The 110998-nt window shown below is 59.9% G+C and carries 106 protein-coding genes, 5 tRNA genes, 3 pseudogenes and 1 riboswitch (2 of these 115 only partly in view); of the genes and pseudogenes, 68 read left to right on the top strand and 46 right to left on the bottom strand.

Annotation, left to right across the window (positions count from 1 at the left end):
• The 6 genes from uca to ACX3YF_RS30990 form a co-directional block, all read right to left on the bottom strand.
• On the bottom strand, positions 1–1076 hold the start of the coding sequence (gene uca, locus ACX3YF_RS31015; RefSeq protein ID WP_458974818.1) for an urea carboxylase. Its footprint begins 2569 nt before the window's first position; 1076 of the gene's 3645 nt are visible here — the first part of the coding sequence; it begins with the start codon at positions 1074–1076; its stop codon lies off the left edge, out of view.
• 286 nt (positions 1077–1362) lie between these two features.
• Positions 1363–2013: an urea amidolyase associated protein UAAP2 gene (locus ACX3YF_RS31010; RefSeq protein ID WP_130208642.1), complete on the bottom strand. Its 651-nt coding sequence runs from the start codon at positions 2011–2013 to the stop codon at positions 1363–1365.
• 11 nt (positions 2014–2024) lie between these two features.
• Positions 2025–2750: an urea amidolyase associated protein UAAP1 gene (locus tag ACX3YF_RS31005; protein ID WP_130208640.1), complete on the bottom strand. Its 726-nt coding sequence runs from the start codon at positions 2748–2750 to the stop codon at positions 2025–2027.
• 13 nt (positions 2751–2763) lie between these two features.
• Positions 2764–3552 carry an ABC transporter ATP-binding protein gene (locus ACX3YF_RS31000; RefSeq protein ID WP_448645974.1) on the bottom strand — a complete coding sequence of 263 codons (789 nt, stop codon included), beginning with the start codon at positions 3550–3552 and terminating at the stop codon, positions 2764–2766.
• The gene (locus tag ACX3YF_RS30995) at positions 3549–4364 is read right to left on the bottom strand and encodes an ABC transporter permease (protein ID WP_198132081.1); all 816 of its coding nucleotides are present in this window, start codon (positions 4362–4364) and stop codon (positions 3549–3551) included. The genes ACX3YF_RS31000 and ACX3YF_RS30995 overlap by 4 nt, the downstream gene beginning before the upstream one ends.
• Positions 4365–4379: 15 nt before the next feature.
• Positions 4380–5447 (bottom strand): putative urea ABC transporter substrate-binding protein, encoded by a 1068-nt coding sequence (locus ACX3YF_RS30990; protein ID WP_448645975.1) that lies wholly within the window; start codon positions 5445–5447, stop codon positions 4380–4382.
• 60 nt (positions 5448–5507) lie between these two features.
• A riboswitch (guanidine-I (ykkC/yxkD leader) is annotated at positions 5508–5608 on the bottom strand.
• A 277-nt stretch (positions 5609–5885) separates the two neighbouring features.
• Here ACX3YF_RS30990 and ACX3YF_RS30985 point away from each other — a divergent pair.
• Both ACX3YF_RS30985 and ACX3YF_RS30980 read left to right on the top strand, forming a co-directional pair.
• A complete protein-coding gene (locus ACX3YF_RS30985; RefSeq protein ID WP_130208632.1) occupies positions 5886–6131 on the top strand; it encodes a hypothetical protein in 246 nt (81 codons plus the stop codon).
• Positions 6132–6298: 167 nt separating this feature from the next.
• A complete protein-coding gene (locus tag ACX3YF_RS30980; protein ID WP_130208630.1) occupies positions 6299–6751 on the top strand; it encodes a hypothetical protein in 453 nt (150 codons plus the stop codon).
• 110 nt (positions 6752–6861) lie between these two features.
• On the opposite strand, the gene ACX3YF_RS30975 is transcribed toward ACX3YF_RS30980, so the two are convergent.
• The gene (locus tag ACX3YF_RS30975) at positions 6862–7974 is read right to left on the bottom strand and encodes an enoyl-CoA hydratase/isomerase family protein (protein WP_130208628.1); all 1113 of its coding nucleotides are present in this window, start codon (positions 7972–7974) and stop codon (positions 6862–6864) included.
• Between the two features lie 132 nt (positions 7975–8106).
• Here ACX3YF_RS30975 and ung point away from each other — a divergent pair, with 132 nt between their 5' ends.
• Positions 8107–8799: a uracil-DNA glycosylase gene (ung, locus tag ACX3YF_RS30970; RefSeq protein ID WP_130208626.1), complete on the top strand. Its 693-nt coding sequence runs from the start codon at positions 8107–8109 to the stop codon at positions 8797–8799.
• A gap of 108 nt (positions 8800–8907) precedes the next feature.
• Here the strand turns inward: ung and ACX3YF_RS30965 are convergent, their stop codons facing one another.
• From ACX3YF_RS30965 to ACX3YF_RS30945, 5 genes are all read right to left on the bottom strand, one after another.
• Positions 8908–9951 carry an AbrB family transcriptional regulator gene (locus tag ACX3YF_RS30965; protein ID WP_458974817.1) on the bottom strand — a complete coding sequence of 348 codons (1044 nt, stop codon included), beginning with the start codon at positions 9949–9951 and terminating at the stop codon, positions 8908–8910.
• A complete protein-coding gene (locus ACX3YF_RS30960; RefSeq protein ID WP_130208622.1) occupies positions 9944–11458 on the bottom strand; it encodes a tripartite tricarboxylate transporter permease in 1515 nt (504 codons plus the stop codon). The genes ACX3YF_RS30965 and ACX3YF_RS30960 overlap by 8 nt, the downstream gene beginning before the upstream one ends.
• Before the next feature lies 1 nt (position 11459).
• Complete coding sequence (locus ACX3YF_RS30955; protein WP_130208620.1) at positions 11460–11918, bottom strand: tripartite tricarboxylate transporter TctB family protein; 459 nt, start codon at positions 11916–11918, stop codon at positions 11460–11462.
• Positions 11919–11981: 63 nt separating this feature from the next.
• On the bottom strand, positions 11982–12959 hold the full coding sequence (locus ACX3YF_RS30950) for a Bug family tripartite tricarboxylate transporter substrate binding protein (RefSeq protein ID WP_103405172.1): 978 nt from the start codon (positions 12957–12959) through the stop codon (positions 11982–11984).
• Between the two features lie 39 nt (positions 12960–12998).
• Positions 12999–14288: an OprD family porin gene (locus ACX3YF_RS30945; RefSeq protein ID WP_130208618.1), complete on the bottom strand. Its 1290-nt coding sequence runs from the start codon at positions 14286–14288 to the stop codon at positions 12999–13001.
• A 237-nt stretch (positions 14289–14525) separates the two neighbouring features.
• Here ACX3YF_RS30945 and ACX3YF_RS30940 point away from each other — a divergent pair, with 237 nt between their 5' ends.
• Both ACX3YF_RS30940 and ACX3YF_RS30935 read left to right on the top strand, forming a co-directional pair.
• Positions 14526–15197 (top strand): response regulator, encoded by a 672-nt coding sequence (locus ACX3YF_RS30940; protein ID WP_130208616.1) that lies wholly within the window; start codon positions 14526–14528, stop codon positions 15195–15197.
• On the top strand, positions 15190–16578 hold the full coding sequence (locus tag ACX3YF_RS30935; RefSeq protein ID WP_047526754.1) for a sensor histidine kinase: 1389 nt from the start codon (positions 15190–15192) through the stop codon (positions 16576–16578). Before ACX3YF_RS30940 ends, ACX3YF_RS30935 begins: the two co-directional genes overlap by 8 nt.
• A 55-nt stretch (positions 16579–16633) precedes the next feature.
• On the opposite strand, the gene ACX3YF_RS30930 is transcribed toward ACX3YF_RS30935, so the two are convergent.
• Together ACX3YF_RS30930 and ygfZ are read right to left on the bottom strand one after the other, a co-directional pair.
• The gene (locus ACX3YF_RS30930; protein WP_130208614.1) at positions 16634–17455 is read right to left on the bottom strand and encodes an HDOD domain-containing protein; all 822 of its coding nucleotides are present in this window, start codon (positions 17453–17455) and stop codon (positions 16634–16636) included.
• Positions 17456–17490: 35 nt separating this feature from the next.
• Positions 17491–18432 (bottom strand): CAF17-like 4Fe-4S cluster assembly/insertion protein YgfZ, encoded by a 942-nt coding sequence (ygfZ, locus tag ACX3YF_RS30925; RefSeq protein ID WP_288096754.1) that lies wholly within the window; start codon positions 18430–18432, stop codon positions 17491–17493.
• A 149-nt stretch (positions 18433–18581) separates the two neighbouring features.
• On the opposite strand from ygfZ, the gene ACX3YF_RS30920 reads away from it, so the two are divergent.
• Together ACX3YF_RS30920 and ACX3YF_RS30915 are read left to right on the top strand one after the other, a co-directional pair.
• Positions 18582–18836: an FAD assembly factor SdhE gene (locus tag ACX3YF_RS30920; protein ID WP_007898624.1), complete on the top strand. Its 255-nt coding sequence runs from the start codon at positions 18582–18584 to the stop codon at positions 18834–18836.
• A complete protein-coding gene (locus ACX3YF_RS30915) occupies positions 18820–19272 on the top strand; it encodes a protein YgfX (protein ID WP_448645979.1) in 453 nt (150 codons plus the stop codon). The genes ACX3YF_RS30920 and ACX3YF_RS30915 overlap by 17 nt, the downstream gene beginning before the upstream one ends.
• Here the strand turns inward: ACX3YF_RS30915 and nadB are convergent.
• Complete coding sequence (gene nadB / locus ACX3YF_RS30910; RefSeq protein WP_130208608.1) at positions 19241–20857, bottom strand: L-aspartate oxidase; 1617 nt, start codon at positions 20855–20857, stop codon at positions 19241–19243. The genes ACX3YF_RS30915 and nadB overlap by 32 nt on opposite strands.
• Positions 20858–21415: 558 nt before the next feature.
• Between nadB and rpoE the strand changes: the two genes are divergently transcribed.
• From rpoE to ACX3YF_RS30890, 4 genes are all read left to right on the top strand, one after another.
• Entirely contained in the window at positions 21416–21997 is a 582-nt protein-coding gene (rpoE, locus tag ACX3YF_RS30905; RefSeq protein ID WP_003172477.1) for an RNA polymerase sigma factor RpoE, read from the top strand.
• A gap of 31 nt (positions 21998–22028) precedes the next feature.
• Positions 22029–22616: a sigma-E factor negative regulatory protein gene (locus tag ACX3YF_RS30900; RefSeq protein WP_130208606.1), complete on the top strand. Its 588-nt coding sequence runs from the start codon at positions 22029–22031 to the stop codon at positions 22614–22616.
• 8 nt (positions 22617–22624) lie between these two features.
• Positions 22625–23584: a MucB/RseB C-terminal domain-containing protein gene (locus ACX3YF_RS30895; RefSeq protein ID WP_458974816.1), complete on the top strand. Its 960-nt coding sequence runs from the start codon at positions 22625–22627 to the stop codon at positions 23582–23584.
• A 176-nt stretch (positions 23585–23760) separates the two neighbouring features.
• Positions 23761–25191 carry a DegQ family serine endoprotease gene (locus ACX3YF_RS30890; RefSeq protein ID WP_130208602.1) on the top strand — a complete coding sequence of 477 codons (1431 nt, stop codon included), beginning with the start codon at positions 23761–23763 and terminating at the stop codon, positions 25189–25191.
• 71 nt (positions 25192–25262) lie between these two features.
• Here ACX3YF_RS30890 and ACX3YF_RS30885 read toward each other — a convergent pair whose 3' ends face one another.
• Entirely contained in the window at positions 25263–26696 is a 1434-nt protein-coding gene (locus ACX3YF_RS30885; RefSeq protein WP_458974815.1) for a M48 family metalloprotease, read from the bottom strand.
• A 98-nt stretch (positions 26697–26794) separates the two neighbouring features.
• Here ACX3YF_RS30885 and ACX3YF_RS30880 point away from each other — a divergent pair, with 98 nt between their 5' ends.
• Complete coding sequence (locus ACX3YF_RS30880; protein WP_090317445.1) at positions 26795–27034, top strand: sulfurtransferase TusA family protein; 240 nt, start codon at positions 26795–26797, stop codon at positions 27032–27034.
• Positions 27035–27065: 31 nt separating this feature from the next.
• On the top strand, positions 27066–28136 hold the full coding sequence (locus tag ACX3YF_RS30875) for an AI-2E family transporter (protein WP_130208600.1): 1071 nt from the start codon (positions 27066–27068) through the stop codon (positions 28134–28136).
• Positions 28137–28211: 75 nt separating this feature from the next.
• On the opposite strand, the gene ACX3YF_RS30870 is transcribed toward ACX3YF_RS30875, so the two are convergent.
• Complete coding sequence (locus ACX3YF_RS30870) at positions 28212–28685, bottom strand: peroxiredoxin (protein ID WP_130208598.1); 474 nt, start codon at positions 28683–28685, stop codon at positions 28212–28214.
• 10 nt (positions 28686–28695) lie between these two features.
• On the bottom strand, positions 28696–29256 hold the full coding sequence (locus ACX3YF_RS30865) for a glycine cleavage system transcriptional repressor (RefSeq protein ID WP_047526789.1): 561 nt from the start codon (positions 29254–29256) through the stop codon (positions 28696–28698).
• Between the two features lie 327 nt (positions 29257–29583).
• Between ACX3YF_RS30865 and dapA the strand changes: the two genes are divergently transcribed.
• The 14 genes and pseudogenes from dapA to ACX3YF_RS30795 all read left to right on the top strand — a co-directional run bounded on the left by dapA (position 29584) and on the right by ACX3YF_RS30795 (position 42840).
• Positions 29584–30462, top strand: a complete 879-nt coding sequence (gene dapA / locus ACX3YF_RS30860; RefSeq protein WP_130208596.1) for a 4-hydroxy-tetrahydrodipicolinate synthase — start codon at positions 29584–29586, stop codon at positions 30460–30462.
• A gap of 17 nt (positions 30463–30479) precedes the next feature.
• Positions 30480–31595 (top strand): outer membrane protein assembly factor BamC, encoded by a 1116-nt coding sequence (bamC, locus tag ACX3YF_RS30855; RefSeq protein ID WP_130208594.1) that lies wholly within the window; start codon positions 30480–30482, stop codon positions 31593–31595.
• Between the two features lie 4 nt (positions 31596–31599).
• On the top strand, positions 31600–32358 hold the full coding sequence (locus ACX3YF_RS30850; protein WP_047526792.1) for an MBL fold metallo-hydrolase: 759 nt from the start codon (positions 31600–31602) through the stop codon (positions 32356–32358).
• A gap of 28 nt (positions 32359–32386) precedes the next feature.
• Positions 32387–33100: a phosphoribosylaminoimidazolesuccinocarboxamide synthase gene (purC, locus tag ACX3YF_RS30845; RefSeq protein WP_090467683.1), complete on the top strand. Its 714-nt coding sequence runs from the start codon at positions 32387–32389 to the stop codon at positions 33098–33100.
• 83 nt (positions 33101–33183) lie between these two features.
• Positions 33184–33273: transfer RNA gene (locus tag ACX3YF_RS30840), tRNA-Ser, on the top strand.
• A gap of 341 nt (positions 33274–33614) precedes the next feature.
• Positions 33615–33926 carry a hypothetical protein gene (locus ACX3YF_RS30835; protein ID WP_458974814.1) on the top strand — a complete coding sequence of 104 codons (312 nt, stop codon included), beginning with the start codon at positions 33615–33617 and terminating at the stop codon, positions 33924–33926.
• Between the two features lie 169 nt (positions 33927–34095).
• Positions 34096–36315, top strand: coding sequence for an EAL domain-containing protein (locus ACX3YF_RS30830; protein WP_458974813.1), 2220 nt, complete (start codon positions 34096–34098; stop codon positions 36313–36315).
• Positions 36316–36360: 45 nt separating this feature from the next.
• Positions 36361–36690, top strand: a pseudogene (locus ACX3YF_RS30825) (PAS domain-containing protein); the annotation flags it as partial.
• Complete coding sequence (locus ACX3YF_RS30820) at positions 36664–37938, top strand: methyl-accepting chemotaxis protein (protein WP_458974877.1); 1275 nt, start codon at positions 36664–36666, stop codon at positions 37936–37938. The pseudogene ACX3YF_RS30825 and the gene ACX3YF_RS30820, both read left to right, overlap by 27 nt.
• A 167-nt stretch (positions 37939–38105) precedes the next feature.
• Positions 38106–39143 carry an ABC transporter substrate-binding protein gene (locus ACX3YF_RS30815; protein ID WP_458974812.1) on the top strand — a complete coding sequence of 346 codons (1038 nt, stop codon included), beginning with the start codon at positions 38106–38108 and terminating at the stop codon, positions 39141–39143.
• Positions 39140–40864 (top strand): diguanylate cyclase domain-containing protein, encoded by a 1725-nt coding sequence (locus tag ACX3YF_RS30810; protein ID WP_448646034.1) that lies wholly within the window; start codon positions 39140–39142, stop codon positions 40862–40864. Before ACX3YF_RS30815 ends, ACX3YF_RS30810 begins: the two co-directional genes overlap by 4 nt.
• A 244-nt stretch (positions 40865–41108) precedes the next feature.
• Positions 41109–41300 carry a YegP family protein gene (locus ACX3YF_RS30805; protein WP_130208582.1) on the top strand — a complete coding sequence of 64 codons (192 nt, stop codon included), beginning with the start codon at positions 41109–41111 and terminating at the stop codon, positions 41298–41300.
• 190 nt (positions 41301–41490) lie between these two features.
• Positions 41491–42417 (top strand): LysR family transcriptional regulator, encoded by a 927-nt coding sequence (locus tag ACX3YF_RS30800; protein ID WP_448646035.1) that lies wholly within the window; start codon positions 41491–41493, stop codon positions 42415–42417.
• Between the two features lie 57 nt (positions 42418–42474).
• Positions 42475–42840 carry a 5-carboxymethyl-2-hydroxymuconate Delta-isomerase gene (locus ACX3YF_RS30795; RefSeq protein ID WP_130208578.1) on the top strand — a complete coding sequence of 122 codons (366 nt, stop codon included), beginning with the start codon at positions 42475–42477 and terminating at the stop codon, positions 42838–42840.
• A 3-nt stretch (positions 42841–42843) separates the two neighbouring features.
• Here ACX3YF_RS30795 and ACX3YF_RS30790 read toward each other — a convergent pair whose 3' ends face one another.
• The 3 genes and pseudogenes from ACX3YF_RS30790 to ACX3YF_RS30780 form a co-directional block, all read right to left on the bottom strand.
• Entirely contained in the window at positions 42844–43779 is a 936-nt protein-coding gene (locus tag ACX3YF_RS30790; RefSeq protein WP_458974811.1) for a LysR family transcriptional regulator, read from the bottom strand.
• A gap of 97 nt (positions 43780–43876) precedes the next feature.
• Positions 43877–44794, bottom strand: coding sequence for a DMT family transporter (locus tag ACX3YF_RS30785; protein ID WP_130208574.1), 918 nt, complete (start codon positions 44792–44794; stop codon positions 43877–43879).
• 66 nt (positions 44795–44860) lie between these two features.
• Positions 44861–45001: pseudogene (locus tag ACX3YF_RS30780) on the bottom strand (MFS transporter); the annotation flags it as partial.
• A 389-nt stretch (positions 45002–45390) separates the two neighbouring features.
• Between ACX3YF_RS30780 and ACX3YF_RS30775 the strand changes: the two are divergent.
• From ACX3YF_RS30775 to ACX3YF_RS30755, 5 genes are all read left to right on the top strand, one after another.
• A complete protein-coding gene (locus ACX3YF_RS30775) occupies positions 45391–47040 on the top strand; it encodes a phosphoethanolamine transferase (protein ID WP_130208572.1) in 1650 nt (549 codons plus the stop codon).
• A gap of 55 nt (positions 47041–47095) precedes the next feature.
• On the top strand, positions 47096–47758 hold the full coding sequence (locus tag ACX3YF_RS30770) for a class I SAM-dependent methyltransferase (protein WP_130208570.1): 663 nt from the start codon (positions 47096–47098) through the stop codon (positions 47756–47758).
• Positions 47759–47881: 123 nt separating this feature from the next.
• Positions 47882–49015 (top strand): ribonuclease D, encoded by a 1134-nt coding sequence (rnd, locus tag ACX3YF_RS30765; RefSeq protein WP_130208568.1) that lies wholly within the window; start codon positions 47882–47884, stop codon positions 49013–49015.
• Positions 49012–49305, top strand: coding sequence for a YcgL domain-containing protein (locus ACX3YF_RS30760; RefSeq protein WP_130208566.1), 294 nt, complete (start codon positions 49012–49014; stop codon positions 49303–49305). Before rnd ends, ACX3YF_RS30760 begins: the two co-directional genes overlap by 4 nt.
• A gap of 121 nt (positions 49306–49426) precedes the next feature.
• Entirely contained in the window at positions 49427–50359 is a 933-nt protein-coding gene (locus ACX3YF_RS30755) for a D-2-hydroxyacid dehydrogenase (protein WP_196585616.1), read from the top strand.
• A gap of 73 nt (positions 50360–50432) precedes the next feature.
• Here ACX3YF_RS30755 and ACX3YF_RS30750 read toward each other — a convergent pair whose 3' ends face one another.
• Positions 50433–51026, bottom strand: a complete 594-nt coding sequence (locus ACX3YF_RS30750; RefSeq protein ID WP_047526820.1) for a nitroreductase family protein — start codon at positions 51024–51026, stop codon at positions 50433–50435.
• 165 nt (positions 51027–51191) lie between these two features.
• On the opposite strand from ACX3YF_RS30750, the gene ACX3YF_RS30745 reads away from it, so the two are divergent.
• Together ACX3YF_RS30745 and ACX3YF_RS30740 are read left to right on the top strand one after the other, a co-directional pair.
• A complete protein-coding gene (locus ACX3YF_RS30745) occupies positions 51192–51641 on the top strand; it encodes a YcgN family cysteine cluster protein (RefSeq protein ID WP_047526821.1) in 450 nt (149 codons plus the stop codon).
• 125 nt (positions 51642–51766) lie between these two features.
• Complete coding sequence (locus ACX3YF_RS30740; protein ID WP_204149544.1) at positions 51767–52999, top strand: hypothetical protein; 1233 nt, start codon at positions 51767–51769, stop codon at positions 52997–52999.
• A 127-nt stretch (positions 53000–53126) separates the two neighbouring features.
• On the opposite strand, the gene ACX3YF_RS30735 is transcribed toward ACX3YF_RS30740, so the two are convergent.
• The 5 genes from ACX3YF_RS30735 to ACX3YF_RS30715 all read right to left on the bottom strand — a co-directional run bounded on the left by ACX3YF_RS30735 (position 53127) and on the right by ACX3YF_RS30715 (position 56367).
• A complete protein-coding gene (locus tag ACX3YF_RS30735; protein WP_458945960.1) occupies positions 53127–53486 on the bottom strand; it encodes a YgaP family membrane protein in 360 nt (119 codons plus the stop codon).
• Positions 53487–53569: 83 nt separating this feature from the next.
• Positions 53570–54040, bottom strand: a complete 471-nt coding sequence (locus ACX3YF_RS30730; protein WP_007911337.1) for an RNA methyltransferase — start codon at positions 54038–54040, stop codon at positions 53570–53572.
• 73 nt (positions 54041–54113) lie between these two features.
• On the bottom strand, positions 54114–54977 hold the full coding sequence (locus ACX3YF_RS30725) for a hypothetical protein (protein ID WP_189340431.1): 864 nt from the start codon (positions 54975–54977) through the stop codon (positions 54114–54116).
• A 283-nt stretch (positions 54978–55260) separates the two neighbouring features.
• Positions 55261–55632, bottom strand: a complete 372-nt coding sequence (locus ACX3YF_RS30720; protein ID WP_007898702.1) for a YajD family HNH nuclease — start codon at positions 55630–55632, stop codon at positions 55261–55263.
• A 48-nt stretch (positions 55633–55680) separates the two neighbouring features.
• Positions 55681–56367, bottom strand: coding sequence for a spermidine synthase (locus tag ACX3YF_RS30715; protein WP_130208558.1), 687 nt, complete (start codon positions 56365–56367; stop codon positions 55681–55683).
• A 94-nt stretch (positions 56368–56461) separates the two neighbouring features.
• Between ACX3YF_RS30715 and ACX3YF_RS30710 the strand changes: the two genes are divergently transcribed.
• On the top strand, positions 56462–56752 hold the full coding sequence (locus ACX3YF_RS30710; protein WP_130208556.1) for a hypothetical protein: 291 nt from the start codon (positions 56462–56464) through the stop codon (positions 56750–56752).
• Here ACX3YF_RS30710 and ACX3YF_RS30705 read toward each other — a convergent pair.
• Together ACX3YF_RS30705 and ACX3YF_RS30700 are read right to left on the bottom strand one after the other, a co-directional pair.
• Positions 56749–57222, bottom strand: coding sequence for a cyclic nucleotide-binding domain-containing protein (locus ACX3YF_RS30705; RefSeq protein WP_458974810.1), 474 nt, complete (start codon positions 57220–57222; stop codon positions 56749–56751). The genes ACX3YF_RS30710 and ACX3YF_RS30705 overlap by 4 nt on opposite strands.
• A gap of 209 nt (positions 57223–57431) precedes the next feature.
• Positions 57432–59486 carry a S9 family peptidase gene (locus ACX3YF_RS30700; protein ID WP_458974809.1) on the bottom strand — a complete coding sequence of 685 codons (2055 nt, stop codon included), beginning with the start codon at positions 59484–59486 and terminating at the stop codon, positions 57432–57434.
• A 228-nt stretch (positions 59487–59714) separates the two neighbouring features.
• On the opposite strand from ACX3YF_RS30700, the gene ACX3YF_RS30695 reads away from it, so the two are divergent.
• From ACX3YF_RS30695 to ACX3YF_RS30685, 3 genes are read left to right on the top strand one after another with little or no spacing between them, the layout of a single operon-like run.
• A complete protein-coding gene (locus tag ACX3YF_RS30695) occupies positions 59715–60212 on the top strand; it encodes a hypothetical protein (RefSeq protein WP_047526866.1) in 498 nt (165 codons plus the stop codon).
• Between the two features lie 32 nt (positions 60213–60244).
• Positions 60245–61021, top strand: coding sequence for a class II glutamine amidotransferase (locus tag ACX3YF_RS30690; protein ID WP_130208550.1), 777 nt, complete (start codon positions 60245–60247; stop codon positions 61019–61021).
• Between the two features lie 12 nt (positions 61022–61033).
• On the top strand, positions 61034–61576 hold the full coding sequence (locus ACX3YF_RS30685; protein ID WP_458974808.1) for a DUF2937 family protein: 543 nt from the start codon (positions 61034–61036) through the stop codon (positions 61574–61576).
• Between the two features lie 47 nt (positions 61577–61623).
• Here ACX3YF_RS30685 and ACX3YF_RS30680 read toward each other — a convergent pair whose 3' ends face one another.
• The gene (locus ACX3YF_RS30680; protein ID WP_130208548.1) at positions 61624–62538 is read right to left on the bottom strand and encodes a LysR family transcriptional regulator; all 915 of its coding nucleotides are present in this window, start codon (positions 62536–62538) and stop codon (positions 61624–61626) included.
• A 160-nt stretch (positions 62539–62698) separates the two neighbouring features.
• Here ACX3YF_RS30680 and ACX3YF_RS30675 point away from each other — a divergent pair, with 160 nt between their 5' ends.
• The 4 genes from ACX3YF_RS30675 to ACX3YF_RS30660 all read left to right on the top strand — a co-directional run bounded on the left by ACX3YF_RS30675 (position 62699) and on the right by ACX3YF_RS30660 (position 66429).
• On the top strand, positions 62699–63985 hold the full coding sequence (locus ACX3YF_RS30675; RefSeq protein WP_196585622.1) for an MFS transporter: 1287 nt from the start codon (positions 62699–62701) through the stop codon (positions 63983–63985).
• Positions 63986–64058: 73 nt separating this feature from the next.
• Positions 64059–64811, top strand: a complete 753-nt coding sequence (locus ACX3YF_RS30670) for a 5-oxoprolinase subunit PxpA (protein WP_458974807.1) — start codon at positions 64059–64061, stop codon at positions 64809–64811.
• Complete coding sequence (gene pxpB, locus ACX3YF_RS30665; RefSeq protein ID WP_458974806.1) at positions 64808–65512, top strand: 5-oxoprolinase subunit PxpB; 705 nt, start codon at positions 64808–64810, stop codon at positions 65510–65512. The genes ACX3YF_RS30670 and pxpB overlap by 4 nt, the downstream gene beginning before the upstream one ends.
• Positions 65509–66429 carry a 5-oxoprolinase subunit C family protein gene (locus ACX3YF_RS30660; protein ID WP_458974805.1) on the top strand — a complete coding sequence of 307 codons (921 nt, stop codon included), beginning with the start codon at positions 65509–65511 and terminating at the stop codon, positions 66427–66429. Before pxpB ends, ACX3YF_RS30660 begins: the two co-directional genes overlap by 4 nt.
• Positions 66430–66528: 99 nt before the next feature.
• Here ACX3YF_RS30660 and ACX3YF_RS30655 read toward each other — a convergent pair whose 3' ends face one another.
• The 3 genes from ACX3YF_RS30655 to ACX3YF_RS30645 form a co-directional block, all read right to left on the bottom strand.
• A complete protein-coding gene (locus ACX3YF_RS30655; RefSeq protein ID WP_130208538.1) occupies positions 66529–67707 on the bottom strand; it encodes a vWA domain-containing protein in 1179 nt (392 codons plus the stop codon).
• A gap of 18 nt (positions 67708–67725) precedes the next feature.
• Positions 67726–68571 carry an AAA family ATPase gene (locus ACX3YF_RS30650; RefSeq protein ID WP_130208536.1) on the bottom strand — a complete coding sequence of 282 codons (846 nt, stop codon included), beginning with the start codon at positions 68569–68571 and terminating at the stop codon, positions 67726–67728.
• A gap of 196 nt (positions 68572–68767) precedes the next feature.
• Positions 68768–69844 carry a DUF748 domain-containing protein gene (locus tag ACX3YF_RS30645; protein ID WP_458974804.1) on the bottom strand — a complete coding sequence of 359 codons (1077 nt, stop codon included), beginning with the start codon at positions 69842–69844 and terminating at the stop codon, positions 68768–68770.
• A gap of 127 nt (positions 69845–69971) precedes the next feature.
• On the opposite strand from ACX3YF_RS30645, the gene cysK reads away from it, so the two are divergent.
• The 12 genes from cysK to ACX3YF_RS30585 all read left to right on the top strand — a co-directional run bounded on the left by cysK (position 69972) and on the right by ACX3YF_RS30585 (position 83322).
• Positions 69972–70946: a cysteine synthase A gene (gene cysK / locus ACX3YF_RS30640; protein WP_047526884.1), complete on the top strand. Its 975-nt coding sequence runs from the start codon at positions 69972–69974 to the stop codon at positions 70944–70946.
• 234 nt (positions 70947–71180) lie between these two features.
• Positions 71181–72119 carry an aspartyl/asparaginyl beta-hydroxylase domain-containing protein gene (locus ACX3YF_RS30635; protein WP_130208532.1) on the top strand — a complete coding sequence of 313 codons (939 nt, stop codon included), beginning with the start codon at positions 71181–71183 and terminating at the stop codon, positions 72117–72119.
• A gap of 346 nt (positions 72120–72465) precedes the next feature.
• Positions 72466–72630: a hypothetical protein gene (locus ACX3YF_RS30630; protein ID WP_177329315.1), complete on the top strand. Its 165-nt coding sequence runs from the start codon at positions 72466–72468 to the stop codon at positions 72628–72630.
• Positions 72631–72730: 100 nt separating this feature from the next.
• Positions 72731–73594 carry a DMT family transporter gene (locus ACX3YF_RS30625; protein WP_458974803.1) on the top strand — a complete coding sequence of 288 codons (864 nt, stop codon included), beginning with the start codon at positions 72731–72733 and terminating at the stop codon, positions 73592–73594.
• A 231-nt stretch (positions 73595–73825) separates the two neighbouring features.
• Entirely contained in the window at positions 73826–75844 is a 2019-nt protein-coding gene (locus ACX3YF_RS30620; RefSeq protein ID WP_458974802.1) for a type VI secretion system Vgr family protein, read from the top strand.
• A complete protein-coding gene (locus ACX3YF_RS30615; protein ID WP_448646047.1) occupies positions 75841–76674 on the top strand; it encodes a DUF4123 domain-containing protein in 834 nt (277 codons plus the stop codon). The genes ACX3YF_RS30620 and ACX3YF_RS30615 overlap by 4 nt, the downstream gene beginning before the upstream one ends.
• On the top strand, positions 76671–79958 hold the full coding sequence (locus ACX3YF_RS30610) for a toxin VasX (RefSeq protein ID WP_458974801.1): 3288 nt from the start codon (positions 76671–76673) through the stop codon (positions 79956–79958). Before ACX3YF_RS30615 ends, ACX3YF_RS30610 begins: the two co-directional genes overlap by 4 nt.
• A complete protein-coding gene (locus ACX3YF_RS30605; RefSeq protein WP_458974800.1) occupies positions 79955–80908 on the top strand; it encodes a hypothetical protein in 954 nt (317 codons plus the stop codon). Before ACX3YF_RS30610 ends, ACX3YF_RS30605 begins: the two co-directional genes overlap by 4 nt.
• Positions 80908–81138: a hypothetical protein gene (locus ACX3YF_RS30600; RefSeq protein ID WP_196586913.1), complete on the top strand. Its 231-nt coding sequence runs from the start codon at positions 80908–80910 to the stop codon at positions 81136–81138. The genes ACX3YF_RS30605 and ACX3YF_RS30600 overlap by 1 nt, the downstream gene beginning before the upstream one ends.
• Entirely contained in the window at positions 81135–82061 is a 927-nt protein-coding gene (locus ACX3YF_RS30595; protein WP_458974799.1) for a hypothetical protein, read from the top strand. Before ACX3YF_RS30600 ends, ACX3YF_RS30595 begins: the two co-directional genes overlap by 4 nt.
• The gene (locus ACX3YF_RS30590) at positions 82058–82357 is read left to right on the top strand and encodes a hypothetical protein (RefSeq protein ID WP_458974798.1); all 300 of its coding nucleotides are present in this window, start codon (positions 82058–82060) and stop codon (positions 82355–82357) included. Before ACX3YF_RS30595 ends, ACX3YF_RS30590 begins: the two co-directional genes overlap by 4 nt.
• Positions 82354–83322 carry a hypothetical protein gene (locus ACX3YF_RS30585; RefSeq protein WP_130211469.1) on the top strand — a complete coding sequence of 323 codons (969 nt, stop codon included), beginning with the start codon at positions 82354–82356 and terminating at the stop codon, positions 83320–83322. The genes ACX3YF_RS30590 and ACX3YF_RS30585 overlap by 4 nt, the downstream gene beginning before the upstream one ends.
• Positions 83323–83429: 107 nt before the next feature.
• Here ACX3YF_RS30585 and ACX3YF_RS30580 read toward each other — a convergent pair whose 3' ends face one another.
• Positions 83430–84338 carry a DMT family transporter gene (locus ACX3YF_RS30580; RefSeq protein WP_130211470.1) on the bottom strand — a complete coding sequence of 303 codons (909 nt, stop codon included), beginning with the start codon at positions 84336–84338 and terminating at the stop codon, positions 83430–83432.
• A 70-nt stretch (positions 84339–84408) separates the two neighbouring features.
• A complete protein-coding gene (locus tag ACX3YF_RS30575; protein WP_458974797.1) occupies positions 84409–86034 on the bottom strand; it encodes a methyl-accepting chemotaxis protein in 1626 nt (541 codons plus the stop codon).
• A 416-nt stretch (positions 86035–86450) separates the two neighbouring features.
• Between ACX3YF_RS30575 and aceK the strand changes: the two genes are divergently transcribed.
• From aceK to ACX3YF_RS30560, 3 genes are all read left to right on the top strand, one after another.
• Positions 86451–88169, top strand: coding sequence for a bifunctional isocitrate dehydrogenase kinase/phosphatase (gene aceK, locus ACX3YF_RS30570; RefSeq protein WP_130211472.1), 1719 nt, complete (start codon positions 86451–86453; stop codon positions 88167–88169).
• A 123-nt stretch (positions 88170–88292) separates the two neighbouring features.
• Positions 88293–92204, top strand: a complete 3912-nt coding sequence (gene hrpA, locus ACX3YF_RS30565) for an ATP-dependent RNA helicase HrpA (protein ID WP_458974796.1) — start codon at positions 88293–88295, stop codon at positions 92202–92204.
• Positions 92205–92540: 336 nt separating this feature from the next.
• Complete coding sequence (locus tag ACX3YF_RS30560) at positions 92541–93662, top strand: beta-ketoacyl-ACP synthase III (protein ID WP_047526900.1); 1122 nt, start codon at positions 92541–92543, stop codon at positions 93660–93662.
• A gap of 146 nt (positions 93663–93808) precedes the next feature.
• Here the strand turns inward: ACX3YF_RS30560 and xopAW are convergent, their stop codons facing one another.
• The 3 genes from xopAW to ACX3YF_RS30545 form a co-directional block, all read right to left on the bottom strand.
• Positions 93809–94663: an EF-hand domain-containing protein gene (gene xopAW / locus ACX3YF_RS30555; RefSeq protein ID WP_130211474.1), complete on the bottom strand. Its 855-nt coding sequence runs from the start codon at positions 94661–94663 to the stop codon at positions 93809–93811.
• A gap of 173 nt (positions 94664–94836) precedes the next feature.
• Positions 94837–95862 carry a sensor histidine kinase gene (locus ACX3YF_RS30550; protein ID WP_448646052.1) on the bottom strand — a complete coding sequence of 342 codons (1026 nt, stop codon included), beginning with the start codon at positions 95860–95862 and terminating at the stop codon, positions 94837–94839.
• Positions 95862–96620, bottom strand: coding sequence for a response regulator (locus ACX3YF_RS30545; protein ID WP_130206714.1), 759 nt, complete (start codon positions 96618–96620; stop codon positions 95862–95864). The genes ACX3YF_RS30550 and ACX3YF_RS30545 overlap by 1 nt, the downstream gene beginning before the upstream one ends.
• A 293-nt stretch (positions 96621–96913) precedes the next feature.
• Here ACX3YF_RS30545 and pyrF point away from each other — a divergent pair, with 293 nt between their 5' ends.
• Positions 96914–97612 carry an orotidine-5'-phosphate decarboxylase gene (pyrF, locus tag ACX3YF_RS30540; RefSeq protein ID WP_189340383.1) on the top strand — a complete coding sequence of 233 codons (699 nt, stop codon included), beginning with the start codon at positions 96914–96916 and terminating at the stop codon, positions 97610–97612.
• A 69-nt stretch (positions 97613–97681) separates the two neighbouring features.
• Here pyrF and ACX3YF_RS30535 read toward each other — a convergent pair whose 3' ends face one another.
• Positions 97682–98686 (bottom strand): NADP-dependent oxidoreductase, encoded by a 1005-nt coding sequence (locus tag ACX3YF_RS30535; protein WP_448646053.1) that lies wholly within the window; start codon positions 98684–98686, stop codon positions 97682–97684.
• A 238-nt stretch (positions 98687–98924) separates the two neighbouring features.
• Between ACX3YF_RS30535 and ACX3YF_RS30530 the strand changes: the two genes are divergently transcribed.
• Positions 98925–99686 (top strand): SDR family oxidoreductase, encoded by a 762-nt coding sequence (locus ACX3YF_RS30530; protein ID WP_130206716.1) that lies wholly within the window; start codon positions 98925–98927, stop codon positions 99684–99686.
• Positions 99687–99752: 66 nt separating this feature from the next.
• On the opposite strand, the gene ACX3YF_RS30525 is transcribed toward ACX3YF_RS30530, so the two are convergent.
• A complete protein-coding gene (locus tag ACX3YF_RS30525; protein WP_196586923.1) occupies positions 99753–99896 on the bottom strand; it encodes a hypothetical protein in 144 nt (47 codons plus the stop codon).
• Between the two features lie 59 nt (positions 99897–99955).
• On the opposite strand from ACX3YF_RS30525, the gene ACX3YF_RS30520 reads away from it, so the two are divergent.
• The 4 genes and pseudogenes from ACX3YF_RS30520 to ACX3YF_RS30505 all read left to right on the top strand — a co-directional run bounded on the left by ACX3YF_RS30520 (position 99956) and on the right by ACX3YF_RS30505 (position 104730).
• Positions 99956–101359 (top strand): aminotransferase-like domain-containing protein, encoded by a 1404-nt coding sequence (locus ACX3YF_RS30520; RefSeq protein WP_458974795.1) that lies wholly within the window; start codon positions 99956–99958, stop codon positions 101357–101359.
• 43 nt (positions 101360–101402) lie between these two features.
• A complete protein-coding gene (locus tag ACX3YF_RS30515) occupies positions 101403–102608 on the top strand; it encodes an ISL3 family transposase (RefSeq protein ID WP_130211659.1) in 1206 nt (401 codons plus the stop codon).
• Positions 102609–102765: 157 nt separating this feature from the next.
• A pseudogene (locus ACX3YF_RS30510) lies at positions 102766–103872 on the top strand (HAMP domain-containing protein); the annotation flags it as partial.
• Complete coding sequence (locus ACX3YF_RS30505; RefSeq protein WP_458946347.1) at positions 103849–104730, top strand: methyl-accepting chemotaxis protein; 882 nt, start codon at positions 103849–103851, stop codon at positions 104728–104730. The pseudogene ACX3YF_RS30510 and the gene ACX3YF_RS30505, both read left to right, overlap by 24 nt.
• Positions 104731–104938: 208 nt before the next feature.
• On the opposite strand, the gene ACX3YF_RS30500 is transcribed toward ACX3YF_RS30505, so the two are convergent.
• Positions 104939–105697 (bottom strand): tetratricopeptide repeat protein, encoded by a 759-nt coding sequence (locus ACX3YF_RS30500; protein ID WP_189340389.1) that lies wholly within the window; start codon positions 105695–105697, stop codon positions 104939–104941.
• 386 nt (positions 105698–106083) lie between these two features.
• On the opposite strand from ACX3YF_RS30500, the gene ACX3YF_RS30495 reads away from it, so the two are divergent.
• From ACX3YF_RS30495 to ACX3YF_RS30480, 4 genes are all read left to right on the top strand, one after another.
• Positions 106084–106159, top strand: a tRNA-Glu gene (locus tag ACX3YF_RS30495).
• 2 nt (positions 106160–106161) lie between these two features.
• Positions 106162–106237, top strand: a tRNA-Gly gene (locus ACX3YF_RS30490).
• Between the two features lie 104 nt (positions 106238–106341).
• Positions 106342–106417: transfer RNA gene (locus ACX3YF_RS30485), tRNA-Glu, on the top strand.
• Between the two features lie 3 nt (positions 106418–106420).
• Positions 106421–106496 (top strand) — tRNA-Gly (locus ACX3YF_RS30480).
• A 116-nt stretch (positions 106497–106612) separates the two neighbouring features.
• Here the strand turns inward: ACX3YF_RS30480 and ACX3YF_RS30475 are convergent.
• Genes ACX3YF_RS30475 through ACX3YF_RS30465 form a run of 3 tightly spaced genes read right to left on the bottom strand, consistent with a single transcriptional unit; the run spans position 106613 to position 108707 of the window.
• Positions 106613–107251, bottom strand: a complete 639-nt coding sequence (locus ACX3YF_RS30475) for a LysE family translocator (RefSeq protein ID WP_130206724.1) — start codon at positions 107249–107251, stop codon at positions 106613–106615.
• Position 107252: 1 nt separating this feature from the next.
• Entirely contained in the window at positions 107253–108023 is a 771-nt protein-coding gene (locus ACX3YF_RS30470) for a 2OG-Fe(II) oxygenase (protein WP_130206726.1), read from the bottom strand.
• 57 nt (positions 108024–108080) lie between these two features.
• Positions 108081–108707 (bottom strand): alanyl-tRNA editing protein, encoded by a 627-nt coding sequence (locus ACX3YF_RS30465; RefSeq protein WP_130206728.1) that lies wholly within the window; start codon positions 108705–108707, stop codon positions 108081–108083.
• Positions 108708–108798: 91 nt separating this feature from the next.
• Between ACX3YF_RS30465 and ACX3YF_RS30460 the strand changes: the two genes are divergently transcribed.
• Complete coding sequence (locus ACX3YF_RS30460) at positions 108799–109797, top strand: LysR family transcriptional regulator (protein ID WP_130206730.1); 999 nt, start codon at positions 108799–108801, stop codon at positions 109795–109797.
• Positions 109798–109854: 57 nt separating this feature from the next.
• On the opposite strand, the gene ACX3YF_RS30455 is transcribed toward ACX3YF_RS30460, so the two are convergent.
• Positions 109855–110262 carry a PA2817 family protein gene (locus ACX3YF_RS30455; RefSeq protein ID WP_047526931.1) on the bottom strand — a complete coding sequence of 136 codons (408 nt, stop codon included), beginning with the start codon at positions 110260–110262 and terminating at the stop codon, positions 109855–109857.
• Positions 110263–110346: 84 nt separating this feature from the next.
• Positions 110347–110998, bottom strand: partial view of an acyl-CoA dehydrogenase gene (locus tag ACX3YF_RS30450; protein WP_458974794.1) — the 3' portion only. 1796 nt of this gene lie beyond the right edge of the window; the window shows 652 of its 2448 coding nt (coding positions 1797–2448); its start codon lies off the right edge, out of view — the gene reads right to left on this strand; it ends in the stop codon at positions 110347–110349.

Below are 110998 nucleotides of genomic sequence, written 5' to 3'. Positions count from 1 at the left end.
GCCGTCAGCAAGCCTGGACTGGGTTGAAAATCCCGGCCCGGATCTTCCGCATACAAGCGCGCCTGAATCGCATGACCTTCCGGCCGCAGTCCTTGACGCAAGGCTTGCAGCGGCGGCAAATCTCCGGCCGCCAGTTGCACCATCCAGCGCACCAGATCCACCCCCCACACCTGTTCGGTGACGCCGTGCTCCACCTGCAGGCGGGTGTTCACTTCAAGGAAATAGAAGCGCTGGGCATCGCTGTCGAACACAAACTCGACGGTGCCGGCGCTGCGGTAATTCACTGCTTTGGCCAGTTTGATCGCCGCTGCGCAGAGTTCATCGGCCATGCCCTCGGGCAGGTTTGGCGCCGGGGTTTCTTCGAGGACTTTCTGGTTGCGCCGTTGCACCGAACAATCGCGTACGCCGAGGGCGATGACCTCGCCACGGCCATCGCCGAACACCTGCACCTCCAGGTGCCGGGCGCGCTGAATGTACTTCTCGATGAACACGCCAGCGTCGCTGAAGTTGTTCTGGCCAAGGCGCTTCACGGCCTCGAAGGATTCGCTCAACTCGGCCGCGCTGCGGCACACGCGCATGCCGATACCGCCACCGCCGGCGGTGCTTTTGAGCATGACCGGATAGCCGACCTGCTCGCCAGCGATCAGTGCCGCGTCGAGGCTGTCGAGCAACCCGGTGCCTTCGAGCATCGGCACGCCGTGCTGCTTGGCCAGGGCACGGGCGGTGTGCTTGAGACCGAACACACGCAGTTGTTCTGGCGTCGGGCCGATAAAAGCGATGCCGGCGATTTCGCAGGCTTCGGCGAACGCGGCGTTTTCCGACAGAAATCCGTAGCCGGGATGAATCGCCGTGGCGCCAGTGGCCTTGGCGATGGCGAGGATTTTGTCGACCGCCAGATAGGTGCCGGAGGCCGCGCCTTCACCGAGGCTGTGGGCTTCATCGGCGTGCAGGATGTGCAGGCTGGCGGCATCGGCTTCGGAGTAAACGGCAACGCCCTGGACTTGCAGGTCGCGCAAGGTACGCAGGATGCGGCAGGCAATGGCGCCACGGTTGGCAATCAGGACTTTTTCGAACATGGCATAACCCCTGAAGGGGATGCGGGCCGTCCCGCAGTTTTTCGATGAGCGCCGGGGTCGTCCCCGACGGAAAAATCTTTTTTCTTCAACGCTGACCCCTGTAGGAGCGAGCATGCTCGCGATGGACGTGAACGATGACGCGTAGCACCAGATGCCCAGCGGTGGCCTCTGGTTTTTCGCGAGCAGGCTCGCTCCTACAGTGGCTGGTGGTGTTCTTTAGGTTTGGTGCACTGCCCCGAACGGGCCTGGCACAGGGCAAACAACCAGCGGCGCAAAGGGCTGAGTTTCAGTTCCATACCAGCAGCTCCGCAGGTGTCGGGTTGTAGGCGTTGCACGGGTTGTTCAGTTGCGGGCAGTTGGAGATCAGCACGATCACGTCCATCTCGGCGCGCAGGTCGACGTATTTGCCCGGCGCGGAAATTCCGTCCTCGAAGGTCAGGCCGCCGTCAGCGGTGACCGGCACGTTCATGAAGAAGTTGATGTTCGGCCCGATGTCGCCCTTGCCCAGGCGCCCGTCGTGCACGCAGGCACGCAGGTAGTTGTCGCGGCAGCTGTGCATGTAGCGTTTTTCCAGGGCGTAACGCACGGTGTTGCTCTCTTGGGCGCAGGCGCCGCCGAGGGTGTCGTGACGGCCGCAGGTGTCGGCGACGATGGTCAGCATCGGCTTGCCGAGGTTGGAATACAGCACGCTGCCGGTGCTCAGGTAGACGCTGTTCTGCCGACGCAGGGTGCGTTGCACGTCGTAGCGTTCTTTCGGGTTGGCGACGCTGTAGAACAGGGTGTCGACGGCCTGGTTGCCTTCCAGGTCAAGGATGCGCAGGGTCTGGCCAGCCTTGACCTCCATCAGCCAGGGTTCGCCGGCGGGGATGGTGGCGCGGTAGATCGCGTTTTCTGGCTGCCGGTTTGTGGTAGCGGCGGTGGCGATAGCGAGTGACATGGCAGCGATCCTCAGGCGAACAGACGGTCGGTGTTGATGAAGCCGCGCTCGTTTTCCGGGCGCGAGGTGCGGCAGTGTTCGGCGACGCTGGCGTCGGCGTTCATCCAGCTGAGCTTCAGCGGTTTCGGCGCATAGTCCGGCGATGGGTCCATCGGGTGTTGCAGGGCGGTCAGCACCACCAGGGTGTCCATCGGCGCGTACAACTCGATGTAATCGCCGGCCTTCGAGTGGCCTTCGACGAAGTGGAAGCGCCCGGCATCGTCGACGTTCACCCGGCTGAACAGATTGAGGGTCATCAGCAGGTCCGACAGGCCCAGCCCCCACTTGCCCAGTTCCACCAAAAGGTTGTCGGTGCCGTTGCGGAAGAAGCCGTTGCGCAGTTCCTGATAGCGGCCGGCACCATATTTTTCCGCGACTTCTTCAGCGCACAGTACGCCGCCGAGGCTGTCGCTCCAGCCGCAGGTGTCGGCGGTGATGGCGGCCAGTACGCGGCCCATGTCCGAGTACAGGCAATGGCCAGCGGTGAGCTTGGCGGTGTGCTGGCATTTGAGGCTGTCGGGCAGGTTCAGGCGTTCGGTTTTTTCATTGGCGTTGAGCAGTGTCAGGCTGACGTTGGCACCGCCGCGCAGGTCGGTCAGGCGCAGCAGTTGGCCGCGTTTCAGGACGAAGGAACGATGGCCGCCGCCGGGGAGCATTTCTTCGGCGAAGGGCGGGAACAGTTGAGTCGAATCAGTCATTTTCAGAATTCCTCTAAGCGAGACGAAGCGTGCCTGCCAGGGGCATCGGCAGGGCGTCGACGGCGGCGCGTTGGGCGCGGCGGTCGCTGTTCAAAGGGATGTCGTAGGTGATGCGTGCGCCATAGGCACCGGGGGCATGCGGGTCGACGCGGACCTTGTCGAACACCAGCAGGCGCGTGCCGAGGCTGAAGCCTTCGGACAGGTCATGGGTGACCATGAACACCGTCAGTCGGGTTTCGCGCCACAGCTCCAGCAACAAGGCGTGCATGTCTTTGCGGATGCCCGGATCGAGCGCGCCGAAGGGCTCATCGAGCAGCAACACGCGCGGCTTCATGACCAGCGCCTGGGCAATGGCCAAGCGTTGCTGCATGCCACCGGAAAGCTGCGCCGGGTACTTGTCCAGCGAGTGCCCGAGACCGACTTTGTGCAGCAGCACCGAAGCCTGTTCCCGCGCCTCACGCTTGGCGCTGCCGAACAGGCGCCCGAGCAACGGCGAGCGCGGCAGTTCGAGGCCGAGGGCGACGTTGTCCAGTACGCTCAGGTGCGGGAACACCGAGTAGCGTTGAAACACCACGCCACGGCTGGCGTCCGGTTCACCGGCCAGCGGCTGGCCGTCGAGCAGGATTTCGCCGCGACTGGCGCGCTCCTGGCCCAGCAACAGGCGCAGGAAGGTCGACTTGCCGCAACCGGACGCGCCGACCAGGGTGCAGAACTCACCCTCATTGATGTTCAGGTTCAGGCCTTCGAGTACCACTTGATCGGCGTATTGCTGCCAGACGTTGTTCACCGTGATGAAGCTCATTTGGCGGCCCCCTCATACCAGGGAAACGCGCGACGGGTCAGGTATTTGAGCCCCCAATCCATCAGCCAGGCGAGCAGGGTGATCCACACCACGTAGGGCAGAATCACATCCATGGCCAGGTAGCGGCGCACCAGGAAGATCCGGTAACCGAGGCCGTCGGTGGAGGCGATGGCTTCGGCGGCAATCAGGAACAGCCACGCCGAACCGAGCATCAGGCGCAGCGAGATCAACAGGCGCGGCAGCAATTGCGGCAGCACCACTCGCAGCATCAGGGTCCAGGTCGAGGCGCCGAGGGTCTGGGCCTTGATCAGCAACTCCACGGGAATGTCCCGGGCGCGCTGCTCCAGGTCTCGGGCCAGGGCAGGGGTGATGCCGATCACGATCAGCATCACCTTCGACAATTCTCCCAGGCCGAAGACGATGAACAGGATCGGCAGGATCGCCAGCGGCGGCACCATCGACAGCACCGTCAGCAGTGGCGACAGCGGTGCGCCGAACAGCGGCAGGGTGCCAGCGGCCATGCCCAGGCACAGCCCGGCCAGCGCGCTGATGCCCAGGCCGATGGCCAGGCGGCGCAGGCTGGAGGCAGTGTCCTGCCACAGTACGTATTCACCGGTGCGGCTGTCGGCGACGAAGGCCAGGCGTTTGACCGCATCGGTCATCTGCACGGCGCTGGGCAGCAACTTGTCGTTGGGGTTGTCCGTCAGCCGTTCGGCCGAGCCCATGAAATAGGCGAACAGCACCAGGGCGAACGGCAGGATCACCAACAGCAGGCGGCTCGGGCTGTCCGGGTGACGATTGATCAGGCGCATGGCCAAGTCCTCCTCTTACAGCTTGGCGTCGGCGGCCATCTGCACGTAACTCGGATCGAAGCGCAGCTTGAGGTTGCCTTTGTCGCCGCTGGTCACGCCGTTGGCGAAGGCCATGCCGACCGCGCTGGTGTCCTTGGCGCCTTCACCCAGCAAGCCGTGCTCGAACGAGAACTCGGCGACCCTGCGCATGGTTTCCGGCAATTGCTTGCTGGTGCTGAACGCCAGGGCCTCTTGAGGCGTGGCGAACAACTTGGTGGTGTCCAGCTGAGCCTGGAAACCGGCCAGGTCAGTGCCCGAGGCTTTGGCCATGTGTTCCAGCGCGCTTTTGCTCGCGGCGTTTTTCGCGTTCATCAGTTCGACGACTTCGAACCAGGCGCCGGTCAGGGCTTTGCCCAGGGCCGGGTTGTCTTTGAGGGTCTGGGAGTTGACCACCATCATGTCCATGATTTCGCCGGGGATCTGGCTGGAGTTGAACACTTCGGTCACCGCAGGCTTGGCCTTGATGTCCGAGAGCATCGGGTTCCAGGTGGTCACGGCGTTGACCTGATCGGTGTTGAAAGCTGCCGAGATATCGGCGTCGGAGGTGTTGACCACTTTCAGGTCTTTCTCGGTGAGGTCCACCGAATCCAGGGCACGGGCCAGCAGGTAGTGCGACACCGACAGTTCGACGAGGTTGACGTCCATGCCCTTGAGGTCGGCGACTTTCTTGCCTTCGCCCTTGAGCACGATGCCGTCATTGCCGTTGGAGAAGTCGCTGACGATCAGCGCCGTGCTGTCGACGCCACCGGCGGCGGGGATGGTCAGCGCATCCATGTTGGTCATGGTGCAACCATCGAACTGGCCGGCGGTGTACTGGTTGATCGATTCGACATAGTCGTTGAGCTGGACCACATCGATCTTGATGCCGTACTTCTTCGCCCATTTGTCGACGATGCCTTGGCTGCCGGCGTATTCCCAGGGCATCCAGCCGGCATAAATGGTCCAGCAGACGCTGAAGTGGTCTTTCTGCGCGGCTTGGGAAGAGAGGCTCACGAGGGCGGCGAAGGCAGCGGCGAGCAAGGCGGGTAAACGAAGCTGGGACATGGTGGTTCTCCAGTTGGTCAAGGACGGACAGGAAGGCAGCGGCACCGCGAACGGTGGCTTGTCTCCCGGGCTTTTGTCCCGCCGTGTAACCTCAACTGGAGGTCGCCAACTCTCGGACCAGCCACTCGCGATTGCGAGCCGGAACCCTAGTCAGCCATTGCAAATTGTGGTGCCGCGAACCTGTAGTGACTCCTGCACGCTGTTGTTAAAGCGAGAGCCGTGCCAAGTCGCTTGAAGCGCTCTGGAATGCGGGTCAGGCGCCAGGTGCCTGGGCCGGCAGGGGGGAGGGCTGCCTTGTGATGGTGCGTGCGCGCACCGCAATGGGACGTACCGGCCATTGATCCGAAGGCCGGCGGGGCACTGCACTCGGTCATGGATTGCGAGTCAAAACAGGTGTCAGTCGGTTTGTCCCGACGGCGGGTCTTTCAGGAGGCCGTCATGTTTCGTCGAATGCTGCTGGGTGTTGCACTCGGTCTGGGGCTTTGCAGCTGCTATTACTACGCCGGCCCCTACGATGGGTATTCCGCGCCTTATTACTATCCTGGCTACGCGCCTTATTCCTACTATTACGGCCCCGGTTACTACTACGGTGGCCCACGTTTCTATGGGGGCTATCGCTACTACTATTGGGGCGGTCACGGCTCGCGGTATTACCGCGGTGGATACCACGGTGGCCACCATTAATCAGCGGTTGAATGGATGAAAAAACTTTCACCGACGAGATGTTTCAAGTTGTTACTGGATCGCACCAGATCCGGAATTTGATGTCAGATGTTTCGACAGTCACCGAATCATCGACTGTCGCCTGCCAGCGTCGCTGGTGTGGCTCACTCGCGGTCCAGGAGGCCGCCATGCTCTGTCAAAAAAAGCTGCGCCGAATTCTTCTGATGGTTGTATTGGGATCGTCCCTTGGTGCGTGCGTGCCTTATTACGATGGAGGAGCCAGCTACTACAGTTCCGAGGTCTACACCTCGCCAGCGCCGTCCTATTACGCCGGCGGCAGTTCCTATTATTCCAATGGCGGCGGTTACTATTCGCCCCCGGCACGGTATTACGCACCGCCTGCGCGGTACTACCAGCCAACCCCGCGCTATTACTCGCAACCGCGGATCTATCAACCGGCTCCGCGTTACTACCAGCCGTCGCGGGCCGACTACCGGGCGTATCAGAATCGCGGCTGGGACGGCCGTAACCGCGGCAATTGGGACAATGACCACCGTGGTGGCGGACGTGACCACAATCACGACGACCGAGGCGACCATAACGGTCGGGGTAATCACGACGGCCGGGGTGATCACCGCTAATCCGGCTTAAGCAAAGTTCCCTGTAGGAGCGAGCCTGCTCACGATGCTGTTTCAGTCACCGCTGTGTCGACTGACACAGCATCGATCGCAAGCTCGCCCCACAGTTTTGTTTAATACTCCGACAAGTCCGCCAGTGGATGGCGACCCTCCCAAACCTTGTGGAAATGCGCCTCCACCACGGCCTCCGGCACGTTGTTGATATCGGGCCAGTGCCAGTGGGGTTTTTGATCCTTGTCGATCAACCGTGCACGCACGCCTTCGCTGAACTCCGGATGACGACAGCAATTGAGGCTCAGGGTGTATTCCATCTGGAAGACTTGCGCCAGCGACATATGCCGCGCGCGGATGATCTGTTCCCACACCAGGTGCGCGGTCAGCGGCGAACCTTCGCTCAGGGTTCGCGCAGCGCGGCTGAGCAGCAGGTCCGGGTGATCGCGCAGCGCACTGATGGCCTTCCAGGCGCACCCCACATCACTGACATCCAGCCATTCATCGATGCGCTCACGCCGCGGCAACCATTGGGCCTCAGGCATGTGCGCAACGGCTTCCTGCTGCAAGGCCTTGAGCAGACTGTTGAGCTGCCTCGGGGTCTGTTCCTGCCAGTTCAACTGCAACAGGCCTTCGATCAGGGCTTCTTGCTGCTCATCGAGCAGGAAACGGTCGGCCAGGTCCAGATCGATCGCATCACGCGCGTTCATGTGAGCGCCGGTCAGGCCAAGGAACAAGCCGAGCTTGCCGGGCAGGCGTGACAGGAACCAACTGGCCCCGACGTCGGGGTACAGGCCGATGCTGATCTCCGGCATCGCCAGGCGACTGCTTGGCGTGACAATACGGATGCTCGCCCCTTGCAGCAGGCCCATGCCGCCGCCCAGCACATAGCCATGGCCCCAGCAGATCAAGGGTTTGGGGTAAGTGTGCAGTTTGAAATCCAGGCGATATTCCGCGGCGAAGAACTGCGCGGCCAGGGGCGGCACTTCGCCGGGATGGGCGCGACAGGCCTCGACCAGGCTGCGCACTTCGCCGCCGGCGCAAAAAGCCTTGGCGCCGTTGCCGCGCAACAATACGCAGACGATTTGCGGCTCGTTGGCCCAGGCGTCCAGTTGAGCGCGCAAGGCCTTGATCATCGGCAATGACAGGGCGTTCAGCGACTTTTCGGCATCCAGGCTGGCGATACCGATACGGGCGCCGTCGGTGCCGGTGAGTTCTTCGAAGTGCAGATTCATCGTGACCTCGATCGGGAATTTGAGGGTTAAGTATGATCGTTGTGTGGGAAAGTGCCGGATCTGCGTCAGATCAATTGACAAGCGTGGTGGGCCTTCTTAGGGTTCGCCCCATTGTTTTTGCCGGATATGACCATGACTGCTGACGACCGTATCAAACTCGAACCGAGCTGGAAGGAGGCACTGCGTGCCGAATTCGACCAGCCCTACATGGCGGAGTTGCGAAAATTCCTGCAAGAGGAGCGGGCGGCCGGCAAGGAAATCTATCCACCGGGCCCGATGATTTTCAACGCGCTCAACTCGACGCCGCTGGACAAGGTCAAGGTCGTCATCCTCGGCCAGGACCCGTACCACGGTCCGGGCCAGGCGCACGGTTTGTGCTTTTCGGTGCAACCGGGTATCCCGGCGCCGCCGTCGCTGGTGAACATCTATAAAGAGTTGAAGCGTGACCTGAACATCGACATCCCCAACCACGGCTATCTGCAGAGCTGGGCCGATCAGGGCGTGTTGATGCTCAACACCACCATGACGGTCGAGCGCGCCACTGCCAATGCGCACAAGGACAAGGGCTGGCAGTTTTTCACCGACCGGATCATTGAAGTGGTCAGCCAGCAGCAGCCGCATCTGGTGTTCATGCTGTGGGGCGCCCATGCCCAGAGCAAGCAGAAGCTGATCGATGCGACCAAGCATTTGGTCCTGACGTCGGTACACCCGTCACCGTTGTCGGCTTATCGTGGCTTCCTCGGGTGCGGGCACTTCAGCCGCACCAACAAGTTTCTCGAGCAAAATGGCGAAACGCCGATCGAGTGGCGATTGCCGCCGGTTTGATGGTTTGACCGGGCTGGCCCCTTCGCGAGCAGGCTCGCTCCCACAGGTTTTGTGAACACCGCAAATCCACTGTGGGAGCGAGCCTGCTCGCGAAGGGCGCGACTCGGTCTAACTGTCTGAATCGGGATTTCGGTTCCAGTACTTGAACAACGGCTCCGCCAGAAACAGCACAAACAGCAGTCGCATCACCTGCATCGCGGTCACCAGCGGCACCGACAGTTGCAGGGTTTCCGCCGTCAGGCTCATCTCGGCAATCCCGCCGGGCATCATGCCCAGGGTCAGTGAACGCAGATCCAGAAGGGTCAGCGCACTCAAGCCCAATGCCGCCGCCGTGGCGATCAGCATGGTCAGCACCGTGCCGATCAGGGTGCGGCCCATGAACGATGGCGCGCGTCGGAAAAACTCCCGATTGAAATGACAACCGAGGCCGCTGCCGATCAGCCACTGGCCGATCTGGCTACCGCCATTGGGCAAGCCGATGTGCAGGTCCCAACCAATGCTCACTGCCGCGCTCACCAGCAACGGGCCGAACAGCCACGGGTTGGGTTGACGCAAACGCTCCCAGATCCACGCCGCCAACGCGCCGGCCGGGAACAGCAGGGCCAGCCAGCGCCAGTCCACGGCGGTGGCATGGGAGGCGGGTGCGCCGTCGCCCAACAAATACTTGAACGCCGCCGGCACGCAAAGCACGACGACCAGTACCCGCAGGCTTTGTCCGGCGGCAACGCGGCTGAGTACCGCGCCATTGCGGGCGCCGAGGTTGACCATCTCCCCGGAGCCACCGGGCATGCTGGAGAAGAAGGCGGTGGCGCGATCCTCACCGGTGCGCCGCATCAACCAGACCCCGACCACTGCGGACAGGCTGGTGACCAATGCGCCAAAGAAGATCAGACCGAAATGACTGAGCACCTGCTCCATCACCACAGGGGTGAAGTGCAGGCCGATGCCGATACCGACAATCCACTGGCCGCACTTGCGGCCGCCAGGGATTTCCGCCAATTGCCAGGGGCTCAGGCAGCGCACCAGGATGATCGCCAGCAACGAGCCGACCATCCATGGCAGCGGCCAGCCGACCTGGCTGGCGAGGTAACCGCCCAGCAGGCCGACCAGCGGTGTACCCCACCCGTTTTTGAGGGGCAACCGATCAGACATCGGCGATGGCGCGTTGCGCGGCCGATCGTTTGCGCCAGATACGGATGATCGGCATCAACAGCATGATTGCCGTCAGGACCCAGCAACCGAAGGTGATCGGGCTCGACCAGAGGATTTCCAGCGCTCCGTTGGAAATCGACAGGGCACGACGCAGGTTCTGCTCCATCAAGCCACCGAGGATGAAGCCCAGCAGCAGGGGCGACAACGGGAAATCCAGCTTGCGCAGGATGTAGCCGAAGATGCCGATGCCGATCATCAGGAACAGGTCGAAGGTGGTCGCGTGCACCGCGTAGACGCCGATCCCGGTAATGATGGCGATCACCGGTACCAGTGCCCAGTTCGGCACGGCGAGGATGCGCGTGAAAATGCGGATCATCGGGATGTTGAGGATGACCAGCATGACGTTGGCGATGAACAACGAGGCAATCAGGCCCCAGACGATGTCGGGTTGCTGCTGGAACAACAGCGGCCCCGGCGTGATGTTGTACAGCGAGAGTGCGCCGATCATCACCGCCGTGGTGCCCGAGCCAGGCACCCCCAGGGTCAGCATCGGCACCAGTGCGCCACAGGCTGCGCCGCCAATGGCGGTTTCCGGTGCGGCCAGGCCGCGCATATCGCCCTGGCCGAACGTGCCCTTGGCGCCCGCGATGCGTTTCTCGGTCATGTAGGCCACGGCACTGGCCAGGGTCGCACCGGCACCGGGCAACACGCCCATGATGAAACCGAGTACGCCGCAACGAATGTTCACCACGAACACTGAAGCGGCTTCCTTGACGTTGAACATCATCCGCCCGGTGGCTTTCACCGCTTCCTGGCCGTGATGGGTCTTTTCCAGCATCAGGAGAATTTCACTGATGGAGAACAGGCCCAGCACCAGCACGACGAACTGAATGCCGTCGGTCAGGTGGATGTTATCGCCGGTGAAACGGTACACGCCGCTGTTGGCGTCGATGCCGACGGTCGACAGGAACAGGCCGATCAGCGCCGCGATGAAGGTCTTGAGCGGACGGTCACCGGCCATGCCGCCGAGACAGACAATGGCGAACACCATCAGCACGAAATATTCCGCCGGTCCGAAGGCAATCGCCCATTTCGCCAGCAGCGGGGCGAACAGCACCATGCCGCAGGTGGCGATGAAGGCGCCGATGAACGAGCTCCACGCCGACAACGACAAGGCCACGCCGGCCAGGCCTTTGCGGGCCATCGGATAGCCATCGAGGGTGGTCATCACGGTGGAGGCTTCGCCAGGGATGTTCAGCAGGATCGAGCTGATCCGGCCGCCGTATTCGCAGCCCAGGTACACCGCCGCCAACAGGATCAGTGCCGACTCCGGTGGCAGGCCGAGGGCGAATGCGATCGGGATCAGCAGCGCCACGCCGTTGATCGGCCCCAGGCCTGGCAACAGGCCCACGACTGTGCCGATCAGGGTGCCGCAGAGCGCGGTCACCAGGTTGTACGGGCTCAGCGCAACGCCGAAACCCTGACCCAAATAGCCAAGAGTATCCATATCAGTTCTCCAGAACGTCGAGCACGCCAAGCGGCAGCGGCACGTCCATCAACTTGTCGAACAGCAGGTAGAGGCCGACGGCCATCAGGCTGAGGATCACGACACTGGGCAACCAGCGGCCACCATACAGGCGCGCCATCGGCACGCCGGTGAGGATGCTGGCGACGATGAAACCGAGGGGTTCGAAGGTGCCGGCGAAGACCAGTAACAGCACCACGCAGATGCCGATCTTGTTCAGGGTTGCGCGGTCCAGTGGCGGTTCGTCAGCGCTGTGCTTGATCGGTGCCGGGCGAAAAACCATGTACAGCAGCGCCGCGCCCATCAGGCCAAGCATCAACAGCGGAAAGGCCCGAGGCCCCACCGGTTCATAGGAAAAGGCCGCTTGATACGGCCAGGCCATCAGCGCCAGGCCAATACAGGCCAGCAACAGCACCGATGCAAAAATGCGTTGTAAGAGCATGGGGAACTCCTGGGCCACGACCCCCGCAAACGGGCGCCGCAGCCGCTAGCTAGACAGAGGCGATCACTGAATCAGGCCGAACTCTTTGGCCAACACCTTGTAGTCCGCCACTTGCTTCTTCACGTAGGTGTCGAGCTCCGGGCCGGTCATGGCGAACGGGAACAGTTCACGCTGATCGCGCAACTTGGCGAAGTCTTCGGACGCCAGCAGCTTGTCAAAGGCCGCTTTCCACCAGGCGTAATCTTCATCGCTGACTTTCGGCCCGAGGTAGAAACCGCGAACCACCGGCCAGACGATGTCGTAGCCTTGTTCCCTGGCGGTCGGGATGTCTTTCATTTCCGGCTCGTCGAGACGCTTGTCGGCAAACACCGCCAGCAAGCGCATATCGCCGCTCTGGATGTGCGGCATGGAGTCGGAAATGTCGGTGCTGCCGACCTGGATGTGGCCGCCGAGCAGGGCGGTAGCGATTTCACCACCACCTTCGAGGGCCACGTAACGCAGGTCACGCGGATTGATGCCGGCGGCCTTGGCGATCAGCGCGGTTTGCATCCAGTCCTGGCTGCCGACGGTGCCGCCGGAACCGATCACCACTTTGCTCGGATCTTTCTTCAACGCCTGCACCAGATCGTCCAGGGTCTTGTAGGGCGAATCGCTTTTCACCGCGATGGCGCCATAGCTGGTGCCAACGGCAGCGAGCCAGCGCACGTTGGTTTCATCGAAACGACCGAACTTGCCTTGCGCCAGGTTCAACAGCGAACCGCTGGACCAGGCCACCAGGGTGCCGGCATCGGCCGGACGCTGGGCGACCACCGCGTTGTACGCGACCGCGCCGACGCCGCCGGGCATGTAGGTCACGCGCATGGGTTTGGTCAGCAGCTTTTCGTTGACCAGCGCGCTTTGCGCCAGTTTGCAGGTCAGGTCGAAACCGCCACCGGGCGAGGCCGGGGCGATGCATTCGGGGCGTTTGGGCTCGGCGAGCGCCTGGCCGGTGAACAGCAGGACGCTGGCGGCGAGGGCAATTTTACGCATTGACAGGTTCATTCAAGTCTCCTTGGGAGTTGTTGTTATGGACTTACTGAATTACCAAAGGGCAACGCTATAGCTCACCAGCAGACGCACTTCATCGGCATCGCGAGCGGAGTAGTTGGAACGGTAGGTGGCATTGCGCAGACGGACAGCGACATCCTTGAGTGCGCCGCTTTGTACAACATATTTAATCTCGCTGTTGCGCTCCCACTCTTTGCCTTCATCACCGTTCTTGAGCTTGATGTTGTCGCCGCTCACGTAACGGCTCATGAAGCTGAGGCCCGGGATGCCGAGGGTGACGAAGTCGAAGTCATAACGCGCCTGCCAGGAGCGCTCTTCGGCGCCGGCAAAGTCGTTGATCTGCACGAAGTTCACCAGGTACGGGTCGGCGCCATCCACATAGGGGAACGCGCTGTCGCCGGACATGTGCTGGTAGCCGGCGCTGAATTTGTGCCCGCTCAAGGCGTAGCTCACCAGGCCGTTGAGGGACTTGTTGTCGATCTTGCCGCCACGGGCCTGGCCCTGGTCATCACTGATGGCGAACCGCAGGTCAGTGCCAAAGGTGCCTGGGCCGAAGGGCTGTGAGGCGATCAAGCCGAGAAAGTGCTGGTTGTAGACTTCACCCAATTGCGCGAAGTGATAACTGCCGGTGATCTTGTCGGTGAACTTGTAGTCCAGGCCGCCAAAGTCAAAGTGGTCGCCCGCCACCGTTCCGGCGAAGCGGCTGTTCTTGTTGTTGAGGGCAATGTCCTCGAAGTCGGTGCTGTCGCGGTCCTTGGCCTTGTCCAGGCGCCCGCCGGTGAAGGTCAGGTTCTTGATCTCTTTGGAGGTCAGCATGCCGCCTTCAAAGGTCTGCGGCAGGATGCGCCCGTCGTTGGGCTTGAGGGTCGGCAGTTCCGGAATCAGGGTGCCAATTTTCAGCTCGCTGGCAGAGATTTTCACTTTGCCGGTCAGGCCGAGCTTGGAGTATTCGTCGACAGCGCGCCCATTGTCGGTCGGCAACAGGCCGGTCCCCGTACGGTCGGGGCTTGAGTCGAGCTTGACCCCCATCATGCCCAGCGCATCGACACCGAACCCTACGGTGCCATCGGTGTAGCCCGATTTCAGATTGAGCATGAAACCCTGGGCCCACTCGTCACGCTTGGACTGTTGGGCACTGGTGCCGTCACGAAAATCGCGGTTGAAGTACATGTTGCGGGTTTCGAACGTGGCCGAGCTGTCGTCGATGAAGGCGGCCTGGCTCAACGGTGAAAAACCGGCCAGGGCGGCAGCGCTGGCAAGCGCAGTGTGGCTGAGACGGGAGAAGCGGGCAGGCGCAATAGCCTGGGTCTGCAAGGACTGCATGGATGAATGACTCCGTTTATTGTTCTTATTGGTCGAAAACGCTTCAGGGCGTTTTTCGTATCGCTGTGTGGCGGCAGCGACGGCAGTCGAAACTGTCCGTGGCTTGACTGTAACGGGCTAACCTTTCGTTAACCTTTCAGCTGACTTTCACGGTTTACGGGCTTCACAGCGGCGGTTGCGGCTGTAAACTCCGCGCCAAAGAATGGCGTCGACCATCCCTGAATGAGGTGAAAATCCATGCGTGTCCTGCTCGTCGAAGACCATCTGCAGCTCGCCGAGAGTGTCGCCCAGGCGCTCAAGAGCACCGGGTTGACCGTGGATGTGCTGCACGACGGCGTGGCCGCCGACCTGGCGCTGGGCAGCGAGGAATATGCCATGGCGATCCTCGATGTCGGCCTGCCGCGCATGGATGGTTTCGAGGTGTTGGCGCGTTTGCGCGCACGGGGCAAGAACCTGCCGGTGTTGATGCTGACGGCCCGCAGCGACGTCAAGGATCGGGTCCATGGGCTGAATCTGGGGGCCGACGACTACCTGGCCAAACCTTTCGAACTCACCGAACTCGAAGCCCGGGTCAAAGCCTTGCTTCGCCGCAGTGTGCTGGGCGGTGAACGCATCCAGCGTTGCGGGGTGCTGGCCTATGATCTGGAAACCCGGCGCTTCACCCTCGGCGAAGAACTGCTGACCCTGACCTCCCGTGAACAAGCCGTACTCGAAGCCTTGATCGCCCGTCCCGGCCGGGTGATGAGCAAGGAGCAATTGGCCTCCCAGGTATTTGGCCTCGACGAGGAAGCCAGCCCCGACGCCATCGAAATCTACATACATCGCTTGCGCAAGAAGCTCGACGGTCAGCCGGTTGCCATCGTGACCTTTCGTGGCCTCGGTTATTTGCTGGAAAGCCGCGATGCATAAGCCCAGCAGCCTGCGCTGGCGGTTGCTGTGGAACCTGGCGCTGTTGTTGGTGGTGTTGATGCTGGCCAGTGGTTTGAGTGCCTACTGGAATGGTCGCGAAGCGGCCGACACCGCTTATGACCGGACATTGCTCGCTTCAGCCCGGACCATCGCGGCGGGCGTGACCCAGCGCGACGGCACGCTGAGCGCCGACGTGCCTTACGTGGCGCTCGATACGTTCGCTTATGACAGTGCCGGGCGGATTTTTTATCTGGTCAACGATATCAATCAGAAGCTGATTTCCGGTTACGAAAACCTTCCGCCACCCCCACCGGGGACACCCCGCACCGATGACTATCCGGCGTTGGCGCGTTTTTACAACGCGACCTATCGAGGGCAGAACGTGCGCGTGGTGAGTCTGCTCAAACCGGTCAGCGAACCGAACATGAATGGCATGGCGGAAATTCGCGTGGCGGAAACCGACGAGGCGCGCGTCAGCATGGCTCGCAGCCTGGCGACTGACACGTTGCTGCGTCTGGGTATGCTGGCCATTGGTGCGCTGATGGTGGTGTGGTTTGCGGTCAGTGCCGCACTGCGCCCGCTGGAGCGCTTGCGCTCGGCGGTGGAGGAACGCCAGCCGGATGACCTGCGGCCATTGCCGTTGGTGGAAGTGCAGCATGAGTTGTGGCCGCTGGTGCGTGCGCTCAATCACTTCACCGAACGCCTGCGCGGGCAGTTCGAGCGCCAGGCGCAATTCATCGCCGATGCCGCCCACGAACTGCGCACCCCCTTGGCGGCGCTCAAGGCGCGGCTGGAACTGGGCCTGCGTTCAAGCGAACCGCAAACCTGGCGCAGTACGCTGGAAACCGCCGCCCAGGGCACTGATCGCTTGACCCATCTGGCCAATCAATTGCTCTCCCTGGCGCGGGTCGAAAATGGCGCCCGGGCGATTGCCGAGGGCGGCGCGCAGCTGCTCGATCTCAGTCAACTGGCGCGTGACCTGGGCATGGCCATGGCGCCACTGGCCCACAAGCGCGGCGTGGCGCTGGCGCTGGAAGCGGACGAGCCGGTGTGGATGCGGGGTGAGCCTACCTTGCTCAACGAACTGTTGAGCAACCTGGTGGATAACGCGTTGGCCCATACGCCACCGGGCGGCAACGTGATTTTGCGAGTCTCGGCACCGGCGGTGCTGGAGGTTGAGGACGATGGACCGGGCATTCCGCTGGATGAGCGTGATCGCGTGTTCGAGCGGTTTTACCGACGTAACCAGCAGGTGGCCGGGTCCGGGTTGGGCCTGGCGATTGTCGGCGAGATCTGCCGCGCGCACCTGGCGCAGATCAGCCTGCATGATGGCGAGCACGCGGGGTTGAAAGTGCGGGTGAGTTTTATTGCCGGGGAGTGAGTAGAACATTTGAGCGAGGGAGCCAGCTCCCTCGCCACAGGAATTGCATTGATGCTTAATAAAACATCGAGCGTGATTCTTCCAGATCGGCGCACAGGGCCTTGTTGTCGTAATCGATCCCAAGCTTGTTGAAGGCTGGCACGCTGAAGGGGTCGATGCAGGCAAACGGGTGGTCGGTGTCTTTGCAGCAGTACAGGCTGGCCACCTGCACCAGATCAACATAATCGATCTGGTCAGACTGTCGCTTGAAGTTCAGGTACAGCCTCGGCACCTGCACCAGCATGTCCGGAAACTCCCAGACCCTGAGCAATTTATCGCCGAGCAGCGGATGGATATGGTCGATCACATGGTTGAGGCTGACCGGGTCGGACAACAGATCATAGTGATCTTCGGCGTAAGTCAGGATCGGCAGGACGCCAATTTGATGCACCAGCCCGCCAAGGGCTGCCTGATCGGGCTTGAGCTGGGTGTAGTGGCGACACAACGCATAGCTGACACCGGCGATTTCCAGGCTCTTGCGCCAGACTTCACGCATTTTCTGTTCCACCACCTCGGAGCGGGCATGGAAGATCTGTTCCATCACCAGGCCGATGGCCAGGTTACTGCTGTAGTTGATGCCCAGGCGAGTGACGGCCGTGTGCAACTCGGTAACTTCCTGGGTCGCGCGCAGCAGCGGGCTATTGACCACTTTGATCAGGCGCGCCGACAGCGCGGTATCGCGGCCAATGACCTTGCTCAGGGCGCTGATACTGACTTCAGGGTCCTCTGCCGCCTTGCGAATCTGCAGTGCCACTTCCGGAAGTGTTGGCAGAACCAGGTCATCGTTATCGATGGCCTCAACCAAATCCCTTTGGACCTTTTCCGCCAGCTCACTCATTTCTGTTCTCTTGGTGTCGCAAAAAAGTACTGCGGTTAACGCTGGATTTCGCGGTCGCGGTCCAGTTGATAAGGCAGATCGAGCAAGTGCAAGGCTGGGCCGTCGAGCGCGCCGACGTGAAGGTCGCCGGCCTCCGCCGCTTCGGCTTGCAGCACCGCCAGCAGTTCGATTTGTTGTTCGCCATGGGCGGCCAGTACCACTTCGCCGATTGAACTGCCATGGCTCGGGGAAAACAGCTGGGTGCCAGGTTCAGGCAGTTCGCTGGCGTCCAGTTGCAGGCGATACAGGCGGCGCTTGAGTTTGCCCAGGTACTGCATCCGCGCGACGATTTCCTGGCCGGTGTAGCAACCTTTCTTGAAGCTCACGCCACCGACAGCCTGCAGGTTGAGCATCTGCGGGATGAACAGCTCGCGGGTGCCCGGCATCACCTGGCCGATCCCTGCGCGGATCTGGCCCAGCAGCCATTGATTGAGATCGCCTTCGGCAAGCAGGGCGGACAGCTTGCCCTTGATGGCCCCTGCTTGATCGGCGCTGACCCAGAGTTCGGCGCGATCGGGTGAAACACGAATGGCGATCAGCCCGTCACTGCGCACCACCCGGTCGGTTTCCGCCGGCAGTTCAAGGCCGAGGCTGACGAGCGCGGCATCGCCATGATCAATGCCGAAGCGGACCCAGGCAGCGCTTTCGTCGGTCAGTTTGGACTTGGAAAATACGGCGTATTTTTTCAGGTCGGCCAGTTGCGGTTCCAGCAATTCGCTGGCCATGGCCATGAGCACGCCGTCACCTTCGAGCAGAATGCGGAAACTCGACTGCATCCGGCCCTTCTGCGTGCAACGCGCGCCGAGGCTGGCCTGGGTATCGCTCAGGTAATTGAGGTTGCAGGTCAATTGGCCTTGCAGGAACTTGCCGGCGTCCGCGCCGCGGACCGCCAGAACACCTTCATGAGACAGCGTGCAGAAAAAAGCAGAATCGGCCATGGGTCATCGCAGGGTAAAGAATCTGGCGGACATGATAAGGGGGCGCTGTTGAAATGGGTAGTTCACAAAGGATCGTCGGTGCCCGACCAAAGCCGACTGTTCTACGGGGCGCGGGGCTGTATACTTGCGGCCTATTTGAGGAGCGCTCCATGGTCGAAGATGTTGAACTGAATCGCCTCTACTGGCACAGCCGCCGCGGCATGCTTGAGCTTGACGTGTTGCTGGTGCCGTTTGTCAAAGAGGTTTATCCGCACCTCAACGAGGTTGATCGCGCCTGCTACGTCAGGTTGCTCGAATGCGAAGATCAGGACATGTTCGGCTGGTTCATGGAACGCGCCGAATCGGAAGACCCGGAGCTTCAACGCATGGTCCGCATGATTCTGGACCGTGTTCAGCCCAAGTAACGGTTTCGAATGCCGCTGGCATGCCTCACGGCAGTTGCTGGCGGCGTATCTGTTGGCCCAGCTGTTCGCGCTGGGTTCGCTTTATCTTCTCTCTATTCCACTTTGGGCCAGTCTGCTCGGCGCCTTTTGCTGCCTGCTGCACGCCGTTTGGGCATTGCCACGCCAGATTCTGCTGACCCACGCGCAGGCCTTTCGCGGCTTGCGTCGCGATGCCGATGGCTGGCAGTTGTGGAGCCGGGCGGCGGGATGGCAAGCGGTGCAGCTTCGTCCGGACAGCATCGCGCTGCCTTTGGTGGTGTTGCTGCGGGTTCGTCTGCAGGGTGAGCGTCGCATCCGGTCTGTTTGCGTGCCCCGGGATTCGCAGGCGGCGGATCTGCACCGACGCCTGCGGGTTCGACTCAAGTTCAGCCGGCGTAGGTGGACGGCACCAGAATAGTGTCCAGCGCGACCGGCAGCATCTTCGGATAGTCCAGCGTGTAATGCAGGCCACGACTTTCCTTGCGTTCCATGGCTGAGCGAATCATCAACTCGGCCACCTGGGCCAGGTTGCGCAATTCGATCAAGTCCCGGCTGACCTTGTAGTTGCTGTAGAACTCGTCGATTTCATCCAGCAGCAGACGCACCCGGTGCTGGGCCCGTTGCAGGCGCTTGTTGGTGCGCACGATACCCACGTAATCCCACATGAATCGCCGTAGTTCATCCCAGTTGTGCGCAATGATCACGTCCTCATCGGAGTCGGTCACCTGGCTCGCGTCCCAGACCGGCAGGTCGGCGGGGGCCGAAACGTTCGGCAATTGCTCCAGGATGTCCGCCGCCGCTGAGCGCGCATACACGAAGCACTCCAGCAGCGAGTTACTGGCCATGCGGTTGGCACCATGCAGGCCGGTAAAGCTGGTCTCGCCAATCGCATACAGCCCTGGCACGTCGGTGCGACCTTGCTGGTCGACCATCACGCCGCCACAGGTGTAGTGCGCCGCGGGAACCACCGGAATGGGTTGCTTGGTGATGTCGATGGAAAACTCGAGGCAGCGCTCGTACACGGTCGGGAAGTGCGTCTTGATGAAATCTTCGGACTTGTGGCTGATGTCCAGATAGACACAATCGATGCCAAGCCTTTTCATTTCATGGTCGATCGCCCGGGCGACGATGTCCCGTGGCGCCAGTTCGGCCCGTGGATCGAAGCGCTGCATGAAACGCTCGCCATTGGGCAGTTTCAGGTGTGCACCTTCGCCGCGCAGGGCTTCGGTGATCAGGAAACTCTTGGCTTGCGGGTGATACAGGCACGTTGGGTGGAACTGGTTGAACTCCAGGTTCGCCACCCGGCAGCCGGAACGCCAGGCCATGGCGATGCCGTCACCGCAGGCACCGTCGGGGTTGCTGGTATAGAGATAGACTTTGGCCGCGCCGCCGGAGGCAAGAATCACGAAGCGTGCGCCGTAGGTGTCGACTTCGCCGGTGCCGCGATTGAGCACGTAGGCGCCCAGGCAGCGATCGCCTTCGAGGCCCAGGCGTTTTTCGGTGATCAGATCGACGGCTACCCGCTGTTCGAGCAACTCGATGTTCGGCCGTTGCTTGGCCTGGGCGAGCAGCGTCCTGAAAATCGCAGCGCCCGTGGCATCGGCGGCATGGATGATGCGCCGGTGGCTGTGACCGCCTTCGCGAGTCAGGTGAAACTCGAATCCGCCATCTTCAGTGCCTGATTGCTCATCGCGGGTAAATGGCACGCCCTGATCGATCAGCCATTGAATCGCTTCCTTACTGTGTTCGACGGTAAAGCGCACGGCGTCCTCATGGCACAGGCCGCCGCCAGCATTAAGGGTGTCATCGACGTGGGACTCGACGGTGTCGGTGTCGTCGAGTACCGCGGCAACACCGCCTTGCGCCCAGAAGGTCGAGCCATTGGCGAGGTCGCCTTTGCTCAGTACGGCGATGCGCAAATGACCGGGCAAGGTCAGCGCAAGGCTCAAGCCGGCAGCGCCGCTGCCAATTACCAGAACATCGTGTTGAAACTGTTGGCTCATTTCAGGATTCCGCTCAAAGCGACCCGGGTCGGGGTAGGCGCCAGACATCTGGACAGGCGAGTCAGGCAGCCGCGCAGCCCACTAGTATATAGAGAGGGGGAGCGGCACAATACCCGTGCCTATATGGCATTGTGAAACTACCGTGACAGAAAAGACTTGACGCTTCGTCGGATGTTTTTTCAGTCGATTCGGCGACAAGTGAACTGTATCGCGGATTTAACAGTCTTTTTCCATTCACAGTCGCACAATGTCGGTTCGGCACGGCTATAAATATTTGGAACTTTTGCCAAAGGCCCAAGATCAATAGACGGTTGCCTGAATCAAGGGACAGTGTCGGCTTCAGCGCAGGATCAGCAGTTGGATCCTTGCCAGCGAATCCGATGACAAGATTATTTGCGCAGCCGGGTCATCTCGCGCTGCGCTTTTCGTGCGTGCCGAATCAGTGCCCGCAGGAAACTTGCCTGGAGGGGGAGAACTTTTGCGAAAAGCCCGAGTCTATGTTTGCAAGTCCGGTCGTTTAGTTATGCAAGCCTCCTTCGAGCTTATCGAGGAGTGTTCATGCTAACCCAGGAAGAGGATCAGCAACTGGTCGAGCGCGTTCAGCGTGGCGACAAGCGTGCTTTCGATCTGCTAGTGCTGAAGTACCAGCACAAAATTCTCGGGTTGATCGTGCGTTTTGTGCACGACACCCATGAAGCCCAGGACGTGGCACAGGAAGCCTTTATCAAGGCGTACCGTGCACTTGGAAATTTTCGCGGGGACAGTGCGTTTTACACGTGGCTTTACCGCATCGCCATCAACACGGCGAAAAACTATCTGGTTTCACGCGGCCGTCGGCCGCCGGATAGCGATGTCAGTTCCGAGGATGCAGAGTTCTACGATGGCGATCATGGCCTCAAGGATCTCGAGTCGCCAGAACGAGCTTTGCTGCGGGATGAGATCGAAGGCACCGTCCATCGAACCATTCAGCAACTGCCAGAAGATTTGCGTACGGCTTTAACTTTACGTGAATTCGATGGTCTGAGTTACGAGGACATTGCGAGCGTTATGCAATGCCCGGTCGGTACCGTGCGCTCCCGGATTTTCCGCGCCCGGGAGGCCATCGATAAAGCCCTGCAGCCATTGTTGCAGGAAAACTGAAGACAGCGGCGACAGCCAAGAGAGGAACGCCATGAGTCGTGAAGCCCTGCAGGAATCGCTGTCCGCAGTGATGGATAACGAAGCGGACGAGTTGGAATTGCGTCGGGTACTGAATGCCTGTGACGATGTTGAAACCCGTGAAACCTGGGCTCGTTATCAAATCGCTCGGGCAGTGATGCACAAGGATCTGCTGCTTCCACGCCTGGATATCGCTGCGGCCGTATCCGCCGCTCTGGCTGATGAAGCCGTGCCGGCTAAAGCCTCCCGCGGACCATGGCGCAGCCTGGGTCGTCTGGCTGTAGCGGCTTCGGTAACCCTTGCCGTACTGGCGGGTGTTCGTCTGTACAATCAGGACGAGATCGCAGGCGTCGAGCTGGCTCAGCAATCCAGTCAGCAGAACCTGATTGCTCCTCAAGTTAAAGGCCCAGCCGTTTTGGCAGGCTACAATGAGAGTTCGGAAGCTACTGGTCCCATGGCCAATGGCGTACTGCAAGGTCAACCAGGCTGGCACGATCAGCGTCTGCCGGGCTACTTGCGTCAACATGCTCAACAGGCTGCAATGAAAGGTACCGAGAGCGCTCTGCCTTACGCTCGTGCAGCAAGCCTGGAAAACCGTTAAGGAGGATCATGCGCGCCATACCTCTACTTACGCTTCTGCTGGGTGGCTGGTTCGTTGTTCCAGCCCACGCCGATGAAGCCCAGGACTGGTTGACCCGTCTTGGTCAGGCCGAGCAGCAGCACAGCTTTCAGGGTACTTTTGTCTACGAGCGTAACGGTAGTTTTTCTACCCATAAGATCTGGCACCGCGTCCAGGAGGGCAAGGTCCACGAACGCCTGCTCCAGCAGGATGGCTCCGCGCAGGAAGTTGTCCGCATTGACGGGCATACTCAATGCGTCAGCGGCATCCTGATAGCCGGGCTGGGGGATTCCCCGAACTCTCCCGCTCGAGCCCTCGATCCTCAAAAGCTCAAGAATTGGTATGACCTTGCTGTCATCGGCAAGTCGCGCGTGGCCGGTCGACCGGCGGTGATCGTTTCACTGACGCCTCGTGATCAACACCGCTATGGTTTTGAACTGCATCTGGATAAAGAAACCGGCCTGCCTCTCAAGTCATTGCTACTGAATGACAAAGGACAGTTGCTGGAACGATTCCAGTTTACGCAACTGGATACCGCCGATGTCCCTTCTGACGCCGAGTTGCAGCCAGGCGCAGATTGCAAGGTGGTCAACCTCGAGAGTGACAAGGCTTCCTCAGTGAAGGCGGCTCAAACCTGGCATTCGGACTGGTTGCCACCCGGTTTCGAATTGATCAGCAGCTCGGCCCGCAAGGATCCGGAAACCAAAACCCAGGTCAACAGCTTGATGTATGACGATGGGCTGGCGCGTTTTTCGGTGTTCCTGGAGCCGTTGAACGGCGCGACAGTCACTGACACCCGTACGCAGCTGGGACCCACCGTTGCCGTTTCCCGAAGCCTGACCACCCCGCAAGGCGGAATGATGGTCACGGTCGTCGGCGAAATTCCGGTCGGCACTGCTGAGCGGATTGCGCTTTCCATGCGCAGTGACGCCGCCGCAACCAAGCAGTGAGCCGGGATCGAAATGTTTCGTGAACATTTCAATTTGCAAAATCCAGTGAATTTTTCTTAAGTCAGAGCCCTCGGCTCTGGCCTTGTTTGTTGTTCCCGGAACAAAAATACCGGCGTATCTTTCTCGGTGTTCCTTGATCCATATCGCTTAACCATGCTCGTCGTAACGGGAGCCGTATGTCGATACCACGCTTGAAGTCTTACCTCTCCATTTTTGCCACCGTGCTGGTGCTCGGTCAGGCGGTCGCTGCTCAAGCGGTCGAATTGCCTGATTTCACGCAGCTGGTCGAACAGGCATCGCCTGCGGTGGTCAACATCAGTACCACGCAAAAACTGCCGGACCGCAAAGTGTCGATCCAGGATATGCCTGATCTGGAAGGCTTGCCGCCGGCGCTTCGCGAGTTCTTCGAGCGGGGCATGCCGCAGCAGCCTCGTTCACCGCGGGGCGATCGTCAGCGTGAAGCCCAATCCCTGGGTTCGGGTTTCATCATTTCGCCTGATGGCTACATCCTCACCAACAATCATGTGATCGCCGATGCCGACGAAATTCTCGTGCGTCTGTCCGACCGCAGCGAAATGAAAGCCAAACTGGTCGGTACCGACCCGCGTTCCGACGTGGCGCTGCTGAAAATCGAAGGCAAGGATCTGCCGGTCTTGAAACTGGGCAAGTCCCAGGATTTGAAGGCTGGCCAGTGGGTCGTGGCAATCGGTTCGCCATTCGGCTTTGACCATACCGTGACCCAAGGTATCGTCAGCGCCGTCGGTCGTAGCCTGCCAAACGAAAACTACGTGCCGTTCATCCAGACCGACGTGCCGATCAACCCGGGCAACTCCGGTGGTCCGCTGTTCAACCTCAACGGTGAAGTGGTCGGGATCAACTCGCAGATCTATACCCGTTCCGGCGGCTTCATGGGCGTTTCGTTCGCAATCCCTATCGATGTGGCCATGGACGTTTCCAATCAGCTGAAAAGCGGCGGCAAAGTGAGCCGCGGCTGGTTGGGTGTCGTGATTCAGGAAGTGAACAAGGATCTGGCCGAGTCGTTCGGTCTGGAGAAACCGGCCGGTGCGCTGGTTGCTCAGATCCAGGATGACGGCCCGGCTGCCAAGGGTGGCCTGCAAGTCGGTGACGTTATCCTGAGCATGAACGGTCAACCGATCGTCATGTCTGCCGATCTGCCGCACCTTGTGGGCGCATTGAAAGCTGGCTCCAAGGCTAAGCTGGAGGTGATTCGCGACGGTAAGCGCCAGAACGTCGAGCTGACTGTCGGCGCCATTCCTGAGGAAGGCAAGGAGCTGGACAGCCTGCCCAAATCGAGCATTGAGCGCAGCAGTAATCGCCTGGGTGTTTCCGTGGTTGAGCTGACGGATGAGCAGAAAAAAACCTTCGACCTCAAAGGCGGCGTGGTGATCAAGGAAGTCCAGGAGGGTCCTGCTTCGATGATTGGCTTGCAGCCAGGAGACGTCATTACTCACCTGAACAATCAGGCCATCGAATCGACCAAGCAATTCACCGAGATCGCGAAGTCGTTGCCGAAAAACCGTTCGGTGTCGATGCGGGTTCTGCGTCAAGGTCGCGCCAGCTTCATCACCTTCAAACTGGCTGAATAATCCGGTTGTAAACTGAATGAAAAACCGCCTCGAAAGAGGCGGTTTTTTTGTGTCTGAAATTTATCGGACACTCAGCCCATCATGTCCTTGATCATGCGTTCCTGCTCCATCAGCTCACGCTGGCGCGCATCGATGCGTGACGACAGCGGGAAGTTGCTGCCAGCCTTGCGCTTGGCAAAATCCAGTTGCTGGATGGCCTGTTTATAGTCGCCTACAAGCGCGAAATACTCGGCGCGTGCCTGATGCAGACCGATGATGTTGCCTGACAGACCGCGCGTCTCGGCAACCTGATACCACACGTCCGGATCATCCGGTCGCGACTTGAGCAGGCCTTCGAGTGCCTTTTCGGCATCGGCGGCACGGTTCTGCTTCAGCAACAGGTCGACGCGCACCTGATTCAGCGGGTAATTGCCTGGGTATTGCGTCAGCATGCGGTCAACCCGGGTTTGAGCGTCCGGCAGGCGGTTGTTGGTGATGTCCAGATCGACTTGAGCGAGATTGTAGATGATCTCGTTCGGCGACTTCGCCAGCAGTGGCTTGAGATTTTCCCGTGCTTCGTTCAATTGGCCGCCCTTGATCTGGGCGATGGCCAGGCCGTAGCGAGCGACATCGCTTTTCGGATTTTCATCCAGCTCGGCGCGGAAACGCTTGGCACCCAAGCCCGGGGTTTCTTCATAGAACAACTGGACCCGTGCGCGAATCAGTTGATAGCGCAGGCTGTCTTCGATACCGCCCTTCGGTGCCTGTTCGGCACGGTTGCGGGTGTCGGCGATCCGCGATTCGGTGACCGGGTGAGTCAGCAGGAATTCCGGTGGCTTGGCGTCATAACGATACTGACGCCCCAAGCGCTCGAACATGGTCGGCATCGAGCGCGGGTCGTAGCCGGCTTTTTCCAGATTGAGGATGCCGATACGGTCGGCTTCCTGCTCGTTCTGGCGCGAAAACCGGCGCTGTTCCTGAATCGCTGCCGCCTGCGTACCCGCAATGGCCGCGATACCGGCGTCGCCGGCACCGGCCGCAGCAATCACGATACCTGCCAGCAGGGCGGCCATCATGGGGACTTGCATGCGCTGTTGGGCTTCGACGCCACGGGCAAAGTGACGTTGTGACAAGTGAGCCAATTCGTGAGCCAGTACCGAGGCGTATTCACCTTCGGTCTGGGCGTTGAGGAACAGGCCGCCGTTCACCCCGACAATCCCCCCCGGGGCGGCGAAGGCGTTGAGCTGGGGGCTGTTGATCAGGATGAACTCCAGGCGCCGGTCATTGACCTGGCTGGTCTCGACCAGTCGGTAAACGCTGGATTCCACGTAGTCTTTGAGCTGCGGGTCGTTGAGCTGCGACACCTGGCTGCGCAACAGTGCCAGCCATGCACGGCCCAACTGGTATTCCTGCTGCGGCGAGACAATGGCAGAGCTGGCGTCGCCGAGTGACGGCAGGTCGTCGGCGAAGCCTGGCGAGGCAAGCAGGCAAGCAAGCGTCAGCAGGGTAGGGCGCAAAAAAGTCATGCACAAAGCCTTAGTCGACAAAGACCTTACTGTAGCCGGACACCAGCGCCGCGACCAGATATTCTAGGCAGCTCGACCATCTGACCAGGAGTGATGCAATGACCGACGCTGTAGCCCATGACGTTGAACTGGACGCCAGTGGCTTGAATTGCCCGTTGCCGTTGCTCAAGGCCAAGATGGAACTCAACCGGATGGCCAGTGGCGCAGTGCTCAAGGTGATTGCCACCGATGCGGGTTCACAGCGCGACTTCCGCACCTTTGCCCGATTGGCCGGTCATACGTTGCTTCGCGAAGAGGATGAAGCGGGCGTTTACCAGTACTGGTTGAAAAAAGCCTGAAACCTGCTGTGTTTGTTCTTAAGGATTACTAATGTTCAAGGTGTTGCGCGACTGGATTCAGCGCTATTTCTCCGATGAAGAAGCCGTGGTTCTGGCCGTCCTGCTGTTCCTGGCGTTCACCGCCGTGCTCACGCTGGGCGGCATGCTTGCGCCGGTGCTGGCCGGGATGGTGCTGGCCTACTTGATGCAGGGCCTGGTGGTGACCCTCGAACGCCTTCGTATACCTGGTGGGGTTGCGGTGGGTTTGGTCTTTGCGTTGTTCATGGGAGTGCTGCTGGTGTTCATCGTGGTTGTGGTGCCGTTGCTCTGGCATCAGTTGATCACGCTGTTCAACGAGTTGCCCGGAATGCTCGCCAAGTGGCAGTCACTGTTGTTGCTGCTACCGGAACGCTATCCGCATCTGGTATCTGACGAACAGGTGCTGCAGGCGATTGAGGTGGCGCGGGGCGAGATTGGCAAGTTCGGCCAGTGGGCGCTGACGTTCTCGCTGTCGAGCCTGCCGCTGCTGGTCAATATCATGATCTATCTGGTGTTGGTGCCGATTCTGGTGTTTTTCTTTCTCAAGGACCGGGAAATGATTGGTTTGTGGGTGCGCGGTTACTTGCCTCGTGAGCGTGCGTTGATCACCCGTGTCGCCCACGAGATGAACCGGCAAATCGCCAACTACATTCGCGGCAAGGTCATCGAAATCGTCATCTGCGGTGGCGCGACCTACATCGGTTTCGTCGTGCTGGGGCTCAACTACGCGGCGCTGCTGGCGCTGTTGGTGGGTGTTTCGGTGGTGGTGCCCTATGTCGGGGCCGTGGTGGTCACCGTGCCGGTGCTGCTGATTGCGCTGTTCCAGTGGGGCTGGAGCGATCAGTTCATCTATTTGATGGCGGTCTACGGCATCATCCAGGTCCTGGATGGAAACGTGCTGGTGCCGTTGTTGTTTTCGGAGGCGGTCAACCTGCACCCGGTGGCGATCATTTGCGCGGTGCTGTTGTTTGGTGGCCTGTGGGGCTTCTGGGGGGTGTTCTTTGCGATTCCCCTGGCGACCCTGTTCAAGGCTGTGCTGGATGCCTGGCCGCGCAAGGAGCCTGTGGTGGCGCCCCTGCTTTAATGGCCGAATATTCTGTTGGCGCCAAGGCGCTTCCGCTGGTTTAACAGTGAAAGCGCCGGCGCCGGCGTCAAACAATCAAGCCTTGTTCAGCGCCTGGGCAGCGGCCAAAACCGCATCAACATGCCCCGGCACCTTCACGCCACGCCATTCCTGGCGCAACACACCGTTCTTGTCGATCAGGAACGTGCTGCGATCCACGCCCATGTATTCCTTGCCGTAGAGCTTTTTCAGCTTGATCACGTCGAACTGCTGGCAAAGCGCTTCTTCCTTGTCACTGATCAGCTCGAAGGTGAATGCCTGTTTGGCCTTGAAGTTCTCATGGGATTTGAGGCTGTCACGGGATACGCCGAAGACCTCGGTGTTCGCCGCTTTAAAGGCGTCCAGTTGATCGCGAAAGCCCTGGCCCTGGGTGGTGCAGCCCGGCGTGCTGTCCTTCGGGTAGAAGTAGATCACCACCTGCTTGCCTTTGAGGGCTGCGAGGCTGACGGTCTGTCCGCCGGTGGCGGGTGCTTCGAAGTCGGCAACCGGTTGGTCGATGGCAACGGCCATGAGAGCTTCCTTACATTGGGTTTTGTGGGCGCCACGGTTCGATCAGGGCATCCAGGTTCAGCGCGTCGGCGAAGTCCAGGAATTGATCGCGCAACCAACTGATCTGCACGCCGGCCGGCAAAGTCACGGTAAACGTGGCGTTGAGCATGGTGCCGCCGGTCTGCGGAGCCTGATAGGTGTCGCAAGTCAGGTTTTCCAGCTCGACGTTGTGGTCCATGAAGAACTGGCACAACTCGTTGACGATGTCCGAGCGGTAGGCCGAGCTGACGTATGCAACGTAAGGCAGGGCCTGTGGACGATTCTCCAGGGCTGCGCTGCGCACTACATTGACGGTGAACGCGTGCCGTTTCGCCAGCACGGGCAGGCTGCCTTCCAGGCGTGCCAGGGCGTCCCAGCTGCCGGAGACTTCGAGGATCAGCGCACTGCACTCGCCGTGGCGTGTCAGGCGTGAAGTAACCACGGCGCAGCGATTTTCATGGCTGGCGCGGCACAGGACGTTAGTCAGCTCCATGGGGTTGGCGCCAAGGGCACTGATGACAAGGAATTGTTCGCGAACTGTGGGGGTGGACATGCAGCATTCCTAAAGCGATGAGCGGTCAATACTTCTGTCGGCTTGTTTTAGCAGGGCGAGCCAGCGGATGCGAATTCAGAAAGCCCGAGGCACAGGTTGCAACGTGCTCCACAATGGCAAGAGCGAGGGGCCGCAACGCTGGATTGGGGCTTGTGATGCCGAAAATGGAGGCTTAAACCCGACGTACGAGCTTGTCAGTATCGATCAAAGTCTGAAGGGTAGCGAAAAGCGACGCTCAGGGGAATGGCAGCAGCGCAGTACTTCGCTTGTACAAGCATCTTGGCGCCAGTACCATTACCGCTCTCTTTTTCCGGCAGGAGCGGTTGCATGATTGCGGGCAGTATGGTGGCACTGGTCACACCCATGGATGCACAGGGTCGTCTCGACTGGGACAGTCTGAGCAAACTGGTGGACTTTCACCTGCAAAACGGCACCCACGCCATCGTGGCGGTCGGTACAACAGGTGAGTCGGCCACTCTTGATGTGAGCGAACACATCGAAGTCATCCGTCGCGTAGTGAAGCAGGTCAATGGCCGCATTCCGGTGATCGCCGGTACCGGCGCCAACTCGACCCGTGAAGCCATCGAGCTGACCACCAACGCGAAGACCGCCGGCGCCGATGCCTGCCTGCTGGTCACTCCGTACTATAACAAGCCGACCCAGGAAGGCTTGTACCAGCACTTCAAGGCAATCGCCGAAGCCGTCGATATCCCGCAGATCCTCTATAACGTGCCCGGACGTACCGCTTGCGACATGCAGGCTGAAACCGTGATCCGTCTGTCGACCGTCAAGAACATCATCGGCATCAAGGAAGCCACCGGCGACCTCAAGCGTGCCAAAGCCATCATCGACGGTGTCAGCAGCGATTTCCTGGTGCTCTCCGGTGACGATGCCACCGCAGTCGAGCTGATCCTGCTGGGCGGCAAGGGCAATATTTCGGTCACTGCCAACGTTGCACCGCGCGAAATGGCCGACCTGTGCATCGCCGCGCTGAATGGCGAGGCCGACAAGGCGCGCGCCATCCATGAAAAGCTGATGCCGCTCAATAAAACCCTGTTTATCGAATCCAACCCTATCCCCGTGAAATGGGCGCTGCATGAGATGGGCCTGATGCCGGAAGGCATCCGTCTGCCGCTCACCTGGCTCAGCGCCGAATGTCACGAACCGCTGCGGCAGGCCATGCGCCAGTCCGGCGTTCTGGTTTAATTGAGGAAGCATTACGCATGAAGCGATTGGCCGGACTTTCCGCACTTGCCTTGATCATCTCCAGCACCAGTGGCTGTGGATGGATCTGGGGCCCGGAAGGTTATTTCCGTGACCGTGGTAGCGATTACCTGCAAGCGCAACAGACTGCACCGATGCAACTGCCGCCGGATATCAGCACTTCCAAGCGTCTGGATCCGCTGTTGCCGATCCCGCGTAACGTAGCGGACGACACCGCCAAGGGCGAATACATCGTGCCTCGGCCGCAACCGTTGTCGGCCATTGCCGATGCCAGCGCCTACTCCCTGCAGAAGAGCGGTGACTCGCACTGGATCCTGGCACAGAATCCGCCGGCCGAAGCCTGGCCAGTGGCCGTGCAGTTCTTCCAGGACAACGGTTTCCGTCTGGACGAGCAGCGCCCGCAGACCGGCGAGTTCACCACGACCTGGCAACACTCTGACGAACTGTCCGCCGCCATGGCCAAGCGCCTGAGCGCAGCCGGTGTCGGCACCGACAGCGAAATCCGTGCCCGTGTGCGTATCGAACCGGGCGTGCAACGCAACACCAGTGAAGTCTACGTGGTCACCGCCGAGCGTCCTGCCGGCAGCACCGCCGACGTCGCCTTCACCAACCGTTCGGTCAATACTGGCCTGGACGCGGCACTGGTCGACGACATGCTCGCGAGCATGAGCCGCATCTCGGAGAAGGGCGGTTCGGTCTCCATGCTGGCCTCCCGTGACTTCGACACGCCAAGCCGTGTCAGCCTGAGCGTTGATGGCAGCGGCAACCCTGTCCTGAACGTCGGTTCGGACCTGGACCGTGCCTGGTCGAGCGTCGGTCGTGCGTTGGAACAGGGCGAATGGCGCGTTGAAGACATCAACCGCAGCCTGGGCCTGTACTACATCAACCTGGCGGAAAAAGCCGAGAAGAAGGACGACAAGCCAGGTTTCTTCAGTGGTCTGTTCGGCAGCAAGCCAGACAAGGAACAGCTTGAAGCCCGTGCCGAGCGTTATCAGGTTCGCCTGAGCAAGGTGGGCGACAGTGTTCAGGTCACCGTCGAGAAAAACATCAATACTGTGGCGCCTGCTGATGTAGCGCGCAAAGTGTTGAGCGTGATTCAGGACAACCTGGGCTGATCACATGCGTTTTGCCGTTCTCGGCAGCGGTAGCCAAGGGAACGGCACGCTGATAGCCAGTGCTGATACGTACGTGCTGGTGGATTGTGGTTTCTCCCTGCGGGAAACCGAAAAACGCCTGCTGCGCCTGGGTGTGAACCCTGCGCAGCTGAGCGCGATACTCGTGACCCACGAACATGCCGACCACGTGCATGGCGTGGGTTTGCTGTCTCGGCGCTACAATCTGCCTGTCTACCTCAGTCGCGGGACCTTGCGCGGGATGCGCAAGCCGATTGAACCCGCGGGCTTCCTGGCGGATGGCGAACAACTGCAAGTCGGCGACTTGAGCATCGGTGTCATTGCCGTGGCCCATGATGCGCAGGAACCGACGCAATACGTGTTCAGCGACGGTCAGCGACGCTTCGGCCTGTTGACCGACCTGGGCTCGTACTGCAACAAGGTGCTGGACGGCTATCGGGATCTCGATGCGTTGATGATCGAGGCCAACCACTGCCGTGACATGCTGGCTCGCGGTCACTACCCGTACTTTCTGAAGCAGCGGGTAGGCGGCGAACTGGGACATTTGAACAACCATCAGGCGGCATTTCTGGTGGCCGAGTTGGGCTGGAAAGACCTGCAACACCTGGTCCTGGCCCACCTGAGCAGCAAGAACAACTTGCCGCAGCTGGCCCGGCAATGTTTTGTCGACACCCTTGGGTGCGACCCGGACTGGCTGCAACTGGCCGATCAAGATTCAGGGCTCGACTGGCGACACATCGCCTAGCCCATCTACTTACCAAGCGGAGCCCATCATGGAAAAACGTGAAGAACTCTACCGCGGCAAAGCCAAGTCGGTTTACAAGACCGACGACGCTAACCGTTTGATCCTGCTGTTTCGCAACGACACTTCGGCGTTCGACGGCAAGCGCATCGAGCAGCTCGACCGCAAAGGCATGGTGAACAACAAGTTCAACGCCTTCATCATGCAGAAACTCGAAGCAGCCGGCGTGCCGACCCAGTTCGACAAACTGCTGAGCGACAACGAGTGCCTGGTCAAGAAGCTGGACATGATCCCGGTCGAGTGCGTCGTGCGTAACTACGCCGCTGGCAGCCTGGTCAAGCGCCTGGGCGTGGAAGAGGGCATGAAGCTCAACCCTTACACCTTCGAACTGTTCCTGAAGGACGACGCCAAGGGCGACCCGTTCATCAACGAATCCCACGTCGTGGCGTTCGGTTGGGGGACGGCTGAGCAACTGGTTCGGATGAAAGAACTGTCGCTCAAGGTCAACGAAGTGCTGAGCAAGTTGTTCGACGACGCAGGTCTGCTGCTGGTCGACTTCAAACTCGAATTCGGCGTGTTCCACGACGGCACCATCGTCCTGGGCGACGAATTCAGCCCGGACGGCTGCCGTCTGTGGGACAAGGCGACCGGCAAGAAAATGGACAAGGACCGCTTCCGTCAGGGCCTCGGTGACGTCATCGAAGCCTACGAAGAAGTCGCCAATCGTCTGGGTGTACCGCTTTAATCGACGCAAGCATCTGATAGCACGGAAAAATTTCGCTTAGGGGGTTCGCTTCCGGCGAAAGTGTTGTTATGATGCGCGCCGTTGGAGAGATGCCAGAGTGGCCGAATGGGACGGATTCGAAATCCGTTGTACCTTCACCGGTACCTAGGGTTCGAATCCCTATCTCTCCGCCATACCTTTACGAAAAAGCCCTGATTATTCAGGGCTTTTTCGTTTCTGCGTTTCTGAAAAAAATCTCGGCCCATTACCCTGGATGGCGCAGTGTTTTTCGATCAAAGGCGGATGTCTGTTGTCGCCGACACCAAATTGATCCAGTCACCGAGATGCCACTGACCCTGTCCTATTTTTACGAATTCTGCAGTCTCCCCTCCAGGCATCCGAGACGGGAAGGAATAGTGATGAGTTTCATGGCAGGTGGAAAATCCATGGGATCGGTTTCGCCATTGATTTGAATCAATAAAACGCCAAGGACTGTGTTGTAAACAGCGCATCAACCTTGTGGGGATGCAGTTTGATGAACGATTCCAGCCAGACAACCCGAATTATCTGCAACGACCTTGAACTAGCCGATCAATTGCGCCAATTGCTGGTTCATATAGCACCGGATTGCGAAGTGCTGAGCGTTCCGAGTCATTGCAGTGCCGTGCCGTTTTGCCGCTGGCTCGGTGAGGCGCAATTGGCGTCAGCCGGGCTGGTGCAGGCTGCTTTGTTGGATGCGACCGAGGTTTTGGAGCAGACTCGACACGCCTTCAAATCTCGCGAACTGGGGCTGCTACGGCGGCGCCTGGTTGCATTGCTGGATAAATTGTCAGACAGTACAGAATGATGTAAATATGCCATTAGTAGGTTCCGCCTAATGCGGGAACCGGCTTTGCCGTGCAGGACAATGGGCCTGAAAGACGAAGCGCCGTGACACCCGTTCTTGACCAGAACGCGGTGTCGCGGCGTTTTTTTTTGTTAACAGAAAGGAATCTTTACAACACAGGGGGCTGCGAATGAAGGTGACAAAAGATCTGGAGGAGTTGCTCAGGCGTATCCGTCTCGATCACGAAGAAGTTGTCGAACGCTTTCGCTTTCTCGACTGGAGTGCCGAAGATGCCGAGCGACTCGGTGCAGCAGCTCAGCACATGGCCCCGGCTCAGCAGGCTTTCGTCGATCATTTGTACCGTCACCTGGCGAACTTCTCCACGCCGTCTGCGTTACTTCGTGCGCCGGAGGTCACCGCACGTTTGAAGCTCAGCCAGGTCGAGTATTACCAGTGTTTGTGGGGCGGGCCCTACGATGACACCTACGTCAACGGTCGTCTGCGCATCGGCGTGATTCACCAACAAGTCGGCCTGGAGTTGAAGTGGTACCTCGGTAGCTACCGTCTTTACCTGGACGACATGCTTAAAAGCGTGTTCGGCGACAGTCAAAACGCCACGCTCTATTCGAGTCTGTTGAAGGCGGTGTTCTTCGACATGACCTTGGCCATCGACACCTACAGCGCGGCTCAGCACAAGGCTCTGGAGGATAGTGAGGCTCGCTTCGCCCGTGCGCTGCGCGGTGCCAACGACGGAATCTGGGATTGGCATGTCGATCAGGATCGGCTGTACGTTTCAGAGCGCTGGGCCAGCATGCTCGACCTCAGCCGCGACAGCATCGGCGAGAGCAGTGCCAGTTGGTTCGGTCGCGTGCATCCGGACGACCTGCCGGAGTTTCGCCAGGCCATCGATGCCCACATACAAGGGCAGACACCTTCTCTCCATCACGAGTACCGCATCCGCCAAAACAACGGTGGCTATATTTGGGTACTGGTGCGAGGGGTCGCCGAAGTCACGACAGCAGGCCAGCTACGCATGGCTGGCTCACAGTCGGATATCAGTGCACGCAAGGACGCCGAGCAGCGGCTCAATCATGCCGCCCACCATGATCCGCTGACCGGCCTTGCCAACCGTTTGCGCCTTGACGAGCAAATGCAGAAAACCTTCATGACGCGGCGCAAGGGAGGTGCTCACGAGGCGCTGCTGTTCATCGACCTCGACCGCTTCAAGTTGATCAACGATAGCCTCGGTCACAACGTCGGTGATCGTGTGCTGGTAGAAGTGGCACAGCGCTTGAGAGACGCTCTGCGCCCCAGCGATCAGCTATTCCGCTTCGGCGGAGATGAATTCATCGTATTGCTTCATGAACTCTCCTGCGAACGCGACGCCGAGCAAATATCCCAACGCATTCTCGACAACCTGCATCAGCCGCTGCACATGGACGGTCGTGTCCTGGTGGTCAGCGCCAGTATCGGCATCGCCCCATTGCACGATCACGGCAAAGCGCTGGATGTCTTGCAGGCCGCCGACCTTGCCCTCTACAGAGCCAAGTCTGCCGGCAAGGCGCGGTTCGCCCACTACAGCGAAGCGTTGCAAGACACCGCACAGCACCATCTGGAACTGGAGTCCGCCCTGGGCCAGGCGCTGCAACACAATGAATTCGAACTGCACTACCAGCCGATCTATCGTCTTGAGCAGGGGGCGCCCCTCATGTCCGGGGTCGAAGCGCTGGTGCGGTGGCGTCATGGCGAACGCTTGATCTCGCCACTGGAGTTCATCCCGGCGCTGGAAGAGTCGGGGGAAATCATCCGCGTCGGCGAATGGGTATTGCGCCAGGCCTGCCAACAGACCCGCCTGTGGCAACTGGCCGGACATGGCCATCTGCGCTGTTCGGTGAACATTTCCAGCCTTCAGTTGCAACAGGCCGACTTCATCCTCCGGGTGATCGACATCCTGCGTGAAAGCGGCCTGCCACCAGCCAGCCTGATCCTGGAGATTACTGAAAGCCAACTGATGCATGACGATCTGGACACATTGGCCTGTCTGAACGAATTGGCCAGCCTTGGCGTGTTGTTGGCGCTGGACGATTTTGGCACCGGTTACTCCTCGCTCGGTTATCTCACCCGTTTTCCACTGCACATCCTCAAGCTGGATAAAAGCTTCATCGGCGGCATCCCGTCCGACAACAAACAGAGCTCGATCAGTCAGGCGATCATCGGCCTCGGCCGTAGTCTTGGCCTGGAGGTCGTGGCCGAGGGCATCGAGAGCCCGGCACAACTCGACTTTGTGGTCAGTGAAGGCTGCCACTACGCCCAAGGCTACTGGTTTAGCCGACCACGACCTGCTGCGCAGATGCAACGGTTGTTCAGCGGGGAAGACTGTTTCGAGGGGCTTGGATGTCCATTGCTGTAAGCACGGCAGGCACCCAGCGTTATCCATCAGCTAAGGAGGCAAATAATGAAAATCAATCTTCCGGTCAGTGGTCGTGCTGTCGAGTTCAGCGTCAATGCGAACATTCTTTCAACAACCAACCCCAAGGGCGCCATCACATACGTCAATCAGGATTTCATCAACATCAGCGGTTTCAGTGAGGCCGAGTTGCTCGGCGTCAATCACAACATCGTGCGTCACCCGGATATGCCGCCAGAGGCTTTTGAACACCTTTGGCAAACCCTCAAGGCCGGACGCTCGTGGATGGGCCTTGTAAAAAATCGCTGTAAGAACGGTGATCACTACTGGGTCAGCGCCTACGTCACGCCGATGCAGCGCAATGGTGAAACAGTGGAATACCAATCGGTTCGTACGTGCCCACCGAAAGCACTGGCAGACGCCGCCGAACAACTCTATGCGCAGTTACGCAGCGGTAAAAAAACACACTGCCTGTCTCTGTCACGACTGTCCGTTGGCATGCGCCTGGCGCTTGCTGGCACTGCGCTGAATCTGCTCGGTTTTACCGTTCTAGGCTGGTTGGGCGCCCTGTCCTGGAACCATGCAGCTATCGCAGCGCCGTTATTCAGCTTGCTGATCGGCGGCATGCTGCGCTATAGCCTGCATCCCCTCGATGTCCTTGCCCGAAAAGCCAAAAATATCGCCGATAATCCCCTGAGCCAGATGCTGTACAGCGGCCGTCGCGATCAATTTGGACAGATCGATTTCACCTTGCAAATGCTCGAAGCCGAGACGCGGGCAGTGGTCGGACGCATTGCCGACTCGGCCCATCAGTTGAACAAAGAAGCCGAAGAGCTCGTCGCCGCAGTGGACAATAACAACAGCGTGACCTTACTGCAGCAAGGGGAAACTGCCCAAGTGGCCAGCGCCATAACCCAGATGGCCAGCAGTGTGCAGGAAGTGGCGCGCAACGCTCAGCTCACCGCCAGCGCGGCGAGCCTGGCCAATCAAGAAACCGACCGAGGTCGAGAACTGGTCGAGCAAACCTGCCAACACATCGATAGCCTCGCCAGCGAGGTGCAGCAGACCAGTGCGGTGATTTACCAATTGGAACAACATAGCCAGGAAATCAACCGCGTCCTCGAGGTCATCCAAAGCATCGCCGAACAGACAAACCTGCTCGCCCTCAACGCCGCTATCGAGGCCGCTCGCGCCGGCGAGGCCGGGCGCGGTTTCGCCGTGGTCGCCGACGAGGTGCGCGGGCTGGCTTCGCGCACCCAGCAATCCACCGCGCAAATCCAGGGAACCATCGATACCCTGCGGCGCTCCACGGGTGACGCCGTGGTCGCGATGCAACGCAGCCACAGCAAGGCCGAAACCAGTGTTGAACAGGCACTGTTTGCCGCCCGGGCGCTGGATGGAATCACCCAGCGAGTCGGTGAAATCAGCGACATGAGCGTGCAAATAGCCGCCGCCGTGGAAGAGCAGAGCTCGGTGGGTGACAGTATCCAGTGCAACCTGACAGGTATCAGTCAAGCCACTCAAAGCAACGTGCTTGCCAGTAACCAGAGTCGAACGACTGCTGCCCATGTCGCCCAACTGGCCGAGCGCCTTCAGTTGCTGGCGGCGCAATTCTGGGGGCGTTAACGTAATGAATGACGGGTTCGAGAAGCGCGATCCGGTTTCAAGCTGAATAGGCGGTCGTGATCAGCCCAGCGTTTCCGACCGAAGGCGCTGTCTGTTCGAAAAGGTTGCCAAGCACCGGCACATTGCCCTATGTATAGTGGCCATATTGCATCCTCTGGGCAGTCTTCATGAGTTACCGGTGCCCGTTGTGGGTAATACCTTTCATCTTTTTGTTCTCACTGCAGGTCAAGGCTGATACGCAAACATTGCGTGTACTTGCCTGGCCTGGGTATGCCGACGGTGACATCGTTGCGGCCTTCGAAAAACGCTATGGCGTTAAAGTCGAAGTCACCATGGTGGGCAGCGATGAAGTGCTTCGAAGCAAGATGACGGAAAACCGGGGCGGTGATTTCGATGTGATTGCTGCCAATACGGCGGAAGTCCATTACTACGCCGACCAAGGGTTACTGCAACCGCTTCGCCCGGAGCGGATTGCCAATACTGTTCGCCAGCTCCCGCGGTTTCGCGATTATTCAAGAATCCCCGATGTAGTGGTCGACGGTCGCATCTACGCCGTTCCCTATGTCTGGTCGGACATGGGCCTGATCTATGATCGAAAGCAGTTCAGTCAGCCACCCGACTCGATCACCAGCATGTGGGACCCGAAGTTTCAGGGCAGTGTGCTGGCATTCAATACAAGCAACCATAATTTTTCCCTGGCCAGCCTGTCTTTGGGTGGCGATCCGTTTCGGATAAAGGCTGCCGATTTTGCCCGTGTGTCCGAGCATTTGGTTGCTCTGCGCCGCAATGTCCTGACGTTCTATTCGCTACCGGAGGAGGCTGCCGAACTTTTTCGTTCGCATAACGTGGCACTTTTGTTTGCCAACTACGGGCGTCAGCAACTCAAGCAGCTACGAGATGCGGGGATCGACGTGGGTTATGCGATCCCGCGTGAAGGCGCGCTGGCCTGGCTCGACTGCTGGGCAATCAGTCGTGGTGCGCGGGATCCGGTACTGGCCAGCGTCTGGATCAATTACATGCTCGAGCCTGAGGTCAGTCACCTCCTCACTGAACGTCAGGGGCTCCCTAATACACTGCAGGAGCCGAACGAGGGCGGCTCCACATACCGCTTGATCTGGCTGCGTCCCGTTGAGAACGACAATCGCCGCGCCGAGCTTTGGCAACGTATCGTGTCGGGCGAACGTCCGCCGTTGGAGCCGCGATGAGGTTCGGTATCGCCTTTAAACTTGGCTGCCTGATGGCTGTTTTCGGCATGTTGCCCACGGCTCTCGCGGGGTACTACATCTATAACAGCAGTCGCGAGTTACTGCTTCAGGCTGCCGAGCGCGATTTGCAAACCGCGGTTCAAGTGCTCGGGCGTAATCTTCAGGGCAGTTTGCACAATATCTCTCTGGATGCCGCTGTGTTGACTCATGGTCCGCAGGTTCGCCAGTTGGCGAATATCAACGACCCTGCGCAACGTAGTCACGTGCAGGATGACCTGGCTGCATTGTTCCGCGCGATGTTGCTGGCGCATCCTGACTACATGCAGATTCGTTTGATCAGCGCCTCCGACCATGGACTGGAATGGGTGCGCCAGGATCGGGACGGCAATCGTATCGTCAGGGTCAGTGGTGCCGATCTGCAAGAGAAGGGGCATTTTGCCTATGTGTTCGAGGCGTTGAAGTTGGCTCCGGGCGATGTACGCATTTCGCCTATTGTCATCAATCGCGAGCAAGGCGCGCATTCCGGGTTGGGCAAACCGACGTTGCATGTTTCGACGCCTGTGGCGGACCCCGACGGAAAAGTCTTCGCACTGCTGGTCATCAATGTCGATCTCGACCAGCTGTTCAGCCAACTGCAAAGCGATTTGCCGGATGAATATCAGGTCTATCTCAGTAATCGTTGGGGCGATTTATTGATTCATCCCGATCATCGGCGGACGTTCGGTTTCGACCAGGGCCGCCGGCTGTTTCTGCAAGATGAGTTTTCTGAAGTGTCCCGGCTTCTCGATACGAGCGGCCCCAATAGCTTGATCAGTCGTAGCGTCGAACAACATCAACAAGATGGTTTGGTTGCGGCTTTTGTGCGGCTTGCCAACAACGGCAAAACCTCTGAGCCTTTTATTATTCTTGGCTTGGGGCAACTGCAGAGTCATGTGCTGGCGCAAGCCTCGCGTGCCGGTGGCTATATCGCTCAAATTGCCGTGTTTTTCAGTCTGCTGGCACTGCTGGTAGCGTTCATTGTGTCCCGGGCGCTGATTCGTCCGCTGCGCAACATGACCGAAGCGGTCGAGTTGTTTTCCCGGGAACGGAAGATCAGCGAGCTGCCGCCTCGACAAGACGAGTTGGGTGTATTGGCGCGCAGTTTCCGTGCGATGAAACAGGAAATTCTCACCCAGCTCGAGGACCTCACCCACAGTCGCGCTGCGTTCGAACACCTGGCCCGCCATGATTCGCTGACTGGGCTGCCCAATCGGCGGATGTGTTTCGAACGATTGGAGCAGGCCTTGATCAGTGCACGACAGAGCGGTCAGAAAATGGCTTTGCTGTTTGTCGATCTGGATCATTTCAAGGAGGTGAATGATCAGTGGGGTCACCGCTTTGGCGACCAGGTCCTGCAGGCGGTGGCCAAGCTGCTCGGTTCAGTCAGTGAGGCCCGCGACAACGTCGCACGCTTGGGAGGAGACGAGTTCGTGATGTTCTTTGAGGATGTTCAGGATCCTCGGAAAATAGTCGCGTTACTGGAAAAACTGCATGTCTGCTTTCAGCTGCCGCTTTTGATCGATGGAAAAGGGGTGAACGTCCATGCCAGCATGGGCGTGAGCATGTTTCCACGCGACGGCAACGACATTGGGACTCTGATCCAGCATGCCGATCATGCGATGTATAAAGCAAAGAGTGCGGGCAAAAACAGGTACTCCTTTGAAGTGATGGGTGAAAACTGACAGAGAAGTGGGTGCCTGGGCAGGGTCGCTGTTTTTCTGTATGAATAAGCCATTTAGACGTCTGAAAGTTTACCGGGCCTGGTCGTTGTTATTCCCCGCATCCGTGTGATTTTTATCGATAGAAGGTCACCCGTTTCTTCGCAATATTTACTGGCTTTTGTTTGCCTTTATATCCTGGATCGCTCCTCTACTCTGTCGGCGCAGGTCAGTTTCCTGTCGTCATTAATAACCGCAAGGAGCGAGTATGTATTTTGAGATTTACAGGCAAACCCGTGGCACCGTTCTGACTGGCAAAGGCCAATGGCGCTGGCGTTTGAGGGCGGGTAATCATGAAACGATTGCCAGCGGGGAGGCTTACATCAACAAGTCGGATTGTCTGCATGCCATCGGTTTGATCAAAGGCACCTGCGAACAGACGCCGGTCAAGGAGATCTAGACGTCAAACATGAAGCTGCCCATGCAGGGCAGCTTCGTTTCAGCCGGGCGATTTAACCCCGGACTGTAAGACAAGACCGTGAAGGCCTTTATATTTAACGCAAGTAGTCAGGTGATTCTCTCTAGTCGCATAGACGCCGATTGTGGCATCTCCCTAAACTGTCGACAGTGCATGGGCGCAGGGGCAATGGATGAATCGCAACGAACTACGCAAGGCCGACATCAATCTGATGGTGGTGTTTGAAACGCTGATGATCGAACGCAATGTCACCAAGGTGGCGAAGAAGCTGTTTCTCGGCCAGCCAACCATCAGTTCGGCGCTCAACCGCTTGCGTGCGATGTTCAACGATCCGTTGTTCATTCGTGTCGGTCATCGCATGGAACCGACCGCACGGGCTGAAGAGATCTTTCGATACCTGTCGCCAGCGCTGGATTCGTTGTCGGTGGCGTTGAGTCTGACCCACGATTTTGACCCCGGTAGCAGCACCATGACCTTTCGGATCGGCATGTCGGACGATGTCGAGTTCGGTCTGCTGCCGTCGCTTCTGCGCGCATTGCGCCAGGAAGCGCCGAAAGTGGTGTTCGTGGTGCAGAATGTCGATGCCTGGCGAATTCCCGATTTGCTGGCGTCCGGCGATGTCACGGTCGGTATCACTCAGACGCGTGGCCTGCCGGCCAATGCCAAACGCAAGCTGCTGCGGCGCATCCAACCCTGCGTGTTGCGTGCCGATGCTTCCGATACGCCTCTGACCCTCGATGAATACTGCTCGCGTCCCCATGTGCTGGTGTCCCCCGTCGCCAACGTCAGTGGCTTCGCCGATGAGTGGCTGGCGCAAATCGGTCGTACACGCCAAGTGGTGCTTTCGGTGCCGCAGTACAGCTCCTTGCCTGCATTGCTCGCCGGGACCGATCTGATTACCAGTCTGCCCGATTACGCAGCGCAGGCCATGGCAGCGACCGGGCAGTTGTTCATGGAACCCTTTCCGTTCAACACCCCGACCCTGGAGCTGTCCATGGTTTGGCTCAGTCATGCCGACACCGACCCCGCCGAACGCTGGTTGCGCTCGCGCCTGGAGTCGTTCATGGGCGAGCGCAATTTGTTGTCGCTACCGCAGTGAGCAAGACCGCTCTGTGTTATATCTACGTCCTTTGCGCCGACCTACAGGAGTAACGTCATGCCTCATCTGCACCTGGAATACACCGCCAACCTGCCCGAGCTGAACGCCGATGTGGCATTGATTCGGCTTAACAATGCGCTGGTGGCGTCCGGTCAGTTCGGTGCCGAGTTCGACATCAAGAGTCGCGCGGTGAAGGTCGAGACATTCAAGGTCGGTACTGCCATGGCCGAGCGGGCGTTCGTGCACGTGAAGCTGGCACTCTTGAGCGGGCGCTCGCCGCAGATCAAGCAGCAACTGTCCGAAAGCCTGCTCGCAGTGGTGAAAGATCTATGTGAATGGCCGGCGGGCGTTGAAGTCCAGTTATGTGTGGAAATCCTCGACATCGACCGCGAGTCCTACGCGAAGACCGCCATTGGCGTCTGAGTTTCAGGCCCCTTGCGGATCGGTGCAGGCCATGATCACTTGTTCGCGCAACCAGGCGTTGGCGCTGTCCTGATCGACCCTTTGACTCCACTGCATGTCGAGCGTGAAGCCCGGTAGACCCTCCGGCGCTTCACGGTGATTGAAGGCTGCTTCATCGGCCAGCAGTTGCTGGATGCGCCGGGGCAACGTCAGGATGAGGTCAGTGCCTGTGATCATTTTCAGTGCCGCGCTGTAGCTATTGGCCCGCGCCACAATGTGTCGTTTCCGCGCCTGCTGCGCCAGCCAGCCATCGACCATATTGGTGGTGGACATCCATGGCGTCGGGAACACATGGCGACGCTGGACGAACGCTTGCAGGCTCAAGCGCGGTTCCACTGGCGTGGCGCAGGTGTCGAAGACGCAGACCAGATCATCTTCCAGTAGCGTGCGCGCATTCAAGTCGCCGTGACTGCGATGAAAGTTCGGGCCGAAACCAATCACCAGATCAAGGCTGCCATCGCGCAGTGCCTCGGCCGGGATATCGGTTTCGAACTTGTGCATGTTGATCATCACCGGAAGGTCGGCGAAAGCGAAGTTCTTCAACAGACGCGGCAGGATCAACTGCTCGAAATATTCCGGTGCGCAAATGTTGAAGGTCGCCGGTTGCAAGGCTGGATTGAACGCGGGTGCCCCGGCGTGACACAGATTGATGCTTTCGAGGATCTTCAGCACATGAGGGTACATGTGGCTGGCCTTGAATGTGGGGCGCATGCCGCTACGGGTATTGATGAACAGCTCGTCGGCGAACCCGGTGCGCAGTTTTTTCAGGCAATAACTGACGGTGGACTGGCTGACACACAAGGCCTCGGACACCCCGGTGACGCTGTTTTGCTCGTATACGGCGACGAACACCATGAGGTCCTGCATGTCGAGCTTTCTTAGCACGTTGCTGTTGAGCATTCCTTGCCTCTCGCGGCTCGTCGGGCGCTGCGGGTGCGCAAACCGGTGCGAGCGATCCTAGCGCAACGAACGAGCAAGGAGAACGTCCGGCAAGTATTCAACGGCCAGCGCTTACAGGTGTCGTGCGTCGGCTGGACCTTAATAAGGCAAGCATGCCTGCCCCGACCATCACTGCGCCCAGTGCTTCCAGGGGCAACGGTGACTGACGCCCCCAGAGCCAGTGAAACAGGGTAATGAACAGCGTGCTCAGATAAATGTAGGCAATGACCGAGGACGGAGCGATCACGCCAATGGCTCGATGCAATAACCAGAATGTCGCCAGGGTGGCAAACAGTGCCAGGTACATCAGCCAGTAGAAATCCGTCGTCGTCAGCAATGACATTGAACGCCAGCCGCCGCTGAACCCACAGAACGTCAACAGGAACAGCGCGCCGAACAGCATGTTCCAGAAAGTCATGGCCACGGGGCCGCGCCCCTTGAGGCTACGGGTTTTGAGTCGCTGGCTGAGGGGCGAGTAGAGCGCCATTGCCAGGCAACCGACGCCATACACCGACAGCGCGTACAGCGAAGGCAGCTCGCCGGGGCCCGTGCCTTTCATCACCAGGAGCGCGGCGCCGGAAGCGGCGATCAGCATTGGCCACAGTCGTTGTTTGAGGTTGCTGTCGGGCATGAGCATCGCCTCGAAACCCAGGGTCAGCAGCGGCACCAGGGTAAACATCGTTCCGGTGTTGACGGCCGAGGTATAACGCAGCGCCTCGAACAGCGAACCGAAATACACCGCCAGCAACAAGCCGAGTACGCAGTGGCCAAACAGCCCGCGAGCGGTCATCACGCTATCGCCCTTGAACAGCAGCAGGGGGAGAAATGCCAGTGCACAAAACAACAGGCGCAAACCGGTGAGCAGGATCGGGTCTATGGCCTGGCTGACCTGCGCCGCAGCGGAAAACGACGCGGCGATCAACACCGCCCAAAACAGCATGCCGGCATGAGCGAAAGCGAATCCGGAGGGTTTCATGATGGGCTCCGAGTCAATCAAAGTGTTGGCTGTAGTGCAGTGGATTGAAGCGCCAGACCATCAGCGCCATGACAGCGGGATGTCGCCGCGAATGGCCGTCAACAGCGGGCCCACAGCGGCCATGGAGGGGCGCAGATTGAGGGCGATGAACATGATGCCGAGCATCAGCCACAGGGCGGGACGGGTGGTTGAGCGAACGTTTTCCATAAGCGGACCTTGATTGGCAGTGGGCCGATTAGGCGCGTGCGATCTGCAGGCCGCAAATCAGAAAGTCCGGAGATGTATTTAGAAGTTAAATACTGCTAGCGGCGATGTTGTGCCAATGAGGGCGAGCGGCCTTCGATACCGACGGTCCATCGGCGCAACCGGCGAAGGTGACAGGCGATGGCGGTTGACCCTGGCCTGAACGGAACTGAATGAAAGCTGAACAATTCTCAAATAATTCGAAAGTTTCTGTCTGTCACCTGAAGCCAACCATTAATTGGCTTCTTTTTCACAAAAAATTGATGGGCGACGGCCTAAAGTTCTCGCCGTCGCGGTAAACGGAACATTTTCGCATTTGCCGAGGCCTTTCTTTTCAGGAACAACCGACCCCCATGTTGAAGATAAAAGCCGTGCGCCCTGAGTGGGTGACATTGATTGCCAGTGCCTTTTTGTTGGTCGCCTTCAATTTTGTTTTGTGGCAGCACCTGTTCGACATTACCGCGGCTGACGGCAAGGGCATCGTCATGCGAGTTGCCTTCGGGGCGATGATTCTCGCGGCCTTCAATATTATCCTGACCTTGCTGGCTTTCCGCCCTGTCCTTAAGCCGATTCTGACCCTGCTGTTCATGGTCAGTGCAGGCGTCGCTTATTTCATGAGTCAGTATGGTGTCTTGATTGACGCCGGCATGTTCCGCAATTTCGCGGAGACGAATGCCACGGAAGTGCGTGACTTACTGTCGATAAAGTTGCTGGTTTATATAGTGCTGCTGGGTGTTTTACCCTCGGTCCTTTTGTGGAAAACCCCCATCAGCTACCGCCGCTGGCACCGCGAACTGCTCAGTAAGGTGTTGGTGAGTGTGGCGTCGGTAGCGGTTATCGGTGGTGTTGCGCTGGTCAACTATCAAGGCCTGTCGTCGTTGTTTCGCAATCACCATGAGTTGCGCCTGATGATGGTGCCGAGCAACTACATCGGTGCTTCGTTCGGTTACTTGCGTGAGCAGGTCGTGTCCGCCCATCAACCCTTTGTCAAAATCGGTGAAGATGCCCAGCGAAATCCGGCCTGGCAAACCCACAACCGTAAATCCCTGACGGTTCTGGTGGTGGGTGAAAGTGCCCGGGCGGAGAACTTCGGCATTCTTGGTTACAACCGCGACACGACCCCCAAGCTTAATAAGGAAGCGGGTCTGATCGCATTTACCAATGTGCATTCCTGCGGGACTGAAACCGCAGTCTCGGTGCCTTGCATGTTCTCCAACCTGGGGCGCAATCATTACAGCGCCAGCAAGGCGAAGAATGAAGAAGGCCTGCTGGACGTACTCAAGCGTGCGGGGCTGGATGTGATCTGGCGCGACAACCAGTCCGGTTGTAAAGGTACTTGCGATCGGGTCACGCTCGATGATGTCAGTAACCTGAAGGACCCGGTGTTGTGCGCCAACAGCGAATGCCGAGATGAAATCCTGCTCCAAGGTTTGCAGCACTTCATCGATACCTTGAGCAAAGACACTGTATTGGTCCTGCACCAGATGGGCAGCCACGGTCCGGAATACTTCAAGCGTTACCCGAAAGAGTTCGAACGCTTCACGCCCGTCTGTGAAAGCAATGCACTGGACAACTGCAGCCGTGAAAGTATCGTCAATGGCTATGACAACACGCTGGTGTATACCGACCATGTGTTGTCGACCTTGATCGATCTGCTGCGCAGCAATCAGCAAAAAGTCGATACCGCAATGCTCTATTTGTCGGATCACGGCGAATCCCTGGGGGAATACAATTTGTTTCTCCACGGCACGCCTTACATGTTGGCGCCGGAACAACAGAAGCATGTTGCGATGCTGGCCTGGTTTTCCGATAGCTATCAGAAGTCGTTCTCGGTAGACACCGGTTGCCTGCAACAGGGGCGTGAAAAACCCCTGAGCCAGGACAACCTGTTCCATTCGATGTTGGGTCTGCTGCAGGTCAACAGCAAGACCTATGACCAGGGTCTGGATATGTTTGCCGGATGCCGTGGTGCGGTGAAAGACGGTGTGTTGGCCAAAAAGTAACTGGATCTTTTTTTCATACGGCGACCGCTAAAACTACGATCAAGAGTCATTGCACATGTCCGCTCAGTCCCCATCCGCCATCGAACTCGAGTTCGCCCGGCGCTACGATCAGGAGCACGCCCGCGTCTGTCTGCAGCCGCGGGCGCAGGGCCTGGTCGAGCGTCTGGCGTTCTGGCGTGAAGAGCGACTGGTACGCAATGCGCTCAAGGTCGCTGGCGAGCCAGGCCTGATCCTCGACGTGGCATGTGGCGTCGGGCGCTTCTGGAAAGTGCTGGCCGAGCATGGGAATCGGGTGATCCTTGCCTCCGATCCGTCCCAGGACATTCTCGATCATGCCCGGACCCACCATCCGCAGGGTCTGTTGAAACGGATAAGGACCTTTCAAAGCTCAGCGTTCAACATCGGCTTGTCGGAAAATGCGGTCGACTGCATTTGTTGCATGCATCTGTTTCAGCACATTGCCTGCTCCGAGCATCGTTTGGCGCTGCTGCGCGAGTGTCATCGGGTCGGTCGCGATACCGTGATTGTCGCCGTACGGGTCAGCGGGCGGTTCAAGGGGCGCCGTACGGACGAGGAGGGGCATGCAGCCTGTCCGCTGGTCAGCAAGGCCGAAGTGGAAGCCGAGTTCAAGCAGGCGGGTTTCTGCGTACTCAGCCATCAGGACTTCCTGCCAGGCTTCGCGCCGATGCGGGTTTATGTACTGCGCAAGGCCGGCTAACCCCTCGCTGTCGGACTATTCTTTCTATCCGTCAGGTGTTTTCGCTAATGCTCTTGTTCAGTGGATGCGCGGAAATCGCCGGGGGCGATATATACTGCGCGCCATTCTTCAAGGGAGAGCCGTGTGGCCATCGATATTCACTGGATTCGCGACAACGATAGCCTCGGTCGGTTTTGTACCGAGTGGCAGCAGTTGCCCTACGTTGCCCTCGACACCGAATTCATGCGGGTCGACACCTTCTATCCCATCGCGGGCCTGTTGCAGGTGGGCGATGGCGTACGCGCTTACCTGATCGATCCGCTGACCATCGACAACTGGCAGCCCTTGGCCGCACTGCTGGAGAACCCGGCGGTGGTCAAGGTCGTCCACGCCTGCAGCGAAGACCTCGAGGTCCTGCTGCGCCTGACGGGCAGCCTGCCGGCGCCATTGTTCGATACCCAGCTGGCTGCCGCTTACCTGAACCTGGGCTTCTCCATGGGGTATTCGCGCCTGGTGCAGGAAGTGCTCGGTATCGACCTGCCCAAGGGCGAGACCCGTTCCGACTGGTTGCAACGTCCGCTTTCCGAAACCCAGATCAGCTACGCCGCCGAAGATGCCGTGCACCTGGCCGAAGTGTTCGTGAAGCTTCGGCCGAAGCTTTCCGACGACAAATACGCCTGGGTCCTGGAAGACGGTGCCGAACTGGTGGCCAACCTGCGCCGCGAGATCGACCCGTACGAGGTCTATCGCGACGCCAAGCTGGCCTGGAAACTGTCCCGCGCCCAACTTGCCGTACTGCGCGAGCTCTGCGCCTGGCGTGAGAAAGAAGCCCGCGCCCGTGACCTGCCGCGCAACCGGATCATCCGCGAACATTCGCTGTGGCCACTGGCCCGGACGCAGCCGGACAACCTCGGCGCGTTGGCGAAAATCGAAGACATGCACCCGCGTACCGTGCGTCAGGACGGCGAATTTCTGCTTGATCTGATCAAGCGCTCTGGCAGTGTGTCGCCGGATCAATGGCCGCCCGCCGTGCCGGAGCCCTTGCCGGTGGACGCCGCCGCGTTGCTCAAGCAAATGAAAGCCATCGGCCAGGCCGAGGGCGAGCGCCTGAACATCGCGCCGGAACTGATGTTGCGCAAGAAAACCCTGGAAGCGCTGCTCAAAAGCGGCTTCCCCAATGGTCCCTACCAATTGCCTGATTCGTTGCGTGGCTGGCGCCGCGAATTGATGGGCCAGGCGCTGCTCGACAGCCTGGCCACCGCCGGAGAACAGCCTTGAAACGTATTTGCTCCATCTACCGCAGTTCGAAAAGAAACGAAATGTACCTGTATGTGCTCAAGAGCGATGCTCTGGAGCGTGTGCCCGAGCCCTTGATGATTGCCTTTGGCAAGCCCATCCACGCCTTCGACCTGGTGCTGAGCCCGGAGCGCAAACTGTCGCGCGAAGACATCACCGTTGTGCTGGAAAACCTCGAAAAACAAGGCTATCACCTGCAAATGCCACCGGCCGAGGATGAGTACATCGAGCACTTGCCGGAAGAGTTGCTGCGCCGCAACGACCCTATGTAATCGGCGGACAGGCTCTGTTCAGAGCCTTTGTGACCCACTGGAATGATTTTGGCGATGGCCATGCCGACGGAGCGAAACGCTGTCGGCGGTCGTCTGCAGCGTTTTTTTGAAAGGTTGAAGCATGCGCGTTCTGATTGCTGAACACGACCACCCTGTGTACGCCCAACTGTTGCGTGAAGCAGCGCCCGACCTGGAAGTGCTGACCAGCGGTGATTCCGCCGAGCTGGCCCGCCAGGCGGCCGACTGTCCGGTCTGGCTCGGACAGCCCGACCTGCTGGCGACGCTGCTGCGTCAAGGCCATCAGCCGCAATGGCTGCAATCGACCTGGGCCGGCATCACGCCGCTGTTGGCCGACGGTTTGCCAAGGCACTATCGCCTGACACGTGCAGTGGGGATTTTTGGTCAGGTCATGGCTGAATACGTACTCACCTACATGCTTGGGCACGAACGGGAAGTGCTGGCGCGGTTGGTCAGCCAGGTCGAGCGCAAGTGGGACAGTCGCCATGGGCAAAGCCTGGCGGGACGCAAGGTGTTGATTGTCGGCACCGGTGACATCGGCCAGACCGTGGCGCAGTTTCTTCAACCCTTTGGCGTCGAACTGTACGGTATCGCCAGTTCGGCCCGCGAGCAGGCACCGTTTGTCGAAGTCGGTTCGCTCGACGATTTGCCGCGTCTGGTCGGTGAAGTCGATTACGTGATCAACCTGCTGCCCAATACACCGAATACCCACGATATTTACAACGCCGCGTTGTTCAAACAGTTCAAGCCGACCGGTTTGTTCATCAACGTCGGGCGCGGTGTGGCAGTGGTCGATGCGGACCTGGTGGAAGCCTTGAAAGAAGGGCACCTGGTGGGTGCCGTGATCGACGTCTGCCGTCAGGAACCCTTGCCGCAACGTCATCCTTTCTGGACGGCCTGGGGCTTGCTGCTGACCGGTCACAGCTCGGCACCGACCTCGCCATCGTTGATGGTGAAGCTGTTTGTCGAGAACCTGCGGGCTTATCAGGCCGGTGAGGCGTTACGCGGGGAAGTGGATTTCAATCGCGGGTATTGAGTCCACCGCGGACTTGAATATTGGGCAAAACCTGTGGGAGCAAGCTCGCTCCCACTAGGCGTTTCGCTATTGCTTAGAGGGTGAAATCACCTTCAGCCGCCAGCTCGCTCAACGGACGGCGCGGGCTCGGCTCTTCACGGGCTTGCAGGTAGTCGGCCAGTGTCGACTTGTCGCCCAGTTTGCCGATCGCCACGGCGGCGTGCAGGGCGTAGCCTTCAGGAATCTTCAACTCTTTGCGCGTCAGCGCTTGATCGAAGCCGGCCATGCCGTGGGTATGCCAGCCGCTGATGCTTGCCTGCAGCGCCAGATGACCCCAGGCCGCACCGGTGTCAAAGGTGTGCCACAGGGCCGGGGTTTCTTCGGTGGCGCCGGGCACGGCGAAGGTGGTTTTCGATACCACGATCACCAGGGCCGAGGCATGTTGCGCCCAACTGCGGTTGAATTCGTTCAGCAGACCCAGATAACGCTCCCAGTTCGGCGTATCCCGACGCGCGTAGAGAAAGCGCCAAGGCTGCGAGTTGTACGCCGACGGTGCCCAGCGCGCGGCTTCGAAAAAGCTCAGCAGCGTTTCTTCGGGAATGGCTTCGCCGGTGAAGGCGCGCGGCGACCAGCGATGGGTGAATTGAGGGTGGATGGCATAGTCGGCAACGCGTGGGTTGGCACTCATCAACAGATTCCTTGCTAGGTTTTAAAGTGTGGGGCGAGGCAAAACCCTACTTGGCGGCGCAAAAACTGACAAGCGCGTTCTACCGACAGTCGCCAACGCTTGGCCGACGGGCCTTGCGGCACTAGACTGGCGGCCTTTTCACCACCTGATGTTGATGCTTGAGCCATGGCCGCCAAAGTCGAACCGTTCTGGATACGCAAAACCCTCGATCAACTGGATCACGAGGAATGGGAATCGCTGTGCGACGGCTGCGGCCTTTGCTGCCTGCAAAAGCTCGAGGATGAAGACGACAACAGCGTCTATTACACGCGCATCGCCTGCAAACTGCTGGACCTGAAAACCTGCCAGTGCACTGACTATCCCAACCGCCGTGACTTCGTGCCGGACTGCATCCAGCTCACGCCGGGCAAGGCGGACGAGTTCAAATGGCTGCCGCCGACCTGCGGTTATCGGCTGGTCAGCGAAGGCAAGGACCTGCCGCTGTGGCATCACCTGGTGTGCGGGGATCGTGACGCGGTGCATCACGAACGCATTTCCCAGTCCGGGCGCATGCTTGCCGAAGGCAGCGTGGCCGAAGAGGATTGGGAAGATCATCTGATTTTCCGTGCCGGTTGATCGTGGCGAGGGCGCTTGCTCCCGCTTGAGTGCGTAGCGCTCATAACCTGGGCAGTGATAACAAAAAAACGGGGCTGTTTTGCAGCCCGGCGCGAGCAAGCTCGCTCGCCACACTGGGAGTCTGTATGGCTGTGCGATGGCGGCGGGCGTTGATCATTGGGTTACTGACCCTGAGCTCGCCAGCGTGGGCGGCAGGCAAGAAAGTCGATCTGGATTACCACGTGCGCCTGTTGCCCCAGAGTGATCAGGCCGAGGTGAGACTGACCCTGGCCCAGGGCTCGGCGGTTCGCAGTCTGGATTTCGATCTCGGCGACGGCAGCCTTTACAGCGATTTCAAGGCCGATGGCCAATGGCAGCTGACGCCGGGCAAGCAAGCCCGTGGCGTTTGGCGCCCCGCGGCCGACAAGGCCAGCCTGACCTATCGCGTACGCATCAGCCACGGGCGCAAGAACGGCAGTTTTGATACGCGCATGACCCCGTCCTGGGCGCTGATGCGCGGCGACGACCTGGTGCCCGCCGCCAAACTCGATCAACAGGATGGCATCGAGCTGATTTCACGCCTCGAGTTCGAGTTGCCCAGCGGTTGGAAAAGCGTTGAAACCGCCTGGCCACGGATCGGCAAGAACAAGTTCCGCATCGACAATGTTTCCCGACTGTTCGACCGGCCTACCGGCTGGATGCTTGCCGGGCACCTCGGCAGCCGTCGCACTCGACTCGGGGAAACCGAAGTCACCGTGGCCTCACCCCGAGGCCAGGGCATGCGCCGCATGGATGTGCTGACGTTGCTGACGTTTGTCTGGCCGCAAGTGCAAGCCGTGTACCCACGTCATCCCACCAAACTGCTGATTGTCGGCGCCAACGATCCGATGTGGCGCGGTGGCTCGGCGGCGCACGAGTCGATCTACCTGAACAGCCGTTTGCCATTGGTCAGCGAGAGTGGCTCCAGTACCTTGGTGCGTGAATTGGCCCAGGTGTTCGGACGGATCAACGATACGCAGCGCAGTGACTGGATCGGCGAAGGGTTTGCCGAGTACTACGCCATCGAACTGGTACGCCGTGCCGGTGGTATGAGTGACGAGCGTTATCAGAGCCTGCAGGAGCGGTTGAGCAAGGGCAGTCAGAACGTCACGACCTTGCGTGGTGAGCAGGTCAGCCCGGCGCAGGTTTCAAAAGCGGTGGTGTTGATGCAGGAACTGGATCGCGAAATTCGCCTGAAGACGCGCAACAAGCGTTCGCTGGATGACGTATTGCGCGGGGCGATGCGCTTGGAGAGCGTTGACACCAAGGCGTTCGTGCAGCTCAGCGAGAGCGTGCTTGGCGAGTCTTCCAACGTGTTGGATACCGCGCTGATCCAGTAAATCCGCCCTCGCTGGCAAGCCAGCTACAGCGGATTCTTGTCAGTCACACCCGTTGTGAGCGAAACCGATCAACTGTGGGAGCTGGCTTGCCACTGAAGAGGCCATGAGCCTCACCGCCAATCTCGGATCAAACCCCGGTTTTCGGCGACTTCAACGAGTCATTCCCAGTCGCCGCTTCGGCATTGGCCTTCAGCCGACTCAAGTCCTCACCGGCACGCTGAATCTTCGCTCGCACGTTGTCCATGTCCTGGCGGCTTTTTTCCAGCAGGCTTTTCGCCGAGCTGTGGCCAGTAATGCCGCGAGCCAGGGCAACGCCGCCGATGGCCACTTGAATCAAACCGAAGATGCCGCCGCGACGCAGGCCCTTGCCGACCATCACCACGCCACCGGCCAGGGAACCGATGCGCTCCCAACCCTGCACATTCTGTTCGGTGTGCGTCTGGAACGGGGTGGATTCGATACGCTCAACGCGTTTGAGTTCGCTCATGATCTGTCTCCAGGCAGGATCGGGAATGGATAGTTAAGCTGACTGCCGGGGCGGTCAGCTCGTTCCATCGGATGTGCGGCGATTCAGCGGAATTTCGGCCCCGAACGGGTGTTGAGCCCCTTGGCCATGCGGTCGTAAAGCACAACGTTGACCGTAGCGGCCAGGTTCATGCAACCGGTGGTCGGGATGTAGACCACGTCTTCGCACCAGTCGCGAATCTCTTTATCCAGCGAGCCGTCTTCCGGACCGAAGATGTACAGCGCGCGGTCCGGGTGCGTGTATTCCGGCAGCGGGCGAGCGCCTTCCACCAGCTCCACGGCAACGGGAACACAATTGAGGGGCAGGATTTTTTTCAGGTCGTCGATGCCGATCAGCGGGATGTCGTAGTGCACGCGCTTGGTGTCGGTGACGAAATCGGCGGCGCGCTCATAGCGCTTGCCGGTGTAGAACACCGACGCCACGCCGTAGCAGCCAGCGGCGCGCATCACCGAACCGACGTTCTCCGGTGATTTGGGGTTATACAAACCAATGCAGCTGTACCGTTTGTCTGCCACGAGCGAAGCGCCTTTCAGGAAAAAAGCGCGATTATACGGGGTTTGCGGGCGGGCCGCTGATTCGGCGACAGGCTCACTGTGTCGCCGGCGTCAGCGCCTTGATCCTGTCCATCATGGCATTCCCGGCCTTGTCGATCTGGTCGTTTTCCGGGGTTTTGCTGGCGGACCCGTCGGTATCGACGCCGGCCAGGATTTCGGCAAGATTGTTGAAGTGACCGGTTTTCTTCTCGGTGTCTGCGGAATCCTTGCTGCCATTGGCATACTGATTCAATGCGTCTGCCAACGTCATGTGCTGAGACAGCCACTGCGGTGTGTTTTTCTCTTCTGGACTCATGTTTTCGAGGAAGTTCAACGCCGCCTTGGCCCGACCGACCGGGTCATTGGCGAAAGGGTCTTTCCAGTTTTTCTTCTGATCATCGGGGCCGCTGTAGTGGCCAGACGCCAGTCGAGCCTGCTGTTGCATCAGCCCTCTGGCCGTATCCTGTTCGTCCTTCGAAAACAGTCCGCCTTCATTCGTCGCGACGGCATTGAGTGAACGACGATCCAGGTCACCCATCAGCGCATTGCGGTCTTCGACGCTGCCGCTGTAGGGCTTGTCGCCGGCATTCATTTGCGCGTATTTCTGATCCATGCGTTTGCGCGCATCGGTGGCCACTTCTTCGAATGTCTTGCCCGCTGAGCTGGAAACCGCGCCCGGTCGGGTGACACCCAGCACCAGGGCATCAGCGTTCATGCCAGCACGCACCGGAAAAAACGGTGCATTGTTGGCAATCGAGCCGCTGTAATCGGCGGCTGTTTTAGAGAGGCTCAGCGAGTCTTCATTCCTTGTTTTGCTGGCCGTCTGCTCGCTGTCACGGGCGATGGATCTGGCCTTCGCCTCGGACGTGTTGTTGTAGGCCACGATAGCGGCGCTGTTGAAGGTAGAAGTGACGTTCATAAAACGGGCCTGTCCATGTATGACGCGGTTCAGAGGCAACGTGAGCGTTCAGGGGCTTTGTTGGCGCTCAATGTATTGAACCTGATACATGGCAAGAACAGTGCCATCATGGGGTGGTGGCCATGTAATGGGCGCTTTGTAACGGTCTGGACACATTGCAGCTTGGGAAGGGGCGGGAAGTTTTTTGCCGTTAGCGGCAGGTTGTCGCCGGCTGCCGTCAGGTTTTGCCGGGTTATTGACACGATCCCTGCAGGAGCGAGCAATCTCGCTCCTGCAGGTGGTTTCAGTCTTCTTTTTTCATCAACCCCGCCAAAGCGGCAAACGGGTTATGGGTGGCCTTGGCGATTTTCGGCGTGCTCAGCGAGCCTTCGTCGAAATACTGCTGGTCGGTGTAGCGCGAATGTTCGTTGTCGTGGCAATACAGGCACAACAATTCCCAGTTCGAACCATCCTGAGGGTTGTTGTCGTGGTTATGGTCACGGTGGTGCACGGTCAGTTCGCTCAAGCGCTTGCCGGAGAACTCACGGGCGCAGCGGCCGCATACGTGCGGGTACATCTTCAGGGCCTTGTCGCGGTAACCCATTTCCTTGTCGCGCTGGTTGTCGGCGAGGATGCGATCCAGCTTCGAGGTATTGGTCGGGGTGGACGAACTCATGGGTTCACCTTTGTAAAAGACTAATGACGGTTATGACGTAAGTTTAGCTTAGCCCTTGAGCTTCTCGGCAATCCAGATGGTGTGCCGGGTGCCCTTGTTGCCATGGGCGAAGACTTGCACTTCCTCGGCCTTGAAACCGGCCTTTTTCAGCTTGTCGGAAAATTGCCGGTCGGCGCTGGCCGACCAGACCGCCAGCACGCCCTTGGGCCGCAGGGCCTTGGCGCAGGCGCTCAAGCCGCCAGCGGAGTACAGCCAGCTGTTGGCCCTCTGGGTCAGGCCTTCGGGGCCGTTGTCGACATCGAGCATGATCGCATCGAAGCCCTGCGGCTCGGCTTGCAGCACTTTGGCCACGTCTTCCATGCGGATGACCGTGCGCGGGTCGAGCAGCGGGTTGCCGGACTTTTCGCCCAACGGCCCGCGATTCCACTCGACCACGCCGGGCACCAGTTCCGCGACCACCACTTCGGCGGTCTTGCCCAGATGCTTGAGCGCCGAGGCCAGGGTAAAACCCATGCCCAGGCCGCCGATCAGCACCCGTGAATTCGGGCGGCCGGCGACCTTGCGGCAGGGGATTTCGGCCAGCGCATCCTCGGAGCCGTGCATGCGCGTGTTCATCAGTTGCCCGCCGTCACCCCCCTGGATCTTGATGACGAAATCCTCGCCGTACTCGAACAGGCACAGGGCTCCGCCATTTTCAGGGATTGGCGCGGTGTCGAGCAGTACGAAACGTTTCATGGGGTTCTCTTGAGAAGAATTGGCAAGACGGGGAGGGCAAACGCGCGCAGTTGGGAGTAGCCTGCACATGACAACAAGGCCAACGGAGCCATTGATGAAGCGCACCATTCTAACGGTCATTGCCCTGGCCGCGCTCTCGATTACTGCAGTGCAGGCCCAACAGCAGCAAACCACGCCCGTCACTCCCGCGCCGCTGCCCGGCTCGCCTGGCACCGCGACGCCCACACCCTATCCGCAAATCAGCCCGGCGCCCATGCCGAAAGTCGGCCCCGGCAGTGGTGGTCCGCCATTGGTGCCGATCGAGATGCCCAGCCCGCCGACCAAGGACCAACCGGTGCCCGGGATTGAGCCCAACCCGCCGAAAACCAAATCGCCCGGGGGTTAGACCTGCTGTAAAAGCAGTTGCCCGTCGGCCATGCGCAAGCGTTTGGAGAGCGAAACGGCGAGGGCCCGGATGATCTTGGCGGCGATTTTTGGCGCGTCGTTGAGCATCTTTTCCAGGGAGTCCTTGCCCAGGTTGAGCAACTGACAGTTGCTCGCGGCCACGCAACCGGCTGAGCGACGTTCGCCGTCAAGCACCGCCATTTCGCCGAAGGAGCGTCCGCTGCGCAGGGTTGCGATGGTCACCAGTTGTCCGTCGCCGGTGGTCTTCTGTACCGCCACTTGCCCGGTGTGGATGATGCACATGAAGCTGCCGGCATCGCCCTCGTGGAAAATCTCTTCGCCCTGGGCAATGGTGCTGATGCTGAAATAGCCCGAGGCGGCGGCAAAGTCCGCTGGCAGCAATTGGTTGAACAGGCCGCAGTCCATCAGCCAGTCGCGGATTTCGTTGTTGAGCAAGGTCGGTTCTGACATGTCGTGCGGTCTTTTTGTTGTGTCTGATGGCGGCTTTTTGAGTATCCCCAATCCCTTGTGGGAGCGAGCCTGCTCGCGAAGGGGTCTGCACATTCAAGATCAATGTTGACTGATTCGACGCTTTCGCGAGCAGGCTCGCTCCCACAGGGATCTTCGTTGTATCGGGTCCGGTGTGCTGGTCTTGAGACCGGTTCGTCGGGCCAAGTTCCTCAGGCGATCCCCAAAACCTTAAACAAAAACGCGTATTCGAGTGCTGCGTCACGCAATCCCTGATACCGACCACTCATCCCGCCGTGCCCGGCGCCCAGTTCAGTCTTGAGCAGCAGGGCGTTGGAGTCGGTTTTGGTCGCACGCAATTTGGCCACCCACTTGGCGGCTTCCCAGTACTGCACGCGGCTGTCGTTGTAGCCGGCAATCACCAGCGTCGCCGGATACGCTTGGGCAGAGACGTTTTCGTACGGGGCGTAGGCCTTGATCCGATCATAGACGTCCGGTTCTTCAGGGTTGCCCCATTCGTCGTATTCAGTGACGGTCAGCGGCAGGTCCGGGTCGAGCATGGTGTTGAGCACGTCGACGAACGGCACTTCGGCAATCGCCGCGCCGAACAACTCCGGTCGCTGGTTGAGCACCGCGCCGATCAGCAGGCCACCGGCACTGCCACCGCTGATCGCCAGTTGCGCGGCACTGGTGAAGCCATTGGCGATCAAGTGTTCGGCGCAGGCGATGAAGTCACTGAACGTGTTGTGTTTGTGTTCCTGCTTGCCGGCGCGATACCAGGCTTCACCCAGTTCACCGCCGCCGCGCACGTGAGCGATGGCAAACGCCATGCCGCGATCGAGCAGGCTGAGGCGGGCGTGGGAGAACCACGGGTCGAGGCTTTCACCATAGGCGCCGTAGCCATATAGATACAACGGCACCGGTTGGCCGAGCGCTTCGCGTTTGACCACCAGGCTGATCGGCACCTGCGTACCGTCCGGCGCGGTGGCCCACAGGCGCTGGCTGACATAGGCGTCGGCGTCGAACGGGCCGAGCACCGGGGTTTGCTTGAGGACTTTTTGATCGCCCGTGTTCAGTTCCAACTGGCGGATTTGCGCCGGACGGTTCAACGCTTCATAGCGCAGCCGAATCCGCTCGCTGACGAACTCCAGGCTGTTTTGCACATGCAGGCTGTAGGCCGCGTCCGGCAGTTGCACCCGGTAGCTCGGCAGGTCTTGCGGGTGCACTTCGATGATCGGCAAGCCGCCTTCGCGCAGGCTGAGCGTCATGGCCCCGGCGTTCAGGCTCATGCCGTCGATCATCACGGAGTCGCTATGGGGGATCAGGCTCTGCCAATCGGCTTCGTTCGGTGCCACACCACTGTCAACCGCGGTGTACAAGGCGAAGTTGATGCCGTCGCGGTTGCTGCGGATGAACCAGGTCCATTGGTCGTCGCGCGCGCCATGGTCGACGTCGTACTCGTGATCCTCGACCCGTGGCGCGATGCAGCTGAAGGCTTGCTGCGGCTGGTTGGCGTCCAGCACCCAGACTTCGCTGGTGGTCTTGCTGCCCAGGGACAGCAGTAATTGCTGTTCGGAACTCGAGCGGTAGCAATGCATGAAGAACCGGCCGTCCGGCTCATGAAACACTTCTTCGGCCGCCGTGCCGTCGAGGCGATAGCGGTACAGCTTGTGCGGACGATGGGTGTCGTCCAGCTCGCCGAAAAACAGGGTCAGGCTGTCGTTGGCCCAGGTCATGCTGCCATCGCAGTCCTGAAACTCCAGTTCGCTGACGCGGCCGTCGGACAATTCCTTCACGAACAGCGTGTAAATCTCATCGCCCGTTGAGTCGACGCTGTAGGCCAGGCGCTGGTGGTCCGGGCTGATGCTGAATGCACCCAGGGAGAAAAAGCCGCCATTGGCCAACAGGTTCGGGTCAAGCAGCAGTTGTTCCCGGCTTTCATCGAGTTGCAGGCTGTCGTCGGCCGGGCGCGGGCAGCGATAGTGGCGGGAATATTCGTCACCCGCGGTGGTGCGCGTGTAATACAGGTAAGGTCCCCACGGGGAGGGCAGGGACAGGTCGGTTTCGAGAATCCGGCCCTTGATCTCTTCGAACAGGGTTTCACGCAGCCCGGCCTGATCGGCGGTTTGCGCCTCCTGATAGCTGTTTTCAGCCTTGAGGTAGTCGAGCACTGCATCGGTATCGCGCTCTTGCAGCCAGGCATACGGGTCGGAACCTTCGGCCTTGTGGGCAACCGGAGCGTCGCAAAGGGTGGCGGATAGCGGCATGGAGGACTCTCGAACTGAATACGGAATAGGGTTTTAAACCTGTGGGAGCGAGTTTGCTCCGGGCGGCGTTCCGACGATAGCGTTCTGACAGTCAGTATGGATGCTGGATGTGCTGGCCTCATCGCGAGCAAGCTCGCTCCCACAGGTACTGTGTCCCGACCGGCTGCCATTGATGCAGCCTGAAGGACGAAAAGTCGTTATCATAAGCGCCTCTTTGCCTGCCTTGCCATGGACACCATGACCGAGAACGACTATCTGATCGCTTGGGGCCTCTACGCCTTTGCCGCTTTGGGCTGCCTGTTGGTGTGGATGCGTATCACCCGCTGGATGTGGCGTTGGCTGCGTGAGCCGCTGCGGTTGCTGGTGGCGGTGCTGCTGTTTTCCCCGACCATCATCGACCCCGTGAAGGAAAAGGTTGCCCCGGCCATCGCCATTACAGCCCTTGATCTGTTGTTCAAGGTCGGCAACAACGCGTGGCGGGCGATCTCCGATCTGTTCATGTACGGCATGATCGCGTTCGGCATTTACCTGGTGTTCGTGGCGATCCGCTTCCCGATCGAGCGCGCTTCCAATGCGCGCAAGGAAAGGGCCGCCGCCGCCAAAGCGGCCGCGCTTGCCGAGGAACCGGAAGAGGAGCGTGCCTTTGGCGGCGCTGGCGACGATCGCTATGGTCGTCCCCCTGTTCCGAGCAATCCCCAGCGTATGCGGGTTGAACCCCGTCTGTAACGTCGCCCCTGGCTTGAAGCGAGAGTCCGAGCATGTGTGAATTATTGGGCATGAGCGCCAATGTGCCGACCGATATTGTGTTCAGCTTCACCGGGTTGATGCAGCGTGGCGGCCGTACCGGGCCGCATCGCGACGGCTGGGGCATCGCCTTCTATGAAGGTCGGGGCTTGCGTTTGTTCCAGGACCCGGCGGCGAGCTGCGAGTCGGAAGTCGCGAACCTGGTTCAGCGCTACCCGATCAAGAGCGAGGTGGTGATCGGGCATATCCGCCAGGCCAACGTCGGCAAGGTCTGCCTCTCCAATACCCACCCTTTCGTACGCGAGTTGTGGGGCCGTAACTGGTGTTTCGCCCATAACGGCCAACTGGCGGACTTTAAACCCGGCGCCAGTTTCTATCGTCCGGTGGGCGATACCGACAGCGAAGCGGCGTTCTGCGATTTGCTCAACCGCGTGCGTGCGGCGTTCCCCGAGCCGGTCGAGGTCGAGGAACTGCTGCCGGACCTGGTGGCCGCGTGTGCCGAATACCGTAGTAAAGGCGTGTTCAACTGCCTGCTCAGCGACGGCGACTGGCTGTTCTGCTATTGCTCGACCAAGCTGGCGCAGATCACCCGCCGAGCCCCGTTCGGCCCGGCCCGCCTGAAGGACGTCGATGTCATCGTCGACTTTCAGGCTGAAACCACCCCCAACGACGTGGTGACGGTGATCGCCACCGAACCCTTGACCGAAAACGAAACCTGGACCCGCTACGAACCGGGCCAATGGAGCCTGTGGCGACGCGGCGAATGCGTCAGCCAGGGCAGGACCGAATAAGGATTCTTCCCCATGTTGCTCAGTTACCTACGGCTGGTGTTGTTCGCGGCGGGCCTGTTGATCGGTGTCCAGGTGCCGGGGTTCATCAATGATTACGCCAAACGGGTCGAGGCCCACCTGATCGAAGCGCAGGCCAGCTTGAGCGGTTTTCAGGGCACGGCCAATCAGTTCTTCAAAGGCGATATGCAGGCCCTGGTGGCCCATTATCGTGCCAGCGAAGACCCGATTTTCCGCAGCGACGCCGACAGCCTGAGCAACCTGCTGACCCGCCAACTGGCGCTGGACAAGCAGTTCCAGGCGATGCAGGGCCCTTGGTACATCCGTTTCCTGCAAGTGGTGCTGGCCGCCGATCCGGATATTCGCAAGGAAACCTGGAATGGTTACAGCTACCAGATTCTGTTGACGCCGGAAGCGATGATCTGGGGCATGAGCGGCGCGATGATGCTGTCGTTCGGCCTGGAGTGCCTGTTCCGACTGATTGACTGGGTGGTGCTGGGCGGCAAGCGCTTGCGCCAGAGCCGGCCGATCGAAGAGCGGGATCTGCGGGGCTTGTAAACAAGGCCGTTGTGGCGAGGGAGCGTGCCCCCTCGCCACAAGGTTTGCTAGTCCGCCAATACGATGTAGCTTTCTCCCACCCTGCGCGCATACCCCTCCAGCACCTGCTGACACAACGCCACAATCTCCTCGACCCACTCCGCGCCCACCCGCCACGACACCACCACTTGCAGATTCGGCGGACGTTGGTCGATGGCCAGCAAGGTCAATTCCCCGCGCGCCAGTTCCTCGGCCACCAGCACGGGCGGCAACGCACCAATCCCGAAGCCATCGCGCAACAATCGGGTGATCGCCGATACCGAGTTCACACAATTGAGGCGCGGCGCCATGACGCCGTTGGCCTGCATCAGCGCGAGCACTTCCTGGTGTGGATGAGAGTTTTTCGAGTAAGTGATGATCCGTTCATTCGCCAGATCGGCGATGCCTGAATACTCGCGGTTGTAGAGGGAATTACTGGCAACGATCCAGCCCATCGGATGGCTGGCCAGTTCCAGGCTGCGGACGCTTTCCTGGCGCAACAGGTCGGTTTGCAGGATCACATCGAGAAAACCTGTTTGCAGCTGATCGCAGAGGTTCAGCGAGGTATCGGCCACCAGCTCGATTTCCACCAGCGGATAGTGATCGGTCATCTGTGCCACCAGCGGGCTGAGCCAGGTGTGGATGACCGTGTCCATCACACCGATGCGCACGCGCCCGGCCTTGCTCGAACGGTTCTCGATCGACTGCCGCAACGCTTGCATGGTGTCCATCATCTGCTCGGCATAATCGAGCACCTTCAAGCCCTCCGGCGTCAGGCTCACGCCACGGGAATCCCGCAGAAACAGCTTCACCCCAAGTTCACCTTCGAGCACGGCGATGCGGCTGGAGATCGACGCCTGGGTGGTGAAGAGTTTGTCTGCGGTGAGGCGAAAGCTCTTGAGTCGGGCGACCCAGACGAAGGTCTCGAGAAACTTCAGGTTCATGGGATTGGCTCGGGGGGATAAAGATTTCTTATGTCTAGGGCGGGTTTTTATTAGTTGGACGCAGCAGGGCAAGCGGCCCAAAAATCGATGCATCCGGTTCCCACGATAGGCGTCGTCGGGGCTCAGAACAATACCAATAAAATCAGCGCGGAGATTTGCCATGAGTGCGCCCGACACCCCCTTCACCCCGAAAGCCGTGGCTCGTCCGGGACCTTTCGACTGGTATCGCAACATCAATCAGCAGGAACGCCGCACCTTCTGGAGCTGCAAGATCGGCTATGGCCTGGATGGCATGGACACCCAGATGCTCAGCTTCGTGGTGCCGACCCTGATTGCCATGTGGGGCATCACCACCGGGCAGGCCGGGCTGATCCACACCAGTACCCTGATCGCTTCGGCCATCGGCGGTTGGGTGGCGGGCATTCTCTCCGACCGCATCGGCCGCGTGCGTACCTTGCAGCTGACGGTGTTGTGGTTTGCCTTCTTCACCTTCCTCTGCGGTTTTGCCCAGAACTACGAACAGCTGTTGATCGCCCGCACTCTGATGGGCTTCGGTTTCGGTGGCGAGTGGACGGCTGGCGCGGTTCTGATGGGCGAAGTCATCCGCGCCCAGGATCGCGGCAAGGCCGTCGGCATGGTGCAATCCGGCTGGGCGCTGGGGTGGGGGCTGACGGCCATTCTCTATGCGCTGTTGTTCTCGGTGTTGCCGGCAGAAGATGCCTGGCGCGCGCTGTTCATTCTCGGCATTGTGCCGGCGATTTTCGTGATCTTCGTCCGTCGCCTGGTCAAGGACCCGGAAATCTACCGCGAGGCCAAAGCCAGGCAGGAGCCGAGCAACCCGTCGAAGTTCTACGAGATCTTCGCGCCCGGCATGCTCTTCACCACGATTCGCGCTTCACTGCTGACCACCGGGGCGCTGGGTGGCTACTACGCAATCACGTCCTGGTTGCCGACCTTCCTGAAGAACGAACGCGGTTTGAGCGTACTCAATACGAGCGGTTATCTGGCGATGGTGATCGTCGGGTCCTACGTGGGTTATGTCATCAGTGCCTATTTGACCGACATCCTCGGCCGCAAAAAGAACTTCATCCTGTTCGCGGTCGGCTCGTTCACCATAGTGCTGCTCTACACCCAACTGCCGGTCAGCAACGGTGTGATGCTCTGGCTGGGCTTTCCGCTGGGTTTCTTCGCCTCAGGCATCTTCAGCGGCATGGGCGCGTTCCTGACCGAGTTGTTTCCGACGCGGATTCGCGGTTCAGGCCAGGGCTTTTGCTACAACATCGGCCGGGCGCTGGCGGCGTTGTTCCCGTTGCTGATCGGTTTGCTCAGCCAGAAAGTGCCGCTGAGTGTGGGAATCGGTGCCTTTGCGGCGGTTTCCTACGGCGTGGTGATCCTCGCGGCCCTGAGTTTGCCGGAAACCCGTGGCAAGCAACTCGACGCCCAGTAACTGATAATCTGCGGGCCTGTCTTACAGATATGTCCCGCAGCAAAAAAGAATAATGCCTACAGGAGTGTTCACCGTGAGCCGCCTGCTATTGAACTGCGACATCGGCGAGAGTTTCGGCAACTGGACCATGGGTCTCGACGCCGAGGTCATGCCCTTTATCGATTGCGCCAACATCGCCTGCGGCTTCCATGCCGGCGACCCGAGCATCATGCGCAAGACCGTCAGCCTGGCCCTCAGCCATGGCGTACAGATTGGCGCCCATCCCGCCTATCAGGACCTGGTGGGCTTCGGTCGCCGCTCCATGGCTTACGCCGCCCAGGAACTCCAGGACATCCTGCATTACCAGATCGGCGCCCTCGATGGCATTTGCCGGGCCCAGGGGGGGCGGGTCAGTTACGTCAAACCCCACGGCGCGATGTACAACGACATGATGGCCAACCCGGCGCAATTGCGTGCGGTGTTGCAGGCCGTGGCCAGTTATGACCGCCGCTTGCCGTTGATGTTGATGGCCACCCGCGACAACAGCGCCGCGCAACAGATGGGCGATGAATACGGCGTGACCCTGTGGTTCGAAGCCTTTGCCGATCGCGCCTACGACAGCGCCGGCATGCTGGTATCACGGCAACTGCCGGGCGCTGTGCATCATGATCCGGAGAGAATCATCGAGCAGGCGCTGATCATTGCCCGTGGCGACCACCTCACCGCCAGCGACGGCAGCGCCTTGCACTTGCAGGCCAACACCCTGTGCGTACACGGCGACAACGCCAGTTCGGTGGCCGCCGTGCGGCGCATCCGCGAGGCCTTGAATCAGCAGAGCGCGTCATGAAACTGCGGGTGGAAGTGGTCGCGCTGGATTGTCTGATGGTGCGTCTGTTCGATGAAATCGCCGAAGCCAATATGCCGTGGATGCTCGCCGCCAGCGAAAGTCTGCGCAGCGCTTTCGGTGAACATCTGATCGATCTGGTGCCGTCCTACACCACGTTGATGGTGCATTACGACCTGACTGCGTTGAGTCCGGCCCAGGCGCGGGAGTTGATTGCCGCAGCCTTGATCGATCTGTCGCCCAACGCGCGTACCCGCGGTACCTGCCATGTCCTGCCAGTCTGGTACGACTTGAGCGTCGGCCCGGAGCTGAGCCTGTTGGCACAGCGCAGCGGGTTGACGGTGGCAGAGGTGATCCGTCGGCACAGCGAGCGTGAATATCAGGTGTTCGCCCTGGGTTTCGCGCCGGGCTTCGCTTTCATGGGGCTGGTGGAAGAGGTGCTGGCCGCGCCGCGCCTGGACACCCCGCGCAAGAGAGTCGCCGCTGGCAGTGTCGGCATCGCCGAACGGCAAACGGCGGCCTATCCGGTGGTGTCGCCGGGGGGCTGGAACCTGATCGGTCGCACCCCGGCCAAGCTGTTCGACCGTCACCGCGACGGCTACAGCCTGATGCAGCCGGGCGACACCGTGCGTTTCGAAGCGGTGGATCACGCTGAGTTCATCAACCTGGGCGGTGATGACACGCCATTGGAGGGCCAGGCATGAGCCATCTGACGATTGAAGCCAGTACACCGCTGTGCCTGTTGCAGGACGCCGGGCGCTTTGGCGTGCGGTACCTGGGCGTGACTCAGGGCGGAGGGCTGGATTGGCGTTCGCTGTCCTGGGCCAACTGGCTGCTGGGCAACCGGCTGGATGCACCGGTGATCGAAATCACCCTCGGCGGGTTCACCGTGGTGGCCGAGGATGATTGCGTGCTGGCGCTGGCCGGTGCTGATCTCGGCGCACAGCTGGACGGTGAGGCGCTGGCGCCGTGGCGCAGCTTCAGATTGCACAAAGGTCAACGGCTGCAATTCACCCAACCGTTACTCGGTGCCCGGGCCTATCTGGCCGCGCCGGGCGGGTTTGACGCGCCGAAGGTAATGGGTAGCAGCGCGACGGTGGTGCGCGAAGCACTCGGTGGTCTGGATGGCATGGGTCGCCCGTTGGGCAAGGATGACTCGCTCGGTTATTCGGGCAACTCGGTGATGCTGCTGCGGGAGTTGCCGGCGGACCTGCGACCGGATCTGAACCCCGATACGCCGTTGGACCTGGTGCTGGGAGCGCAAATCGGTGAGTTCAGCGGCCAGAGCCTGTTCGATGCGTTCAACAACCCATGGCGCCTGGACAGTCGCGCCGACCGGATGGGCATTCGCCTGCTGGGCACGGCGTTGCAGTACCAGGGCAAGCCGATGATTTCCGAAGGCATCCCGCTAGGCGCCGTTCAGGTGCCACCGGACGGGCAGCCGATCGTGCTGCTCAATGATCGGCAAACCATTGGCGGCTATCCACGATTGGGGGCGTTGACGCCATTGGCGCTGGCGCGGCTGGCGCAGTGTTTGCCGGGGGCACAGGTGCGGTTGCGGCCAGTGGTGCAGGACGTGGCGCATCGCGAGCAGGTCGAGTATTTGAGCCGGTTCAGTTAACCCTTGTGGGAGCTGGCTTGCCAGCGAAAGCGATCTTGAGCCTTGCAACGACAGATCGGACGCCTTCGCTGGCAAGCCAGCCCCTACAGGACAACGGGATTACTTGGAAAGAAACCGCATCCCTTCTTCCAACCCGCGAAGGGTCAGCGGATACATCTGGTCCTCGACCAAGTCCCGCACAATGTTGGTCGAGGAGGTGTAGCCCCAGGTGTCTTTCGGATACGGGTTGATCCAGATGAGCTTCTTGAACTTCTCCTTGAAACGCTGCATCCACACGTAGCCGGCTTCTTCGTTCCAGTGCTCGACGCTGCCGCCGGGCTGGGTGATTTCATAGGGCGCCATGGCGGCGTCACCGATGAAGATCACTTTGTAGTCGGCACCGTACTTGTGCAGCAGGTCCTGGGTCGACGTGCGCTCGGACGTGCGGCGCATGTTGTTCTTCCATACCGATTCATAAATGAAGTTGTGGAAGTAGTAGTACTCCAGGTGCTTGAACTCGGTCTTGCAGGCCGAGAACAGTTCTTCGCAGATCTTTACATGGGCGTCCATCGAGCCGCCGATGTCGAACAGCAGCAACAACTTCACCGTGTTGCGTCGCTCGGGACGCATCTGGATGTTCAGCAGGCCGGCGTCCTTGGCGGTGTGATCGATCGTGCCATCGATGTCCAGTTCTTCGGCCGCACCCTGGCGGGCAAACTTGCGCAGGCGGCGCAGGGCGACCTTGATGTTGCGCGTGCCCAGTTCCACCGAGTCGTCGAGGTTCTTGTATTCGCGTTGATCCCAGACCTTGACCGCCTTGCCCTGGCGCTTGCCGGCATCGCCGACCCGGATGCCTTCCGGATTGAAACCGCCGGAGCCGAACGGGCTGGTGCCGCCAGTGCCGATCCACTTGTTGCCGCCGGCATGGCGTTCCTTCTGTTCTTCCAGGCGCTTCTTGAACTCTTCGATCAGCTTGTCCAGACCGCCGAGGGACTGAATCGCCGCCCGCTCTTCATCGGTCAGGGAGCGTTCGAATTCCTTGCGCAGCCAGTCCTCGGGGATCAGGGCCTGCAAATGGTCGTCGAGCTTTTCCAGGCCGTTGAAGTACGCCCCGAAGGCCCGGTCGAACTTGTCGAAATGCTTTTCGTCCTTCACCAGGATCGCCCTGGACAAGTAATAGAACTCGTCCATGTCGGCGAAGGTCACGCGCTGTTTCAGCGCGTTGATCAGGTCCAGCAGTTCGCGCACCGAGACCGGGACCTTGGCGGCGCGCATTTCATTGAACAGATTGAGCAGCATGGCATTTGCCCCGGATGATCAACGACTGCCGCGACGGCTCATGAACGCCAGGCGCTCAAGCAGTTGCACGTCCTGTTCGTTTTTCACCAACGCGCCGGCCAGCGGCGGGATGGCCTTGGTCGGATCGCGTTCGCGCAGCACGGCTTCACCGATATTGTCGGCCATCAGCAGTTTCAGCCAGTCCACCAGTTCGGAGGTGGATGGTTTCTTCTTCAGGCCCGGCACCTTGCGCACGTCGAAGAACACATCGAGGGCTTCGCTGACCAGGTCTTTCTTGATGTCCGGGTAGTGCACGTCGACGATTTTCTGCAGCGTGACGCGGTCGGGGAAGGCGATGTAGTGGAAGAAGCAGCGGCGCAGGAAGGCGTCCGGCAGTTCTTTTTCGTTGTTGGAGGTAATGATGATGATCGGGCGTTTCCTGGCCTTGATCGTCTCGTCGATCTCGTAAACGTAGAACTCCATCTTGTCGAGTTCTTGCAGCAGGTCGTTAGGGAACTCGATGTCGGCCTTGTCGATTTCGTCGATCAGCAGGATCACCCGCTCTTCGGACTCGAAGGCTTCCCAGAGCTTGCCCTTTTTCAGGTAGTTGCGCACGTCGTGCACCTTGTCCACGCCCAGTTGCGAGTCACGCAGGCGGCTGACCGCGTCGTACTCGTAGAGGCCCTGGTGGGCCTTGGTGGTGGACTTGATGTGCCAGGTAATCAGCTTGGCGCCAAAGGATTCGGCCAGTTGCTCGGCGAGCATGGTCTTGCCGGTGCCCGGTTCGCCCTTGACCAGCAACGGCCGCTCCAGGGTGATGGCGGCATTGACCGCCAGCTTCAGGTCATCGGTGGCGACGTAGGCCTGGGTGCCTTCGAACTTCATCTGCTAATCCTCGAACGGTAACGCCGACCTGAACGAGGCAGGGCGGGGCGCAATAAAATGGTCAGCCCCGACTATAACGCGCTGCCCGGTCGACTGTGAACGCAGACGGCTTATTCAGTCTCTGAATGGAGCGTCACATCCTGACTGGGTCGCGGCGGTTGCCGGGCAGCGTCTATTCACTGTCGATTTCCGGATATCAGCCCGCATCCGGCTTGGGTCGTTCATAGCGGGCGTTGAAAGCCTCAATGAATCCATTGCGTAAAATCTGCAAAAACGCCTGGAATGCGCTGACATCTTGCTGATGTACGTTGCCACTGAGTTCCACTCGGGTGGCGAACTGGTTCTTGCCCTGGTTTTTCAGCACGGTCTCGGAGCCACCGACGATGGCCTCCCAGATGGAGCGGAAAATCCCTTTGTCCTTGTTTTCGACGTCCTGCTGCCAGTTGAACACATCGACATCCCTGAGCAGCGGTTTGATATAACCCGTCAATTTGGCGTTTTTGGCCTGCGCTTCGATGACCACATCGCCATGGCCGGCATTGAAATCGAACTTGCCGTAGGCCGAAGCAAAGTCGTTCATGCGTTTGAGTTCGATGTCCCTGGCCCGCAGGCGAAACTCGAAGTCTTCGAAATTGCTCAACGGGTCGAAGGTCGCGGTGGTTTCCAGCGGCGCATGCCCCAGCAACAGGGCTTTCCCTTCGAAGCGGGCGTCGCGTTTGCCTTGGGTATCAACCACGTTGGTCAGGTTGTAGAGGCTGGCGTTGACCTTGGTGGCGTTCATGTTCACCGGTGGTTTGGAATTGAAGTTGCGGAAGCTGATCTTGCCATCGTCAATTCGCACTTCGTTCAGTGTGATCGGCAGCAGTTTGCCCAGTTGCGCGCGCCAGTCGGTGCCCCGACCCGTCTGGGAGTTCTGCTTGTTGGCACCGCCATCGACGAAGTTCACCTCCGGGTTGATGAACTGCACCTGTGCCACCACTGCATGGTCGTACCAGAGCGAGTGCCAACTGACCGAGAGGTCGATCAGCGGTGCATTGACGAACGGCACTGGCACCTTGCCGTCGACCTTGACGATTTTCAGGCCGTTGATCTTGTAGGCGCCACGCCATAAGGCCAGGTCGACGTCAGTGATCCGACCGCGGTAATCGCCCATGTCCGCCAACTTGTCGTTGAGGTAATTGCGCACCAGGTAGGGCAGGGCGATATGCAGGGCAACCAGCAGCACGACGAGGCCTGCGAAGGTCCACAAGGGCCAGCTGTATCGACGTTTCATGATGGCAATTCTCTGGCGAACTATAGCGATTGACTGCGGTGGCCCGCGGACGTTCGCCTGACTGGACGCCCACGACCAACAGGCATACCTTTGTGCGCTTATCAAATGCTGTAGTAAGGACCCAGTCATGAGCCGCATTTTCGCTGACAACGCCCATTCCATCGGCAATACGCCCCTGGTGCAGATCAACCGTATCGCCCCGCGCGGTGTGACCATCCTGGCCAAGATCGAAGGGCGCAACCCCGGTTATTCGGTCAAGTGCCGCATCGGCGCGAACATGATCTGGGACGCCGAAAGCACCGGCAAACTCAAGCCTGGCATGACCATTGTCGAACCGACCTCCGGTAATACAGGCATCGGCCTGGCCTTCGTCGCCGCCGCTCGTGGCTATAAGTTGATGCTGACCATGCCGGCGTCCATGAGTATCGAGCGACGCAAGGTGCTCAAGGCCCTGGGTGCCGAACTGGTACTGACTGAACCGGCGAAGGGCATGAAAGGCGCGATCGAAAAGGCTGGCGAAATTGTGGCCAGCGATCCGTCGAAATATTTCATGCCGGCGCAATTCGAAAACCCGGCCAACCCGGCCATCCACGAAAAAACCACCGGCCCGGAAATCTGGAACGACACCGACGGCGCTGTCGATGTGTTGGTGGCAGGCGTCGGAACGGGCGGAACCATTACCGGCGTTTCGCGGTATATCAAGAATACCCAGGGCAAACCGATCATCTCGGTCGCGGTGGAACCCGCGGTATCGCCGGTGATCAGCCAGGCAATGGCCGGTGAAGAGATCAAGCCGAGCCCGCACAAGATCCAGGGCATCGGTGCCGGTTTCGTGCCGAAGAACCTGGATCTGTCGATCGTCGACCGGGTGGAGCTGGTCAGCGACGAGGAGTCCAAGGCCATGGCCCTGCGCTTGATGCAGGAGGAGGGGATTTTGTGCGGCATTTCCTGCGGGGCCGCGATGGCGGTGGCGGTACGGCTGGCCGAAACCCCGGAAATGCAGGGCAAGACCATTGTGGTGATCCTGCCGGATTCCGGTGAGCGTTACCTGTCGAGCATGCTGTTCAGCGATCTGTTCACCGAGCAGGAGACTCAGCAGTAACACCCGGGCGCCGGACGGTGCTGCCGCAGGGACGCGTGCCCTTACATCGCGGGAGGCTGATTCAGATCAGCGGATGTTCAAGAGTCTTATGCTAAATAGGCATTTATTGCGCAATCCTCAACACTGAATGTTGAATCCCGCGGGTGTTTACTGAGGCCGGTAGTGTTTATCATGCCGGCTGCCGCGCCGGGTGAATGGCGTTGTGCAGAAGTGTCTATTTCCAAGGAGTTGTTGATGACCTTTTCCTTTGCCGCGAAAGCGTCATTGTTGCTGCTGTTTGTGGGCAGCACCCTCTATGTGCATTTGCGTGGCAAGGCACGGTTGCCGGTGCTGCGACAGTTCGTCAATCATTCGGCGCTGTTCGCACCCTACAATGCCCTGATGTACCTGTTCTCCGGCGTGCCGTCGAAACCCTACCTGGATCGCAGCAAGTTCCCTGAACTGGATGTGCTCAAGGACAATTGGGAAGTCATTCGCGACGAGGCGATGCACCTGTTCGACGAGGGCTACATTCGCGCCGCCGAGAAGAACAACGACGCCGGTTTCGGCTCGTTTTTCAAAAAAGGCTGGAAGCGCTTCTACCTCAAGTGGTACGACAAACCCTTGCCGTCGGCCGAGCTCCTGTGCCCGAAAACCGTGGAGCTGGTCAGCCGCATTCCCAACGTCAAGGGCGCGATGTTTGCGCTGTTGCCGGGCGGCAGCCACCTCAATCCGCATCGCGACCCGTTCGCCGGTTCCCTGCGTTATCACCTCGGCCTGTCCACGCCGAACTCCGACGATTGCCGCATTTTCGTTGACGGTCAGGTCTATGCCTGGCGCGACGGTGAAGACGTGATGTTCGATGAAACCTACGTGCACTGGGTCAAGAACGAAACCGAGAAGACTCGCGTCATCCTGTTCTGCGACATCGAGCGACCGCTGAGCAACCGTCTGATGACCCGTATCAACCGCTCGGTCAGCGGCCTGCTGGGGCGTGCAACCGCGCCGCAGAACCTTGACGACGAGCGCGTCGGCGGGATCAACCAGGCCTATGCCTGGAGCAAGCGCTTCAGCGACAAACTCAGCGGTGGGATCAAGCAGTGGAAGCGTCGCAACCCCAAGGCCTACCGAGTGCTGCGCCCGGTGTTGGCAGTGGTGGTGCTGACATTGTTGGGGTATTGGTTGTTTGGTTGAATAACTGGTCGGCACCGGCAAGCCAGCTCCTACAAGGGACCGTGTCGGTCACCTGATACCTGTAGGAGCCAGCCTGCTGGCGATACGCTTAAGGGCGCCGCGTTTATCCAGACCACACGCGTTATCGTTGACGACCTTCGCTGCGATGCGGCGACCCGACAAGCCAGCTCCTACATTGATTGCTTGTCCTGCCAATCCCTGGTGGAAAAATCAAAGAAGTTCGCACGACAACCTCGACGCTTTACCTTCAACGCAACTTATTGCAATTCATGTCTCACGCTGGTTATAGTCGGCGCACCGTGAGTTTCAGTACTCACTTTTTCATTCCTCGAGAAAAGATCAGCCCATGCCTGCATCCCTCATCAACGCGGTAGTCGATTCAGCGGTCAACGCTGGCGTCGTGCCGTGCGGGAATCAGCAGCCGGGGCAGATCAGTCATTACCCCCCTCCTGTCAGTCGCACGCCAGTGTGCGCGGTGGTCTCGCCGCCAGGTGTTGGCGTTTCGGGCTGATCAGCGTTTTCTGCTGCTCCCCGGTGCCTGCCTGAAAAAAAACACGACTGAATTTCAGCTACGGCTGAGTTGGCTTCTTGCCTGACTACAGGTGGTATTCATGTTTGTCCTTTCGAAAAAGTCCGCGCTCGCGGCGGCTTCCACGAGTCTGTTCGTCCTGCTGTGGAGCAGTGGGGCGATCTTCTCCAAATGGGGGCTGGCTCATGCGTCGCCCTTTGCCTTTCTGTTCATCCGCTTTGGCATTGCCTTGTGCGGCTTGATCCTGCTGGTGCCCTTGCTCAAGCTGAAATTGCCCAAGGGCGGCAAACCGATGCTGTATGCCATGGCCACCGGGGTGGTGTTGCTGGGGGCTTATCAAATTTTCTATCTGCTGGCCCTGGACCTGAAAGTCACCCCCGGCGTGATGGCGACGATCATGGGCGTGCAACCCATTCTCACCGTGGTGATCATGGAGCGTCAGCGATCAGCCAGCCGGATGTTCGGCCTGTCGCTCGGTCTGGCCGGGTTGATCATGGTGGTCTACCAAGGCATCGGCCTGGCCGGCATGTCGCTGGCCGGCATGCTCTTCGGGTTGCTGGCGCTGGTGAGCATGACCTTCGGCTCGATCATGCAAAAACGCATCACCGACAATCCCCTCGGCACGTTGCCGGTGCAGTACCTCGCCGGGCTGCTGTTGTGCGGGATATTCGTGCCGTTCCAGCCGTTCCACTTCGAGCACGGCAGCGGGTTCATCGTGCCGGTGTTGTGGATGGGCCTGGTGGTATCGGTATTGGCGACGCTGTTGCTCTACCGCTTGATCGCCCGGGGCAATCTGGTGAACGTCACCAGTCTGTTTTACCTGGTGCCGGCGGTGACCGCGGTGATGGACTACCTGTTCTTCGGCAACCGCTTGGCACTGCTGAGCCTGCTCGGCATGTTGCTGATCATTGTCGGTCTGGTGTTTGTCTTCCGTAAGACGGCGTAAAGCTGGACAGGCCCGGCGTGTTGCGCCGGGCCTGTCATGCCGTGACTTGGCCAGTCCAGATCATTCACCCCCTCATGAAGTGACTCAGCCTCTAGCAAGGCGGAACGGTCTGACCGCATTCCAGGACCCTTCCTACATCAATCTGTTTGCCCCGTTGTTAACGTGCCCGCCAAATTTTTGCGTGCACAACCAGGGACGGTTTGCACATCGCGCTTGATAAGGGATAAGCGTATGTTCAGGTCGGCCAATACGGCGCATTTCGCGCTGCACATTCCCGCTGTTCGTAATGATTTCAAGGTCCTCGCCTTTGACGGTGTAGAGGCCATCAGCGCCTTGTACGCGATCCAGGTTGAACTGGTCAGCGAAAACCCGAATGTCGATCCGGAGAGTCTGCTCGGTCAGCCCGCATTCCTTCAGTTCGGTCTCAACGGCGAAGGTCTTCATGGCCATATCGAAGAGGTGGTCGTCGGTGAAACCGGCAAGCGTCTGACCCATTACCACCTGTGCCTCGTCCCGGCGCTGCACTACTTGCAATTCAGCCACGACCAACGGATTTTCCAGAAGCTGACGGTGCCGCAAATCATCGCTCAGGTGCTCAAGGGGCACGGCATTCAGGCCGATGCGTTCACCTTCCATGTCAGCACCAGCCCGGAGCGCGAATACTGCACTCAATACGGGGAAAATAATTATGAGTTCCTCCAGCGTCTGTGCGCCGAGGACGGTATCGCGTGGCATTTTCAGCATTCGCCGAACGGTCATGTGCTGGTGTTCACCGACGATCAGACCTGGTTCCCGACACTGGCCGATACACCCTATCTACAAGATTCCGGCATGGTGGCGGATCACCCCGTGGTCAACCAGTTCTCCATGAGGTATCGCAGCCGCACCAGCACCACGACGCGTAGGCACTATGACTTCCAGCGCCCGAGTGTGATGCAGGAAAGCCGCTTCGCTGCCGAGTTCAGTCCCGTGCTCGAAGACTATCGCTACCCCGCACTGATCAAGAACGAGAAGCACGGCGACCAACTCGCTCGCCAGGCCCTGGAGCGGCACCGTGTCGATTACCGGCTGTTCGAGGGCCAGAGCGATCAGGCGACGCTGCGCAGTGGTCACTTTTTTACCCTGACCGAGCATCCGCGCGAACGCTGCAACGGTCTGTGGCTGTTGCTTAGCGTGACACACGCTGGAAAACAGCCACAGTCTCTGGAAGAGGCGATCACCAGCGACGTCCAATCCGAGGACGGCTTTACCCAAGGCTATCGCAACAGCTTCAGCGTCATTCCATGGGATGTGTTTTACCGACCGCCGATACGTACGCGAAAAATGCCACTGGTGAGTCAGACCGCCCGGGTGACCGGACCTGCCAGCGAGGAGATCTATTGCGATGAGTATGGTCGGGTCAAAGTCGAGTTCCATTGGGACCGGGCCGGACTCAACAGTGAAAGAAGCAGTTGCTGGTTGCGGGTATCCAGTAACTGGGCAGGTGAGAATTTCGGCTCCGTGACCATTCCGCGTGTCGGCATGGAAGTGGTCGTGACCTTCCTGGAAGGCAATCCCGATCATCCGCTCATTACCGGTTGCGTGATGAACAAGGTCAACTCGGCGCCCTACCCACTGCCCGAGCACAAAACCAAAACCGTATTGCGCAGCCACAGCTCCCCGCACACCGGGGGGTACAACGAACTGTCGCTCGAAGACCGCGCCGGGCAGGAAAAAATCTACCTGCGGGCGCAGCGTGACTTCGAACAATTGGTTCTCAATGACAGCGACACCCGGATTGGCCGCGACCGTTTCGAGCAGGTGGATAATCACAGTACCTGCCTGATCAAGGGCGACGAGTCGCATACCACCCAAGGCGCGCGCAATACGGTGATCGGCGGCGATGAGCTGATCAACATCACCCGCAACAGCAGCACGACCGCAGAGGGCGCCTGGGTGATTCAGGCCGGGCCGCAGGCCCGTGTCACTGCCAACAACGTGGTGATTGATGCGGGGGCCAGCCTGACGCTCACGGCTGGCGGCCATCACCTGGTCATCAACTCCGCGGGGATTTTCAACAGCGTAGCCCTTGTCGAAGGCGGGGTGCCGGTACCCGGGATAGCACCGCAGGCGGCTGGCTCATTACTCCCCGTAGCGTCGCAACAGCTTGCGCTATCACTGGCCGCGCAAAAACGGGCATTGGCTCAGGCGGCTCAGATGGCCGCACCGATTTGCGCCGTGTGTCAAAAGCTGGCGGAGAAACGGACATGAGTCAGGCGTATCTGCTGCTGGATCGAACCCGCATTGAACGTCTGCCCGAGCGGCTGTTTGAGCTGGGGAGCACGACGTTCCGGTCACTCTACCGCAACACCGCTTATGGCCCATTGGAGGAAGTCGGGCCGGTCCTGGTGCCTGTTTCTCCCGATAGCCCGCTGGCCCAGCGATTTTTCCAGGAGTGGAGCACGGCCTGCGGCATCTGGCTGGAGTCAGAGGCGCAAGAAGAGGTCGTGCTTGGGCATTTACGCAGCCTGATTCACGTGCGTGTCGAAGGGGATGTCACGGTCCTGTTCCGTTACCACGACCCCCGGATCGCGGCCTTGTGGCTAACCTCGCTGCCCGCTTTCGAGCGTGATCGCTTGATGGGACCTGTGCGACTGATCCGGCTCCCGGAACTGGAGATCCACCAGGAAAATCCCGATCAACCCGCTGCACTCTATGCGCATGAGCCCTGGCTGTTGCTGTCCGCGCATCAGCTGGAGCACTTGGGCAGCGCCCAGCGTCAGCACTTCGCTCAACAGTTGATCGAACACGGTCAGCACTACTTTCCCCAATACCTGCAAGGACTGGACGCCGGGGCATTGCAACAGTGGGCGTTGCACTGCCAGCAGCATGCCGGCCGTCACGGGTACAGCGCCATCGATGAGGTCCTGCTCTGGGCTCGCTTCCAGGCTTTGCTGGGCACCGACTTTCCCGATGCGCCGGCTCACGCCAGTTACCGAAACATGTTGACCGAGCCCGGCCTGTCGCCCAGGCAACGGCTGGATAACCTGAACGCCGAACTGACGCGGCGGCAGGTCACCGACAAGGAGTTCTCCCTATGAGCGCAGAGCAACTGGCCTGGATTGATCGAGCCGCCCAGGCCGAGCGCGCCGCCAAGGCGCAGCCTCACATCGATATCAACTGTACGCTGATGCCGTGCCCCGCCAGCCAGGCGGAGCTTTTCGTCGTGCCCGTGCGTTATGCCCTGGCCGAGGAAAAGGCCGAAAACCCCTGCTGCGCCCCCGGCGTGTCCACCCAGGGCCGGCCCATGGCGGTGCGACGCCTGCGTGCCGGGTTTGTTTATCTGTGGCAGGACCAGGGTCCGCTCAAGCGCTATGGCGTCTCGCGCTCTGGCCAGTTCAAGGAACAGGCACTGGACGAGGATGAAACCCTGCTGCTCAAGGCTCCCCTGTCGGGGTTGGCATTGGAAAAAATCCATGATGCCTGGATGCTCTACAGCGAATTCCCCTTGAACCCCGAGCACTGCAAGGCGCTGAGTGACAGCAGCGCCAAGCGCCATGAACACATGCGCCATATCGCCCTGCGTACCGTGGCCAACGAACTGCAAGCCAAACATTGCCCGCCGCTGGAACAAGCCGCCGAGGTCATGGCTGAACTGCTCCCCGACACCTTCGCCCGTGCCCTGAAAGCGGACCTGAAGCGGGGCGTCGAGGATACCGACGCGCTGGGCGACGCCGTGCTGAAGGACCCGACCCCAGGCAACATCAAGGCTTACACCGACGCCATGCACCGCGCCCGTGAGCGCAAACGCATCCTCGCTGAGCATCCCGATGCCAGCGACCAGCGGCCCGGCGAGTGGAGCGCCGAGCCGTGGGAGGGGCAGGGCACTCAGGATTGGCTGGACGGCGCCACGGCACAAACCGAGGGGCTGTTCGCCGTCTTCGCCTGTCTCGACGACGACCTGGGTGTGCTGCGTGACATCAATCACGAACAGGAATGGCTGGAGGCGAACCACGAAAAATGGCTGGGCGAGAATAATCTGCGCCTGAGCATCGGCGGGTTCGTGCGCAGCCTGATCAGCGAGGACGGCGCCGAACTGGCCGGGTCCATCAGCTACCGCTACAAGGCGCATGAGCTCAAGCTCACGCCCGCACAGGGCCAGGTCATGCTCGACACCCAGCATCGGCTGGATGAGGAGCTCAAGGCCGAAACCCAGGCCCGTCGATACGGCGGGCAGCCCACCCGGGCCCAGGCCGCCGAACGCGACGCCCGGATTGCGGGCATCGTCGCCCCGGTGCGGGCCTTTATTCCGGAGGACCTGTACACCGAAGCAGAATTCGTCGTCCGCGAATACCGCGCCGAAAAGCACGCCAACCTCAATAACCATCTCTTCAGTGCCAAGGTCGGCAAATACATCGACCTCGAGGCGATGAACACCTGGTTCACCCAAACCGCCGCGGCGCACTACCAACATCTGGAGCAACGTCACACCGTGCTGTTTGCCGATCGGGGCCTGTACCTCAAGCGCTCACACAGCGGCACCTGGTTTGTGGACTACGACGACCTGGAGACGCGCCGCTGGCTGACCGAACTGGCCACCGGCTGCCTGACCGCCCAGTGCATTCGCGCCCAGGGGGCCGAACAATACGCCGACTACATCCGCGCCCCTGACGGCGGCGCCCTGAAGCAACTGTTCAACGCCTGGACACCCTCCATCGATGCGGCCGTTAACAGCGCTTCCCGCCTGAGCGAGCTGATGGCCGCACTGGCCTCCGACAACCTCAGCGCGACCCATCAGGCACTGGCGCCGTTGAGTGAGCCGACCCTGCGCGACATTGCCTACATGGCGCGGGACGTCGGCAGCCAATGGAGCGTGCTGGTCAACCGGTTGGCGGCGGCGCTGTTGCTGCTCAAGGGTGACAGCGGCCTCGGCCGTTCCTGGATGGGCATCTTTGTCGCCGCGCGCCTGGGCAACGACACGCGCTTGCAGTTTGTCACCGAGGCGGGCCGGCCAGTGGCGAAGCTGATGGGCCAACAGGCCGAAGCGCTGGGCCAATGGGCCAGGGCAACCGGCAAGGCCATTGGCGCGGGGCAGGTGGGGCGGATCATCCAATCGCCGGTGGTGGCCAACAGTGGTGGGGTGGTGCCGTTGGCGGCGTTGTTGTTGAACGTGGTCAATGCGAATAACTATTTGAGTCAGGCCGGGGTGTTGGAGGGGATGGACAGCCGGCGGGTCAATGACACGATTTCGGCGACGTTGTATGCGGGGGCGGCGTTGGTGGCGGTGGTTGATAATCAGGTGCGGAAGGGGTTGAGGGTTAGAGAAATGTCCCTGCGTCTGCCTGATGGCCGGGTTGGAAGCGCGCCCACACTGACTCTGTTTGGTGGGGTGATTGGTGCACTTTCTACTGGCGCAGCAGTAAACGAATTCCAATCCCTGCAAAAACAATTGGAAAACGCCCAAAATCGAGTCGATCCGTGGCTGGAGATGCGCCAAACCGTGGTCGGTGGACAAATAGCGACTTTCGGCACCCAGGCGTTATTAGGGTTTGGCTACACCGCTCGTGCCCTGGCAGGGTCAATTACCGTCGATGTCGCCATCTTGCGTTACACGCTGTACATGGGACCGTTGAACTGGCTGATTCTCATACTTGGCGTGCTGTACCTGATCACCAGCCTCCTGCAGAAAACCCCGCTGCAAAACTTCCTGAACCACTGCTGCTGGTCAAAGGCGCGGGCCAACGATCTGCAGCCAATCCCGCCCAAAGCCCAGCAGGATGAGCTCGACCGGCTCTACTTCATCCTGTATGCGCCTCGGGTCAGCATGGAAAGCAACTTGAAGTCCAACCATGGTAATGGCCCTTCCCGCCTCGAGTATTACAGTTCCATCAATCACCTCACCCTCGACTTGCCAGGTGCCGAGCCCCGCAGTGTGTACCTGGAACTGAGCATGGTCGGTGATCCGCTGGACAGCCTGAACTCCCGTGAACAGATCAAAACCGGCCGGCGCGATCATTTCAAGCCACTGCGTCCCTGGCGCGATCTGACGCCGCACTGGCTGGCCAGCAGCGCCTGCCAGTGGATACCGTTCAAGGAAGGCCAGGGCCTGCGCCTGAGCGGCCCGTTCAACACACTGAGCAATGTCCTGAGCTCCCAACCCGCCACGGTTTCCCTGCGTGTGCGCTATCGCACGCCATTGACCGCCATGCTCGGCGCCCAACACTTCATCGGCGGCGAGCGAGGGCTGGCCTTTACCCTGAATCACTCAACGGGCGTGACGGCACTGTGGGGGGACCCGACGCCGGAACTGGACCGGGTACCGAACTACCCGCTCGGCGAGGGCCACCCCGGCGCGATTTACCTGCAACCCAAGGGCAAACGATGAGCACGCCCCCGGCAGGCACCACGAAAAAACGGCTGCTTTCGCGCAATGACTATCTGGCGCCGTTGCCTATACCCACCGGAGAAAAACCGCTGGACGTGCTCAACGTCATCTGGCGCAAGAACGAGGTATTTATAGATATTGGCAACTACAGCATCGGCTCTGCGGTGATGGTGATGTGGCCTTCTCTGATGGTGTTTTTGCTGATGGGTTACATCACACCTGAGCCTGGAATGATCTGGATTGGGGCATTGATCATCATCGGCATCCCTTCAATGATCTTGATCCACGGCCTCTTCCGAGAAGTCCCGCTCCCCGTACGCTTCAACCGCCAACGCCGAGAAGTCTGCGTCCCGCGCGACGATGGCGAATACTGGATTGTCCCGTGGGAAACCGTGACCGCCGCCGCCACCCAGCAGTCGTCGGTCAGTCAGGCCGGTCGAGCCACGATGGGTTTATTGATCATTGGTTTCGAAAACCCGGACCCGCAGGCTCGGCAAGACAACAAGCACTATTCATTGGGCTTCAACTGCGGCGGCGGGACCACGGCGATGGCGTTGTGGGAGTGCATGCGCAGCTATATGGAGATAGGGCCGCAGGCTCTGCCAGTCACAAATGACTTTGAAGGCGGGCGAGAAAAGCTGCGGGGTAGAAACGTCGTTTGGGGTATTAGCTGTGAATATCTGGATGGCATCAGGCGATACCTGGTCGCGCAGGAAGTGGGCAAGGCGCTATGGCTGGTCATCGGGGCCATATTTCTAGGTGGTCCGCTGGCGATGATGTTGCAGGAATGGAAATTATCGCCACCCCCCGAATTGCCCTATCCCGACATCACCGAATGGTCAAAACCCCTGCCTCCCGAGCAATGGGCCAAACGCTCCCCGGAACTGGAAGCCGCCATCGCCGAGCGCGAGGCGGAACTGGCCGCGCAGGCGGAGCGAGAGTTGGCGTGATGGCGCATACCCGAGGCCTGCGTGTGCGTTATCGCACGCCATTGACTGCCATGCTCGGCGCCCAACACTTCATCGGCGGCGAGCGGGGGCTGGCCTTCACCCTGAATGATTCAACGGGCGTGACGGCCCTCTGGGCGGACCCGACGCCGGAACTGGACCGGGTACCGAACTACCCGCTCGGCGAGGGCCATCCCGGTGCGATTTACCTGCAACCCAAGGGCAAACGATGAGCACGCCCCCGGCAGGCACCACGAAAAAACGGTTGCTTTCGCGCAATGACTACCTGGCGCCGTTGCCCATCCCCACTGGTCGAAAACCCTCCGATGTGCTCAACGTTATCTGGCGCAAGAACGACGTGTTTCTGGATGTCGGCAACTACAGTATCGGTTCGGCGGTGATGGTGATGTGGCCGTCCCTGATGGTGTTTGTGCTTATGGGTTACATCACACCTGAGCCTGGAATGATTTGGATTGCGGCATTAATCATCATCGGCATCCCTTCAATGATCTTGATCCAAGGCCTCTTCCGCGAAGTCCCTCTACCCGTGCGCTTCAACCGCCAGCGTCGAGAAGTCTGTGTCCCGCGCGACGATGGCGAATACTGGATCGTCCCGTGGGAAACCGTGACCGCCGCCGCCACCCAGCAGTCGTCGGTCAGTCAGGCCGGTCGAGCCACGATGGGTTTATTGATCATTGGTTTTGAAAACCCGGACCCGCAGGCCCGGGAAGACAACAAGCACTATTCATTGGGCTTCAACTGCGGCGGCGGGACAACGGCGATGGCGTTGTGGGAGTGCATGCGCAGCTACATGGAAATTGGTCCGGAAGCTGCGCCTGAGGCCGCAGCACTTAACTCTGGTGCCAACCTGCGCTATTACATCGATTACCTGAACGATAAAGCCAAAGAGCGCGGCTGGTTTTTGACACTGCTGTGGGAAGGAGTATTCGGCGTATTTATCTTCAATGCTCCACTCGCCACCTACCTGCAAAGGAAAAAGCTGTACCCGCCGCCAGACCTGCTTTATCCCGACATCATCGAATGGTCAAAACCCTTGCCTCCCGATCAATGGGCCAAACGCTCCCCGGAACTGGAGGCCGCCATCGCCCAGCGCGAGGCGGAACTGGCCGCGCAGACGGAGCGGGAGTTGGCGTGACGGCGCATATCCAGGGCCTGCGCCTGAGCGGCCCGTTCAACACACTGAGCAATGTCCTGAGCTCCCAACCCGCCACGGTTTCCCTGCGTGTGCGCTATCGCACGCCACTGACCGCCATGCTCGGCGCCCAACACTTCATCGGCGGCGAGCGGGGGCTGGCCTTCACCCTGAATGATTCAACGGGCGTGACGGCCCTGTGGGGGGACCCGACGCCGGAACTGGACCGGGTACCGAACTACCCGCTCGGCGAGGGCCACCCCGGCGCGATGTACCTGCAACCCAAGAGCAAACGATGAGCACGCCCCCGGCAGGCTCCACGAAAAAACGGCTGCTTTCGCGCAATGACTATCTGGCGCCGTTGCCCCTACCTACCGGAGAAAAACCGCAGGACGTGCTCAATACCATCTGGCGCAAGAACGAGGTGTTTTTGGATGTTGGCAACTACAGCATCGGCTCGGCGGTGATGGTGATGTGGCCTTCGATGATGGTGGTTCTAGCCATGTCTTTCTTCACGCGAAATCTCGACTCTGATTTCAGCCAAGGTATCTTGATCCTGGGGGCGGTTATTTTGGGCATTCCGGTGCTGATCTTGATCCAAGGCCTCTTCCGCGAAGTCCCCTTACCCCTACGCTTTAACCGCCAGCGCCGAGAAGTCTGCGTCCCGCGCGACGATGGCGAATACTGGATCGTCCCATGGGAAACCGTGACCGCCGCCGCCACCCAGCAGTCGTCGGTCAGTCAGGCCGGTCGAGCCACCATGGGTTTGTTGATCATTGGTTTTGAAAACCCGGACCCGCAGGCCAGGGAGGAAAAGAAGCACTATTCATTGGGCTTCAACTGCGGCGGCGGGACTACGGCGATGGCGTTGTGGGAGTGCATGCGCAGCTATATGGAGATAGGGCCGCAGGCTCTGCCAGTCACAAATGACTTTGAAGGCGGGCGAGAAAAGCTGCGGGGTAGAAACGTCGTTTGGGGTATTAGCTGTGAATATCTGGATGGCATCAGGCGATACCTGGTCGCGCAGGAAGTAGGCAAGGCGCTATGGCTGGTCATCGGGGCCGTATTTCTAGGTGGTCCGCTGGCGATGATGTTGCAGGAATGGAAATTATCGCCACCCCCCGATTTGCCCTATCCCGACATCATCGAATGGTCAAAACCCCTGCCACCCGAGCAATGGGCCAAACGCTCCCCGGAACTGGAAGCCGCCATCGCCGAGCGCGAGGCGGAACTGGCCGCGCAGGCCGAGCGGGAGTTGGCGTGACGGCGAATATCCAGGGTCGCGGTGAGCCGATCAAAAACAGCCCATCCCGTCACTGGCGGGCAATCCACTGGCTCGCCAGCGAAGACGTCCTTGAAAACGCCAGCGATTTATCGGGCGGTCACCTGGGCCACCTTTACCACCGCCGGCTTCAACACCAACCACAACGCCGCCGCAATCAACACCCCGCCATAGATGTGCGCCATCGACAGTGGCTCGTCGAGAAACAGTGCACCCCACAACACGCCGAACAGCGGGATCAGGAAGGTCGTGGTCATCGATTTCACCGGGCCAATCGAGCTCAGGAGGCGGAAGTAAACGATGTAGGCAAACGCCGTGCAGCCCAGTCCCAACCCCAGCAAGGACAGCCAGACATTCCACCCGCCCCAGCTCGCCGGTGGCTGGCTGATCACGCTGTAGCCGAACAGGGGCAGCAGGAACAACGTTGCGCCGAGCATGCTGCCCAGTGCCGACAAACGGCTGTCGAGACCACCAGCCTGATCGAGCCAGCGGCGGGCCAGAAACCCCGCAAAGCCGTAGCAAGTGGTGGCGAGCAGGCAGGCGAGGGCGCCCATCAGCAATTGCAGGTCGAATGCCACCGGGCCAGCGCGGGTCAGCACGCCGACGCCGAACAGTCCGAGAAAAACCCCGCCGAGCTTGGCAGCGGTGAGTTTTTCACTGAAGAACAGGCCGCCGATCAACACGCCCATCAACGGTGTGGTGGCATTGAAAATCGACGAATAGCCGGCCGGTAGCACCTGTGCGGCCACCGAATAGAGCGTCGCCGGAATCCCGGAGTTGATCACGCCGAGCAGCATCACGGTCTTGAGCTTGCCTTTGAAGTCCCAGCTGATGCGCATCAGGCCGAGAATCACCAGTAGTCCGGCAGCGGCTATCGATACGCGGAAAAAAGCGGTCGGAAGGCTGCCAATCACCGGGGCAATGATGCGCATGAACAGAAAACTCGCACCCCAGATGGCCGCCAGCGACAGTAAACGAACGATATCGGCAGGGCTCACGGCTCACTCCTTCTTGATCGGGACGAGAGTGTTGCCGAGCGCCTTGCCTGTGGCAACCGGAAAACCGGCATCAAATTACAAAGCGTGTCACCAGGCCGTTAAGGTCGACGGCCAGTCGCGACAATTCATGACTGGCGGCCGAGGTCTGGGTGGCGCCAGCGGCAGTCTGGGTCGAAAGATCGCGGATGTTCACCAGGTTATGATCGACTTCCCGGGCCACCAGCGCTTGCTGTTCGGCCGCGCTGGCAATCACCAGGTTGCGCTCGTTGATCTGCGAAATCGACGCGGTGATTTTCTCCAGCGCATTGCCGGCGCTGTTGGCTCGACGCAAGGTCTGGTTCGCATGCTCGGCGCTGCTTTGCAAGGCACTGACCGTGGTCCCGGTGCCTTGCTGGATGTTGGTGATCATCAGCTCGATTTCTTCGGTGGAATTCTGCGTGCGTTGCGCCAGTGAACGCACCTCATCGGCCACCACGGCGAACCCGCGTCCGGCTTCACCGGCCCGCGCCGCTTCGATGGCGGCATTGAGCGCCAGCAGGTTGGTCTGCCCGGCGATACCGCGGATCACTTCCAGGACCTTGCTGATGTCCTGCGCCTGATCGGCCAGGCCCTGGGCCTGTTCCGATGCGCTGATCACTTCGCTGACAAGGCCCTGAATCGAGGTGATGGTTTCGCTGACCTGAACGTGCCCGTGCTTGCTGTCCTCGTTCGACGCCTGCGAGGCTTCAGCGCTGGACACGGCATTGGCGGCGACTTCATCCACCGCCGTGCTCATCTCGGTGACGGCGGTGGCAGCCATTTCGATCTGGTCATTCTGTTGTTGCAGGCTGCGGGTACTTTGCTCCATCACCGAACTCATTTCCTCGGCCGCGGAAGCCAGTTGCTGGGCCGATTCGCTGATGCCGTGGATGGTCGAGCGCAGGTTGCCCTGCATGTCGGCCAGGGCATCGAGCAACTGCGCAGCTTCGTCCTTGCCGTCGCTGACAATCTTGCCGCTGAGGTCGCCCGAGGCAATTCGGCGCGCGACGTTCAATGCCTGATTGATTGGCGTGGTGATGCTGCGGGTCAGTGCCCAGGCCAGCAGCAGGGTGGCAATCAATGCGATGACGATGATCGAGCTGACGATCCATTGCGCGCGCTGGTACAACGATGTGGCGGTATCGGCGGCGGCATCGGCTCCCTGCTGATTGAGACTGATCATCGACTCCAGGGTTTTATCCAAAAGGCTGCCCAGCACGCTCATTTCAACGTTGAGGTGATCGTAAGTCCGGCTGTCATGGCCGGCGTCGATGTGGACAATAATCTGGTCGACGAGTGACAGGTACTTGGCGACGGCCGCCTTCAGACTGTCGAGCATGCCTCGTTCCTGATCGCTTGACAGCAGGGCTGCATAATTGTTGAGGCGCTGGAGCAACTCCTGGCGTTGAGCGCTGATGATGCCCTTGCTCGTTTCCTGGACCTCGCGGCGGCTGCTGGTCCTCATCCGCAACGATTCCAGGCGGATGGTCGCAATGTTGGCCGCGGTGTCGTGGATGCTCTCGCTGCTCGGCATCCACACTTCTTCAATAACCCTCGCGCTTTCACGAAGGGTCCCCATCTGACCGATGCCGAATAATCCGACCAGCACCAGAAGGCTGGCCAGAACGGCGAAACTCAAACTTGCACGCAAACCGATGCGAAGATTCCTTAACGGCATGAAATTATTCCTTTGGCGTATTAGTAGAGAGGTCGTCCTCGTTGACCGAAGATCTTGTTTTTAGGCGGGTGAAGGCGGCGTGTATATCAAAGTGCCATTATTTTGGTAAGACCGACCTTCGTACCGTTTCAGGACGAGCGGAGATATGAAGGCCCCACAGGACAGAGGTGAGCCTGAATGTGCTGATGGCTTGATTGGATCCAAACGCCGCGTGGTACGCGGGTTTCGGGTGAATTGATTCATTGTTCAATAGAGGCTGGCGGCGATGGTTTTCTGACTAAACGGTCGAGTTAAAAAAAACGAAAAAAACATCGCTGACCCAACGAATTGTTCAGGTGTCGGCGGAAATTACGCTTCTCCTGTACCCGCTTCAGTGGCTAAGCTCTGGCTTCCCGAATTCCCGCAGAGGTCTCACCATGCCGCAGCAATGGCCAGCCGCCGACATCGCCCGAATGATCCTCGATGGCTTTGACGATTACCGCGAGCATTTTCGCCAGATCACCGATGGCGCCCGGGCCCGTTTCGAGCAGGCACAGTGGCAGGAGACGCAGTCGGCCTCGGCGGCGCGGATCAATCTGTACGAAGACAAGGTCAGCGAAACCGTCGAGCGCCTGCGCACGGCGTTTGATACCGACACGCTGGACGTGAGCTCCTGGCCGCTGGTGAAAAGCGCCTACATCAGCCTGATCGACCTGCGGTTCGACGATGAACTGTCCGAGACCTGGTACAACTCGATTTTCTGCGGGCTGTTCAGCCATGACCTGATCAGCGACGGCTGCATGTTCATCCACACCACCCGGCCGAGCCTGCGCCGGGCCCGCGCCGCGCAAACCCGTACCTATAAACCCCATGGCCAGTTGTCGGGCATGCTGGCAAGCATCTTTGCCGACTATCGCTTCAGCGAGGAATACGCCGATTTGCCTGGCGACCTGCGCCGCCTTGAGGCGCAATTGCGCGAGAACCTGCCGGACTGGGTATGCAAGGACCCGGAGCTGAGCGTCGAACTGTTTTCCTCGGTGCTGTACCGCAACAAAGGCGCGTACCTGGTGGGACGCATCTACACCGCCGATGAACAATGGCCACTGGCGATTCCGCTGCTGCATCGCGAGGGCCATGGTATCCAGATCGATGCGCTGATCACCGACGAGGCGGACGTGTCGATCATCTTCTCGTTCACCCGTTCGTATTTCATGGTCGATGTACCGGTGCCGGCGGAGTTCATCGGCTTCCTCAAGCGCATCCTGCCGGGCAAGCACATTGCCGAGCTGTACACCTCGATCGGTTTCTACAAGCACGGCAAGTCCGAGTTCTATCGGGCGCTGATCAACCACTTGGCCAACACCGACGACCAGTTCATCATGGCCCCCGGCGTGCGCGGCATGGTCATGAGCGTGTTCACCCTGCCGGGCTTCAACACGGTGTTCAAGATCATCAAGGACCGGTTTTCGCCGTCGAAAAACGTCGATCGCGCCACGGTGATCGAGAAGTACCGGCTGGTGAAAAGCGTCGACCGCGTCGGGCGCATGGCCGATACCCAGGAGTTCGCCGACTTCCGTTTCCCCCTGAGCAAGTTCGAGCCGGCGTGCCTGGAAGAACTGCTGGAGGTCGCGCCGTCCACGGTGTCGGTGGAGGGTGACACGGTGCTGATCCGCCACTGCTGGACCGAACGGCGCATGACCCCGCTGAACCTCTACCTGGAAAACGCCAACGAGGCCCAGGTGCGCGAGGCCCTGGAAGACTACGGCCTGGCGATCAAGCAACTGGCGGCGGCCAACATCTTTCCCGGCGACATGCTGCTGAAAAACTTCGGTGTCACCCGTCACGGTCGCGTGGTGTTTTACGACTACGACGAGATCTGTTTCCTCACCGAGGCCAACTTCCGCCATATCCCGGCACCGCGTACCCCTGAGGATGAAATGGCTTCCGAGCCGTGGTATTCGATCGGGCCGCTGGACGTGTTCCCGGAGGAGTTCCCGCCGTTTTTGTTTGCCGATTCGGGGCAGCGCAAGTTGTTCAATCAACTGCATGGTGAGCTGTACAACGCCGATTACTGGAAAAGCCTGCAAGAGGCCATTCGGGCGGGCAAGGTCATTGACGTTTTCCCATACCGGCGCAAAGGCCTGGATAACGAATAGCCCTCCCTCAGACACGAACTTCTGTAGGCGCCGGCAAGCCGGCTCCTACAAGGGATCTCGTTCAACCTTTAAATCTGCGACAATCCCTGACCTGCGCCACTAGACGACTGAATTGCGTACCTGATGACCGACGAATCGCCCTCCATCGACAAATTGCTGAAAAACCTCGATCACGCCATGCTCGCCGACCGCCACCGGTTGCGGCGGCAGTTGCTTGAGCTGCGCAAGAAACCCGACGAGGCCAGGCTGGCCCAGTGGGTGACCCGCATGCAGGCGTCCTGTGATCAGGTGCTGGCGCGCAAGGCCAGCCTGCCGGTGATTCGTTACGACGACAGCCTGCCGATCGCCGCCAAGCGTGACGAAATCAAAGAGGCGTTGCTCAAGCATCAGGTGCTGATCATTGCTGGCGAAACCGGCTCGGGCAAAACCACCCAGTTGCCGAAGATCTGCCTGGAAATCGGTCGTGGCCAGCATGGCTTGATCGGTCACACCCAGCCGCGCCGAATCGCTGCGCGCAGTGTGGCCAGCCGCGTCGCCGAGGAATTGGGCACGCCGCTGGGGGCGCTGGTCGGCTACCAGGTGCGGTTCGAGGATCAGAGCGATGCCAATACCCTGATCAAACTGATGACCGACGGCATCCTGCTGGCGGAAACTCAGAACGACCGTTATCTGGAACGCTACGACACGATCATCGTCGACGAAGCCCACGAACGCAGTCTCAACATCGACTTCCTGCTCGGCTACCTGAAAACCCTGCTGCCGCGTCGCCCGGACCTGAAAGTCATCATCACTTCGGCGACCATCGACCTGGAGCGCTTTTCCAGGCACTTCGACGATGCGCCGATTGTCGAAGTGTCCGGTCGCACCTTCCCGGTGGACACCTGGTATCGCCCGCTGACCCTGGAGCAGGACGAAGAGGGCAACCGTGTCGAGGACGATTTGACCGTCGATCAGGCGATCCTCGCCACCCTCGATGAAATCGCCGCCTACGAACGCAGTGAACGCCGCAGTCCTGGCGACGTGCTGGTGTTTTTGCCCGGCGAGCGCGAAATTCGCGACGCCGCCGACATGCTGCGCAAGGCCCAGCTCAAGCACACCGAGATTCTGCCGCTGTACGCGCGCCTGTCACCGGCCGAGCAGCAGCGGATTTTCCAGTCGCACCCTGGCCGTCGCGTGGTCCTGGCGACCAACGTCGCGGAAACCTCGCTGACGGTGCCGGGCATTCGCTACGTGATCGACAGCGGCACCGCGCGCATCAGCCGCTACAGCTATCGCGCCAAGGTCCAGCGCCTGCCCATCGAAGCCATTTCCCAGGCCAGCGCCAACCAGCGCAAGGGCCGTTGCGGACGGGTCGAGCCGGGCATTTGCGTGCGCCTGTACAGCGAAGAAGATTTTCTCGGGCGCCCGGAGTTCACCGATCCGGAAATCCTGCGGACCAACCTCGCGGCGGTCATTTTGCAGATGCTGCACCTGCGCCTCGGCGAGGTCACCGCGTTTCCGTTTATCGAGCCGCCCGATGGCAAGGCCATCAGCGACGGTTACAACCTGCTGCAAGAACTCTCGGCGGTGGACCGCAACAGCCAGCTGACCCCGCTTGGCCGGCAACTGGCGCGGCTGCCGGTGGACCCGCGCATGGGCCGCATGTTGCTCGAAGCGGCCAAGCTCGGCAGTTTGCAGGAAGTGCTGATCGTCGCCAGCGCCATGTCGATCCAGGACCCGCGCGAACGTCCACCGGAGCGTCAGCAAGCGGCGGATCAGGCCCACGCGCAATGGAAAGACGCCGACTCGGACTTCGCCGGGCTGGTCAATCTGTGGCGTGGTTTCGAAGAGCAGCGCCAGGCACTGACCGCCAGCCCGCTGCGTAACTGGTGTCGCAAGAATTTCCTGAATTACCTGCGTCTGCGCGAGTGGCGGGATTCCCATCGCCAGTTGAGTCTGATCTGCCGCGACATGCAGCTGAGCCTCAACAAAGAGCCGGCGGACTATCCGAAACTGCACAAAGCCGTGCTGGTGGGCCTGCTCAGCCAGATCGGCCAGAAAACCGAAGACGGCGACTACCTGGGCGCCCGTCAGCGGCGTTTCTGGATTCATCCGTCGTCGGGTATCGGCAAGAAGCGCCCGCAATGGCTGATGGCCGCAGAACTGGTGGAAACCACCAAGCTCTACGCGCGCATGGTGGCCAAGATCGATGCCGACTGGATCGAGCCGCTGGCCGGGCACCTGATCAAGAAAAACCACTTCGAACCCCATTGGGAGAAAAAGCGCGGCCAGGTCGTGGCGTTCGAACAGATCACCCTGTTCGGGCTGATCGTGGTCGGTCGCCGGCCGGTGCATTACGGCCCGGTCGACCCGGTGGTGTCCCGTGAACTGTTTATCCGTGAAGCGCTGGTGCGCGGCGAGATTCAGTCCAAGGCCAAGTGCCTGACGGCGAACAAGCAGTTGCTGGAACAACTTGACGAACTGGAAGCCAAGGCCCGCCGTCGCGATATTCTCGCCGATGAAGAAACCCTGTTCGCGTTCTATGACGCGCGACTGCCGGCGGAGATCCATCAGACCGCGACCTTCGACAGCTGGTACCGCATCAACAGCCAGAAAAACCCGCAGCTGCTGATCATGCGCGAAGAGGACGTGCTGGCCCGCGAAGCCAGTGAAGTCACCGCCCAGCACTACCCGGACACCCTGCACATCGGTGATCTGGAACTGGCGCTCAGTTATCACTTCGAGCCGAACCATCCGCGCGACGGCGTGACCCTGCGTGTGCCGGCGCCGCTGTTGCCGATGCTGCCACCGGAGCGCCTGGAGTGGCTGGTGCCGGGTGTGATCGAAGCCAAATGCATTGCCCTGGTGCGTAACCTGCCCAAGGCGTTGCGCAAGAATTTCGTGCCGGTACCGGATTTCATCAAGGCGGCCTTGCAGCGCATGACCTTCGCCGAGGGCTCGTTGCCCCAGGCGTTGGGCCGCGAGCTGCTGCGCATGACCGGTGCCCGGGTCAGTGATGAGGCCTGGGCCGAGGCGGCGCAGCAGGTCGAAAGCCATTTGCGCATGAACCTGGAAATCGTCGACGCCCAGGGCAAGTTCCTCGGCGAAGGCCGTGATCTGGCCGAACTCACCGCGCGATTCGCCGAGGCCAGCCAGGCCGCGTTGGCGGTACCGCAAACCGCGAAAAGCCAACAACCGGTCGAGCCGAAGGTGTTTGCCGCCGTCGCCGAGAAAACCCAACAGAAGATCGCCGGGCTGTCGATGACGGTGTATCCGGCGTTGGTGGAAGAGGCGGGCACGGTCAAGGAAGGGCGTTTCTCGACGCCGGCCGAAGCCGAGTTCCAGCATCGTCGGGCCTTGCAGCGGCTACTGATGCAGCAACTGGCCGAACCGGCGAAGTTCCTGCGCGGCAAGTTGCCGGGGCTGACCGAACTGGGGTTGATGTACCGCGACATGGGGCGTGTCGACAGCCTGGTGGAAGACATTCTGCTGGCCAGTCTCGACAGCTGCATCCTCGAAGGCGAAGACCCGTTGCCCCGTGACGGTGCCGCGCTGGCATCGCTGGCCGAGCGCAAGCGTGGGGCCTGGACCGAGCACGCCGAGCGTCTGGCGAAGCTGACCCTGGAAATCCTCAAGCTCTGGCATGGCCTGCAAAAGCGTTTCAAGGGCAAGATCGACCTGGCGCAAGCCGTGGCCCTCAACGACATCAAGCAGCAGCTCAGCCATCTGGTGTATCCGGGGTTTGTCCGGGAAACGCCGATGCAATGGCTCAAGGAGTTGCCGCGTTATCTGAAAGCGGTCGAGCAGCGTTTCGAGAAAATCGGCGCTCAGGTGCAGCGGGACCGGGTCTGGAGCGGCGAATTGTCCGGCCTGTGGACGCAATACCAGACCCGCGCCAGCAAGCACGCCCAGGAGGGCAAGCGCGATCCGCAGCTGGAGCTGTATCGCTGGTGGCTGGAGGAATACCGGGTTTCGCTGTTCGCCCAGCAATTGGGAACCAAGGTACCGATTTCCGATAAACGCTTGAGCAAGCAATGGAGCCAGGTCGAGCCCTGACACGGTCCCCTGTAGGAGCGAGCTCGCTCCGGGCGGCGTTCCGACGATGGTCTTCAAGCTAACGCTGGATGCCTGACACCCCGCGGCGTTCATGCGTCCATCGCGAGCAGGCTCGCTCCTACAGGGGGGCACCTTTACTCTCGCCAATGGCGCCAAAACCCAAGGTTTATGGCAAACTTCGCGCCTATAAACGCCGGCCCCGCTGTTTTGAGCCTTCAGGTTCAGGCGGTACGGAATAAAGCGATGCCAGGTTTGCTTCCTGTGACTGGAACAATCCCTTTGTGTGTTGGTACGACGGTGCCAATACTTTCTGCCTGAACAGATAGAGACACGACCATGCATAACGTCGTCATCAGCGGCACCGGCCTGTACACACCGGCCAACAGCATCTCCAACGAAGAGCTGGTGCAGTCTTTCAATACCTATGTGGCGCAATTCAACGCCGACAACGCCGACGCCATCGCGCGTGGTGAAGTCGAAGCATTGACCGAGTCCAGTGCCGCGTTTATCGAAAAAGCCTCAGGCATCAAGAGCCGCTTTGTCATGGACAAGGAGGGCATCCTCGATCCGCAGCGCATGGCACCACGCCTGCCGGAACGCTCGAACGACGAATGGTCGGTGCTGTGCCAGATGGCCATTGGCGCCGCTGAACAAGCGTTGCAACGCGCCGGTAAAACAGCGGCGGACATCGACGGCGTGATCGTCGCCTGCTCCAACCTGCAGCGCGCTTACCCGGCGATTGCCATCGAAGTTCAGGAAGCGCTGGGCATCCAGGGCTTCGGTTTCGACATGAACGTGGCGTGTTCTTCCGCGACCTTCGGCATCCAGACCGCCGCCAACAGCATTCAGGTGGGCCAGGCCCGGGCGATCCTGATGGTCAACCCGGAAGTCTGCACCGGTCACCTCAATTTCCGCGACCGCGACAGTCACTTCATCTTCGGCGATGCCGCGACCGCCGTGATCATCGAACGTGCCGACCTGGCCACGTCTCCCTACCAGTTCGACATTGTCAGCACCAAGCTGCTGACCAAGTTCTCCAACAACATCCGCAACAACTTCGGCTTCCTCAACCGCGCTGCGGAAGAGGGCATCGGTGCCAGGGACAAACTGTTCGTCCAGGAAGGCCGCAAGGTATTCCGCGACGTTTGCCCGATGGTGGCCGAGCTGGTTGCGGCTCACCTGGAAGAGAACAAGTTGAACGTCAGCGATGTGAAACGCTTCTGGCTGCACCAGGCCAACCTGAGCATGAACCACTTGATCGTCAAGAAATTGCTCGGTCGTGATGCGACCGAACAGGAAGCGCCGGTGATTCTCGACACGTACGCCAACACCAGCTCCGCAGGTTCCGTGATTGCATTCCACAAGAACCAGGACGATCTGCCCGCCGGTTCATTGGCCGTGCTCAGCTCGTTCGGCGCCGGTTACTCGATCGGTAGCGTGATTCTGCGCAAGCGCTGAATCCGGCTGTTCCGCATCCCCTGTGGGAGCGGGCCTGCTCGCGAAGAGGTCGTGTCAGTTGGCGTCAATGCTGCCTGACACAGCGCTTTCGCGAGCAGGCTCGCTCCCACATTTGTTTCTACCTGTTCTTTTATGCTCCTACAGCTTCAGGTCGCGACGTTCAGGTATTTGCCTACGCTCGCCACCTTGTCGAGCGAATACTGCTTGCTCAGGTTGGCAATCATTTTGTTCAGCGCCTCGCTGGTGGTCGATTGAGCCGTGGTGCTGTCGCTGGTTTGCTCGCGGCCGGCTTGCAGGGCGGACTTGAGCTCATCGCTGCTGACGCCGCCGCTGCTGTCGCTGTCCAACGCCTTGAGCAAGGTGGCGCTGGTGTCGCTGCTGGTCGATGAATTACCGGCCTGCAGTGCACTGGTCAGTTCGCTGGCGCTGACGTTGCCATCGCTGTCGGCGTCGAGGCTGCTGAACAGTTCATCACTGGACGGTTGCTGTGGCGGTTGTGGCGGCTGTGTCGTCAGGCTGGCAGCCAATTCGTCCTTGCTGACGGTGCCGTCCTGATTCTTGTCCAGGGCCGAGAACACCTGGCTGCTGTCGGCGCTGCTGCCTGCGCTGGTCAGGCCGTTGCTCAGTTCGTCGCTGCTGATGGCGCCGTCGCCGTCGGCATCCAGGGCACTGACCACGGCATCGGCCAGTTCTGTGTTCTGCGCCTGATCCGTCGACTTATCCGGCGGCGGCGGAGGGGCCATGGCGGCCATCTCTTCGCTGCTCAGGCTGCCACTGTTGTCGCTGTCCAGATTGGAAAAATTCTTGCTCAGGCTGACCAGCAGGCCGTCATCGCTTTTCTGCGACAGCGCACTCTTGAGCTCATCCTGATTCACCGAGCCATCAGTGTTGGTGTCGAGTTTGGCGAGCAGTTCTTTCTGGAACTGTTGTGAACGGGCGTTGCTGGTGGTGGTACTGCTGGTACCGGTATAGCTCGTGTAATTGCTGACGCTACCAATCATTGGACTCACTCCCTGGAATGGAAACCCGGTGGGTGTACCGGTTTATGCAGACTCAAGGGGCAAGTTGTCGTGGGTATGTGGGGTTTGTAGCGATCAGTACACATGCACAAGGATCAGGCCAACACCAAACCCTGAAGGTGGATCACTGAACCCAGTGGAAGCAGCTCGAATATTCAAGTACGCGGCAGGCGAATGACCGCGGTCAGGCCGCCGCCCGGGGTCTCTTCCAGGCTTAACTGCCCTCCCAGTCGTTGCGCGGCCTCGCGGGCGATGGTCATGCCCAGGCCCACGCCGCCGGAATTGCGATTGCGCGAACCCTCCAGGCGAAAGAACGGTTCGAACACCGCCTCGCGTTGCTCCGCCGCGATTCCCGGCCCATGGTCGATGACCCGGATGATCAACTGTTCGCGGTGGTCCTCGAGGCTGATCAGCGCTTGCCCGGCGTAACGCAGGGCGTTGTCCATCAGGTTGTTGATGCATGAGCGCAAGGCCATCGGCTGCACCAGCAGCGGCGCGCAATGACCGCTGGCCTGGACATCGGCGCCCTGGTCCTGGGCGTTTTCGCTCAGGGATTCAACCAGCGCCTGCACGTCCATCCATTGTGGTGCTTCGCTGGTGCGTTGTTCATGCAGGTAGGTGAGGGTGGCGTCGAGCATGCTGATCATGTCGTCCAGATCCTGACGCATCTGGCCTTGCAGCTTGTCGTCGTCGATCTGTTCCAGTCGTAGCTTGAGCCGTGACAGCGGGGTGCGCAGGTCGTGGGATACCGCGCCGAGCATGCGCGAGCGCTGTTTCATTTGCTCAATGATGCGCCGCTGCATCTTGTTGAAGGTCTGTGCCGCCTGGCGCGCCTCCAGGGGGCCGGACTCTTCCAGTGGCGGGCTGTCGAGGTTCTCGCTCAAGCGTTCGGCCGCGTCACTCAGGCGCTGGATGGGGCGGCTCAACAATTTGGCGCCATACCAGGCGGCAATGATCAGCGAGATCAACTGAAAGGTCAGTGGCACCAAAGGCCCGCCGAACCACGGCCGCGGTGGCGGACGTTGTCCGCCGAAATCTTCGGAAAAGGCCGGAGGTGGCGGCGGGGGCGGCGGCGGACTGTAGTAGTGAAACCAGGCAAACGCGAGCAGGTGCGCCAGGATGATCGCCACCAACAGCACGCCGAACAGGCGGCCGAACAGCGTATCGAAGCGCCCGCGCATCAGCCGATGTCTCTGGCGTCGAACAGATAACCCTCGCCGCGCACGGTCTTGATCAGTTGCGGCGCTTTGGGATCGTCGCCCAGTTTTTGCCGCAGTCGCGACACCAGCAGGTCAATGCTGCGATCGAAGGCTTCGATCGAACGGCCGCGAGCGGCGTCCAGCAGTTGTTCACGGCTCAGGACCCGGCGCGGGCGTTCGATGAACACCCACAACAGGCGGAACTCGGCGTTGGACAGCGGAACGACCAAGCCATCGGCCGCGATCAATTGGCGCAGCACGCTGTTCAAGCGCCAGTTGTCGAAACGGATATTGGCCCGTTGTTCGGTGCGGTCGTCACGCACCCGGCGCAGGATGGTCTGGATGCGCGCCACCAGTTCCCGGGGTTCGAACGGTTTGGCCATGTAGTCGTCGGCACCCAGTTCCAGGCCGATGATCCGGTCGGTGGGTTCGCAGCGGGCGGTGAGCATCAGAATCGGGATGTCCGACTCGGCGCGTAGCCAGCGGCACAGCGACAGACCGTCCTCGCCGGGCAGCATCAGGTCGAGCACCACCACATCAAAATGTTCCGCTTGCATCGCCAGGCGCATGGCGGCGCCATCGGTGACGCCGCTGGCGTGGATGTTGAACCGGGCCAGGTAGTCGATCATCAGTTCGCGGATCGGGACGTCATCGTCGACGATCAGGGCGCGAATGTTCCAGCGTTTGTCGTCGCCGGGCGCTTTTTGATCGTCGTTCAAGGGGGCTTGGGTGCTGTGCATGCGTGCGATTATCTGCCAGGTAGGCTGCCAACCACAAAGATAGGCGGCGAGGTTGTGGCTCCAGCATAGGCGTCCGGCCCGGAGGCGGGAAGTGCTGTAAGGACGTGTTGCGGCTCCCGAGGGTAGCGGGCAAGGGTGTTGTGGACGTGTCGTGTATGTACCGGGCTCGACACAATTGGGCCAACGGCTAGGATTGCGTGAGCGTTCTCGATGATTTACCGATCATCGGGTCCCGCAGTGGCGCTGCTTCCGCTACAATGCGCGCCGATTTCGACTTGCCTGAGAGCCCACTCATGTCCGCCTGCCAGACTCCTATCATCGTCGCCCTGGATTTCCCTACCCGTGACGCCGCACTGAAGCTGGCCGATCAGTTGGACCCGAAACTGTGCCGGGTCAAAGTCGGTAAAGAGCTGTTCACCAGCTGCGCATCGGAAATCGTCGGCACCCTGCGCGACAAGGGTTTCGACGTGTTCCTGGACCTCAAATTCCACGATATTCCCAACACCACCGCCATGGCCGTCAAGGCCGCTGCGGAGATGGGCGTGTGGATGGTCAACGTGCATTGCTCCGGTGGCCTGCGCATGATGGCGGCCTGCCGTGAAGTGCTGGACAAGCGCAGTGGCCCGCAACCGCTGTTGATCGGCGTGACCGTGCTGACCAGCATGGAGCGTGAGGATCTGGCGGGTATCGGCCTGGATATCGAGCCGCAGGAACAGGTCCTGCGCCTGGCCGCGCTGGCGGAAAAAGCCGGGATGGACGGTCTGGTGTGCTCGGCGCTGGAAGCCCGGGCCCTGAAGTCGGCACATCCGTCGTTGAAGCTGGTGACACCGGGCATTCGCCCGGCGGGCAGTTCCCAGGACGATCAGCGCCGCATCCTGACCCCGCGCCAGGCACTGGATGCCGGTTCCGACTACCTGGTGATCGGCCGTCCGATCAGCCAGGCGGCTGATCCGGCGAAGGCGTTGGCTTCGGTTGTGGCCGAACTCGCCTAAACATTGCAAACCGGTGGGAGCGAGCAGGCTCGCTCCCACCGTTGTTTTGAGGCCATTTCAAGCGTTGGATTAAACCTTCAGCACCAACTTCCCGAAATTCTCCCCGCTGAACAACTTCATCAGCGTCTCCGGGAAAGTTTCCAGTCCTTCGACGATGTCTTCCTTGCTCTTGAGCTGCCCCTTGGCCATCCATCCGGCCATTTCCTGTCCGGCGGCGGCGAACTGTGCGGCGTAGTCCATCACCACAAAGCCTTCCATGCGCGCGCGATTGACCAGCAGCGACAGGTAGTTCGCCGGGCCTTTGACCGCTTCCTTGTTGTTGTACTGGCTGATGGCGCCGCAGATCACCACCCGTGCCTTCAGGTTCAAGCGGCTCAGCACTGCATCGAGAATGTCGCCACCGACGTTATCGAAATACACGTCGACGCCTTTCGGGCATTCGCGTTTGAGCCCGGCGATGACGTCTTCATTCTTGTAGTCGATGGCGCCGTCGAATCCCAGTTCATCGATGAGGAACTGGCACTTGTCCGCGCCGCCCGCGATGCCGACCACCCGGCAACCTTTGATCTTGGCGATTTGCCCGGCAATGCTGCCCACCGCGCCGGCCGCGCCTGACAACACCACGGTGTCACCGGCCTTCGGGGCGCCGACGTCAAGCAGGGCGAAGTAAGCGGTCATGCCGGTCATGCCCAGGGCGGACAGGTAACGCGGCAGCGGTGCCAGTTTCGGATCGACCTTGTAGAAACCGCGCGGTTCGCCGAGGAAGTAATCCTGCACGCCCAGCGCACCGTTGACGTAGTCCCCGACCGCGAATCCGGGATTGTTCGAGGCGACCACCTTGCCTACGCCCAAGGCGCGCATGACTTCACCCAGGCCCACCGGCGGGATGTAGGACTTGCCTTCGTTCATCCAGCCGCGCATGGCCGGGTCGAGGGACAGGTATTCGTTTTTGACCAGGATCTGACCCGCAGCGGGCTCGCCGACCGGCACTTCCTGATAGGTGAACGTCTCGCGGGTTGCCGCGCCTACCGGGCGTTTGGCGAGCAGGAACTGGCGATTGGTCTGGGTAGTCATGACAGGCACTCAAGATGAATGAAGCCTTGTTGATAGCCCCTCATGACCATTGTCGCAAGTTGGGCTCATGCGGCGAATGCAGGCCGATCCAGTGCAGTGATAGTTGGTACGGCAGTTCCATCACTGCAACTCATGGGCTGGCAACCGGCCTCTTGATAGTGCTGCCGTGCCCGGGACCGCTATGGCTAGACTGGGCAAACACGATCTCCCGCACATCTCTCTCTTCGAGGACATAACAATGAGCATGACCTTTTCCGGCAAGGTCGCCGTCGTCACAGGCGCGGCCAATGGTATCGGCCGCGCGACCGCCCAGGCATTCGCCGCCGAAGGCTTGAGGGTGGTGGTGGCCGATATGGACACGGCGGGGGGCGAGGGCACGGTGGCGCTGATTCGTACGGCGGGCGGCGACGCGACGTTCGTGCGCTGCAACGTCACCGTGGAAAGCGATGTGAAAAACCTGATGGATGAGGTGATCAAAACTTACGGCCGTCTCGACTATGCCTTCAACAATGCCGGTATCGAGATCGAGAAGGGCAAACTGGCCGAGGGCACGGTCGAGGAATTCGACGCGATCATGGGCGTTAATGTCAAAGGCGTCTGGCTGTGCATGAAATACCAGTTGCCGTTGCTGCTGGCCCAGGGTGGCGGTGCGATCGTCAACACTGCCTCGGTGGCGGGCCTCGGGGCGGCGCCGAAGATGAGCATCTACGCGGCATCGAAACACGCGGTGATCGGCCTGACCAAATCGGCGGCCATCGAGTACGCCAAGAAAAAGATCCGGGTCAACGCGGTATGCCCGGCGGTGATCGACACCGACATGTTCCGCCGCGCTTATGAGGCCGATCCAAAGAAAGGCGAGTTCGCCAATGCCATGCACCCGGTCGGTCGCATCGGCAAGGTCGAGGAAATCGCCAGTGCGGTGTTGTACCTGTGCAGCGACGGCGCGGCGTTCACCACCGGGCACTCGTTGGCCGTGGACGGCGGCGTCACGGCTTTTTAAGGCCGGATTCTTTTCAACACACAACTGCGAACCGGTGGAAGCGAACCTGCTCACGATCAGGAAGTGTCAGTCGACATTTGTGTTGCCCGGCGCTCCCTGATTGCGAGCGAGTTTGCCCACCGGTTTTTCATTGGCCTCAGGTTCCGTCAAAGGCCTGGCGATGTGTTTCAAATCGTTAGAACCAAAGATTTTGGCGGCGTTGTCGCACATTCCATCGCGCGCTCCTGTGATTAACTGCTCCTGCAAAACGAACAGGAGTTTGCTTGCTCATGGAGTTGAGAATCGATCGACAGGCTTTGGTGCCGGTTGTGCAGCAAATTGTCGATGCGCTGACCTGCTGGCTTCGTTGTAACGGGGTACCGCCGGGCGTGCGTTTGCCTTCGGTGCGGCAAATCGCGCGAATCAATCTGCTCAGTCAATCAAGTGTCATGGAGGCCTGCGAACGTCTGGTGGCGCAAGGTGTACTGGCATCGGGTCATGGCAACGTTTTTTTCGTCGCCGCAGCGCAGTCGGCCGGTCAGGGGCAACAGGACACATCGTGGTTCGAAGGGACACAAATCAATCAAGGCTCATTATTGTGCGAGTTGAAACTGGGTTGCGGTGGACTGCCCGAAAGCTGGCGCGAGACGGACGACCTGAGTTACGCAATCCGCGAGGTCAGCCGTACCGACATGGCCGGGTTGTTCAACTACAGCACGCCGCTGGGCTTGCCCTTCCTGCGCCAACAGATCCTCAAGCGCCTGAACAAACTGGATATCAAGGTGGACGACAGTCGAATCCTGACCACCACGGGTGCCAGTCAGGGCTTGGACCTGATCGTGCGAACCTTCTTCAAGCCGGGCGATTGTGCCGTGGTGGAAAGTCCCGGTTATCCCTTGCTGTTCGATCTGCTCAGGCTGCACGGGGTGAACTTGCTCGAAATACCGCGAACACCCTGTGGGCCGGACGTCACGGCGCTGGAGACGCTGTTGCTGAAGCATCAGCCGCGTGGCGTGTTCATCAATAGTTTCTACCAAAACCCGACGGGCAGCAGCCTGGCGCCAAAAGTGGCGCTGCAAGTGCTGCAGTTGGCGAACAAGCATGGCGTGCTGGTCATCGAGGATGATGTCTATGCAGACCTGCACTGCGGCCCCGGTGTGCGGCTGGCTGCGCTGGATGACGGTGTGATCTACGTTGGCAGTTACTCCAAGACCCTCAGCAGTTCTCTGCGGGTCGGCTTTGTGGTGGCGGGTGCCGAGGCGATTGCGCGACTGGCGCAGGTCAAGATGATCAGCAGCATGGGAGCGTCGCTGTTTGGTGAATCGGTGCTGGCCTGTCTGTTGGCCAACGGCGCATACCGTAAGTTGGTGCAACGCCAGCGCCAGCGCTTGAACGGTGACAGGCTGGCGGCGTTACAGTTGCTCGAAGACGCTGACTGGGAGGTGTTCGGCAAGCCCGTCGGTGGCCTGTTCATCTGGGCGCGGTCACGGATGTCCGACTACGCTCATGTGCGGACCCAGGCGCAGCGCTTTGGTGTCTTGCTGTCATCGAAGACGGCCTTCAGCCCCAGCGGTGCGGCCAATGACTGGCAACGCATCAATGTGGCCTTTGCCTGTGATCCGCAAGCCAGGGCTTTTTTTTGGTTCTTCACGGAATCCCGGGAAACACAGAAACAAGAACGCCGATTTGATTGATGATGTTCGTGCGAGCAAACACATCTAACAAACCGGCGTTCTTATGCGCGATATTAATACTTTCCTTCCCTTTTGGGAGGGCTTTTCTGTCGTCACCATCAAGCCCGATGGCGATGCGCTACAGATCGACCTGACACCCCACGCCACCCAATTCCCCTCTTGTAGCGGCTGCCAAAAACCGTGCTCGACCACGCATGAGTATTGCCAACGAGTCATCCGCGATCTGCCCATTCTTGGCCGAGCAGTGCGCCTCAGCGTTTTGCTTCGGCGTGTTGGGTGTCGCGACTGTGGTAAACGCATGGAAGCGGTCAGTTGGCTGGATCGCTATGCCCGCATGACGCGCCGCCTGGCCGAGGCGGTCATTCAAGCCTGCGAGCGTCTCCCCACAAAACACGTGGCTCAACTGTTCGGTCTGCATTGGGACAGCGTTCGGTTGCTAGAGCGTCGAGCCTTGCAAGTGGCGTTGAGTGTTTTGCCAAAGGCGCAGCCACGGCGCTTGGTGATGGATGAATTCGCTCTGTTCAAAGGTCATCGTTACGCCAGCGTCGTGCTGGACGCCGATACCCGGCGAGTGCTTTGGATTGGCGAAGGTCGCAGCCGCGCGGCGATCAGGCCATTCTTCGAAGAGCTGGGGCCAGAGGGTTGCGCTCGCATCGAAGCGGTGGCGATGGACATGAACACCGCCTTTGACCTGGAGGTTCGTCAGCACTGCCCAAAAGCGCGCGTGGTCTACGACCTCTTTCATGTGGTGGCCAAATATGGCCGAGAGGTGATTGATCGAGTCCGCGTCGATGAAGCTAATCGGCTACGTCATGACAAGCCTGCCCGAAAGGTCATCAAGCAAGCGCGATGGCTGTTGCTGCGCAACCCGCAGAACCTGAAAACGCCGGAGCAACAGGTCCGTTTGGAGGATCTGCTGGCGGCCAACCAAGCGTTGATGACGGTCTATTTGATGAAGGCTGAACTCAAAACGCTTTGGGCACCGAGCACCGCTTGGGGCTGGCGATCAGCCTGGCAGCAATGGTTGCGCCACGCTCATGAAAGCCAAATACCACCTCTGATCCAGTTTGCCAAACGACTGAAGGGTTACTGGCGAGGCATCGTCAGTCGTGTTCGCTGGCCGATGCATACGGGCCAATTGGAAGGCATCAACAATCGAATAAAGGTCATTAAGCGGATGGCGTACGGTTACCGGGATAGCGAATTCTTTTTCATGAAGATCAAGAGCGTCTTTCCCGGTAATCCGTGAAGAACCTTTTTTTCAGTCCACCGCTCCGGATCGACCTCAAGCGTTCTGAAAACGACGTGGGCGTAGCTTTTTGCCATTATTCCGACGCCAGAGACTTGTGTTGCTACAGGCCCGTTGCGAATCTGCGTCTATTGATTCTGGCAGGGGACTAAGTGCAATGATTTCGGCCGTGCAAGGACGTTTTGCCAACCTCGGGATGGCGAAGAAACTGGGTATCGGGTTTGTGCTGGTGCTGTTGTTGACCGCCCTGGTTGCGGGTATCGGCGTCTGGTCCCTGCAAACCATCAGCCATCGTTTCGACGGGCTCAAGCAGATGTCGTCGCTCAACAGCGGTTTGCTGAAGGTGCGATTGCTGGAGCAGGAATACGCCTTGCACGGTAATCCGAAAACCGCCGATGCCTTGCACGAAGGGGTCGATGGGCTGATCGCCCTGGCTACCCAGCTCAAGGCGCAGTCGGCGGCCAATGTGCCGGTCATGACGGACGTCGAGCAGTCCCTGGGGGCTTACCGCAAGGCTTTCGACGAGTTCGTTTCGCTCAGCCAGGCCAAGGACCTGGCGCTGGAAATGGCCAGTTGGTCGGTGTCCAGCGTGGCCAACAATCTCGACGTGTTGCAGTCCGGTCTCGCCGATGACGGCGCCTATACCTTGAAGGACTCCGAAGGCAAGGACGGCGCGCAGTTCATCGAACAAGCCAATCAGGTCAGCCAGGTGTCGCGCTTGATGCTGCAAGCCATGAATGAAGCCCGCGTGCGTCTGGACCAGAGCCGCAAGGGTGACGACAGCGCGGGGCAGGGCAAGATCGAACAGGCCAGTCAGGCACTGAACCAGGCCGAGCAGCTTAAAACCACGGTCAAGGATGAGGGCTACCGAACCGTGCTCAATGAAGTGACCGGTCACATCGCCAGCTTCAGTGACAAGCTCGCTGAGTACACCGGGTTGCTGGAGCAGGAAAAGACCGTCTACCAGCAGTTGCATCAACGGGCTGACCAAGTGGTGGCGCGAGTGGACCAGGCCTATGCGGCCGAAGATCGGTCCATGCAGACCGAACTGAAAAAGAACTCGCTGCTGATCATCGGTTCCTCGGCTCTGGCGTTGCTGGTCGGGCTGATGGCGGCCTGGGTGATTACCCGCTTGATCGTGGGCCCGCTGCGCAGTGTGATTCATGTGGCACAGCAGATCGCCTCGGGGGATTTGAGCGCCACGGTCGAGGTGACTCGCCGCGACGAGATCGGTCAATTGATGCAGGCCATGCAGCAGATGGGGGAGGGGCTGAGCCATATCGTCAGCGGCTTGCAGGCCGGGATCGAGCAACTGGCAACGTCAGCGCAATCGCTGTCTGCCGTGACTGAGCAGACCAACCTCGAAGTCAGCAGCCAGAAGGAAGAAACCGAGCAGGTCGCCACGGCCATGAATCAGATGACCGCTACCGTGCACGACGTCGCACGCAACGCGGAAGAGGCTGCCCAAGCCGCGCAAACGGCGGACGGCAAGGTTGAAAGTGGGCAGCAGGTGGTGCGCCAGAGCATGGCGCGGATCGAACAATTGGCGGACTCGGCCACCTCGGCCAGTTCCAGCATCGAAAGCCTGAGTGCGGAAATCCAGAACATCGGCACTGTGCTCAGTGTCATCAAGAGTGTGGCCGAGCAGACCAACCTGCTGGCGCTCAACGCCGCCATCGAGGCGGCGCGGGCCGGGGAACAGGGCAGGGGATTTGCGGTGGTGGCCGATGAAGTGCGGGCTCTGGCCAAGCGCACCCAACAATCGACCGAAGAGATAGAACGGCTGGTCAGCGCTTTGCGCACGGCAGCACAGGCATCGGTTCAGCAGATTCAGAGCAGTGGCGAGCTGGTGAAGCTGGCGGTGAGCGATGCGTTGCAGACCGAGAGTGCGCTCGGCAGCATTGCCTCGGCGGTGTCCTTGATTCAGCAGATGAACCAGCAGATCGCCGCCGCTGCCGAGGAGCAGAGTTCCGTGGCCGAGGAGATCAACCGCAGTGTCACGAGTATTCGTGCCAGTGCGGATCAGTCTTCATTGGCGATGCAGGGGAATGCGGCGTCCAGTATCGAGCTGGCGCAGTTGGGGGTTGAGCTGAAGGGGATGGTGGGGCATTTCAGGCTTTGATGCTGGGCTGGCAGCCAACCGGTTCGGGCGTACATGGCCAATGCCGAGGTAACAGTTACGCCCTGCGCTGTTTGGCGGTTGTACGTGTTCCCCTGTAGGCGCTCGCTTCCCCGCGCCTACAGGTATTGCCTCATCCGCGTTCCCCCAGGATTGCGTGAACCAAAAAAAAGCCACCTGTCACGGTGGCTTTTTTGCGTTTACTCGGTGATCAGTCGTAAATCACTTTTTTCTTCCAGTCCGCATCCGCCTCGACGTCTTTGAGGCCTTCGGTCAATTGGTTCACTTCGCCTTCTACCGGCGCGATGCGGTCCATGACCTGGTCGTTGGCGCGGGCCAGGAGTTTTTCCAGGTATTCCAGTTGTTCGGCATAGACCTGTGGTTCCTGCTGTTTGCGCAGGTATTGCACGCCGCGTTCGAATGCCAGGCGCGCCTGGCCAGGCTGGTTCTGTTGCAGGGAGTGCTGGCCGAGGTTGTTGAAGAATTCAATGTGCAGCAACACCAGAATGTGGCGCACCTCGCGGATCCAGCGCTTGGCCTCAGTGGGCGGCAGGAAGCCGTCCTGCGCCGCGCGGGTGATCTGGCCGTGCAGGGCTTCGAGCAGGAAACGCACGTCCTTGGCCTTGGCTTCGGTCAGGATCGGTGCCGGCGGGTTGTTGACCGGTATCCCTTCGCCCAAGGTCATCAGTACCTCCAGCTCGGCAATCCGCACCTTGAGATTGGAACTGGTTTTTTCCAGACTCAGCAGACGCTGGCAGACGTTCAGTTCCAGGCGAGTCAACAGCAGCTTGAGCGCCGGTGTCATAAACTGGCCAGGGAAGGTCTCGGTAATCTCGCCGCAACGACGCAGGCGGTCATTGAGTTCAATCTTGGTACGGGCCCTTTCCACCTTGTTGTTTTCCACCACATGGTTGATGTAGCCAATGGCGATCAATAGTGCGATCCCTGCTACGACGAACAGGGTGATCATGAGTGGTGTCACCGGTAAGACCTCTTTATAGGGTTCGCGTCCGAGTTTAGTGGCTTGGCATTTAAGCTCCTAGGGCCGCTCGACGAGTTGGATCGGCGTGGCTCAACCTGTATCGGTCAGACCCTGCTTATATGAATACTGGCACCTCCTGAGCAAATTGCCATCATTCATGCCGTGGACTATAGCGTCTTGGCGAGTGTCAGAATATAGGCGCCAAACACCGGACAGCGGAAAATCCGGATTGGTGCCGAAAAGCAGGGCGAAGTCATTGATTTAAATAAATTTATATCAGGGGGTTGACGACCTCCCAATCCATCCATAGAATGCGCGCCACTTGCAGCGTAAAGCACACAGCGAAACGAAGCAGGGAGTGAATGTTGTAGCGTGTCCCCTTCGTCTAGTGGCCTAGGACACCGCCCTTTCACGGCGGTAACAGGGGTTCGAGTCCCCTAGGGGACGCCAATGCGGGAATAGCTCAGTTGGTAGAGCACGACCTTGCCAAGGTCGGGGTCGCGAGTTCGAGTCTCGTTTCCCGCTCCAATTTTAAACAGCGTTGCTTTCGGGCAGGGCTGAGTGAAACCAGAACCAAGTCTTCGGATGCGGATCTGGGCACCGAAACACACACCATGTGTTCCGGGTAGCGTGTCCCCTTCGTCTAGTGGCCTAGGACACCGCCCTTTCACGGCGGTAACAGGGGTTCGAGTCCCCTAGGGGACGCCATTTGCGGGAATAGCTCAGTTGGTAGAGCACGACCTTGCCAAGGTCGGGGTCGCGAGTTCGAGTCTCGTTTCCCGCTCCATATTTAACGAAAACGCCGCTCATTGAGCGGCGTTTTTGTTTGTGCGTGATTTATCTGCGATATAGCAAAAAGGCCCGCCAGTCTGACTGAGCGGGCCTTTTTGCGTGGTCGGGATTTTACATCGACAGAATCAGCCTGCCGGCAAACAGGATCAGGACCACCCCCATGGTGCGTTCAAACCAGTGTCCCATGCGCATGAACAACAATCGCACCCGTGCACTGGAAAAGAACAGTGCAACGATGACAAACCACAATGCGTTTACGAAACACATCCAGACTCCGTACAGCGCCTGAATCTTCAGTGGGGTCGTGGCGCTGATGAGGGTGGTAAAAATCGCCAGGAAAAACAGAGTGGCTTTGGGGTTTGAGGCGTTGGTCAGAAAACCGGTGGTGAAGGCTCTCAGCAGTGTTTGCTCGACGAACGGTTCGTCTGCGTCATTATTCCCTTCTGCCACGGTTTTCGGTTTGCTGCGCAGCAGGCTGACACCAAGGTACAGGATGTAGGCACCGCCCACGACCTTGGCCACCGTCAACAGCCAGGGAGTGGTGTGCATCAGCGCGCCGACGCCCAACAAGGTGTACAGCACGTGCACTGAAATTCCCGCGCCGATCCCCAATGCCGTGCAAATCCCGATCATCCGGCCGAAACGCACACTCTGGCGAATCGTCACGGCGAAGTCAGGGCCGGGAGCGACCACCGCCAGAAAGTGGATCATCGCCAGTGCCAGAAACTCGCCCAGGTAGTTCGAATACATTTCAACTCCAAAAGGTCAGGGGGGAAGCATTGCCGCGGTAGCCGACAAAGAATGAAAGGCTCAATCGCGGATCCGCCACGCCCGGTGTTACCGAATGCATGCGTCGTGAGTTGAACATGATGAAATCCCCGGGCTCGGGGCGAATTTCCAGGGTTGGAGTGCCCAGAAGCGCTGGGTCGATGCCATAGCTGTCGCCGCGCATTTCGTCGAACCGTTCCGGGGAAACATCGTGGTTCCATATCTGCAGCGCGCCACCCGCAGTGGGCATGCTCAGGTAAATGTTGCAGGCGAACTGCGCTGCCAGGCTTCTGGCCTGATAGCTGTCGGGGGCGTCCTTGGCGAAAATGTCGTGGTGGGCCAGAAAGCACACGTCTGGTTTCACCACGCGCGACAGGCCAACGTACATCTTGCGGCCGTAGAGGCTTTCCAGGTGTGCGCCGGCCGGCCATGATTCATCGAGCATGCAACGCAGCGTGTCGACCGGGCAGGCATAGGGCGCGCAACGGTTGCGCAACTCTGCGATGTTGCGGGTGGCCCGCTCAAAGTAATCCTCGATCAACAGCGGCCGGTTTTCCGCTTCATAGAACGCCATGCCGATGCGTCCGATGCTCGGTGCATTGATATAGCCTTCAAAGCCTGGTGCGAGAATCTTTTCACCGATCTGGATGGCCAGCGGCCGTGCTATCCAACCTTTGACGCGGATGGCGAGGACTTCTTCGTTGGCCAGTTTTTTTATGCACGCCTCATCGAGACGCTCGACGTCAAGCATCATGTCTTAGGTCCATCTATCAGAGAGTCAACGAGGCCTGCGAATACAGGCGCCCCGGCGTCAGTCCACGTGGTAGTGAACCGACAGAATCCCTTTCTTCTGTGAAAGGGACGCGATTGTGACTGTGCCCAGATCCTTCAGGCTGCGTACGTGGGTGCCGCCGCAGCCATAGGCGGGCAGTTCACCGAAACCGATCTCCCGGGCGCCTTCGCGTAGCGATGTCAGGCGCGGCAGATCGCGGGCGATCCATTGTTCGATGCCGTGCTGAACCATGGGGGCATCAACGTCTTTTGCCGACTCTGCGGGTTTGAACTGCACACGCCCTTCGCCTGGCCAATGATGGGCCTTGGTCGGCATCCAGCCCATGGCCTGAACAAAGTGGCCGATCAGGTGGCCGGCGGTATGCATACGCGTATTGAACTGACGACGTTGCTCGTCCACCTGGATCGGAGTCATGCCAGGTTTAATCGGTTGGTCGACAAAGTGAATGATCCGGTCGGGATCCTGAACCACGCGCAGTACCTGGCTTTCGCCGATCCATCCGGTGTCGCAGGGCTGCCCGCCACCCTGAGGGTGAAACAGCGTTGCGCGCAGCACCACGGCGAATTCGTTCTCGTGGGGCGTGCATTCCAGGACTTCCACATTGGCCTTGAGGTCATCCCTGTGGAAAAAGAGGCGAAGCGTCATATTCAATGCTCGTATAAATGTTTCCACTTTTTATTATATGAAGCCTGGAATTACGTGATAATCCGTTCAAATATCAAAGGACTGTTGCGTTTTGAGCATAAATCTTCCGCTACCGTTGCTCGGTGAAATGGCGATTTTCGTCAAGGTCGTCGAGACCGGCAGCTTCTCCGAGGCGGCCCGGCAATTGGGCTCCTCACCTTCGGCGGTGAGCCGCAGCATTTCGCGTCTGGAGAAGGCGCTGGCCACTCGCTTGCTGCAACGCACCACGCGCAAATTGCGTTTGAGCGACGGTGGCGAAGAGGTGTTCAAGCGTTGCCGGGAGATGGTCAATGCCGCTCGTTCAGTGATGGAAATCAGCGGTCAGTTTACGGATGAGCCTGAGGGCGTGGTGCGTCTCAGTGTGCCGAAAGCGGTGGGCCGTATCGTGATTCACCCGCATATACCGGAGTTTCTGCGCCGCTATCCCAAAGTGGATGTTGAGTTGTTGCTTGAGGATCGCCATGTGGATTTGATCGACGATCACGTCGACCTGGCGATTCGCATCACCGATCGGCCCCCTGCGGGTCTGGTGGGGCGGCAGTTACTGACGATTGACCATTTGCTTTGTGCGACGCCGCAGTATCTGGCTGAACACGGGACGCCGACTCATCCCCATGATTTGCTCAACCACAGCTGCATCTACCTGGGTGAAACACCGAGCGATGCGCGCTGGAAGTTCAAGAAAGGCAGCAAATCAGTCACCGTGGGCGTGCGCGGGCGATACGCCGCCAACCACACGGGTGTGCGTTTTGGCGCCGTTTTGCAGCACATCGGTATTGGCAGCCTGCCGTACTTTACGGCGCGCCGTGCCCTGGAGAAGGGGTTGATGGTGCAAGTGCTGCCAGACTGGACCTTCCTGGCGTCCTACCACGGCGGCGCCTGGTTGCTGCATTCGCCCACTCGCTACCTGCCTCCCAAGCTACGGGTGTTGATCGATTACCTGGTGGAGTGCATGGAGAAAGAGCCGACGTTGGGCAAACCCGGTAAGCCGGGCAAGCTGACTACGGCGGTTTCGGAGTATGAATTGCCCGAGAGTGACGGTTTGTTTTAACGCATTAAAAAGGCCCGCATAGTTGAACGGGCGGGCCTTTTTATTGCTGATCGCGGATCAGTGCTTGCTGTCCTCATTCGACAGCGCCAGCAGCTGTTTTTCCTGGTTCCAGTCGAAAGGCTCGTCGTTCTGTTCGGCTTCGAAACGACGTTCTTCCAGGGCCTGGTACAGGTCGATTTCATCGTCGGGCATGTAATGCAGGCAATCGCCGGCGAAGTACCACAGCAGGTCGCGCGGGACCAGGTGGGCGATTTGCGGGTAGCGGGTGATCACCTGACACAGAATGTCCTGGCCCAGGTATTGGCTTTCGATCGGGTCGACCGGCAGCAACGCACGCAATTCGTCGAAGCGCTCCAGGAACAAGGCATGGCTTTCTTCGGGAACCTGGTCGGCCTCACCTACGGCGACCAGGATGCTGCGCAAGTGGTCGAGCAAAACGAGATGATCGGCAACGATGTTGGACACGAGATAAGTCCTCAAGAGCAAAACGGGCGCGGGAGTATAAAGCTCCTGCGCCCTTTTTTCACTGGGTAGAGAGGGGTTGCTGGATCAGCGGACCTTCCCTGCGGCCAGCGCCAGCTCGTCCTTGTCGAAATCATCGACATCAATCACCTTGCGTCGCGCCGCTTCGGCTTCACGCAGGGTGTGAGCCTCCACGGGTTGCAACACGCCAGCCTCGAGTGCCGTATCGATGATGTGTTCCCCGGCGATCGGTTTGACCTGGCCGCTCTTGAGCGCCGTGTGCAGTTTCTTTTGCAGAGGTTGCGCCGCGCTCAACAGATCGCTGGCGTGCTGCAATGCGCCGACCGGGTCGTCGGCCGATTGCGGGCGATAGCAACCCAGGAGCAACTCTTCCAGGGTCGGATCGCCTTTGGCACGGCCGATCACCGCTGCCACTTCGGCACCGAGTTTGTCCGATGGCCCTTTGTGACGGCGGCCGAACGGGAACACGATTACCCGCAGCAGGCAGCCCAGCACCTTGTTCGGGAAGTTATTCAACAATTCATCCATGGCCCGTTCAGCCTGGCCCAGGCTTTCCTCCATGGCCCAGCTCAACAGCGGCGTCATGTGTTCCGCTGAGTCGAGGTCGCTGTAACGCTTGAGCGCGGCACTGGCCAGGTACAGGTTGCTGAGCACGTCACCCAGTCGTGCCGAGAGGCGTTCGCGGCGTTTCAGCTCACCGCCCAGCAACATCATGCTG

Source organism: Pseudomonas fluorescens group sp. PF-69, from assembly GCF_054481235.1.
This window is presented reverse-complemented; position numbering and strand designations above follow the sequence as displayed.

What these genes read in the sequence shown, in the direction of transcription:
- ACX3YF_RS31010 (WP_130208642.1), bottom strand. Translation starts at nt 2,013, where the DNA reads ATGTCACTCGCTATCGCCACCGCCGCTACCACAAACCGGCAGCCAGAA.
- ACX3YF_RS31005 (WP_130208640.1), bottom strand. Translation starts at nt 2,750, where the DNA reads ATGACTGATTCGACTCAACTGTTCCCGCCCTTCGCCGAAGAAATGCTC.
- ACX3YF_RS31000 (WP_448645974.1), bottom strand. Translation starts at nt 3,552, where the DNA reads ATGAGCTTCATCACGGTGAACAACGTCTGGCAGCAATACGCCGATCAA.
- ACX3YF_RS30995 (WP_198132081.1), bottom strand. Translation starts at nt 4,364, where the DNA reads ATGCGCCTGATCAATCGTCACCCGGACAGCCCGAGCCGCCTGCTGTTG.
- ACX3YF_RS30990 (WP_448645975.1), bottom strand. Translation starts at nt 5,447, where the DNA reads ATGTCCCAGCTTCGTTTACCCGCCTTGCTCGCCGCTGCCTTCGCCGCC.
- ACX3YF_RS30985 (WP_130208632.1), top strand. Translation starts at nt 5,886, where the DNA reads ATGTTTCGTCGAATGCTGCTGGGTGTTGCACTCGGTCTGGGGCTTTGC.
- ACX3YF_RS30980 (WP_130208630.1), top strand. Translation starts at nt 6,299, where the DNA reads ATGCTCTGTCAAAAAAAGCTGCGCCGAATTCTTCTGATGGTTGTATTG.
- ACX3YF_RS30975 (WP_130208628.1), bottom strand. Translation starts at nt 7,974, where the DNA reads ATGAATCTGCACTTCGAAGAACTCACCGGCACCGACGGCGCCCGTATC.
- ung (WP_130208626.1), top strand. Translation starts at nt 8,107, where the DNA reads ATGACTGCTGACGACCGTATCAAACTCGAACCGAGCTGGAAGGAGGCA.
- ACX3YF_RS30965 (WP_458974817.1), bottom strand. Translation starts at nt 9,951, where the DNA reads ATGTCTGATCGGTTGCCCCTCAAAAACGGGTGGGGTACACCGCTGGTC.
- ACX3YF_RS30960 (WP_130208622.1), bottom strand. Translation starts at nt 11,458, where the DNA reads ATGGATACTCTTGGCTATTTGGGTCAGGGTTTCGGCGTTGCGCTGAGC.
- ACX3YF_RS30955 (WP_130208620.1), bottom strand. Translation starts at nt 11,918, where the DNA reads ATGCTCTTACAACGCATTTTTGCATCGGTGCTGTTGCTGGCCTGTATT.
- ACX3YF_RS30950 (WP_103405172.1), bottom strand. Translation starts at nt 12,959, where the DNA reads ATGAACCTGTCAATGCGTAAAATTGCCCTCGCCGCCAGCGTCCTGCTG.
- ACX3YF_RS30945 (WP_130208618.1), bottom strand. Translation starts at nt 14,288, where the DNA reads ATGCAGTCCTTGCAGACCCAGGCTATTGCGCCTGCCCGCTTCTCCCGT.
- ACX3YF_RS30940 (WP_130208616.1), top strand. Translation starts at nt 14,526, where the DNA reads ATGCGTGTCCTGCTCGTCGAAGACCATCTGCAGCTCGCCGAGAGTGTC.
- ACX3YF_RS30935 (WP_047526754.1), top strand. Translation starts at nt 15,190, where the DNA reads ATGCATAAGCCCAGCAGCCTGCGCTGGCGGTTGCTGTGGAACCTGGCG.
- ACX3YF_RS30930 (WP_130208614.1), bottom strand. Translation starts at nt 17,455, where the DNA reads ATGAGTGAGCTGGCGGAAAAGGTCCAAAGGGATTTGGTTGAGGCCATC.
- ygfZ (WP_288096754.1), bottom strand. Translation starts at nt 18,432, where the DNA reads ATGGCCGATTCTGCTTTTTTCTGCACGCTGTCTCATGAAGGTGTTCTG.
- ACX3YF_RS30920 (WP_007898624.1), top strand. Translation starts at nt 18,582, where the DNA reads ATGGTCGAAGATGTTGAACTGAATCGCCTCTACTGGCACAGCCGCCGC.
- nadB (WP_130208608.1), bottom strand. Translation starts at nt 20,857, where the DNA reads ATGAGCCAACAGTTTCAACACGATGTTCTGGTAATTGGCAGCGGCGCT.
- rpoE (WP_003172477.1), top strand. Translation starts at nt 21,416, where the DNA reads ATGCTAACCCAGGAAGAGGATCAGCAACTGGTCGAGCGCGTTCAGCGT.
- ACX3YF_RS30900 (WP_130208606.1), top strand. Translation starts at nt 22,029, where the DNA reads ATGAGTCGTGAAGCCCTGCAGGAATCGCTGTCCGCAGTGATGGATAAC.
- ACX3YF_RS30895 (WP_458974816.1), top strand. Translation starts at nt 22,625, where the DNA reads ATGCGCGCCATACCTCTACTTACGCTTCTGCTGGGTGGCTGGTTCGTT.
- ACX3YF_RS30890 (WP_130208602.1), top strand. Translation starts at nt 23,761, where the DNA reads ATGTCGATACCACGCTTGAAGTCTTACCTCTCCATTTTTGCCACCGTG.
- ACX3YF_RS30885 (WP_458974815.1), bottom strand. Translation starts at nt 26,696, where the DNA reads ATGACTTTTTTGCGCCCTACCCTGCTGACGCTTGCTTGCCTGCTTGCC.
- ACX3YF_RS30880 (WP_090317445.1), top strand. Translation starts at nt 26,795, where the DNA reads ATGACCGACGCTGTAGCCCATGACGTTGAACTGGACGCCAGTGGCTTG.
- ACX3YF_RS30875 (WP_130208600.1), top strand. Translation starts at nt 27,066, where the DNA reads ATGTTCAAGGTGTTGCGCGACTGGATTCAGCGCTATTTCTCCGATGAA.
- ACX3YF_RS30870 (WP_130208598.1), bottom strand. Translation starts at nt 28,685, where the DNA reads ATGGCCGTTGCCATCGACCAACCGGTTGCCGACTTCGAAGCACCCGCC.
- ACX3YF_RS30865 (WP_047526789.1), bottom strand. Translation starts at nt 29,256, where the DNA reads ATGTCCACCCCCACAGTTCGCGAACAATTCCTTGTCATCAGTGCCCTT.
- dapA (WP_130208596.1), top strand. Translation starts at nt 29,584, where the DNA reads ATGATTGCGGGCAGTATGGTGGCACTGGTCACACCCATGGATGCACAG.
- bamC (WP_130208594.1), top strand. Translation starts at nt 30,480, where the DNA reads ATGAAGCGATTGGCCGGACTTTCCGCACTTGCCTTGATCATCTCCAGC.
- ACX3YF_RS30850 (WP_047526792.1), top strand. Translation starts at nt 31,600, where the DNA reads ATGCGTTTTGCCGTTCTCGGCAGCGGTAGCCAAGGGAACGGCACGCTG.
- purC (WP_090467683.1), top strand. Translation starts at nt 32,387, where the DNA reads ATGGAAAAACGTGAAGAACTCTACCGCGGCAAAGCCAAGTCGGTTTAC.
- ACX3YF_RS30835 (WP_458974814.1), top strand. Translation starts at nt 33,615, where the DNA reads ATGAACGATTCCAGCCAGACAACCCGAATTATCTGCAACGACCTTGAA.
- ACX3YF_RS30830 (WP_458974813.1), top strand. Translation starts at nt 34,096, where the DNA reads ATGAAGGTGACAAAAGATCTGGAGGAGTTGCTCAGGCGTATCCGTCTC.
- ACX3YF_RS30820 (WP_458974877.1), top strand. Translation starts at nt 36,664, where the DNA reads ATGCAGCGCAATGGTGAAACAGTGGAATACCAATCGGTTCGTACGTGC.
- ACX3YF_RS30815 (WP_458974812.1), top strand. Translation starts at nt 38,106, where the DNA reads ATGAGTTACCGGTGCCCGTTGTGGGTAATACCTTTCATCTTTTTGTTC.
- ACX3YF_RS30810 (WP_448646034.1), top strand. Translation starts at nt 39,140, where the DNA reads ATGAGGTTCGGTATCGCCTTTAAACTTGGCTGCCTGATGGCTGTTTTC.
- ACX3YF_RS30805 (WP_130208582.1), top strand. Translation starts at nt 41,109, where the DNA reads ATGTATTTTGAGATTTACAGGCAAACCCGTGGCACCGTTCTGACTGGC.
- ACX3YF_RS30800 (WP_448646035.1), top strand. Translation starts at nt 41,491, where the DNA reads ATGAATCGCAACGAACTACGCAAGGCCGACATCAATCTGATGGTGGTG.
- ACX3YF_RS30795 (WP_130208578.1), top strand. Translation starts at nt 42,475, where the DNA reads ATGCCTCATCTGCACCTGGAATACACCGCCAACCTGCCCGAGCTGAAC.
- ACX3YF_RS30790 (WP_458974811.1), bottom strand. Translation starts at nt 43,779, where the DNA reads ATGCTCAACAGCAACGTGCTAAGAAAGCTCGACATGCAGGACCTCATG.
- ACX3YF_RS30785 (WP_130208574.1), bottom strand. Translation starts at nt 44,794, where the DNA reads ATGAAACCCTCCGGATTCGCTTTCGCTCATGCCGGCATGCTGTTTTGG.
- ACX3YF_RS30775 (WP_130208572.1), top strand. Translation starts at nt 45,391, where the DNA reads ATGTTGAAGATAAAAGCCGTGCGCCCTGAGTGGGTGACATTGATTGCC.
- ACX3YF_RS30770 (WP_130208570.1), top strand. Translation starts at nt 47,096, where the DNA reads ATGTCCGCTCAGTCCCCATCCGCCATCGAACTCGAGTTCGCCCGGCGC.
- ACX3YF_RS30755 (WP_196585616.1), top strand. Translation starts at nt 49,427, where the DNA reads ATGCGCGTTCTGATTGCTGAACACGACCACCCTGTGTACGCCCAACTG.
- ACX3YF_RS30750 (WP_047526820.1), bottom strand. Translation starts at nt 51,026, where the DNA reads ATGAGTGCCAACCCACGCGTTGCCGACTATGCCATCCACCCTCAATTC.
- ACX3YF_RS30745 (WP_047526821.1), top strand. Translation starts at nt 51,192, where the DNA reads ATGGCCGCCAAAGTCGAACCGTTCTGGATACGCAAAACCCTCGATCAA.
- ACX3YF_RS30740 (WP_204149544.1), top strand. Translation starts at nt 51,767, where the DNA reads ATGGCTGTGCGATGGCGGCGGGCGTTGATCATTGGGTTACTGACCCTG.
- ACX3YF_RS30735 (WP_458945960.1), bottom strand. Translation starts at nt 53,486, where the DNA reads ATGAGCGAACTCAAACGCGTTGAGCGTATCGAATCCACCCCGTTCCAG.
- ACX3YF_RS30725 (WP_189340431.1), bottom strand. Translation starts at nt 54,977, where the DNA reads ATGAACGTCACTTCTACCTTCAACAGCGCCGCTATCGTGGCCTACAAC.
- ACX3YF_RS30720 (WP_007898702.1), bottom strand. Translation starts at nt 55,632, where the DNA reads ATGAGTTCGTCCACCCCGACCAATACCTCGAAGCTGGATCGCATCCTC.
- ACX3YF_RS30715 (WP_130208558.1), bottom strand. Translation starts at nt 56,367, where the DNA reads ATGAAACGTTTCGTACTGCTCGACACCGCGCCAATCCCTGAAAATGGC.
- ACX3YF_RS30710 (WP_130208556.1), top strand. Translation starts at nt 56,462, where the DNA reads ATGAAGCGCACCATTCTAACGGTCATTGCCCTGGCCGCGCTCTCGATT.
- ACX3YF_RS30705 (WP_458974810.1), bottom strand. Translation starts at nt 57,222, where the DNA reads ATGTCAGAACCGACCTTGCTCAACAACGAAATCCGCGACTGGCTGATG.
- ACX3YF_RS30700 (WP_458974809.1), bottom strand. Translation starts at nt 59,486, where the DNA reads ATGCCGCTATCCGCCACCCTTTGCGACGCTCCGGTTGCCCACAAGGCC.
- ACX3YF_RS30695 (WP_047526866.1), top strand. Translation starts at nt 59,715, where the DNA reads ATGGACACCATGACCGAGAACGACTATCTGATCGCTTGGGGCCTCTAC.
- ACX3YF_RS30690 (WP_130208550.1), top strand. Translation starts at nt 60,245, where the DNA reads ATGTGTGAATTATTGGGCATGAGCGCCAATGTGCCGACCGATATTGTG.
- ACX3YF_RS30685 (WP_458974808.1), top strand. Translation starts at nt 61,034, where the DNA reads ATGTTGCTCAGTTACCTACGGCTGGTGTTGTTCGCGGCGGGCCTGTTG.
- ACX3YF_RS30680 (WP_130208548.1), bottom strand. Translation starts at nt 62,538, where the DNA reads ATGAACCTGAAGTTTCTCGAGACCTTCGTCTGGGTCGCCCGACTCAAG.
- ACX3YF_RS30675 (WP_196585622.1), top strand. Translation starts at nt 62,699, where the DNA reads ATGAGTGCGCCCGACACCCCCTTCACCCCGAAAGCCGTGGCTCGTCCG.
- pxpB (WP_458974806.1), top strand. Translation starts at nt 64,808, where the DNA reads ATGAAACTGCGGGTGGAAGTGGTCGCGCTGGATTGTCTGATGGTGCGT.
- ACX3YF_RS30660 (WP_458974805.1), top strand. Translation starts at nt 65,509, where the DNA reads ATGAGCCATCTGACGATTGAAGCCAGTACACCGCTGTGCCTGTTGCAG.
- ACX3YF_RS30655 (WP_130208538.1), bottom strand. Translation starts at nt 67,707, where the DNA reads ATGCTGCTCAATCTGTTCAATGAAATGCGCGCCGCCAAGGTCCCGGTC.
- ACX3YF_RS30650 (WP_130208536.1), bottom strand. Translation starts at nt 68,571, where the DNA reads ATGAAGTTCGAAGGCACCCAGGCCTACGTCGCCACCGATGACCTGAAG.
- ACX3YF_RS30645 (WP_458974804.1), bottom strand. Translation starts at nt 69,844, where the DNA reads ATGAAACGTCGATACAGCTGGCCCTTGTGGACCTTCGCAGGCCTCGTC.
- cysK (WP_047526884.1), top strand. Translation starts at nt 69,972, where the DNA reads ATGAGCCGCATTTTCGCTGACAACGCCCATTCCATCGGCAATACGCCC.
- ACX3YF_RS30635 (WP_130208532.1), top strand. Translation starts at nt 71,181, where the DNA reads ATGACCTTTTCCTTTGCCGCGAAAGCGTCATTGTTGCTGCTGTTTGTG.
- ACX3YF_RS30630 (WP_177329315.1), top strand. Translation starts at nt 72,466, where the DNA reads ATGCCTGCATCCCTCATCAACGCGGTAGTCGATTCAGCGGTCAACGCT.
- ACX3YF_RS30625 (WP_458974803.1), top strand. Translation starts at nt 72,731, where the DNA reads ATGTTTGTCCTTTCGAAAAAGTCCGCGCTCGCGGCGGCTTCCACGAGT.
- ACX3YF_RS30620 (WP_458974802.1), top strand. Translation starts at nt 73,826, where the DNA reads ATGTTCAGGTCGGCCAATACGGCGCATTTCGCGCTGCACATTCCCGCT.
- ACX3YF_RS30615 (WP_448646047.1), top strand. Translation starts at nt 75,841, where the DNA reads ATGAGTCAGGCGTATCTGCTGCTGGATCGAACCCGCATTGAACGTCTG.
- ACX3YF_RS30610 (WP_458974801.1), top strand. Translation starts at nt 76,671, where the DNA reads ATGAGCGCAGAGCAACTGGCCTGGATTGATCGAGCCGCCCAGGCCGAG.
- ACX3YF_RS30605 (WP_458974800.1), top strand. Translation starts at nt 79,955, where the DNA reads ATGAGCACGCCCCCGGCAGGCACCACGAAAAAACGGCTGCTTTCGCGC.
- ACX3YF_RS30600 (WP_196586913.1), top strand. Translation starts at nt 80,908, where the DNA reads ATGGCGCATACCCGAGGCCTGCGTGTGCGTTATCGCACGCCATTGACT.
- ACX3YF_RS30595 (WP_458974799.1), top strand. Translation starts at nt 81,135, where the DNA reads ATGAGCACGCCCCCGGCAGGCACCACGAAAAAACGGTTGCTTTCGCGC.
- ACX3YF_RS30585 (WP_130211469.1), top strand. Translation starts at nt 82,354, where the DNA reads ATGAGCACGCCCCCGGCAGGCTCCACGAAAAAACGGCTGCTTTCGCGC.
- ACX3YF_RS30575 (WP_458974797.1), bottom strand. Translation starts at nt 86,034, where the DNA reads ATGCCGTTAAGGAATCTTCGCATCGGTTTGCGTGCAAGTTTGAGTTTC.
- aceK (WP_130211472.1), top strand. Translation starts at nt 86,451, where the DNA reads ATGCCGCAGCAATGGCCAGCCGCCGACATCGCCCGAATGATCCTCGAT.
- hrpA (WP_458974796.1), top strand. Translation starts at nt 88,293, where the DNA reads ATGACCGACGAATCGCCCTCCATCGACAAATTGCTGAAAAACCTCGAT.
- ACX3YF_RS30560 (WP_047526900.1), top strand. Translation starts at nt 92,541, where the DNA reads ATGCATAACGTCGTCATCAGCGGCACCGGCCTGTACACACCGGCCAAC.
- xopAW (WP_130211474.1), bottom strand. Translation starts at nt 94,663, where the DNA reads ATGATTGGTAGCGTCAGCAATTACACGAGCTATACCGGTACCAGCAGT.
- ACX3YF_RS30550 (WP_448646052.1), bottom strand. Translation starts at nt 95,862, where the DNA reads ATGCGCGGGCGCTTCGATACGCTGTTCGGCCGCCTGTTCGGCGTGCTG.
- ACX3YF_RS30545 (WP_130206714.1), bottom strand. Translation starts at nt 96,620, where the DNA reads ATGCACAGCACCCAAGCCCCCTTGAACGACGATCAAAAAGCGCCCGGC.
- pyrF (WP_189340383.1), top strand. Translation starts at nt 96,914, where the DNA reads ATGTCCGCCTGCCAGACTCCTATCATCGTCGCCCTGGATTTCCCTACC.
- ACX3YF_RS30535 (WP_448646053.1), bottom strand. Translation starts at nt 98,686, where the DNA reads ATGACTACCCAGACCAATCGCCAGTTCCTGCTCGCCAAACGCCCGGTA.
- ACX3YF_RS30530 (WP_130206716.1), top strand. Translation starts at nt 98,925, where the DNA reads ATGAGCATGACCTTTTCCGGCAAGGTCGCCGTCGTCACAGGCGCGGCC.
- ACX3YF_RS30525 (WP_196586923.1), bottom strand. Translation starts at nt 99,896, where the DNA reads ATGTGCGACAACGCCGCCAAAATCTTTGGTTCTAACGATTTGAAACAC.
- ACX3YF_RS30520 (WP_458974795.1), top strand. Translation starts at nt 99,956, where the DNA reads ATGGAGTTGAGAATCGATCGACAGGCTTTGGTGCCGGTTGTGCAGCAA.
- ACX3YF_RS30515 (WP_130211659.1), top strand. Translation starts at nt 101,403, where the DNA reads ATGCGCGATATTAATACTTTCCTTCCCTTTTGGGAGGGCTTTTCTGTC.
- ACX3YF_RS30505 (WP_458946347.1), top strand. Translation starts at nt 103,849, where the DNA reads ATGCAGGCCATGCAGCAGATGGGGGAGGGGCTGAGCCATATCGTCAGC.
- ACX3YF_RS30500 (WP_189340389.1), bottom strand. Translation starts at nt 105,697, where the DNA reads ATGATCACCCTGTTCGTCGTAGCAGGGATCGCACTATTGATCGCCATT.
- ACX3YF_RS30475 (WP_130206724.1), bottom strand. Translation starts at nt 107,251, where the DNA reads ATGTATTCGAACTACCTGGGCGAGTTTCTGGCACTGGCGATGATCCAC.
- ACX3YF_RS30470 (WP_130206726.1), bottom strand. Translation starts at nt 108,023, where the DNA reads ATGATGCTTGACGTCGAGCGTCTCGATGAGGCGTGCATAAAAAAACTG.
- ACX3YF_RS30465 (WP_130206728.1), bottom strand. Translation starts at nt 108,707, where the DNA reads ATGACGCTTCGCCTCTTTTTCCACAGGGATGACCTCAAGGCCAATGTG.